The organism is Corynebacterium sp. HMSC073D01 (assembly GCF_001815555.1).
In the GTDB taxonomy this organism is placed as follows: domain Bacteria; phylum Actinomycetota; class Actinomycetes; order Mycobacteriales; family Mycobacteriaceae; genus Corynebacterium; species Corynebacterium glucuronolyticum.
Genome location: NZ_KV821031.1, coordinates 102,824 through 218,166, shown reverse-complemented (window position 1 = coordinate 218,166; position 115,343 = coordinate 102,824). Strand labels below are relative to the sequence as shown.

The following is a 115,343-nucleotide window of genomic DNA, read 5'->3' as shown; positions in this document are numbered from 1 at the left end:
CGTACAAGTCCTACTACCTGATCCACACAGGAATTCTGCTCTCTCTTATCGCTTGGGCAATCCTCTTCTTCCTGATACTCCCCCTGCAGACGAAGTGCATTCACCAGCTCGGTCTTGCAGAGGCCGGTTCGGATCCCATTGACCTTTCGGGCTTCCACCTTACGAAGGCTGCGAAGAAGCTTCCGATGTATGGCGGAATCTTCTCCGCTCTCTGGCTCATTACCGCGATCCTGATGTTCTTCTAAAACACACGAATCCATCATGCGGCACGCGCGATGCGTGCCGCTTATTTTTTGCCAGCGTTGAGCCCAGCTACCACTCACCCCAACCATGTCATCGCTGGACTGTGCTCCACCACGCGCACTCTACAGCCACGTGCATGACAGGCCAACCACACAACGGCGAAGTCACAACGGCCACAGCCACGTGAGCAGTGGACCTGCGACTTGCTAGAGACTTGCTAGCTAGTTATGAGCTGTTATGAGCCTGCTCTTACCCGAAGCTACGCATGAACGTTCGTGGGCATTCCTCGTTAATCAGCCACATAGGAGCATGAAGCCTCACGTTTGTTCGGTAGTCTGAATGTGCAGAACGTGAACACAGATGGATGACCTTTCACATTAAACTCGTAACGCGAAGGTAGACATCTACAGGTTCCCGATACGTCCCACTGTGGAGGTAGCTCCTATGGTTACGTGTCGGTCGATAACATAAGCAATCAACGCTCCCACAGCAAGACGCGTACTGTTCGCTTTAGAAACACGCGAACCCACGCATAGGAAAGGATTACGGTGGCTTTTCGTCTCGTCGCCTTGGACATGGATGGCACTCTGCTAACGCCAGAAGGTGATATCCCCGCTGAGTTTCCCGAGCTCGCCCACGAGCTCATTGGCAAAGGAGTAAAAATTGTCCCGGCTTCAGGCCGACAACTCGCAACCCTCCGAGGCCAATTCGAGGGGATTACCGATTCGTTCATTGCCGAAAACGGTGCCGTGGTCGCAGTCGGCGGGCGGATAATCGCCACCCATACAATTCCCGTTGAGTACACACAACGTTTGCTTGCTGCCGTGGAAGACATGGACGATCCAAACTTCGGACTCGTCTTATGCCACCCCTCCACCGCCTATGTCACCCGTAGCGACGAGGAGTTCCTCGCCGAATGCTCCAAGTATTACCGTTCCCTCGAGCTCGCTCCGGAGCTGTCTCGCTACGCTACCGACGATGTCATCAAAATCGCCGTCTACGACTTTGACTCTGCCGAGGACAACACCACCCCACTGATGTCCGAAATTCTTCCAGAGCTGACAGTCGTCACTTCCGGTCAGCATTGGACCGATATCATGACGCCCGGAGTTCACAAAGGAATCGCTATTGCTGACCTATGTGACGCATTGGCTTTGAAGAAAGATCAGGTCATCGCCTTTGGTGACTACCTCAACGATTACGAACTCCTGGCTGCTGCGGGAACATCATATGGCATGGAAAATGGGCACCCGGAGGTCAAGGAGATAGCGACGCACATCGCTCCTTCGAACGCCGACAACGGAGTGATCACTGTTCTACGAAAACTCATGAAGGACGGCGAACTGTGAAGCTTCTCGCCTGCGATATGGACGGCACCCTCCTGACGCCATCGGGGAAATTACCAGATGGGTTCTGGGATCTCATGGACGACATTGCAGAAGAAAACAGGAGCCGCCGTTCAGAAGATGCAATCATTTTCCTCCCCGCCTCCGGCCGTTCCCTGCCTACGTTGAGAGGTTTGTTCACCCCTCCAGGGCAGTCCCCTGCTCTCGACTATTTCCTTGCAGGAAACGGCTGTGTCCTCTCGTCCCATGGAGTTGTGGAAACCGTAGCGAGGATTGAACCTGAAGTCGCCACCAGAGTGCTTGAAGCAGCGGCCTCATACCCTCAGAAACTCTGGGTGATCATGCACTTTCCTGAACGCACCGTAGCCCCCCGCGATCCTGAATTCCTCGAATTTCTCACCCACTACACCACACACCTAGCGGTTGTAGATTCTCTCGCTGATGTCGACCTGAATAACGTTGTGAACATGTCCATTTACCAGCCAGAGGACCCCTCCCATGGTCCGTGGGACTACATCCGCAATGAGTTTCCTGAACTCGAGGTGCTTGAATCCTCCGGAGACTGGTGCGACATCATGCCACCAAACGTAGACAAAGGTACTGGTCTCGAGTTCATCAAAGCGAAGCTGGGTGTGACAACGCAGGAAACCTTCTGTTTCGTGGATTATTTTAACGATGTCGGACTCATAGCTCCCTCCGGAAGATCCTTTGCGATGTCCAATGCGCATCCAGACGTCAAAGCCGCGTGCACCGACATCATTGGTTCCAATGCGGAAGGCGCAGTCATAACCACTATTCGTGACGGAATAAAACAAGGGTGGCTGTGACTCGTCAGGCTTGAGTAACCTTTACACCTTCTCCACATCCCCTCCAATTTTCGCCTGAGCTCGTTTTTCATCTGCATTACCAAGCACCCTCAGTACAGAGTGCCCACTATGCTGAGCAGCACCACATTTCCAGGCGTACAGATTGGAAGAAATTGGTCAAGAAAAGTCTTTGGCGCAATCGATGAATAACCACCGATTACACCCACAACTGAGGTACATCCACCACTGAGGAAAATTCCCTCGAGCGCACGGGACTGGAAGCGCCGGTGGCATCCAACAGCAAAAAGGATCGACTAGTTCAGAACGATGATTCCAGCGGAGGTGGCGGTCTTTATCTTACTTCTGTCCGTGACCGGCGCGGTGCTTGATCACCCGCGCTGATTCTTCCAATTTAGTTTGTACCTCGGCGTATTTCTGGGCGGCTGTGCTAGAACGAGGAGGAGCTTGGATAAAGCGTTCGGAGTCATAACCCATCTGCAGTTCCTTGGCCCGAAGAACCTCAGCATCCAATTTGATGCCGATAAGCAGGAGGATATTCATAATCCAGCAGGCGAAGATCACAGCAATAATCGTTCCGATTGCACCGTAGGCACTTGATCCTGCAAAAAATTGCAAATAGAGGCCAAGCAGCCACCAGGTGATGCCGATCGTTACGACTGAAACAGCGGAGCCGACAGTTAGCCAGCGGAAATGCTGAGGTCGTACATTCGGCGCAAAGTAGTAAAGGACTGCGACGAGGGTAAGAGCGATAAGAGCAATCACTGGAATGCGAATCCACACCCAGATAGGAAGAAAAATTCCGGTGAGAAAATCAAGTTCTTCAACGAGCCCCAGGGGATCTGCAATGGGTTCAAAAACAGCCAGAACCACTGATTGCCGCAAAAGAAGTGCACCAACTATGATGACGGCACCGATGACCATAAGAAATGTGATGCCCCACATCGTCAGCCATGTAGGAATGACGGTCCGTCCCTCTACCCTGCCGTAGATGAAGTTTGCACTGCGCGCAAATGCTCGCACCCAGGCAGACGATGAGAACAGCGCGATAAGAACAGCCAACACCAGGGCCCACGTGCCTTCGGCAGCTGAACCCACAATGACATCCACTACAGCTCTTACATGGTCTGCGATCTCCGACGGCACATACTTTGCGATGGCCTCCTGTGTCAGATTGGTTACCTGACGCTCATTACGAGCAAATATGAGTGTGGCAATGGAATACGCGGCGAGCACAGTCGGAGCGGCAGTGAGAAACATGAAGAAAGCAAGCACAGCCGCGCGGTCCATGATCGCATCGAGGATAAAGTCGCTCCACGTCCTCCTCAACACGAGCTTCCAGCTGTCCTTTGTCAATGTGTTACCGCGCGTTAGAGGGTTACGCCCGGGATCCTGCGGCTCAATCGACTCGACCCTATTGCCGCCCATTGGGACGACAAACTCTAACCGTTGTGTAGTGCCTCTATCAGGCTTGCCGTCCTCACTCGTCATACCTCGTAACACTAGTGGACAGTGCTCGGCCCTGGGAAATGTTTTGCCCAAATCCGCCATTTTAGAAAGCTGGATGGCTACGCATTCCTCATTTACAAGCACTCGGCCAGATGTTAACTGGTCTTAGTACATGGTTCTACTTCGACAACCTTGATGCCCGTGCGCTTTGCGCGCATTTTTGATTGCGTGCAGTTATAAGCGCCAAAAAGACCACAGAGAGACGGCATATCCACCGGCACCTCTGTGGCCCTGAGTTTTTTACTTAGTAGCGATCCCGACCGCGACCGCCTCCACGGCGATCGTTGCGATCACGCCAATTTCCACGACCGTTGCGCCGATCGCTACGCCCGTAGCCACCGCGATCGTTGCGATCTCCGCGGTCACGGCCACCTCGGTCACGGCCACCGCGACCGTAGCCACCGCGATTGCCTCGGCCACCACTGCGGTTACCACGAGAGATGTAGCCATCTGGATCCCGACGGATCTCGATGTTGCGACCACCGATTTCTGTGTCAGCCAAGCGATCCAGGACATCGTCGCCAAGCCCCTTGGGAAGCTCTACCAACGAGAAGCTCTGCTGGATATCGATGCGACCAAAGTCACGGTTGGAGAGGCCACCCTCATTGGCGATAGCACCAACAATTGCACCCGGGCGTACGTGATCGCGACGACCCACCTGAAGACGGTAGATTTCAAAATCACTGTCCGGACGTGCAGGTCCGTTGTCACGCTGCCGACGTCCACCGTCGCGGTCTCTATCGCGCCGTTCCCGTCGCTTGTCCTTCGGAGGCTCCTTCATGAGGAATTCCTCGTTGGACTGAGCCTGCGCCGCCAACGCTGCAGCAATGTCCTCGAGTGGCACATCGTGCGCATCCGAGTACTGCTTCACGAGGCTACGGAACAGACCAAGCTGGGAATCTTCCAGCGCCTCCGTGATGGAGTCTGCGAACTTCTCCTTGCGGGACTCATTTACCTCGTCCACTGTAGGAAGTTGCATTTCCTCAAGGGTCGCGTTGGTCACGCGCTCAATCGAGCGGAGCATACGGCGTTCACGTGGCGTGACGAACAGAATCGCCTCGCCGGTCCGGCCAGCGCGGCCGGTGCGCCCAATGCGGTGAATGTAGCTCTCCGTGTCATGCGGAATGTCGTAGTTAAGAACGTGGGAGATGCGATCCACATCCAGACCACGCGCCGCGACATCGGTTGCAACAAGGATGTCCAGGCGACCGTCGCGCAGCTGGTCTACCGTGCGCTCACGCTGCTGTTGCGCGATATCTCCGTTGATTGCCTGTGCGGAAAAACCACGTGCACGAAGCTTCTCGGCGAGCTCCTCCGTCTCGTACTTCGTACGGACGAAGATGATCATCGCCTCAAATTCAGTGACCTCGAGAATGCGGGTCAGTGCATCCAGCTTATTGCGATGAGCGACATTCAAATACCGCTGTGAGATGTTCGTGTTGGTTCGTGTCTCTGCCTTGACCGTGACCTCGTACGAATCATCCAGGTACTGCTGGGAGAGTCGACGAATCGCATTCGGCATGGTCGCCGAAAACAGCGCCACCTGCTTCTTGTCTGGGGTGTCCTCCAGGATGCGCTCAACATCCTCTTGGAAGCCCATGTTGAGCATCTCGTCCGCTTCGTCGAGGACGAGATAGTCCAGGTGCGAAATGTCGAGGGACCCCTTCTTCAGGTGGTCGATGACACGGCCCGGGGTACCCACGATGATGTGCGCACCACGGCGCAGGCCTGACAGCTGGATGCCATAGGCTTGCCCGCCGTAAATCGGCAGGACGTTGATTCCGCCTACGTGGTCAGCGAATTCCTGGAATGCATCCGCCACCTGGAGAGCAAGCTCACGGGTCGGTGCCAACACGAGCGCCTGAGGTGATCGGTTGGATTTGTCGATACGGGCAATGATCGGCAACGCGAAGGCCGCCGTTTTGCCCGTACCGGTTTGTGCTAGGCCCACAACATCGCGCCCGTCCAGGAGAGCGGGAATCGTCCGCGCCTGGATAGGTGACGGTGTTTCGAAGCCAACCTTCTTCACGGCTTCGAGGATGTCTGAAGGCAGACCCAGCTTGTCAAAGGATAGGTCAGTGGAGTCGGTGCCCTCAGAATTTTCCGCAGCCCTGGCATCTTCATCATCTGCAGACTGTGTGGAGGAGGCATCATCGGTGGTTTCCGATTCAGTAGATGCCTGGCCCTCTGCGTCCCGCGTATCCTCATTCCCTTCGACGTTCTCAGAAACGATAACGTCCTCCGCAGACACGTCTGCGGTAGGAACATCGTTCTCGGAGTAGTCGGTGGAAGAAATGGTAGCGGTGTCGTCTGCGACGCCATGCGAAGTTTCCTGAGTGTCCGACGAAATTACGTTATCCGGCTCGTTTACGCCGCCGGAGGCGTTTTCGGGATTACTCATTGCCCGTTCACTGTAGTCGTTTGCAGGAAAAATTGAAAGTACAGAGGCGCTTTTGTCATTTTTCCACGAGCCAGCCAACGCTGTGATCCCAACCACCCTGGTGCCGCGCCTTTCATATTTTAGGTGCCGACCAGTTAAGATAATCTCCACGTTTGTCACTTCACAAAAACTTAACTTGGTTGTGGTCGCGTTTCTCCCGGCATCGACCAAGACCAAGCTGAACATGCAACGGCACTTGTAAGTTTTTGGAGATGTAGGAACCAAACGCATGACAGCCAGTTTTTGGATACAACTACGAGCAAGAAGGTGCTTATATGAACCGTAAGGACTCGTCCTCAGTCAGCACATCACGCAGGTATGCGCCTGCCACTTCCATCACGCGTGGATTGAATGCTCGTCATATCCATTTCATCGCGTTGGGCTCCGCCATCGGTACAGGCCTGTTTTACGGATCTGCGGGTGCCATTCAGGCAGCGGGACCATCAGTGCTCCTCGTCTATCTCCTCGGCGGAATCGTTGTTTATTTCATGCTCCGCGCGCTCGGCGAGATGGCCGTAGCTCTTCCCGTATCTGGCTCTTTTGCTGAGTACGCGAGGAAGTATCTCGGTGGCTGGGCGGGCTACATCACTGGGTGGATGTACGCCTTCGAAATGATCATTGTGTGCCTAGCGGACCTCACAGCAATCGGCACGTACATGAAATTCTGGTTTCCCCAATCCGACGCATGGATCTGGGTAGCCGTCACCCTCCTCATCGTTGGTGCTGCCAACTTGGCGAGTTCCCGATGGTTCGGTGAGCTGGAGTTTGGCTTCACGATCATAAAGGTTACGGCCGTAGTGGCCATGATCATCGGTGGCGCACTCATTCTGATTTTCGGCCTCGGCAACGGAGCCCACAATGTTGGCATCGACAACCTCTGGAACGATGGAGGGTTTTTCCCCAACGGTGCCAGTGGAATGATCAGCGCATTCATTCTCGTTCTGTTTGCGTTCGGTGGAACGGAAATCATCGGTGTCACTGCTGGCGACGCTGAGCACCCGGAGAAGCACATTCCTCAGGCAGTTAACACTGTTCCTGTCCGCATTCTGCTTTTCTACGTTCTGACTATTTTCGTAATCGTCACGATCAATCCGTGGCGAACCATCACCGGCGAGGAAAGCCCCTTCGTGCAGATCTTCTCCTCACTGGGGGTCAACTGGGCAGCTGCACTACTCAACGTAGTCGTCATCACTGCAGCTCTGTCCGCGATCAATTCCGATTTGTTCGGCGCAGGAAGGATCATGACAGGCATGGCCAAGCAGGGTCTAGCACCTCGCTTTATGGCAAAGGAAAGCCGAGGCGTTCCGGTAGCCACCGTCGGTACGCTCATTGCTGTCCTTATCGTTGGCGTTGCGTTGAACTACTTCGTTCCCGAGTCGCTCTTCTCCAAGATCGCAGCACTGGCAACGTTCGCCACAATTTTCGTATGGCTCATGATTCTTCTCGCACACGTTGCTTCCCGCCGACAGATGTCCCCCACAGAGGTAGAACAGCTAGCATTCCGCGTACCTTTCTGGCCATACGGGCAGTACTTCTCCATTGCATTTATCGTGTTCACCTTCGGCATTATGGCGTGGGAACCCGAATTCTGGAGCGCCCTCGCCGCCGGTGCAGCGTTCATTGTCATCATGACCATCGTCTACTACGCCACTCGCCACAACCACGACGCAGAAGGAACGGAGGATTTCGCCTTCCCAACTGCGTAGGGATACGAATTTCGAGGCGTGAATAGATAAACGATAGACAATCCCCGCCACAGAACCTCTCAGGCTTGAGAGATAGAAGGCGGGGATTTCTCTATCTCTCATGCCCGGATAGTCTTCCGAATGAGCCCTCTTGATGGTTTTTCCTCATAGTGGTGTGCACTCAACCGATGAGGCCGAAAACTTGTGTCGGGGAAGCAGGGTAAGGCGATCCCGCATGAGACATCCCATCACAAATGTCCGCCATGATGGTCCGCCACAATTACCCGCCGTAACATTCGGTCTCCCCAATCAATTTCCCCTCCGCCCCCCTCGTCGTTTGTCCACCTAAAACTAGCAGGCGCCGCTGGCGAGAGCGCCGGAGACGCAGTGGTGGAAAAACATAAGCGGCTCGGCAAAACCTAACAGGCTACAGTTGGGTGGAGGAAATGCCCCCTCGTCGAGTTTGATGTGGGAGTGCACAAAACGGGTTTAGAAAGGCTAAGGACCGATGAAGCACACATCTCCTCTCGCTGTCGTCGGCGGGGCGATCCTCCGCGAAAACAATGGTGACATCGAAGTCCTTGCCGCTAAGCGAGGGCCAGGGCGCGCAATGAGCGGCTACTGGGAATTCCCCGGAGGCAAGGTTGAAGAAGGCGAGACAGAAGAGGAAGCACTCTCCCGTGAGCTGCTGGAGGAACTCGACATCACCGTAGCGGTGAAAAGTCACATTGATACATCGCTCTACTCCTATGATTTTGGGGAGATAGCGCTGTCTGTTTACGTGTGCACGATCACCTGTGGCGAGCCGACTGCATCTGAACACCAGTCATTGGATTGGATCCCCGTTCCCGATCTCGTAAACCTCACGTGGGCGCCGGCAGACATACCGGCGATGAAAAAACTCACCGATACTCTCGGTAGTTAAATCTCGACACCGGCCGGGCACTGGAGCAGGCTTACCTACGGCTGATCCGCTTGGATGCAAGTGTCTCTTCGCCCCACATCCACGCCACTGTTGCCAGAACTCCCACGATCGCGCAGGATGCGAACGCCGCCTTATAGCCACTGATGTCCACCAATGTTCCGGCGAGAACTGGCCCAATGATGGAGCCCAAATCTTGAGACATCTGGAAATTAGCTAACACTTTTCCGCCTGAGCGCTTGTTCCCTACCACGTCGGCCAGCACTGCTTGCTGCGATGGATTGAGCATTCCTGCGCCTCCACCGGCGAGAAGCGAGAAAAGAAGGACCTCCCACGATGCTATCGACCAGCCCAAGAGACCAGTAAAAATCAGGTTAACGAGGAGTCCGGCGATAATAAGTGGCTTGCGCCCTATCCGATCCGCACCGCGTCCGGCGAACTGTTGTGCGGTGGCATTCCCAAGCGCGAAGGTGGCAAGAGCGATTCCGGAGACAGCGGCCCCGCGCTCAAATAAGCTCGCAGCAAACAGTGGAAGGATTGCAACCCTGCATCCAATGTTGATCCATCCATTAGCAAATCCCGATGCCAATGATGCCCGATAAGCTGAACTTTTAACCGCCTCTTTGAACTTCATGGGCGGATAGTCGTTGGCGTGTTCTACTGCAGAGATCTTATTCGGATCCAAGAACTTCCACACAACTCCCGCTGCGACGAGAACTCCTACCCCATAGATGAAAAATGGAGCACGCATCCCGATCGCAGAAGCCGCTGCTCCAATGACCGGGCCAAGCACGTTTCCGAGCAAGAAGGCAGTGGCATATAGCGAGCTCGCGCGGCCACGCTTGGATGGCGGTGCCAACCGGACGATGAGCCCCATTGCGGAGACAGTAAACATTGTGGAACCGAATCCACCCAATGCACGGCATAACAGCATGTGCCAGTAATCCTGGGCGAATGCGATGGCACCTGTTGTAACTCCAACGATGATAAGTCCGGTGAGATATACCTTTCGAGAACCAAAGCGATCGATGATCCCTCCGGTTGCCGGAGCGAAGATTAAGCGGGACAGTGCGAAAACACTGATGATGGCGCTGGCAGCAGCCATAGAAACGTCGAAGGAGCGAGCGAACTCGGGGATGATCGGCGCAATGAGTCCGAACCCCAGGGCGATGATGAAAGCTGCGACGACGAGAATCCAGATCTCTTTGGGAATGTCCCCTGAACTCTTCTTCACCCTCGTATCGCTCATGTCTCTCACAATCATTAAGGATAACCAGTTAAGCGGTAAAGCCCAATCCTCATAGCTAAGACCTCAGTATGCAGTGGTGCGACCCTTTGCAGGCGCATGGTCGCATGTTCGCATGCTCATCGCGACTAAGCATTCTCATCATTGCCCCCGTGCTGTCACCCCGTGACAGCGAACCCTTTTTTCGCATTTCCTTTCCCTCAAAAGTCACGCGCGTACCGCAAAGCTCCTGTATATAATTGCAACGCAGCTCCATTTTAGTACATTTGTTCGCATTTTCGACTTCGTCTACACGTTCGTGTGGCTCCTCTCTCCTACTGTGAGAGCCATGTTTAGAAACACTCACGCCGAATCATTGCACTCTGCAACACCGCACGCTATCACCATCCCTAACAAACGCCCCCTCACCTCACTATTCAGCCGCATTCGTGACTGGGGACTTCCATCCGCCGAAGAGCGCCCGGATTCTCACCGAATTGGATACCCCCACCCGCTGAAGAGTTCCCCTCCTCCTCAACCACGAGGAGATTCTGGTAATGACGACGCGCCATCACCCCCTCTACAGGCACGTCGGTCCACGAGCACCCCACAAGACCTCGTGAACGATCTCTACAGTGCGGGCACTGGCAAAGATCTCCATGACGCACTCGATGAAGTGCGCGGCACGATTCATCATCCCCGTTCACTCGCCAGAGCAATAGCGACATGGCGTCCACCGCGCATCCGCCTGCCACTCACCGCTGATTCTCCGGAATTTATTGTGTCCGTTTCGCGCCACCGTGCGGGTGCACGCGTACGCGAATTCGTGCAAGCCTTCGGCGAAGATCGTGAACCTGCCTACCTCATCACCGTGCGCTTCTCTGATCCGACGGGGCGACCAGTACACACGCACCAAGCTGACGCGTGGGTGCGACGTTTCACTCCCGGCGCGCCTGAGCACTGCATCCACGAGCTTCGGGGCGAAGCTACTCCCACGTACTGCTGGCTTGTCGACGGAGCTTTTGCACCCCTTGCTTCACCATCTTCTCTTTTCAAAGAAGAAGGATTCGCTGCTTAGCTCCGTCGAACGGATGGTGCCGGCAACCACTAACCGGAGGCCATGAGATGCCCCGATCAGTTGAACTGATGATGCACAGTCTGACCAGCGAGGTAGGGCTAAAACTCGTCGGAATTAGCGGAGTAATCGCCGTCCTCGTTGCCATCGCCACCGAAGTCGATGTCTTGATAGTCATCAAAGTCGTCGTCATCGAAGGTGAGCAACTGCGATTCCCAATCCTCTGCCTGATCGGCGGCTAGGGACAGTGCCTCGAAAAGCCGATCGAAGTCGGTAAATTTGCCTAGCTCGAGGACCTCAGCGTCTTCGTCGATGTCCTCATCGCTTCCAATCGGCGAGGCCACGAAAAATACCTCAGCGACGGGAATCACATCGTCCTCCGCCTCCACCTCCACGCGGATGACGGAATCTTGGCCGACGGGAGTTGTCACCACGTGCGGGTCGCGATAGCTCTGCTCGAAGTCTAGATCGGCAATTCGTTCGTCGGTTCCTCCAATGAGATCGCGGAGGATGGTAATGATCTGGTCCGTTGCCATGTGACGGCCTACGGCCTTCACCGCATCTTCCACGGAGAACACAACACTCACGAGGACAGCGTCAAAAGAACTATCGCCATCGTCTACGTCTGCATCCGCAATGTAGACGTTGGCCGCAGGTAGCAGCGGATCGATCTCCACAAACTGGATTTCTAGTTCGGAAGTAATAGGTACAAAAAGGGTATCGCCGTCACCGCGGGATTCGATGCCCTCAGCATCAAGTGCTGCAGCTAGATCCTCAAAGAAAGCCATGCCAATTCCTTTCCCAGCCGGGCATATGCCGACATCGGAGTGGTGTGTTGTGGTTTTTGACCCGGAACATTTCCCGTGTCCTCATCGATGGTAGACGAAATGGGACGAACGCATGCGTTTTACTAAACCAGCAGTTGTCATTCCAAAATTCTCTACGCACCAACGGACCTTTTGGCCCAACCAGGAATACTGTATCGGGGCCCTGCACGCATGTCTGCTGGACGGAATACCACACGCTCAGCCCTCCTTTTCCGCGTTTTCACACACTTTCCCCGCTCTCGCGTGTGCCCAGACGGGGGCACATACTCACGGTTGTTACGTGCTCACGGAGGTCACGTGCGTATCTGCTATCGCGCCATGGTTCCAGGTTGCCTTCTTGTACAATCCCCGGACGACCAGCGGAGCGAAGGTGCCGTCTAGGGAGGCGCAGAGCAAGTGACAGGTGTCGAGCTGCGATGGCATCTAGGCGAAAATGCCCCTAAAAGTCCTAAAAGTACTGTGCACGCGCCTGGGCTTCTCGCCGGCGGGTTTTTGCATCCCGGCGCGGGCAGTCCGAGCACAGATCTGCGTCCGGTGACCGGAAGATCTTGCAGCAGGAGCAACGATGATAAAGAAGGAAAACATCATCGTCATCTGAACGTACGTCTTCTTCCGTCCATTCTCCTTCGCGGAGTACCTGGACCGTAAGATCAGGCAAACGGCGACCAGAAGCGTCGACAAGCGCACTGTGGAAGGCACGAGCAAGCGCGTAGCCTTCCCCGGAAGCAAAGTCACGCATGCCGTACCGGATTAAACCATCGACGGGAGAATCAACTGCTAGTGCCCACAACGGCGCCGGCCTAACCTCAGAGACATCTGTGAGAACATCGATGACCGCCGCCACCGTCGACGCGTACGTGCGGGCAGATTCCTCCACGGTAGCGACAGTGTCTTGCGGTTCTATCGTGTACCACAGTGGATCCATCCACGTGATTAAGCAGGATTCGAGGCTCAGGTCAGAGCACACCTCATCTTCGACCATGGCGGCACACGACGGCAGGGAAAGTGCATTGACAAATCGGTAGAACCACACCTGGGTGGCATCGCGAGTGCCGTTCATATGCAAGCTGTCCCCGGTCGCTTTCACCGCAGATGAAAGACGGTCTGGTTGGCAGAAAGCAGAAGGGGAAAGCACATCCCCGCCACGTGGCGCTGTGATGTAACTAGCCAACTCAGGGTGTGCTCCCGCGATGGCCGATAGAAACGACATCGGCTCCAGGCTCCTTTCTTCTTAAACGCTCCGTGCTACTAGCTGTGTCCATCACTGGAGGCTGAGGGGAGGATGGAGTATCTCAGATTTCTACCGCACTACTCGTAGTTGCGCTCACGACTCATGCCCTTTCCACGCGCCTCCGCCTGCTATGTGACGTTGTTACTTCTAGACTATCCGGAAGAGCCTTGTGGCGGGGACGGATCCCAAACCGAATAGTTTTTCTTGCTCACTGATATTTTTGCTGCGTTTTTGCTGCGGTGCATGGCACCCCGAGTGGGTGATTCTCTACAGTGGAAGTCACTATGAGTACACTTCAACGCCCGGTCGCAATCGTCGACAACGAAACCACCTTGTGCATTTCCTTGGCTGCCCGCCCCTCCAACCACGGCGTGCGGTTCCACAATTATCTGTACGCCAAATACGGACTGAACTTCCTGTACAAGGCAGTGGCACCACGCACTATTGAAGAGGCTGTGGCAGGCATCCGCGGTCTGGATATTCGCGGTGCAGGGGTGTCAATGCCCTACAAGCAGTCAGTCATCCCTCTCCTCGACGCTGTCGATGCATCGGCTTCCAGGATCGAAGCTGTGAACACGATCGTCAATGACAATGGCTACCTCACCGGGTTCAACACGGATTACATCGCTGTTTCCACGCTAGTTGTGGAACGAGGTATTGAGCCGACAGATGCCGTCGCTGTGCGGGGAAGTGGCGGCATGGCGAACGCGGTCGTCGCAGCCCTGACAGACACCGGCTTCTCCGGTACCATCGTCGCACGTAATCACGAGACTGGTCCGCGCTTGGCCACACGCTACGGGTGGAAATATTCGCCCACCGTGCCTGAAGGTGCTCGAATGCTGGTCAACGTCACACCCCTGGGGATGAAGGGGGAGAATGCGAACGACATGTCTTTCACCACAGAGGAGATTTCGGCTGCTGACATCATCTTTGATTGCGTTGCGTATCCGGTAGAAACGCCGCTTGTCTCCTACGCTACGCAGGCAGGAAAGACCGTTCTTAATGGCGGAGAAATCATCGCGTTGCAGGCCGCCGAGCAGTTTGAAAAATACACCGGAATACGGCCCTCGGCAGCAGATGTCGAGGAGGCAGAAAGCTACACCCGTAACTCAACTGTGGGCTAATCCAGCACACCGCGTCCATCGTATTCGACCTCCCTCTGGAACAGTGTGACACGAGGTATCCCTGCGGGGAAAGCCGGTCCACCGGAATTGATCTCCCGGTTGTAGGAGTGGAGTATGAGGCGCCGGGTTGTGATCACGACGCTACATTATCTATGCGCCAGGCAGCCCCGGAGACATGAGTGGAGAATAATTTCACGTGGTGCGGTGTTGTACGTGTGGAGGTTCACTCGGAGTTGGCACACTAGCTGTAGAAATGACCGCACCGGATTGTTTCCTCGACGCGGAAACAGAAAGCCGTGCAGAACACGATGGCGACGTGCGACACATTGGATGAGCACAGCCGTGGAGGGAAGCTATACGATTGGTCGGAACTGATAGCGTGCCGACCGGGTTCGAACCATGCAACTAACAAGAACGACATAATCCTGCGATAACCTAATAAACTAGCAATAGCTGATAGCGACAGTAAGGACACAAAATGGGCACAATGGATGCAGTAAGCAACTTCTTTTCCAAAGACGACAAGGTCACGGCGAAAGATGGGTCCCGGACAGCCGAGGATCTTACGCATGCTCCCACAGACGCCGCCGTCCTCGAAGAACGCGCCGGCGCTATCGGTCGCATTGTGATTACTGCACTGGATAAGGCAGTGAAAATCCAGGGTGGTGCCATTACGCAGTATGTGTCATGGCTGAAGAAGAAAAATCCTGATGCCACCCCAGAAGAGCTGCAAGATCTGCTCGACAAACACTTTAAGAGGGTCGCTACTGCCACCGGCGCAGGTTCTGGAGCTGCCGCCAGTATTCCTGGAATCGGTATGGTCTACGGAGCTGTCGCTGTCGGCGCAGATTCGCTCGCCTTCCTCGATGCCGCCGCCGTGTACACCATGGCCAGCGCACTGATTCGCGGGGCAGACATCAGCGATCCGGAGCAGCGTCGCAGCCTCATCCTCATGGTTTTGGCAGGATCCTCAGGCACTGCCATCGTGGACACGCTTCTCGGTGACCTATCCCAGGAAAATGGCGCATCGACGGCGGCTCTCCTCACCCGGTTCTCAGCCCCCAAGCTGAGCGAAGTGAACGAAAAGCTCATGAAATCAGCACTGAAGTCTATGAATAAGCGCTTCCGCCGGGCGTGGCTGGGTAAGCTCATGCCCCTGGGGATTGGCGCGGTTCTCGGCTCCGTTGCCAACCGGAAGCTCGCCGACAACGTTGTGGACAGCGCCCATGCCTCCCTCGGAGCGCTGCCCCGCGATTTCGCAGATATAGACCCCGTCATCGACGGCGAAGTTCTTTCAGAAACCGTTGTCGAAAACTCCAGTGAGTAATTTTTGCCGCTTGCGGTGCCGTGGAACCCGGCGCTCGTACAGTCCGTGCACTGAACACAAGGGCACCGTACTGCGGTAGACCCACGTGCTGCTCATCTCCCGTTGTATCGGTGTCTCCTTCAGCCGGTGTTCCATCGCTCTTTCACGGTTCATGTGGCACACGAGGATGTCCGTTAGGGATACTACTGATCGCGCAGGCGATACTTGCCGTGAGTGCCTCCCTACGCTCACCTTTGCCGTCGTTCTACCTCCATTTATTTCCACTGTTATTCCCCCCGCCCCATCACCAGTCTCCTGTGCTTTCCTGCTCCAACCGTTTGTTTCTGTATCCCCGATTCAGTCGAGGGCGGACCGCACACGGCACGCAGAAACGCCAGTTCTTCCCCTGGTCGAATCCAGGTAAACAGCGCAATGCTGCTGAGCTCGCGTAGCGTTAGATGCTAAGGCCCCATCAAGAAAGGTGTTCATACCTTGGCAGATGAAACCCAACAGCAATCTGGCAGAATTTCACAGCTCTTCGCCACCATGTGGCAGCGCCCGGTGGTGGCGTTTCTCGCTTTCGCTTCTGCCGTAGTCACAGTGGCGATTGAAACCATTATCCCCTTGTTCACCCGCGATGCCGTCGATGTGGCTACAGGGCAAAAGACATCCGCGTTAGCGACGGATCTTTTGCCCTCACTCCGACCAATTACGGCAATCATCGTGCTGCTTTTGGCATGCGCGGCGGTCCGTTTCTTCTTTCAGGGAGGACGGCGGCTGGCTGCCGGCTTCCTGGCACACGACACCCAGCATCGGATGCGTGTGGCTGTTCTAGATACTCTGCAACAACTGGACGGGCGGAAGCAGGATTCGATCCGAACTGGCCAGGTCGTTTCTCGAACGATCTCGGATCTGACGATGGTGCAGGCTCTCCTGGCGATGTTCCCGATGGCCTTCGGCAACGTAGCCAAGCTCATTTTCACCTTAATCGTGATGATGTTCATTTCCCCGCTGCTTACCGTTGTCGCGCTGGTGAGCGTGCCCATCCTTGTCTGGATCACGGCACACTCGCGTTCGGCGGTTTTCGCCGCAACGTGGTCAGCACAGCAGAAGGCGGCAGATCTCGCGGAACATGTCGAGGAAACGGTGACAGGTGTTCGCGTTGTCAAGGCATTTGCCGGCGAGGAACGGGAAACCGATGAGCTTGAGCGGCGTGGCAAAGAGCTGTACGCCCACCGGATGCGCAACGCTTTTGTCAGCGCTCGCTACATGCCGGCACTTGAGCAGGTGCCCCAGATTGCGCTCATTTTCAACGTCGTGCTGGGTGGTTTCATGGCGATGACCGGATCGATCACCATCGGCACCTTCGTGGCATTTACCACTTACTTGTCCGCGTTAACCATGCTCACACGCAGCTTGGCCAACATGGTCCTACGCCTGTCCATGGGGCTCGCCTCCATCGATCGTATCTACGAGGTCATCGATCTCGCGCCAGAAATGTCAGAGCCCGAAGAGCCCGCTGAGATACCACAGGGTCCATTGGGAATCCGCGCAACTGACGTGGAGTTTTCTAACCCCGATAACGATGTGCTGAACGGCTTCAGCCTTGATGTCCGACCCGGGGAAACTGTTGCCCTCGTTGGTCCCCCTGGAGCGGGAAAGACCATGTTTGTTCAGCTGGCATCCAAGTTTTACGAGCCAATAAATGGTTCGCTTTCACTGACAGTTGCCGGCTCTGATCATGTGTCTGCTGGACGCACAGACGCTCTGACGACACTTCCGTACGACTCGATCCATTCGCGTGATCTGCGCGAAAAACTGACTACCGTCTTCGATGATCCATTCCTCTACTCCGCCACGATCCGACAAAACATCGCGATGGGCGGGGATTACTCCGATGAGGAAATCGAGGCTGCCGCGCGCGCAGCGCAGGCGCACGATTTCATTATGAAGTTAGGTGATGGGTACGACGAAGTCGTCGGCGAGCGGGGTCTGACACTATCGGGTGGCCAGCGCCAGCGTATAGCACTGGCTCGCGCGCTCCTCTCGCATCCGTCGATTCTGCTTCTCGACGACGCAACCTCCGCCATCGATGCCAGCACCGAGGAAGACATTTACTCGTCGCTGGAAAAGATGGGAGATGTCACGATTATTGCTGTCGCGCACCGTACCTCGACTATTCAGCTGGCTGATCGAGTTGCGCTTGTAGAAGGCGGGCGGGTGACTGCGATCGGTACGCCGGAGGAAATGGCACGTCACCCGCGCTATGCAGAGCTCATGGACCAGGGATTTGCCGAAATCGAAGCGCCAGCAGATAATCCACTGTGCGTGGACTGCGATGACTCCGATATGCCAACGATGGAGGACCTGTGGCCAGAGTCCAGCCCGGCCAGCGAAGCGGCAGATGGTGGCTTTTCCTCGCGTACCGCCGGCGCGTTATCAGGCATGAACGCGATGCGTCGCGGTGGTGGCATGCGGATGGGTGCCGGCGGTGGTATGGCCGCGTTGGCACCACCGTCGAAGAAGCTGCTGGATGATGTCGCGGCTCTGCCCCCGGCGAAGGAGGATCCCAAGGTGGATTCGGCTGCGGCACGACGAGAGCAGGACGGATTCCGTCTCGTGCCACTGTTCGCATCGGCGCGGTGGCTGATCATCGCCGTCATTGCTCTCCTCCTCGTGTCGGTTGCAGCCGATCTCGTGTTCCCTCACCTTGTCCGTGTTGCGATCGACGATGGCATCGTCGGCAACAACGCCACCAGACTGTACGCCGTCGCCGGTGCAGGCCTCGTCATCATCGCTATTGCTTGGGTCGCGGGTTACCTGCGCCAGATTCTCACGGCGCGTACCGGTGAACGACTGCTGTACACGCTCCGTCTCCGCAGCTATGCACATCTGCAGCGGCTATCTATGGACTTCTTCGAGCGCACGTTGTCGGGCAAGATCATGACACGTATGACCACCGATATCGACGCGCTGAGTTCCTTCCTGCAGACGGGTCTCGCACAAGGTATCGTCGCCATCGCGACCTTGTTCGGCATCATCGGCATGCTCGTTGCCACAGATCCATCTCTATCCCTCGTCATGGTGGTAGTGATCCCGATCATCGTCATCGCCACGCTGGTCTTCAGAGCCGTTTCCTCTCGTCTGTACGGCGTGGCTCGCAGTCAGATATCAGAGGTAAACGCGGAATTTCAGGAATCCATCAATGGCCTGCGCACGGCACAGGTGCACCGAATGGAGGACTACACTCTGAATTCCTTCACTGCGGCCTCCCGCCAGTACCGGCAAACGCGGATCAAAGCACAATTCGCCGTTGCAACGTATTTCCCCGGTATTGGCTTCATCTACGAGGCGACACAAGCAGCAGTGCTCTTCTTCGGTGCCCAGGCGCTCCTGTCCGGTCGGCTCACCGCCGGCGTGCTTGTCGCTTTCCTCATGTACATGGGGCTACTCTTCGGCCCGATTCAGGAATTGTCCATGCTTTTCGACGGCTATCAGCAAGCCAAGGTGAGCTTCGGGCGCATCCATGAGCTTCTGACGACAAAACCAACGGTTCGCGATACAGGCACCCTCTCGGTGGAGGAAGTCTCCCAAGCCTCCCACGGGACAATCGAGCTCCACGATGTGGACTTTGGCTATTCCGAAACGTCTCACCTCGTTGCAGAGGATCTGTCAGTCCGGATTGCCCCGGGCACAACAGTTGCTGTTGTCGGATCAACCGGCGCCGGCAAATCCACGTTGGTTAAACTCCTCGTACGTTTCTACGACCCAGTAGCTGGGACGGTCACCGCCGGCGGAACAGATATCCAGGATTTCCCACTTCGGGTGTGGCGCAAGCACATCGGTTTCGTTCCTCAGGAGGCGCACCTGTTTTCCGGAACAATCGCTGAAAATATCGCTTACGGTAAACCCGACGCAACGCGCGAAGAGATCACAGACACGGCGCGCCGTGTTGGCGCACTAACGGCTATCGCTGCGATCCCAGGTGGCTTCACTCACCACATTGGCGAGCGTGGCCTCGGCCTAAGTTCTGGTCAGCGTCAGCTCATCGCTCTCGCACGAGCGGAAATGTTGCGTCCCCAAATCATGCTTCTCGACGAGGCGACTGCGACGCTGGATCCCGCAACCGAGGCCGCGTTCCTTGAGGCCTCGGATCGTGTTACTCGTGGGCGCACATCAATCGTTGTCGCCCACCGCTTGGCCACTGCAGAGCACGCCGACCGCATCCTTGTGGTCGATAACGGTGTGATCGTCGAGGACGGGACCCATGAAGAGCTCCTACGACACGGTGGCGAGTACGCACGGATGTGGAAGGCGCAAACCCACATCACTGTGTAGCGCTGGCCCTCTGCACCACGACCCGCTGCCATGCTCGGTGGAGGAAACCAGTGCCCCACCATCTGCCGGCCCCGGACAAGGAACGACGCGGCCCGGCCACGAATGGACAGGTCTATCGCGGACCGTGTCCATCGCGTGCCGTGTCCTCTCCTTTGCGCCTGCAACGACCGAAGAGTGCTAACCCCCCGCCATCGGCCTTCTAGCAAAATGTGACCTCCGCTACGGCCGGGGTTGAAAGGAGCGATTTGTCTCCTGCGTGTCTGTAATTTGAGAAAATCGGACTGACATTTATCTCCTGAAGATAGCCCTCATACGCTTTCACGCCAATTACGACAGCACAAAAAACCACATCAATACAGCGGAAATAATAGGCACTGGGGGTACAGGAGGGGTAAAACCCTTACCACACCACCAGATTGACCGCGGTCGAAGTCTCGTGTTTTCTCTCCAGGTTAACCCCCGTTCGCGGGCGGGTGGGAGTTTAAAAAAGGGGCCAAAACTGCCACAATGAAAGGTACACGGATGCGCGTACTCCATTTGTGGTCTTGGCTGCTACAGATCCGCCACAGATATCGTTCCGGCGCCATTACACTGGACGGGAAGTACACCATCAAAATTTATCCGCTAGACAAATGAGGCGAGGTTCCTACTGCCGTGACAACCCAAGACTTCGGTGCTAATCAATGGCTAGTCGATGACATGTACCAGCAATACAAGAAGGACCCCACGTCCGTCGATGACGAGTGGAAGGCCTATTTCGAAAAGGGCGGCAATCCCTCCGCTGGTCTCACCGACTCCCCCTCCACCCCCTCGACGACCCGCAAGGCTGACACGCCTGCTGCTGCGAAGGCTTCGTCTGAACAGCAGGCCTCCTCGCCTGAAAACGCCAAGGACGGGCTCGGCATGGAGGAACAGGAAGAACACGTTCAGGTTGCGGAGCACGCATTCGACTCTGCCCCTGAGATTAAGCGTCTCAGCGATGCAGAAGAGGCGCTGTGGAAGAAGAAGCTCGAGCATTCCCCGCTAAGCAAGATCGGCGAGAAGCCCGAGCCTGGCGAACAGGTGATGAAGGGTATCGCCAAGGCAACAGCCAAGAACATGGACATCTCCCTGGAAGTTCCTACCGCGACCTCGGTTAAGGACATGCCAGCGAAGCTCATGTTTGAGAATCGCTCCATCATCAACAACCACCTCAAGCGCACGCGCGGCGGGAAGATCTCGTTCACCCACATCATTGGCTGGGCCATTGTCAAGGCTGTACAGATCCATCCGGCGATGAATGTTAGCTACGAGGAAAAGGACGGCAAACGCTACTTTGTCACTCCTGAGCACATCAACCTCGGTTTGGCTGTAGACACCACGCAAAAGAATGGCGATCGAGCTCTTGTTGTCGCTGCTATCAAGGAGTGCGAGTCTCTCAGCTTCCACGAGTTCGTCGACAAGTACGAAGACATCGTTGCTCGCTCGCGTACAGGTGAACTCGGGCTTGACGATTTCCAGGGAGTGACGATTTCGCTGACCAACCCCGGCGGAATCGGTACCCGGCACTCTGTTCCTCGCCTGACCAAGGGTCAGGGAGCCATTATTGGTGTGGGGTCGATGGATTACCCCGCAGAGTTCCAGGGCGCATCCGCTGACAGGCTCGCTGAGCTCGGTGTGGGCAAGCTCGTTACTATCACCTCCACCTACGATCACCGCGTGATCCAGGGGGCAGAGTCCGGCGAGTTCCTCACCGACCTGTCGAAGCTGCTCGTTGACGACGCATTCTGGGACGAGATCTTCCGCGAGATGCAGATCCCTCACTCCCCGATGCGCTGGGCCCAGGATGTTCCAAACATCGGCATCGACAAGAACACTCGCGTCGCCCATCTCATTGAGGCCTACCGCACCCGCGGTCACCTCATTGCAGACACGAACCCGCTGCACTACATCCAGCCCGGTGTCTCCGCTCCAGACCACCGCGACCTCGATATCGAAACCCACGGTCTTACGCTCTGGGACTTGGATCGTACCTTCAACGTCGGTGGCTTTGCTGGCAAGGAGCGGATGACGCTGCGTGAGGTACTGGACAAGCTGTACGCTGCTTACACCCTCAAGGTCGGTTCCGAGTACATGCATATTCTCGACCACGACGAACGCGCGTGGCTGCAAGACCGCATCGAGGCCGGCCTCAAGCGTCCGTCCCACGCCGAGCAGAAGTACGTCCTGCAGAAGCTCAACGCTGCAGAAGCCTTCGAGAACTTCCTGCAGACGAAGTACATCGGTCAAAAGCGCTTCTCCTTGGAGGGTGCCGAGGCGCTCATCCCGCTTATGGATGCCGTTATCGATACTGCGGCTGGCCAGGGCTTGGACGAGGCTGTCATCGCCATGCCACACCGTGGTCGCCTCAACGTCCTAGCGAATATCGTCGGGAAGCCTCTGCGCACAATCTTCAGTGAGTTCGAAGGAAACATGGATCCGGCAGCTCCGGGTGGCTCGGGGGACGTAAAGTACCACCTCGGCGCCGAGGGCGAGCACATCCAGATGTTTGGCGATGGCGAGATTAAGGTCACGCTGGCAGCCAACCCGTCTCACCTCGAGGCTGTTGACCCTGTCCACGAAGGCATCGTCCGCGCTAAACAGGACATACTGAACAAGGGTGAAGGCGAGGGTGGATTCTCAGTCATCCCGATCCAACTCCACGGCGATGCTGCTTTCGCTGGCCTCGGAGTTGTTCAGGAGACGCTCAACCTCGCCCAGCTGCGTGGCTACACGGTTGGCGGTACCGTCCACATCGTGGTGAACAACCAGATTGGCTTCACCACCACGCCGGATTCAGGTCGTTCCAGCCACTATGCCACTGATCAGGGCAAGGCCTACGACTGCCCCGTCTTCCACCTCAACGGCGACGATCCCGAGGCCGTCGTGTGGGTCGGCCAGCTGGCTACGGAATACCGTCGTCGCTTTGGCAAGGATGTCTTCATTGACATGATCTGCTACCGCCGTCGTGGCCACAACGAGGCAGATGATCCGTCCATGACACAGCCTCGCCTGTATGAACTCATCGATAACCACGAGTCCGTTCGTACGACCTACACCCGCGACCTTATCGGCCGTGGTGAGCTCACCGACGACGAAGTGGAAAAGGTCGAGCAGGACTTCCACGACCAGATGGAGACGGTGTTCGACGAAGTCAAGGCCGAAGGCAAGGAGAAGGCGAAGGCCCAGGAGGGCATCACCGATTCTCAGAAGCTGGCTCATGGTCTGGACACGTCTATTACCAAGGAAGAACTCCTCGCCATCGGCCATGCTTACTCCAACGTCCCAGATGGGTTCGAAATTCACCAGCGAGTGAAGAACGTCGCTAAGAAGCGCACCGAATCTGTGGAAAAGGGTGGCATCGACTGGGCTTGGGGCGAACTCATTGCCTTCGGTTCTCTCGCAGGGGAAGGCAAGCTCGTTCGCATTGCTGGCGAGGACACTCGCCGCGGTACGTTCACCCAACGCCACGCTGTTCTGTTTGACCCTAACTCCGGCGAAGAGTGGAACCCGATCGATACGTACGCCCGTAGTCGCGAAAAGGGTGGCAAGTTCCTCGTTTACAACTCTTCCCTGAGTGAGTACGCGGGTATGGGCTTCGAGTACGGCTACTCGGTGGGCAACCCCGATGCTGTTGTCGCCTGGGAAGGCCAGTTCGGCGACTTCGCCAACGGTGCCCAGACCATCATCGATGAGTATGTATCCTCCGGCGAGGCTAAGTGGGGCCAGTTGTCCAAGGTTATCCTCCTCCTGCCGCACGGTTACGAGGGTCAGGGTCCGGATCACTCCTCCGCCCGCATCGAACGTTACCTGCAGTTGTGCGCCGAGGGTTCGATGACGCTCGCCCAGCCTTCCGAGCCAGCAAACTACTTCCACCTGTTGCGTCGCCACGCACTCGGTGAGATGAAGCGTCCACTCGTCGTATTCACACCGAAGTCGATGCTGCGTAACAAGATGGCGGTGTCCAAGCCGGAAGACTTCACTGACGTGAAGAAGTTCCGCTCTGTGATCAACGATCCCCGCTTCGTCGATGTTGATGGCAACGTCACCGGCGAGGTAGACAAGATCAAGAAGGTTATTCTCTGCTCCGGTAAGGTCTACTGGGATCTGGAAAAGGAACGCCAGAAGAAGAAGATCGAAGACATCGCGATCATCCGTATCGAGATGCTGCACCCGCTCCCCTTCAACCGCATTCGCGAAGCTCTCGAGGTGTTCCCCAACTACGAGGAATTGCGCTACGTACAGGACGAGCCGGCCAACCAGGGTGCTTGGCCATTCATGCAGCTGTATCTCCCCGAGCTCATCGAGGATCTTCCGCGCATGCGTCGTATTTCCCGGCGCGCCCAGTCCTCCACTGCTACCGGTGTGGCGAAGGTGCATCAGTTCGAGCAGAAGGCACTCATCGACGAGGCTCTCAGCTAGCGCGCAGGACATTCGGTTTAGCGCGCACCACTAAACCTGGTCGCCTGCCGTAACAACAAAAGCTCCCTCATCCGAAGTGATGAGGGAGCTTTTAGTTCTATAGTGGAAGTATGTACGAAGAATCGCTTCCCTACGAAGAAGGCCATCTAGACGTCGGTGACGGCCAGCACATCTATTACGCCCTATCGGGCAATCCGGATGGAAAGCCGGCCGTGTTTGTCCACGGTGGCCCCGGCGGCGGCGCGCCGCTTGCAGACACGTGCTTCTTTGACCCAAAGAAGTACAAAATCATCCGTTTCGATCAACGTGGGTGCGGAAATTCCACGCCGAAGATTAGCGCCCGTGATGTCGATCTCGAAGCCAATCTCAAAGTCAATACCACCCAACATCTCATTGCTGATATTGAAAAGCTGCGCGAGTATCTCGGCATTGATCGATGGCTCGTCTTCGGCGGCTCTTGGGGTTCCACACTGTCCCTCGCCTACGCAGAAGCGCACCCGGAACCCGTGACCGAACTTGTTCTACGCGGTATCTTCCTTCTCCGCCGCACGGAACTGGATTTCTACTACAACGGCGGTGCCGCCCACCTCTTCCCCGATAAATGGGAGAGCTATCTCGAACCTATCCCCGAAGATAAAAAGCCACCGCAAGACGATATCCACGGGCGCACGCACCTTGACGGGGTGGATCTCATCGCTGAATACCACCAGCTGCTCATGTCCGACGATTATGAGACGGCACTGCGAGCCGGTGTCGCCTGGTCCACATGGGAAGGCGCGACAAGCCATCTCCTTGTACCAGAGGAACCAGACTACGCGGAACCTGAGTTTGCTCTCACGTTCGCGCGGATCGAAAACCATTACTTCTACAACGGCGCGTTTATGGAAGACGGTGAGCTGCTGAAGAAGGAAAACATCGACAAGATACGCCACATCCCTGCCACTATTGTCCAGGGACGATATGACGTAGTTTGCCCGGCTATTTCTGCATGGCAACTTCATCAGGCATGGCCTGAAGCCGACTTCCACCTCTCCCCTGCAGCCGGGCATGCATCCCGTGAGGAGCAAAATCTCGCTGCCTTGGTGGCCGCCACTGATGCGTATGCAGAACGGTAAAGCCGTCTAGGCTTACAAACTATGAACGCCACCTTCCTTGTTGTCGGCCTGGGCAATCCCGGCGCAACGTACGAATTAACCCGCCACAACATCGGCTTCCTCGCTGCCGACGAGGTAGCCGACGCGCTTGCTCCTGTATACGTGGGTGGCAGTAACTGGAAGGTGGTGTCTAAAATGCGGGCTGTCCTCGCTGAGGAATCTCGCGGAGGAGCCAAAGTACTCGTAGCAAAGCCCCAGACGATGATGAACCTGTCAGGCGAAGCCGTTGGCCTTATTAGCCGGTTCTATTCAATTCCACCGTCGCGTGTCATCGTCATCCACGATGAGCTTGAACGCGATTTCGGTTCGGTGGAAACAAAGATCGGTGGTGGCTTTGGTGGTCACAACGGGCTGAAATCCATCGCCCAGCATCTCAAGACCCCGGATTTTGCGCGGGTTCGTGTAGGAATCGGACGACCACCCGGCCGTATGCGCCCCGCCGATTACGTGCTGCAGAAATTCTCCGCAAAAGAACAAATAGAGCTGCCATTCATTTGCGCTGATGTGGAAGACGCTGTCTCTCGTTGGCTTACAGCAGCGTCGTAAACGGTATCCCGCGACATGAACCGCTCTCGTCTGTATCTACTGCTCTACGGGCTCGACGTGCTCTACGCGCACGATATGCTCGTAGAACTCATGCATCGAAATAGGTAACGGTAGTCCGCTTAGGAGCGAGACGCTTCTCGTGCTCTGCGGATGACAACGTACAGGCGCGGTTCCACGCACAGTGCGTGAATTGTTAAAGTGACAGCTCCGCTACATGTCGTGTGCGCGAAGGTAATCTTGCACCACAACCGATAGGTTCAGGTCTCCATGGGCCTTTTCGGTCAGTTTTTCCACGTCCTGGGTGTCGATCGTTCCCGAGACCCGATTGAGAAGCAGACGCTCATTGCGGTCGAACACCGACGATCGGAAAACGGGAACAATATTCTGTGGAAGAGGCGGGTCGTTGACGTCTTCGCAACCTGTGGCGCTAGACGGATTCCCGGCGGTCGCGTGTTCCGGTAGGTTCGCGACCATGGTTTCGTAAACCTTGTCACGCCACGTGCCGCTATTTTTATCTACTTTCCCAGCTTCCTTATCTGCAAGGTATTCCTGAGAAAGACGTTCCGCTTCCTTTGGGTTCAAAGAAGTGAGTAATTCACCCGTACACCCGAAGATCAGGTCTGCCCGATGCTCGGACAGAAGACGCACTCGGTCGGAATTATTGTTCATCCTCTCCACTTGGTACAGCGCGGGAATCTTCGCATTGTTCATCGCGCCCTCGTACAGACCACCAAGCATGATCTGCTGGGGGCGGGTTTGATCGACAATCACGGTCACCGGATCCTCGGCTGTCGGATCGCGATGCGAATGTGGTTCCTGCGCACACGAAGCAGTAAGAGCCGCCACTGTCAATGCGGTGGCGACAGGTGCAATTCGCCGCTTCCAGAAAGTCTGAGACACGGATTGAACTCCTTTCATTCCACCTGCATGCGCTCGTCACGTCACGTGTTTTCCATCCTACAGCGCAGAAAGACATACACTTAAGTTTCGCTGGAAGAATAGAGCGGGTACCTTAAAATCCGGACGAAGTAACCTAGGACTAGAAGGGGAGGCCTCATGACCGAACCAGGAAGCAAGATCCATGTCCCCGTGGAGCGAGCCATCGAACGGTGTACGGTGTACAAAAATGGGCATCCTGTTCGTGGCCGGTTTAACCACAAAGATGCCTTGGAAGAAGTTCGTTCATCCGGGGAGGGCTACGTATGGGTATCCCTTAATGCCCCGGATCAACAGCAGATGGTGTCGTTGTCTGAGACGTTCGGTGTACACGAACTCATCGTCGAGGATGCTGTTTTCGCTCGTCAACGCCCGAAAGTTGAGCGCTACGAGGATCAGCTGTTCATGGTCATCCGTAGCATCGAATACCAAGACATCGACGAGGTAGTCGATACCCGAGAAGTCATTTCCACCGGCGAGATTCAAATGATCATCGGAGCCGATTTCATCATCACCATCCGTCACGCAGCGGCCAACGTGGTTAAAGACCTCCGCCGGCGAGTGGAGGAAGATCCTGAGCTGAATGCATTGGGGCCGGCATACATATCCTGGCTTGTCTCCGATATCCTCGTCGATTCGTACCTCTCCATCTCGCATGAGCTATCGACCGAGGTTGACGAACTTGAAGAGACGGTGTTTACCCCCAACAACGATTTTGACATCGAGGATATTTACACTCTCAAACGAGAGATTCTTGAGATGCGTCATGCCATCGACCCCCTGGCTCCTGCGTTGAAGTCCCTTATCTATCGGCAGAAAGACCTTCTCCCAGAGGAGCTGCGTTCCTATTACCGTGATGTGATGGACCACGAACTGGTTGCGATGGATCTCACCTCGTCGTACGACGAGCGCCTCAGTTCTCTCATTAACGCCGCCGTGGCGAAGGTCCAGATCCAGCAAAACTCCGATATGCGTAAGATTTCGGCTGTGTTTGGCCTCTTGGCTATCCCCACCGCAATCGCCGGCATCTATGGAATGAACTTCGATGTCATGCCCGAGCTGCACTTCACGTACGGATATCCTGCAGTTCTCATCGTCATGCTCTTGACGATCATCATCGTCTACATTTATCTGCGAAAGAATAAGTGGTTGTAGAAGAGCAGCTGGCTGGCGGAAACTAAGCCCCGAAAAGCATAAGTCCGAAAATCAATCTGCCGCTGCACACGAATCACGAAAGCCGTGTCCCTACCTGTGGAAAAGGACACGGCTTTCGCTGTGCGCATCCGCGCACGGATGTCAGCGTTACTGGGGTCAGTCGGAAGCTACCGATCCGTCGCCGGTTTCGTTACCAGGTGCACCATTCTTCAGCGCATCCGTAGCCGTCGCGTGCTCCTTGGCCACAGGATCCAGGACTGTTCCTTCGATGTCGTCTCGAGAAGCATCAGAATCCGTGCTCTGTTGGTGCGCAGTTTCATTGTCGTGCGCTACCTGAGGTTGATTCTCTTCTGGCAGCTTCCCTGCTGTTGTCCGTGGACGGACCTTTCCGTACGCCGAAGCGATGAGGTCGCGAGCCTGGGGAGCATCCTTTTCACTGCACAGCACATCGTAACGGGTAGCGACGATGGATGTCGTCGATGTGAAGTCACGCTTGCCATTCGACGCTCCATAGGCAATGGCAGCAAAGACTGCACCGAAGATCGCACCGATCACGAGACCTGATACCAGTGGTGCCAGGAACGTCGCCGAGAACATTCCCATCAGGAGACCGAAAAACAAACCCATCCATGCGCCAGAAGCCGCACCGGTGCCGAGCACCTTGCCCCACGTGAGCTTTCCATGAACATTTTCCACCTGCATCAGGTCGACACCGACGATGGTGAGTGCTTGTACTGGGAAATCCTTGTCCGACAGCATGTCTACCGCTGCTTGGGCTTCAGCATAGGTCTTGAAACTGCCAACTGGCCACCCCGTCGGTGGCATTGGGGCGATGGTTCGTTGAGATCCGGGCATCAGAAAATTCCTTTCAGCTTTACGTAGAAATAGCTTTACTTAGCGAAACACATGTATCGAACTTTTTGTTCCGCTCAATCTGGACACCGAGCGAACTCCGTGCGTTATCGCTCGATGTATTAAACACGGAATTTTCCACTGGTCCCCTCCTCCACGAGTCACCGCAGTGCGACTCCGCGTGCTTGCCGTCGGAATGGGAGGAGCATGATTTTCTCACTCCCCATGCGTGTACTTGAGGCATACCGTGGGCACACGCTGCTTCCCACCGACCACTGACAGCCGGTGCTAGCAGGTGCCAAACGTACCAGCTGGATCCAACTGCGGCGCCGGCCGTCATACCGGCTCCCGGCCAGCTCCCGGACAGCTACCTTGTCCGCTTTCGTTGTCATGAGCAAAGATACGTGCGATGGCTGCACAGATCTCGCTTGTCCTTTAAAAACACCTCCATCACGCACCGATACAACGGCTCGGTATGGTCAGTTACGGTCTGCGTTTTAGTTTTACTTTTCGTTTCTTTCCCGGTAGCCGTAGACTGATCACCATGACTTCTTCTACCCGGGTTTATGCTGGCAGGCTGTCTGGCATGGTCGTTCGAGATCCCGACGCGGATAGCGTCGGTCGCGTCCGCGACGTTGTCCTTATGATTCGCCCCGACGGCCAAGATTCCCGGGCTCTTGGGTTGGTCGTGGAAATGGTTAACAAACGGCGAATCTTCGTGCCGATGCTTCGGATCGGAGAGATCACTCCCCAGGACATTATCCTGGTCACCGGATCCGTTTCCATCCGTGCTTACAAGTCCCGGGCCGGAGAGATCACTGTGTGGGACGATCTCATCGGTTCAAAGGTGTCAGTCGATGATCCGGACTACCCCCACCTCTACGGAAAACCCGTGGAAATTGCAGATGTAGAACTCGAACGCACCCGCACAAGGGACTGGATTGTGTCCTCTGTCGCCGTGTTTTCTAAACGCCCGAAATTCGGCCGCCGCCCCACGCTGACGACTGTCCCTTGGATGTACGTTCACGGTGTCTCTGCCAGCGGTGTCGGCCCCCGAGATGAAACGGCGGAGCACATCGCCGAACTCGATGACCTGCGCCCTGCAGATGCCGCCCAGGTATTCAGCGATCTACCTGCTGAGGAACAGCGGGATGTCGCAGATGCACTCAACGATGAACGACTCGCGGACATCCTTCAGGAGCTGTCCGAGGACCATCAGGCGGAGCTCATCGAGGCGCTGGATCTGGAACGCGCAGCCGATGTGTTGGAAGAAATGGATCCAGACGATGCTGCTGATCTCCTCGCCGAGCTGGATGACAACACCGCTGATGTCCTCCTCGAGCTCATGGATCCGTCGGAGTCCGCTCCGGTTCGCCGACTCATGACGTTCTCCCCCGACACGGTGGGTGCTCTCATGACCCCGGAGCCACTTATTGTCACCCCGCAAACGAGTGTGGCGGAAGCACTGGCAATGGCACGTAACCCCGACCTCGCAACGAGTCTGTCCTCTTTGTTGTTCGTCGTCCGCCCTCCTACAGCTACCCCGACAGGCACGTACCTCGGCTGCGTACACCTCCAAAAGCTGCTACGCGAGGCACCAGGGGCCCTCGTCGCCGGAATTCTTGACCCCGACCTGCCACCGCTGTACGCGAACGATTCTCAGGAAACCGCGGCACGCTACTTTGCTCTTTATAACCTCGTGTGTGGTCCCGTGCTCGATGAGGCGGGGCACCTCCTCGGTGCTGTCGCCGTGGACGACCTCCTCGATCATATGCTCCCCGAGGATTGGCGCGAGGGAGGTATCCGCCCTGAGGCCGCGCAGACGACAAAGCCGCAAGTGGGCAAGCTGATTACTGAACGCGCACGCGAAATTCTAAACTCGAAGTCTGCACAACATCCACAGAAGGGAGGCTCGGATCGTGGCTGATCTCAACAGCGATGACCTGTCCCGCGGTGACCTAGATACCCCGGTTGCCGGTCGGCGCAAGAGGTGGTTCCGCATGGATGCCGATGCCGTCGGCGCCGTCGCGGAAAAAGTTGCACGGTTCTTTGGAACAGGCGAGTACCTTGTGTGGCAAACGATCATCGTCGTCACATGGATCCTGCTGAATATCACCGGCCTTGCATTCGCCTGGGATCCTTACCCATTTATCCTCCTCAATCTCGCTTTTTCTACGCAGGCCGCATACTCCGCGCCGCTCATTTTGCTGGCCCAGAACCGCCAGGAAGTCCGGGATCGCCACAGCTTGCAAGAGGATCGGCGACGTGCACAACAAACGAAGGCAGACACGGAATACCTGGCCCGCGAACTGGCGAGCCTTCGTTTGGCCGTGGGCGAAACAGTAACGCGCGATTATCTGCGCGACCAATTAGAGGACTTGCAAGCCGTGCTTGAGCGCTTGGAAGCAAAAATTGATGACGAATCGGCTGCACGCCGTTCGGAGCTTTCTTCCCTCCTCACCGATCCTACTCAGGGTGATCTTGCTCTACCCCGGCGAAAGGATGACTCCCCGACACAGGACAATTCCACCCCCAATTCCCCTACGCGGTAGACCGCGTTGCACCGTGGCACGCCGTTTGTGGATACGTCACAACCATTACGTACAATAGGCCTGACACAACAGAGACGTAGAGCGCCCCACGTGGTGAGGAATCGCCGTGTGATCCAATTGTGCAAGGGCAAAGCGTACTTTCCGCACCGGGCGCCACTATTTAGGAAGTGAAATTACTAAGGCATTTTATGGCTGCTATCACTGAAAATGACGTGCTTCAGGCACTATCTCACGTTGTCGATCCTGAGCTCGATCGCTCCCTCACTGAGCTCGACATGGTCAAGTCTGTTCGTATCGACGGTGCCGACGTCCATGCAACTATCCTCCTCACTATCGCTGGGTGCCCCCTGAAAGGGACGCTTGTCTCCGATTCCGTCGAGGCTATCGAGAAGATCCCTGGCGTAGAAAACGCCTATGTGGATACTGAACCGATGACAGATGACCAGCGACGAGAACTGCGCATCAAACTGCGGGGACACGAGCCGGTCATCCCGTTTTCTCAACCGGATTCCACCGCTCGGGTGTTGGCTGTCGCCTCTGGAAAAGGCGGCGTAGGTAAGTCGAGCGTTACCGTCAACGTGGCGACGGCGCTAGCTAAGCGTGGCTTGAATGTCGGCGTTCTCGATGCTGATATCTACGGTCACTCAATTCCCCAGATGATGGGAGACACCAACGGTCCACACCAGGTCGACGACATGATCATGCCACCGATTTGTCACGGTGTGAAGATCATCTCTATCGGTCACTTTGTCAAGGGCAACTCCCCCGTCATTTGGCGTGGCCCCATGCTTCACCGAGCTATCCAACAGTTCCTAACTGATGTTTTCTGGGGCGACCTCGATGTGCTCCTCCTAGATCTCCCTCCCGGAACGGGTGATGTTGCGATCTCAGTAGCACAGCTCATCCCCGGCGCGGAGCTCCTGATTGTCACCACACCGCAGGCTGCGGCGGCGGAGGTCGCTGAGCGAGCCGGATCAATCAGCCAACAGACGAAACAGAAGATCGCGGGTGTCATTGAAAACATGTCTGCGATGATCATGCCGGACGGAACAACAATGGAGATCTTTGGTTCAGGTGGTGGGCAGACAGTGGCCGACCGGCTGACACAGATCACCGGTGCACGTATCCCGCTGCTCGGTTCCATTCCGCTGGATCCTACCCTGCGCACGGGAGGCGATGTCGGCGTGCCGGTGGCCATTTCTCAGCCTGATTCCCCCGCTGGTAAGGCTCTCAATTCGATTGCCGATAAGCTTGTCAAGCGCAAGGACTCGCTCCTGGGCAAGACCCTCGGACTCGGTATCGCTCACAAGTAGATACGCTTGTCCTGTGTCCATTGCTGGACGGATCGACACAGTGAAAACGGGAGACCCCGGTTCGTTATCCGGTGGTCTCCCGTATTTTTATCCTGATTACCTGGCCTCACCTGGTACCCATGGATGTCACGAGCGCTTCTAGGCGCACGCGCGCTCGGGGAGTCGGTATCTAGAGAACGTCACTGTAGTCGACGGTTCCCGTACCAGCTGGCCCCTCTCGACCTATCCGGGTGCTCCCGGTCTGATCATTGTCACTCGGTTTTTTGCTTGTCGACGCTGTCGGCGACTCCGCGGAGGATGCTTCACCTTGTGTTCCTGGGGTGGATGGGGAAGCAGCATCGGGAATACGTGTTGGTGCGGACGCACGATTAACCGATGCCGGGTCAGTGTCGTTCCAAAACTTTTTCGGATCTAACGCATCGAGGTACGTGTCATCGCCATCAAAAAGAGTCTTCGTCAGTGCAGCTTTGGGCCCCATTGCCCTCAGTTTTGCAAGCTCGCCGAGAGGTTTACGGAATTCGTCAAACTCCGGGCCCAGGTCGTCGCTCAGGCTCATCTTCGTGCGGTTGATAGCGTTACGTGCCGCCAGGATAGCTGCCTTGATATCCTCCACAGCTTTCGGAATCTTTTCCGGGCCGATGAGAAACACCGCGACGATGAAGATAATAAGAATCTCCACCCATCCAACATCGTTAAACACGAATTACACTCTACTTGTTTTCCCCGTACTTCGGAACTTAGTCGGTGCGATCTTTATATGTCCTACGCGCCGCCCAGTAAATGGAGGTAAGGCGACCAAAAAGCGTGTCCGACCGGAGGATATCGCCAGCTGCGGGCCCCTCCTCGCACGTATCAGGATTCATACTAGCTAGCTTGGCAACAAGCGACGAAGGAACATGAATGTCGTTTCTCGTCTCCTGCTTCAAAGTTAGCGATGCTTCCCTCTGCTCACGCACCTCCTTGCGGCATATGGAGCAGTGCAGGAGGTGCGCTCGTGCGCGCTTCTGTGCCTTGAGAGTGAGCTCACCATCTACGTACCCTGCAACAGCCTCTGCTGAGAGGTGCTCAACGGAAGAGAAGGTTTCGTCTCTATCAGCGACTTCTTCCCGCAACATCGTGGAGATCGCTTCTTGGAGCTTTTTGGGCGATACTGACCGGGGAAGACGGTTAACGCGACGGGCGCGCAACGTTTCAAACGTTGGAGTCGACTCCTCGCTCTTGTCTCGACTCGTGCGCTCACGAATGTCATTCCGAATCAGAGAATCGACTCTCTCTAAGAATTTTCTCGTCCTCGTGAGGGAGGATTCTCTAGGAGCAGACTGACGGGATGAACCCTCCGCATGTTGGGCAGAGGTCACCTGAGAATCCGGAACTCCGCCTGCGTGGTCGTTCTCGGGGGCTGAACGATGCTGCACCGTGGGAGCCTCCTCTCCTTCATCTCACCGAACCTGAAACCAGATGCGACATTGGCACACACGTGGCTGGCGCGCAGCTGCTCTGTCACTTCCACAGGTATGACCTTAGCCTTCTGACCCCACTCTATACCCAAATGAGCGGGAACGGCGTGAGCGCGTTGCTAGTGCTGGGGAACGAGAGCTTTCGCTGCATCCGATTCCTCGGCAGCAGCGAGAATGTACTCCCTCAACTGTTTTCTTCCACGGTGGATCCGAGATCGCACGGTTCCCATCTTTACGCCCAAAGTTTCAGCGATCTCCTCGTAGCTCAGTCCCTCCATGTCACAGAGCACGACGGCGACACGATAATCAGGGCTCAGGTTAAAGAGAGCTCGTTCCAATGTCGGATCCAGGTTCGAGTTAATGTATGCCTCATCTGGTGTCGGGTCTGATCCCGGGTACCGGTCGTAAGCCGTTTCATTCAGCGCTTCCATCCGAATAGCCGAACGGTGACGAACCATATCAAGGAAGAGGTTAGTGGTAATTCGGTGCAGCCATCCCTTGAATGCACCAGGCTTGTAGCTTTTCAGCGACCGGAACACTCTCATGAATGTCTCCTGCGTCAAATCTTCAGCATCCTGTTTGTTGCCAGAGAGGCGATACGCAAGCCGGTAAACTCCGTCTGCATGTTCGGCGACGAGATCCGCCCAGGACGGCATCTCGCCGGTACCCGCGTCAAATGCGCTTGTACCGGTGAGCTCGTCAGCCACTGGGCCTTCCTCCGTGCGGGGGGGCTGGTCGGTGGGCTTCCCATTGCTTTTATCCTTCCGGCGGGAACCGAAACCAATCGCTCCGGAGAGGGAAAAAGAGGAAGTCGCGTTTTTCATAGCTTTAATCCAAACATACGGTGATGAAAATGAGCCTAACATGATATTGATTTCCGCTGTGAGTTTCAACGAAATTATTCTTGTGTCTACCCCCACGTTCATCCCCCTTCGGTGTTGAATCGGACACGATGCGTGTGGCCTGCCCCAAAGCCCAGCAAAGCCACTAGACTGATGTCCGTGACTGAGGAACTAGTACGCTACATCGAACAGACGACGGTCGACGACGACTTCCATATCCGAGCACGAAACGACGCCCGGGAGTTCGGACTGTCCGCCCCAGATATATCCTCCGGCCAGCTTCTCTCGCTCCTCGCGGCGCTCGTAGCAACGGACTCCAACCGCAGCGGTGTCGCGGCTACTCCTGCTGCGGGAATCGTCGGACTTTACTTATTTGACGGTCTCGGACCCGATGGGCACCTCACTTTTATCGACCCCGAGCATGAGCATCAGAACCAGGCAAAGGATGTGTTCCGTGCCGCCGGCCACAGTCACTATCGTTTCCTCCCCTCCCGTCCACTAGAGGTCATGGGACGTCTGGCGCCGGACTCTTACCGCATCGTCGTTGGCGATGTGCCCGCTCTTGACCTCCCAACATTCATTGATGAAGCCTGGCCGCTTCTGCAGTCTGGCGGCGTGCTCGTTCTCCTCGATGCGCTATTCGACGGACTCCTCGGCGACGAGACACGTACAGATCGGGAATTTGTCAGCGCCCGGGAGGCTGATGAGAAGCTTCGCAGCTTCGAGGACGCTCTCATTACCCGCCTCCCGCTCGGGGCCGGTGCGATAATCGCGTTCAAGAAATAGACTCCCCGATTCCTTGGGGATCGCTTCTGGCATCTCACATGACGAAAGGACGTCGGAAAGCCCCCAACAAAGGGGACGTGCGGGAGCTAAAGGCAACCGAAGAGCTGCTCTAAAGAAAGGAAAAAATCCCCGGAAAAACCGGGGATTTTTCGTGCGCATGAATGAGGGTCTAGACCACGTGGTTCTTCCCCACCACGACAACGCCGTTGGCGGAGACGTTAAACCGCTCCGCGTCCCGGTCGTTGTCAACACCGATAAACTCGCCGTCAGAGACCACGACGTTCTTATCCAGGATGGCATGTCGCACAACAGCGCCACGACCGATGCGGACGCCAGGCATCAGGACTGCACCTTCAACGGTTGCACCTTCTTCGACGATGACGTTGGTGGACACCACCGAGTTACGAACCGTTGCACCAGAAATGATGGACCCGTTGGCAACCATCGAAGACTGAGCAATACCTCCCTGGACGAACTTCGCCGGTGGCAAGTTGCCGTCATCCGTCGAATGGATCGGCCACTTCTGGTTGTACAAGTTGAACACCGGATTGACGCTGATGAGATCCATATGCGCGTCGTAGAACGCATCGATCGTACCGACATCGCGCCAGTAACCCTTGTCCCTTTCCGTCGAGCCAGGAACCTCGTTTTCAGAGAAATCGTAGACGTGGGCTTCACCCTGTTCGACGAAGTGCGGAATGATGTTTCCACCCATATCGTGGGAGGAATTTTCGTCTTCCGCGTCAGCCTGCAGAGCCTCAATGAGCTTGTCGGTGGTGAACACGTAGTTGCCCATCGACGCGAAGGTCACGTTCGGATCGTCCGGGGTGCTCGGAGGATCCGCCGGCTTCTCCAGGAACTCCGTGATGGTTCCGTCATCGTTGGACTGGATACAGCCGAACGCTGTCGCCTCCTGCCGCGGAACGCGGATACCAGCAACCGTTGCCGCTTTGCCCGATTTGATGTGCTCCTCCACCATCTGAGCTGGATCCATGCGGTAAACGTGATCTGCACCGAAGACGATGACGTACTCAGGGTTCTCATCGTAGATCAGGTTAAGAGACTGAAGGATCGCGTCGGCTGAACCGTTGAACCAGCGCTGCCCCAGGCGTTGCTGTGCGGGTACTGGGGCAATGTAATTTCCGGTCAGTCCGGAAACCTGCCAGGCCTGAGAGATATGGCGGTCAAGGGAGTGAGACTTGTACTGCGTAAGCACGCAGATTTTGAGGTAACCGGCGTTAACCAGGTTGCTCAACACGAAGTCGATGAGTCGGTAGCTACCGCCGAAAGGAACGGCGGGCTTTGCGCGGTCAGCTGTAAGGGGAAAGAGCCGCTTCCCCTCGCCGCCTGCCAGGACAATGGAAAGAACGGACGGTTGGTTTCTCATACCTCCAATTTATAGCGGAACGCGACTTTTGTCTCGGAAAGTGATCTCCACCACCGATGCTTCTCAAAAAAGAGGCATGTACCAGCGATTCTCCTGGAGGAACAGGTCTTACACCCGCCCCAAGGAACCACCCCCTAATGGTGGTATCTTCAAAAATAATTATCGATCCAAAACTATGTGCAGGCTCCTCCCACCGACAATTCATCCATCTGCACGGTTACCCATGCTCCCACTCATCTGCAGAGTTGGCGCTAACGCACCCTGTCCGTGCGCGCGCTCCTCGTTGCAATCCCCGCGGTCGCTCCCCCACACACATACGTGCAACCGCACGCACGTACAACCGCACGTACACGTCGGTAGGTACATGTCTGCGCATCTGTGGGTACGCGTCGGTGGGTACATGTCTGCGCGTCTGCGGGTATACGGCGATGGGTACGTGTCCGTGCACATCAGGAGCAAGAAGACCTGCAAAATAAATATATTCCAGCTAGATTAGTTGGTATGCGAGTAGGAATGATGACAAGAGAGTACCCGCCAGAAGTCTACGGAGGCGCCGGCGTACATGTGACGGAGCTAACCCGTTTCATGCGCGAAATCGACGGCGTCGATGTCGACGTGCACTGCATGGGTGCTCCCCGCGACGAAGCAAATGTCTACGCCCACGGCGTGGACCCGGAGCTGGAGAATGCCAACTCCGCCATTAAGACCCTGTCCACCGGCCTGCGGATGGCTAACGCAGCTGACAATCTTGACGTTGTGCATTCGCACACGTGGTACGCCGGTCTCGGCGGACACCTCACGGGAAAGCTCTACGGAATCCCCCACGTAGCCACTGCCCACTCCCTCGAACCACACCGCCCGTGGAAGCGTGAACAGCTCGGCGGCGGCTACGACGTCTCCTCTTGGAGCGAGAAGAATGCGATGGAAAACGCAGACGCTGTCATCGCTGTGTCCGCGAAGATGAAGGATTCCATCCTTGATGCATACCCCAACATCGATCCGGACAAGGTTCGCATCGTTCTCAACGGTATCGATACCGAGTTGTGGCAGCCACGCCCCACTTTCGATGAAGCGGAGAACTCCATCCTCAAGGAACTCGGAGTCGACCCCACCCGTCCGATCGCTGCATTCGTCGGCCGCATCACGCGCCAGAAGGGTGTCGGCCACCTTGTCAAGGCAGCCAGCCACTTCGACGACGGCGTTCAGCTCGTTCTCTGCGCGGGCGCACCGGATACCCCCGAAATTGCAGCCGAAACGGAACGCTTGGTCAAGGATCTGCAAGAACAGCGCGACGGCATCTTCTGGGTGCAGGAATTCCTCCCGAAGCCGAAGATCCAAGAAATTTTGACGGCAGCCGATACGTTCGTCTGCCCGTCTATCTACGAGCCGCTCGGAATCGTCAACCTCGAGGCCATGGCCTGTGGAGCAGCGGTGGTGGCTTCTGACGTGGGAGGCATCCCCGAGGTTGTTGTCGACGGCACGACCGGTTCCCTCGTCCACTACGACGAGAATGACACGGAAGCTTTCGAACGCGACATCGCAGCAGCCGTGAACAAGATGGTCTCAGACCGTGAGGCCGCTAAGGCATTCGGAGAGCGCGGACGCACCCGCGCCGTCGAGGACTTCTCCTGGGCTACTATCGCTCAGCAGACGATCGACGTGTACAAGTCTCTCATGTAGGCAATTTTTCCAACGGCCAAGAGCCAAAGGGCGTGACGCTTTTCCGTCACGCCCTTTTTGTATTTCACACGGCTCCCTCACTCTGCTCCTCCCCGACCCGGCGCATTCATATTCCCGTCTTTTCCAGTTTCTCTAGACTTTCAGTCTCTTCGAGTTGTATTAGCCGCGGGGTGGAAGATCCCGACTAGATGATTTGCCGGCGCATGACACACGCTATGAGCCAACGAATTCTCATGGTGGAGGTTCGCGTTGTACTGCGTTGGGTGGCTCCCCCTATGCGCGCACCCCTTGTCGGTGTCCGTTTTGGGTACACGCACTCGCGGAAGCGCATGTCCACTGACGCGTGAGACCACAAGTCACGTGCAAAAGCTGCTTTTGTCTCTAGACAGAACGAATCTTTTGGTTTTGAAAACGGTTAGGAAGCGCGGCCTACCACTCTATGGCCAGGCGAAACAGCACGTGGTTGCAGTTTCCGGGTACTCTCGGAGGTAATCCTGAGCCGGATGCCTGCAGCTCGCTGCAGGGGACACGGCTTTGTGCACGAACAGTGCAGCCTATTCCGCAGGGTGAAGAAAAACTTTTGTCCACACAGATAGGAAAGTAAAGATGGTCACTCACCGCCCAGAACTGCACATCACCGCCCCCGCAGGCGTGTTAGAGGCACCGGCGGGGTCGCTACTCAAGGACGGCACGTGGCACATCATGTACCAGTACGAACCCCAGGCTGACGGACACGGCCACTGGGGGCACGTCACCTCCCCTCACTTCTCGCCCTTTCATTGGTCAGAGCAGCAAGATATCCTTGCCCCGACGGAAAACGAAACGGACTTGTGGGCCGGTTCCGTTATTAGTGATGCCGGCCAGGTAAAGCTCTTTTTCACTTCCGTCTTCGGCACGAAGACGGAAGTTCACCGCGCGGACATTGTGGATGGGACAGCACAACGCAAGGGCTGCGTTGTCGGAGACGGTGAAGGGGGGTCGAATTTCCGCTCTCCATGTGTCATTGCGCGGGGAGCCGGATGGCTCATGCTCGCGGTTAGTGGACCGGAGGATGATCCACGACCTGTGATCCTCGAGTCGCTCGACACTGCTAATTGGAGTCTCATTGGTGATCTGGAGTTCTCCGGTAAATCGGGTCTCGAGGGAATCCCGCAGCTTGTAAGCCCCCGTATCATTGTGCTCGCTGACGAGTTCACAGGCGATTACCACGACGTGCTTCTTGTCACCGTCCAATTCGGTGAAATCGACATCTGTGGTTACCTTGTCGGTCACTTGCATGGAGCAACTTTTGAGGTCGAAACACCGTTCACCCGTATCGACTACGGTCATGACTTCTCCCGCCCACGTACAACCAACTTTGATGTTACTGACACGACGTCTCTTGAGGGAGCAATCATTTTCGGTCTTATGGACGGTGGCGGCGCTCTCCATGATTTGGCTACCGATCCCTCGTTTAGCTCCGAAAATTGGGTGAATTGTCTGTCCGCGCCGCGACTGGTCACGCTCCAAGACGGTCATCTGTTTCAGACACCGTACCCAGGTCTTACATCGGAAATTGAAAAGACGGAGCGCGCTTCTCTGTGGAGTGGTTTGTTCAGTGTGGGAGAGGGGGAAATTTCCGTCGCACTCGTCGATCACGACGACAACATTTACGCGACCATCTCTCATACAAAGGATGCCGTATTCCTCGATCGCTCCGAGAGCAGCTTCTTCCCAGAAGATGAGATGGCAGAGGCTCCCGTTACATGCAGCGACACCCAATCTATGTCGATTCTTGTCGACGGTTCCACGGTCGAGGTTTTTGCCGATGGTGGTGCCGCTACGCTCTCCTCACGTGTGTATTTCGACCATGACTTCTATCGTTTCGCAGTCCGCACAACTGGTGGTGCCGTCCTGGAACAGGTAGTCGCAGACTAGTCCGACGACGCCGGGTGTGCCTCTCACGGCACGCCTGGGAACAGGGAAAACCGGACTTACGTCAAAAACTATCCACCGCACCCTCTTTGCAGGAAAGACAAAGGATGCCGTACGTTCGCGCTTGTGCGACGTACGGCATTCTATTAATTGTCCATGTACATCAGCTATGTGTGGTTTCCCTGTCTCCGAAGCCCCCTATTGGTGGTTCGTCTAACACTTTGGACAATCTGGGCGCTTTTACTTCTTCTTCAATCGAGTGATCGTGGAGCGGGCGGTGACAGTCATGGTGTCTGGTAGGCGACTGGCTCTGCGAGCGAGTTCATCCTGATCGATCACCTGCGCAGACGGGCTCATCGCGATCTGAGCGAGGATCGAATCGTGATCCAGCGTCATCGGGAACTCCACAAGTTGGGGAGCATCGATGGCCTCGAAGAACTCTGCCACTTGATCGATAATCTCCTCGACCTTGTGCGGGCGAACATCCGGAATTTCCAACGGTGCACGCAGCTCGCCAAGATGCCCTTCATGGGAAGTAAGAACCACGAGCTCTCCTCCGTCCTTAAGGACACGGGCGAATTCAGCAGGATTACGTGGCGCAAAAATGGCAGAGATAACATCAACGGATTCGTTGAGGAGTGGCAGGGTGCGCAGCGCATCGGCAACTACGGCGCCTACACGCGGATGACATTGAGCGAGCTTTTCCGCCGCAGGCAGGGATACATCGATGGCAACACCGACGGATTGGTCAACGCTATCCAGGGTGTGGGAAAGGTAATACCCGGTGCCGGCACCCACCTCACAGAGGGCGACTTCTTGGGTAACCGGAATATCAGCATCATTCACGGCCTCGCCTACCGAGCGTGTGACGGCCTCCACGAACGGCGCAAAGTGGCCGTTGGCCAGGAAGATATCTCGCGCTTCCACCATCTTTTCGTCATCTCCAGCGGGGAGTTCCCCGTCTGAGAGGATGACGTACCCCTCTTCACTAATCGGGTATTTCCGCCCATGTTCGGAAATGAGGGCGGTCCAATCCTCGTTGCCCCGCAGAGTTACCCCATGAAAGCTCTCGCTGGGATCCTGCAGTAAATGGATGACATCACTCAGCATGTGTGTGCGCGCTCGTTTCTACTTCGACAGCAGTGCGTTTTTCTTTACAAAAATGGTAGTACAGACCTGGTCACGTAATCTACCTATTGTTCTACATTTGTAGATTTTCTAGTTAAAACAAAAATCCCCGGACAGTAGTCACACTCGTCCGGGGGAAGGAATCGTCGCGGTTTAGCCGCGAAGCGAAATCCGTATGGCCGCAGCGCGTTACGCCTCAGCCACATCGGTCAACAGGCTGCCTAGTTCGCCTGCCTCTTCCTTATTCAGCTCAATGACGAGCCGACCGCCTCCGTCGGTGGGGATGCGCATCACGATCTTGCGCCCCTCTTCCACCGCTTCCATAGGACCATTACCAGTCCGAGGTTTCATCGCTGCCATGGTGTAGAAAACTCCTTCTCCAAAGTTCGTGACTACAGCTCAGTCACGCTATACTTTGCAATTCTACCCAAATTTTAGACGTTCAGGGCAGGTTCCATGTCCACGATTCCACGTTTTCGCAGCTAGATGCGCCCCTGCACTGCAGGGTCTGGCTCGCTTCCTGTGGGGATTCCGGTCACCCGAGATGTCGAATTGTCCTGTTCCCCACTTTTGTAGATAGCCATCAGTGCCGCATCGACTTGGTCCTGCCGATACCCACGTGGCGCGAGTTCAAACCGAATATCCTGCAACCGCCCCTCGGCGATAGCTTTCTCATTATTCGCGATGACATCACGGTGCTCAACGGGCGGCAGTGGCTCTCCCGTGCCGAAAACGCGGTAAAAGATATATCCGAATGCTGCGATGACAAGGGCAAGAATGAGGACTACCACTGCCCACATAATTAGAGAGCCGTTCATGCTTTCTTCGCGTTCTTCCTCTTCTTATGCTGTTTCACAATGTGTTGGACGGCATCGTCAACGGAATCGGTCGTGATAAACAGGTCGAGATCGTCCTTGTTTATCATTCCTTCTGCGACGAGCTTGTTCTTCATCCAGTCTACGAGACCAGCCCAGTACTCTGTCCCCAGCATCACAATCGGGTAGTTGGTCATCTTGCCGGTTTGCACCATGCACAGGACTTCACACAGCTCATCCATCGTGCCAAAACCACCAGGCAAGCAGACGAAGGCCTCAGAGTACTTGAGGAACATGGTCTTACGCACAAAGAAGTAGCGGAAGTTCAGCCCGAGGTCTACCCAGTCGTTGAGATGCTGCTCGTGAGGGAGCTCAATGCCGAGTCCGATAGATAGTCCATCAGCCTCGCACGCACCGCGGTTGGGGGCCTCCATGAGGCCAGGACCACCGCCGGTGATGACGGCGTATCCGGCCTCAGCTAGCTTGCGCCCTAGTTCCACGCCAAGCTCGTAATAGGGGTGCCCCTCCTCCACTCGGGCAGACCCGAATACCGTGACCGCCTCTGGGATTTCAGCAAGTGCCCCGAAACCGTCGACAAATTCACTCTGAATTCTCAGTACACGCCACGGGTCTTCGTGCAACCAGTCGGTGGAGTGTTGAGTATCGAGGAGTCGTTGATCCGTGGTTGAACTCTGCGTCCCGCCATGGCGCATAAGAACCGGACCACGAAGGAACCGGGCCTGCTTATCTGAGGACGGGGTACGAGTTGGAGCCATGAAATATCACTTTCTTTCTAATATGGAACGTTCATAGTAACGCGAACCTGGCTTGCCTGCAGGGTTTGTACAAACGGGCTAGCCTTCCGAAAGCTGCAATTCTTGTGAGACGCAAGCGAAAGGGCAGTGAAAGGTCAGCGAAAGGTCACGGTGCCAGCACGGGGCGAGACTGTCAGAACGACACACGATGCGTTACGCGCAAACGCCGATGTGCGGCGCCAGCATGCGTCGACCGTGCAGCCCGCCGGTGGCGAGCCGAGCGATTTTACTGTGCGCTGTCTTGCGATGTGAGAAAAGCCGTGATGAGCTCGGAGACCTCCGTAATCTGACTAACAGGGCACTGCTCTTCCGGCTTGTGGCACAACGATGGATCTCCTGGCCCGCAGTTAACCGAGGGGATTCCCAGGGTGGCAAGTCGCGCGACATCCGTCCAGCCGTATTTGGCGCGGACCTTTCCCGCAAGCCGGACAAAATCTGCAGCTACCGGATGGCAAAGTCCGGGGGCGGCAGCAGGAGACACGTCATCATATTCAATGTCCACGAGGTCATCGGCACGATCGGGGTCGCCACCGCCAATGACGGTACACATGTGCGCCTTCGCTTCCTCGACGGTTCGATCCGGGGCATACCGGAAGTTAACGAACATGACGGCCTCGTCGGGAATGGTGTTTTTCGCAACACCAGCTTCCGCGACAGTGGCGTTAAATCCCTCCCGGTAGGTGCACCCATCGATGTCCACCTCGCGCGGTTCATCCGCCGCGATACGAGTAAGGATCGGCCCCAACTTGTGCAACGCATTCTCCCCCAGCCACGCCCGCGCCGAGTGAGCGCGCGTACCCCGGGCAGTGAGCTTCATCCTGATGGTCCCCTGACAGCCGGCCTCCACGTATCCACCGGTAGGTTCCCCGAGAATGGCAAAGTCAGCGTCCATCCAGCCCGGGTAAGCATCGATAAACTTCTGCAGCCCCGAGTACTGGGCGGCAATTTCCTCGCACTCGTAGAAGATAGCGGTAATGTCCGCGGTGAGCTCATCGGAATCTGCAAGGAGAGCAAGTGCGTGGAGGAAAACGGCATCGCCTGATTTCATGTCCACGCTTCCCAGCCCGTGGATGACTCCGTCTTCCACGGTGGCGGGGATATTCCCGGCGGCGGGAACAGTATCCAGGTGGCCGGCGAGGATGACTCTGCGCCCAAGGCCACGCTTTGTCCGCGCACCGACGGTGTTGGCTATCCGCACCGTCTCTAAGCCCAGACCACGCAGCGCCTCCTCCACAGCATCGGCGATGGCCTTTTCTGATCGCGATTCGCTGGGAATGTCGACGAGCTGTTGGGTAAGCAACACGGGGTCGGTGAGATCGAGGGCGGTATTCATGCCGTAATGCTACCGCAGCCTCAGATGTGGACCGATTGCAAGCGCCTCAAGCCTCGTCAGATAAGCTAGAACCCATGACAATTCAAGGGGCACGAGCCGTAGGGATCGCTAACATCGCAGCAGATGGGACAGTCCTCGACACGTGGTACCCGCAGCCACAACTGGCGCAGCCCAAGCGCTCCGAAACGCGGCGCCTCGGGGCAAGCGATCTTTCCCCGCGGCTGCTCAATCTTGTCTATATCGACCAGGATCGGATGGTCGAACAGGTCGCCGTCGAAACGTGTATCGCAGATCTGAGCAAGCCGGTCGTTGATGCCCACGATGCGTACCTTCGTTTGCATCTTCTTTCGCACCGCCTCGTCGTTCCCGGATCCATCAGCATGGAGGGGCTTATCGATGCCCTCGCGCTTGCTGTGTGGACAAATAAAGGTCCGTGCCTGCCCGATAACTTCGAATTCGTGCGTACGACGCTCCGCGCCCGTGGTCTCATCCACGTTTACGGCGTAGAGAAGATCCCGCGCATGCTGGATTACGTTGTTCCTTCGGGCGTGCAGATCGCCGAGGCCGAGCGTGTCCGCCTTGGCGCCTACCTCACGGAAGGAACGCTCGTTTTGCGCGAGGGATTCGTTTCCTTCAACGCCGGCACATACGGGCCGGATCGCATCGAGGGGCGCCTCACCTCAGGGGTGACGATTGGCGAGGGCAGCATCATGGCGCTTGGCTCATCCGCGCTCTCACCGGCAGTGAACGGCGTACGCCCCCTCATGTATGTCGGTCGCAACTGTCGCGTCGGAGAAAACACCACAATCATTGGTGTCTCCATCGGCGATAACTGCACGATCGCGCCGGGCTTAACGATTACCCCGGAGACGCTGGTGCAATTCGGTGATTCTTCGTCTCCGCGTCCCCTGGGCCCGGTTCTCGAACCTAACTGGTCGATTTCTCACCCTATGGGAGCTAACGTCCTCGCCGCTACACACGTCTAGAGTTCATCGTCACGCGTGCCACACCCCAATTGCCAGCGCAATTGCGGTGACAATACCCTTACCACAAATGGACTACTTTCGAACGTTAGTTTCCCCCTCCCCGCTACCCCCGTCTGTAGTGTGAGATGATTCAAACGCTTAGAATCCCACCATGGCTTGGACTAATAAAAGACAACGAACCGCCACGGATGGCAGTTCTGCCGGCAGTGCCGGCAGTGCCGGCGCACCACATACCTCTGATTCCTCACGGCTAGGATCGGGGCTCCAGGTGCGACACCTGACCATGATGGGCCTCGGCTCGGCGATCGGCGCGGGCCTCTTCCTGGGCACCGGTGTCGGTATCCAAGTCGCTGGCCCTTCCGTCCTCCTTGCCTATATCGTCGCCGGCCTCCTCGTCATCGGGGCCATGCAGATGCTCGGCGAGATGGGCGCAGCCCGACCTGCGTCCGGTTCCTTCTCCGTCTACGCCGAAATGGCATTCGGTCGCTGGGCAGGTTTTTACCTCGGCTGGCTGTACTGGTTCATGCTCATCATGGTCCTCGGCGCTGAGATGACCGGCGCATCTGCCATTATGGCCTCCTGGTTCGGTGTCGATCCGTGGATTCCAGCACTGGTCTGTGTCGTCTTCTTCGCAGTGGTGAACCTCATGCAGGTGAAGGGCTTCGGCGAGTTCGAGTTCTGGTTCGCCTTCATCAAGGTCGCTGTTATCGGCATCTTCCTCTTCATCGGCGTGCTGCTTATTTTTGGTCTTCTTCCGGGGACGGAGTACATCGGCGCGCAGCACATCCGGGAGTCCGGCTTCCTCCCCAACGGCCTGCCAGGCCTAGCCGCGGGGCTACTTGCCGTCGCCTTCGCTTTCGGCGGCATCGAGATCGTGACGATCGCAGCCGCAGAGTCCGCTGACCCCGTGCGGTCCATCTCCCTGGCCGTGCGCTCCACCATCTGGCGCATCTCCGTGTTCTACCTCGGCAGCGTCTTGGTCATCTGCTTCCTGCTCCCCTTCGGCGACATCGCCGGAGCGGACACGGCAGCTGAAAGCCCATTTACGCGCATCCTTGCGATGGCTAACATCCCGGGTGTTGTGGGCATTATGGAGGTTGTCATCGTCCTCGCGCTGCTCAGCGCCTTCAACGCGCAGATTTACGCCTCCTCTCGCCTGGCCTACTCGCTGGCCACCCGCGACGATGCTCCCGCTATCCTGGGGGTCACCAACCGCCACGACGTGCCTATGAACTCGGTAATCCTGTCCATGATCTTCGCCTTTGTCTCCGTTGGCCTGCAGTTCTGGAATCCGCCGGGACTGCTGGAGTTTCTCCTCAATGCTGTCGGCGGCATTCTCATCGTCGTCTGGGGCACGATCGCACTTTCCTGGATCAAGCTTCACCCGCAGTTCAAGGCCTCGGGCGAACTGACGGAGGTGCACATGCCAGGCCACCCTTACACGGGCTGGGCGACATTCGGCATCCTCGTCGTCATCGTCATTCTCATGCTGTTTGATGCCGGTGCCCGCCAGCAGCTGTTCGCACTGTGCGTCATGTCCGCCCTTATCCTGTTCATCGCTTTCATCACCGGCCGTTGGTCACGAGATTCCGAGCCGCGCTACCGTAAGCGTCGCCGACAGGCGTAGCGCCAGGGTGTTACCCTTACATTTCTGTGTACATGTTCTAGACCAAAAAGGAGATAGTCCACCGTGACCATGAGTTCCGCCCACGCGTGGGGCATTGCCACCGTATCCACCGCTGAGAAGTCCAAGGGCACTGTCCTCGACGTGTGGTACCCGGACCCGATCGAGGGCGGTGACCGAGCAACCGTCGAAAAGCTCACGTCGACTGATGAGGATCGCCAGGTTGAGCGCGTCGTCTACGAGTGCACCATCGACGACCTTTCCCAGCCCCCGGCCGATACATACGATGCTTTCCTCCGCCTGCACCTTCTCTCCGCCCGCGGGGTCAAGCCGAACGAGATCAACCTCGACGGCATTTTCGGCGTGCTGAACAACGTGGTGTGGACCAACTTCGGCCCCTGCCTGCCGGAAGGCTTTGAGCTCACCCGCGCCAAGCTGCAGGCACGCGGCGAGGGTCAGGTCATCATCTTCCTCATCGATAAGTTCCCCCGCATGGTGGACTACGTCGTCCCCTCCGGCGTGCGCATCGGTAACGCGGACCGCATCCGCCTCGGCGCGCACCTCGCCGAGGGAACCACCGTCATGCATGAGGGGTTTGTCAATTACAACGCCGGCACCCTCGGGGCCTCCATGGTCGAGGGTCGTGTCTCTCAGGGGGTCATCGTCGGCGACCAAACCGACATCGGTGGCGGTGCCTCCACCATGGGCACGCTATCCGGCGGTGGCAAGGAGCGCGTCAGCTTAGGCAAGCGCTGCCTCCTCGGCGCCAACTCCGGTCTCGGTATTGCGCTTGGCGACGACTGTGTGGTCGAGGCTGGCCTGTACGTCACCGCTGGTTCGAAGGTGCTTGTCGACGGCGAGCCGGTCAAGGCCGCAGCCCTTTCCGGCAAGTCCAACATGCTGTTCCGCCGCAACTCGCTGAACGGTGCCATCGAGGTCGTTCCGTGGAAGACGTCCGCCGTTTCGCTTAACGATTCACTCCACAAGAACTAAAGAAAGTTACATTCATGTCCACCCCTGCTCACGACACTGAAGCAGCTCCACAGCTCGGTAGCGGCCTGAAGGTCCGCCACCTCACGATGATGGGCCTCGGCTCCACCATTGGCGCTGGCCTCTTCCTCGGTACCGGCGTTGCGATTCAGGCCGCCGGCCCCTCGGCACTCGTTGCCTACATCCTCGCCGGCATCATGGCTATCCTCATCATGCAGATGCTCGGCGAAATGGGAACGGTCATTCCCGCTTCCGGTTCCTTCTCCGAATACGCGGAGCACGCCATTGGCCGCTGGGCCGGGTTCACGCAGGGGTGGATCTACTGGCTGGCGACGGTCGCTGTGCTCGGCGCGGAGATTACCGGCGCATCCGCCTTCGTCGCCTCGTGGTTCGATGTCTCTCCGTGGGTCCCGGCGCTCATCTTCGTTCTCTTCTTCGGCGTGGTGAACCTCCTGCGCGTGCGCGCCTTTGGCGAGTTCGAGTTCTGGTTTGCTTTTGTGAAGGTCGCCGTCCTCGTCGCGTTCCTCATCATCGGCGTGCTCCTCATCTTCGGGCTTCTGCCCGGTCACACGTTCATTGGTTTGCACAACGTGCAGGAATCAGGGTTTACGCCGAACGGCGTGGCCGGCATTGCCAGCGCCCTGTTGGCCGTCGCTTTCGCCTTTGGTGGCATCGAAGTTGTCGCTATTGCATCCGCAGAGTCTGATGACCCGAAGAAGTCGCTTGTGAACGCCGTGCGTTCCACGATTACTCGCGTGTTTGTGTTCTACCTCGGTTCCGTGGCCATCATCACGCTGCTGCTCCCTTACTCGGAGATCGGTGCCGCTGACTCTGCTGCCGACAGCCCCTTCACCAAGGTACTGGCTCTGGCGGGAATCCCCGGTGTGGTGACGTTCATGGAGGTCGTTATCACTCTTGCACTGCTCAGTGCCTTCAACGCGCAAATCTACGCGTCTAGCCGCATGATGTTTTCTCTGGCACAGCGCCACGACGCACCGTCGATCTTCACCAAGGTCAACCACCGTGGTGTACCGACGGCTGCGATTACCCTTTCCATCATCTTGTCGCTCATCATGGTGGTACTGAACTACATCGATGCTGCAGCCGTGCTCACCTTCATGCTGAATGCCGCCGGGGCCTCGTTGCTCATTGTGTGGGGGTTTATCACGGTTTCGGAGCTGCGCCTCCGCCCGCGCCTCGAGGAAAAATACGACCTGCCCATCCGGATGTGGGCGTACCCGTACCTTAACTGGGCGGCACTGGTGGCCTTTGTGTTGCTTGCCATCCTCATGCTCAGCGATCCGTCTGCACGTGTGCAGCTGATTTCCGCCGCCGTCATGTTTGCCATTCTCTTCGTAGCAGGCCTCGTCAATTCGAAGGCGCGTGGCCTCAGCCCCTGGGAGAAGGCACCACTGCCCGAGCACATATAACCGCGTTCGCGGCTTACCACCAGAGAAGAAAAACTACCCGCATTGGTGAGGCGTACTCCGCCCCAACAATGCGGGTTTTCACCTCTTAACACTTCGTTTGCGGGCTTCGTTTGCGAAGTACGCTTGCGCCCCAGCCAGCTGGCGACTCTCCTGAAGCGCTCTTGTGATGGTGCGAGCCGCCACGCTCGCAGACGGTGTTCCGTGACAGCCCCAGATTGGACTGCTGCCTAGCTAAAAATCCGCCGTGAAACGACCGGTTGGCAGCCGCTGCCACGACGTTTCTGCAGGAGGCCAACGTGTGTGTCACCATGCGCAGCACCTCCTCACGCGGTTAGCGCGTAGCTGGTGCAGAAGCCGCTGTTTTTTAACACCTAATAGTTTTGTCCTTCACATTCTATTGTCGTGGAGGGGGGAGCCGCTTATCCTCGGGATGTACATTGCCTATTCCCGCGCGGATGCGCTCCCGCCACACCATGGGCAGCCCCATACTCTGCAGCAGCGCATCCGTTTCGGACCCTGATCGAATTTCAGACGCTTACATCCGGATTCACCGCGCAGGTGCGATCTGCTGAGCACACCAAGGAGGAAAACATAGTGAACACGTCCAGCATCTCCCCCAACGCCATTGCCGTTGCGCTGTGCGGTCTAGCCATCTCAGGGTATGTTGTGTAGCACATGAATCCGTCTGGGGATTCGTGATCCTGCTTGCGCTGACCCCAGTAGGTGCCTTCCTCGTCAACCGGGCAAAGACCAACGGCACGAGCGAAACGTAGTTTCTATAGCAAAGGGCGACTGTGGTACCGCCTCCTGGAGGCGGTACCACAGTCGCCCTTTGTTTTTTGTGTCGCACAGGAACCCTTCGCTCCCTCATCGCTGGCGTGAGGGGGACACGGGAAGGGAGGAGCGTCGACAAGCAAAAAGAGGAATCGAGTACTACTGGGGAGCTTCCGTGTGCACGACCTTGATCGACTTGTTCCGGAAGGTCCACAACTTGTTGATGATGAAGTTGATCGGCATCGCGGCGAGAACGGAAATGGCGTTAGCCCAGTACACGCGGGTACGGAAGCCGGTCGTATCGTCGAAGATGTGGGTGGGTAGGGCGATCGGCGAAGTCGGATTCATCAGTAGCGTCGCCACAACCTGGCTTACCACCAACGCGCCGATGCCGGTAAGGAGGAACTTCCAGTACCCGCGGAACCACCCCACGGTCTTGTCTTTGAACGTCCAGAACCGATTGAGTTGGTAATTCCACGTGTTAGCAACGAGGAACGCAATCGTAATCATGACGTGGTACCAGCGGATATTAAATGGCGTGCCAAACAGATTGGCCACCACCTGATCCTGATCCAGCGAACCAAACCGGTGCAGCACCCACACAACGAAGAAATTGACGAGGGTACCCGAGCCACCAACAATGCCGAATTTCAGGAACTCACGAATGTTGGTAGTTACACGTTTACTAGGCATGCGGCATCTCCTCCGGTTATGCCTGCAGCCGCTTCGCAGCGGCGATCGCGTCCTCGTCGGTGATAGTCATCGCAATGCGGACGTGCTCAGCGCCAGCGGGACCGTAGAAATCACCAGGCGTGACAAGGAGCCCGCGCTCAGCGAACCACCGTGCCGTGTCCCAGCAGTTTTCACTGCGGGTGACCCACAGGTACAGGCCGGCATCAGAGTGATCGATGGTCAGCCCCGCAGACGTTAAAGCCTCAGACAGTACTTTCCGACGGGCGAAGTAGCGGGCTTTTTGGAAAGACTCCTGCTCATCGTCGTTAAGGGCGGCAATCGTCGCATACTGCACCGGGTACGGCATCATGAAGCCGCCGTGCTTGCGGATGAGAGTGAGCTCGTCGATCAGATCCTTGTCCCCCACGACGAAACCGGAACGGTACCCCGCAAGGTTCGATGTCTTGGACAGCGAGTGAACGGCGATGAGGCCGGTATGGTCGCCATCGCACACCGCCGGATCGAGGATCGACACGGGCTTCTTATCCGTCCACCCCATCCCCAGGTAACACTCGTCGCTGACGAGGATCGCGCCACGCTCCCGCGCATCAGCCACGTACTCACGCAGCTGCTCCACGGTCAGAACCTCGCCGGACGGGTTGTTCGGGGAATTAATGAAGGTGAGATCCGCGCCCTCCTTCACAATCTTCGCATCGGCGAAAATCGCCCCGATTTCGTAGGTGGGGTAGGCAAGCTCCGGGTAGGCGACGCTCTCCACGCGCAGCTGTGCGGGCAGGTTCGCGATGAGCTCCTTCGTGCCGATGACCGGCAGTACCCCCGTGATCCCCTGCATGTTGTAGCGGCGCTCGAGGGAGGAGACAATGGCCTCGCGAAGCTCGGGGACCCCGATGGTGGGCGGGTAGCCCGACAGCGCGGCCGCTTCCGACAACGCCACCTGGATGGATGGGAAGACGGGGTCGACCGGTGCCCCGACGGTCAGTTTGACCATGCCGTCGGGGTGGTTCTTCGCGGTTTCTTCCAGCGGGGCGAGTTGATCCCACGGGAATACAGGGAGCTTAATGGGGTGTCGCACGTTCAATCACCGTCTCTTTTCGCAATATACAAACGGGCTGCGGTTTACCGCAGCCCGCACGGAGGTTCCAGCGTTTTTCCTACGCTAGGTTCCTATTCGCCATCCTTCTTGGGGAGCTTTGCCACCAGTGGCGGATCGAAGTCCTGCGCGCCGAGTTTTGCTGCGCCACCCGGGGATCCGAGATCCTCGAAGAACGCGGCGTTGGCCTCGTTGTAGTCGATCCACTCGTCCGGAACATCATCCTCGTAGAAGATGGCCTCTACCGGACACACCGGCTCGCATGCGCCACAGTCAACGCACTCGTCCGGATGGATGTACAGGCTTCGTGCACCCTCATAGATGCAGTCCACGGGACATTCTTCAACACATGCCTTGTCCTTAACATCAACGCATGGTTCAGCGATTGTGTATGTCATTTACCTCTCCACATCTGGGTTATCTTCCGCCATTGTAATAAGGGGCCATAGTCCACCACAAACCCCCGCGCCGATAAGCGCGATTGTGCGTGGGCCAACAGGCAACAAAATGTCCGGGCGCTGGGGTGCCAGCCACACGAGGATGCCGACAACGGCGAGCCACACAACGAGGGGAACCCCAGCGACAAGGCGGGAGGAGGTCCACAACCGCGAGGTTCTGCTCAGCACCATGGTGAACAGGAAGGCCACCACCACGGTGTACGGCACTTTCGCCCCGAGGTAAACCACCTCGAGGAGTGCGGAAATCGCCGCGAACAGCGAAAGCCACACATACGCTGTACCGATTCCCTTCCGGTTTCGCATCCTTTCTAAACTGCCTGGTAGTCGGCGGGTGCGACCTGGTAGTGCTCACGCCGACGAAGCGGCTGGCTCATGAGGTTGGACAGGCAGAAAACGTAGCCGTCGGCCTGGGCGAAGGCCTGATGGGGGTTGACGTCACTGACCGAGCCATCGGCGATCCACAGCTGCGTCGCGTGTGCCTTCATCGCCTCTGCCTTCGCGTTGTAGGCTCGTTCGTCCAGCTCAATGACCTTGTCGGAGTGCTCGACGGTGACGATCTCCTCGGGGGTGGGGATCCGCCACGGGGACCGCACGATTCCGGCGAGCCCGGCCCGGACGTCGTCGGCAAGCTCAACAGCCCACCACACGGGAACATCCCCGGCAACGGCATGCGTGAGTTTGTGGGCGGCGATATGGTCGCGGTGGCCGTACGTTCCGAACGGATCGTACGTCACCAGGAGGTCAGGATCTAGCTTGTCGACGAGCTCCCGCAGCTTTTCTGTCGCCTCACCCAGCGAGTTGATGAGGGCATTCGGGCGTGCATCGCCCTCCATCCCCGAGTCACGGAAACGTCCGGCACCGCCGAGAAAATGCCCCGTGCACCCGAGGATAGAAAGCGACCGCTGCAACTCATGGATCCTAAAACCCCCGAGCTGATCGGTGTGATCTACGGTCAGGAGCTGGTACGGTTCGCCGATGACCTCGCCTTCCTCACCGAGCGTGCAGGTGATCACGTGCACATCCGCGCCGGCATGGGCAGCCTCGTACAACAGACCACCGGTAAACAACGCCTCGTCGTCCGGGTGGGCGTGAACCGCAACGACCGTTTTTCCCGACCACTTTTCCATTACAGCTTCCTCCATTCTGGTGCCGTCGGAATCGACCCGGCGGCGAACAATACCGGCCACTGGTCAAGGCTAGCAGCGGGCGTGGTGATCTGTGGCGTGAGGATATCGACGCGTGTATCTGCAACAATCGGCACGCTCACCACCTGATTTCGCTCAATCTGGTCCACTTTCTCTTCTACCGAGGCGCGCTCCCCCGTCATGAACTGACGGAAGGCGAAATCCACACGCTCATCGCAAAAACCAGACAAATTGGATGGACTGTCGCACTGGTAGCGGGAGATCTGCGCAATCGAGTCGCCGGTGCGCTCCCAGGCGACGAAGATATCCGCCTGCGTGGTCTGCGGATCCCCCTGGACGAGCTTGGCCACGAACCCCTTGTTATTTAACGTATCTACAACGGCCTGGGCGAGAGTCGCCGCCTGACTGTCGCGGGAATCGGCGGCAACGTCGATCCGCGTGGACACGAAGTCAGTGCCCACGGAATCCGGTTTCTCCTCGACGTGTGGATTGCGCTTCATGGGGTCGAACACATGCAGGTGCGACGACCTGCCAAGAGCAATCTTGGCAAGCAGATGCGGATCCATCGCGTTGGCAACCACCGTCCGCTGCTCCGGAGTGGTGATGGCAGGCGAATCCATGTTGAATACGAGACTGAGCCTGGCTTCCCGGTCGCGCACACGCACCTGCGTCTCGTTCATCAGTGTCGCCACATCCACCGTGGTCTCCTCGGGGGCCACATCGGAGTAGCTGACGGCACCGCTGCGCATGAGTTGGTACGTGCGGTCGCGGACTTCTTGGAAGGCGAGGATGTCTACCTCTGCCGGGTGCGCGCCCCAATACCGATCGTTGCGGTTGAGAGTTACCACTCCCCTCCCGCGGTCAACCGTCTTCAACATGTACTTTCCCGCCGATGCCGGGATCGAGCTGATGAGCACTTGGTTGAAGGGGACGGTGTCATTAACAAACAGGTGGCTGGGGAGCATGTTGTCAAACAGCTGTTTCCACTGCACATACGGGTGTGAGAAGTCAACCTCGACGGTCTTTCCCCCATCAAGCACACGGATCCCCGAGATCGCCTGGTAACCGGCCGCACCAATGACACCGGGCGTGGACACCATGTTTTCCCATAGGTAGCGGAAATCGGCACCCGTGATGGGGGTGCCGTCGCTCCACTGCGCGGCGGGTGCGATGACGTAGCGGATCGTCTGTTTGACCTCTCCTACCGGCTCCACGGGCTCCGCGCTGACGAGCAGATCCGCATTCATCTCGCCGTCGATGAAAGCGGACGGCAAGACAAGGGCGGCCAGCGACTGCGTGAAGGCGGACTCGTCTGCGCGCAGGTGCGGGTTGAACCCCGCTTTAATGGCATCGATACCAACGGTGATCTGCGTGCGCCCCGGGGTCTGTTCGACGGGGACGACGGGGTTTGCCGGTGCCTCCCCACCCCGCACGTCCACTTCGGGTTCTGCCACCGGTGGTGGGCCGGGATTTGCCTGGCACGATGTCAGTATCAGTCCGGCGCTGAGCCCCAGAGCAATAAGAAAAGCGCGCATAAGAATGTATCTTACAGCGCGCTTATCTGCCTGATTGGCTACTTTGCTTTCTTCGCCCGGTTACGAGCCTTGCCACGCTCGGCAGCATCCAACACTGTCTTGCGCAGGCGGATGACATCGGGAGCCACCTCGACGCACTCGTCGTGGGCGCAGAACTCCATCGCCTCATCAAGCGACAGCTTCCGAGCCTTGTTCAGCGTCACCGTCGCGTCAGCCGTGGCGGAACGCATGTTGGTCAGCTTCTTTTCCTTGGTGATGTTGACGTCGATGTCCTCATCACGGTTGGTCATGCCGACAACCTGTCCCTCATAGGACTGAGCACCGGGCTCGACAAAGAACGTACCGCGATCAGAAAGCTGCATGAGGGCATAGGCAGTCACCTGGCCGGAGCGGTCGCTGACGATGGAACCCGTTGTGCGGTCCTTAATCTGGCCAGCCCACGGCTTGTAGCCGCAGGAGTAGTGGTTGGCGATGCCGTTACCCTTCGTCTCCGTGAGGAAGGTCGTGCGGAAGCCGATGAGGCCACGGGCGGGCACCTCGTACTCCATCCGGATCCAGTCCGCGCCCGTCGTGTCCATGCTGAGCAGGACACCCTTGCGGGCGGCCATGAGCTGGGTGACGTTGCCCTGGAACTCGGACGGGATATCGATCACCATGTGCTCGAACGGCTCGTAGGTCTTGCCGTCGATCTCGCGGGTGACCACCTGGGGCTTTCCGACGGTCAACTCGAAGCCTTCACGACGCATCGTCTCAACGAGAACGGACAGCGCCATCTCGCCACGACCCTGGACCTCCCAGGTATCTGGGCGCTCGGTAGGAAGGACACGCAGGGAAACGTTGCCCACGAGCTCCTGCTCGAGGCGTGCCTTCACCATGCGGGCGGTGAGCTTGTCGCCACCGTTGCGCCCGGCCAACGGAGAGGTGTTCACACCGATCGTCATCGAGATAGCCGGCTCATCCACGGTAATCCGCGGCAGCGCCTTCGGGTTGTCCGGATCGGCGAGGGTATCGCCTATCATGATCTCGTCGATGCCGGAGATCGCCGCGATATCGCCTGCGATAACCTCCTCTGCGGGAACACGCTCCATACCGACGGTGCGCAGCAGCTCGGAGATCTTGCAGTTCTTAATGTGCTCGTTGCCCTCGGAATCGTAGTGAATCCAGGCAACCTGCTGCCCCTTCTTTAGGGATCCTGCGTGAACGCGTACAAGGCCGATACGGCCGAGGAAGGAGGAGGAGTCCAGGTTGGTCACGTGAGCCTGCAGCGGGCCATCGTGATCGGCGGAGGGCTCGGGCAGGACGTCGTAGAGAACGTCGAAAAGCGGCTGCAGATCCTTGTTGGCGGGGGCGTTGCCGTTGCCGGGGTTCTCCGTGGAAGCCGTGCCAGCGCGACCGGAGGCGTAGAGCACCGGAATGTCCAGGAGTTGTTCGGCAGCCTCGGCGGCCTCGGGATCCTCGATGGTGGCAGCGAGCTCGAGCAGAAGGTCCTGCGTCTCAGTGACAACCTCCTCGATACGGGAGTCGGGGCGGTCGGTCTTGTTCACGACGATGATGACGGGAAGCTTGGCAGCCAGCGCCTTACCAAGAACGAAGCGGGTCTGTGGCAGGGGACCCTCGGAGGCATCGACAAGCAGGATGACACCGTCCACCATAGACAGAGCGCGCTCAACCTCGCCACCGAAGTCGGCGTGGCCGGGCGTGTCGATGACGTTAATAATAAGGTCTTTGCCGTCCTTGCCCGCACCCTTGCGGCGAATGGAGGTGTTCTTGGCCAGAATGGTAATGCCCTTCTCACGCTCCAGATCGCCGGAATCCATGACGCGGTCTACGACTTCCTCGTGATCGCCAAACGCGCCGGACTGGCGCAGCATGGCATCGACGAGGGTGGTCTTGCCATGGTCGACGTGCGCGACGATGGCAACGTTACGAAACTCGGTGTCGAGATCGGAATCATGAATGGCTTGAGTCACAAGATTTTCCCTTCGGTAATTGGTCAACCGTAGACACAATACTCCCCGGTAACAGTCTTCGCACGTTAGGTGAGAAATTACACATTTCTCTTTTCAAACGTAACGGATAAACCTCACGACACGACATGAAGAGTGAAAGCGGTGGCACGTGCGTTAGACGTAAGAGTCAAATGCAACTAGAGTTTCTAGTGTCAACCAGAGTGAAAGGTGTTAAATGAGTTACGGGAGTCTCGCGCGACGGATGGCAGCGGCCATCACCGCCATTGGTTTAAGCATCACTGGGGCGACCGCGGCTACCGCTCAGTCGTCCTCTTCTTCCACCGATAACCTCGGGCGCCCGAACCAAGACATCCTCAACGCCGCGACGAACTGGGCAGAAACCCTTCCTGCTCCACTCAAAGACCAGGTACTTGCCGCCGTAGGCTTCTTCGGAGATAACGGAGAGGGCAAGGTCCCCCAAAACGGACCAGTCATCTCCCAATTTCTTTGGCCCACCGTCTCCCGCGGATGCATCGTCGGCGGCGGCAACTCGGTCGGCTCTGCAGTCGCAGTGCCCGGCCCAGCAGATCTCCCACTCCCCGGTGTCGAGCCGGGACACACCGCATTCGTTTTCACCGCCCTTGGAACTGAGGGTGCGCGCGACACGGACATGACGGTGCAGTGGATCAACCTCGCAACGCTGCACACCGAAACGACCCGTCTCGAGGCCTCCCCTGACCTCAACCCCGACGGGCCAGCAACGGTAACGGGCACGGCTGCAACGGGTGGTGGTCCCGTCCTTGCCCTTATCCACGGCCACGTTAATGGCTGCTATTTCCCACCGACTGTCGCTTCGTTTTCCGTAGCGTAAAAAGAGGTACCTCGCATGACTGATTTACACCCAGTAAAAAATGAAACCTTTGACACCGCAGCAGGTATCAACCTCGACCCGAAGGGCATCACCCGCCAGGTAGACACCTACCGCGAGGAAGGCCCCGGCCTCTACATGGCCCGCGGCGCAGACCACAAGAACTTCGGTTACCTGGAAAGCTGGCTCCTCCCCGAGCTGAATCTCCGCTTCAACATCTTCCACTACCGCCCCAGCGCCGGAATCCCCGACGGCATCTACATCGACGTTGCGGATATCACCAACGAGGACGGCGTGTGGCACACCCGCGATCTGTACGTCGACCTGTTCCTGCACGACGGCAAGCCCGTCGAGGTACTCGACATCGACGAGCTTGCAGCTGCTACCTCCGCGCACTACATCACGGCAGAGGAGGCGGAACTCGCCATCGAAACGACGCTGCGCGCGGTAGAGGGCATCACCCGCCACGGGGACGACCCGATGGCGTGGCTATCCTCCCTCGGTGTCGACATCCAGTGGGCTGACAAGGAATCCATCGAGCTCACGCCGGCACCTTAGCAGCATTTACACGAGTCCACGCGCGCACGATCATTTATCGTGGGCGCTACTTTTTTCTCAGCCGTTGATAGACTTCATAGAAAACACACCTGGAATAAATTTTCCATCCCCGACATGAAAGTGGTGACCCCATGGCTGGTGGCCTAGCTGCCCTCCTCGACGACGTAGCGCTCATTGCCCGAGCCGCAGCATCCAGTATCGACGACGTGGCAGCGGCAGCCGGCCACACATCTGTCAAGGCAGCCGGCGTTGTTGTTGACGACGCAGCCGTGACACCACAATACGTGCAGGGTGTCACCCCGGCGCGAGAGTTGCCCATCATTTGGCGCATTGCCAAGGGATCCCTCTTCAACAAGCTGGTTCTTATTTTGCCCTTCGCTCTGCTGCTGAGCTGGCTCGCACCGGCGGCACTCACCCCCATCCTCATGTTGGGTGGCTGCTTCCTCACCTATGAGGGCATGCACAAGGTCATCGCCAAGATCACCGGCACTGACGAGCAGACCGACACCGTGCAGGTGCAGGGACCCGGCGCGGAGGACGCGCTGGTGAAATCCGCCGTCACCACCGACCTCATTCTGTCGGCGGAGATCATGGTGATCTCCCTCGGCGAGGTCACCGACCAGCCGTTCTTCATGCGCTTGACTGTCCTCGTCCTCGTGGCGATCGGCATTACTGCCCTGGTGTACGGCGCGGTCGCGCTGCTGGTGAAGATGGACGACCTCGGCATGTCCATGGCGAAGTCCTCATCGGAATCCACGCAATCTTTGGGGCGTGGGCTCGTCTCCGCGATGCCCAAGGTGCTGAACGTGATTGCCGTTGTGGGTACGGCCGCCATGCTGTGGGTCGGTGGCCACCTCATCGTCAATGGTGCCGACACCCTGGGGTGGCACGCACCTGCCGAGTACATCCACCACCTGGCCGCAGGGGTCGGCGGTGGCTTCATTGGTTGGCTCGTCGATACGGCCTGCTCCATGGTCGTCGGCGCGATCGTCGGCACCATCGTGGTGATTTTCATCAGCATCTTCCACGCCCTCACAGGAAAAACCGATGAGGAAGAGCACGAGGGCGTGAAGTACTACCTCAACGAGGAGGAGCAGCGCATGGTGGAGGCCTACCGGTCCAACCAGGACAACAACCCGTACACGTACACCATCGCGGCTCCGCACATCGATAACTCCCCCGAAGGCAACGAAGAGGTGCAAGAAAAGCCCACCGACGGGGCGTCGACAAGCAAAAACTAGAGGAAGAGAAGCAGGCTGAGCGCCATGACAGCCATGCCCACGATGACCCCGTAGACGGCGACGTGATGTTTCCCCGTTGCGATGGCCGTGGGAAGAAGCTCGTCAAGAGAAATAAACACCATGATGCCGGCGATAGCAGCAAAACACAGGCCAAGCGTCGCCGGAGTGATAAACGGGTACAGCACAAGGAAGCCGATGAGCGCGCCCGCCGGCTCACTCAAACCGGAGATAAGAGCCCACGTAAACGCTTTGCGGCGAGACCCCGTGGCCTGCCGAATCGGCGCAGCCACAGCAATCCCCTCAGGAATATTGTGAATGCCGATGGCGACAGCAACGGGGATCGCGATCGTGGCGCCTTCCAGCCCCGACAAAAATGTAGCGAACCCCTCCGGGAAGTTGTGGATTCCGATGGCCAGCGCCGTCATAACCCCCATGCGCAGCAACCGTTTGCTGCTCGGCGTGCCGATCATTTCAGGCTCGTGCGGATTGACCTCTTCCGGCACCAGCCGGTCAATTCCCGCGATGATCAACACACCGAGGAAGAACGCCCCCACAGCCGCCCACACCCCGGCTTTTCCCCACGCCTCCTCCAGCTGGCTTATCCCCTCGGGCAGGATCTCCATGAAAGAGACATACAGCATCACACCTGCGGAGAGCCCGAGTGCGCCGGCGAGGAACCGGTCCCCCGGATTGCCCTTGAGCACAGTGATCAGCCCGCCGATGCCTGTTGCGGCACCGGCGAACAGGGTGAGGGCGAAGGCCCCCAGGAAGGTCATCGCGCCGATGGCATACCTTTCGTCGTCTCGTACAGGCGGCGCGCGCCGGGGTGTGACAAGCTACACGGGATCACACGGTGACCCCGCTGCTCAGCGGCGCTCCTACACGTTGAAGTTGAATTCGACCGAATGTCGTTGCAAAGTTACTTTACCGTTAGAGTGCGACAATCAGAAAACAGTAATTACGTCTGCGCAAAGAGAGCATATTAGGCGCACGGAAACACTTATATGTTCTGCGGAAGCCATATGGGGCGTACTCGCAAATACCGCTACTCGCGGAAAAATACCGGGTGAACTCTAGCCCCCTTTACAACTCTGAGCCTAGGAGGGATCCGGCCCCTCTGTCCGGCTCCATAACTCCTATTGTTTCCACATCGCCCCCGTAGAATCCGCATACCCCATATGCATTTCCTAAGAGCCGATGTATGTCTCTCCCTTTTTGACGTGAAGCAATACTGTCCGGCGCAGAAGCACCCATCCAGTCGCAGCAAGTGAGAAACGCCTGAATGCAAGTGCTCCCCGAAATGCAGCCCACGACTGGCACTCTTTGAAAGAGTAGCCTGGTGTGGTCGTGCTTATTACGCTCTGATGTTGGTCTGTCGACCACGCGGGTTCATATCCACGCCCAGAGTGACCCCAAAAAGATGCTGACTATCTTGCACGGCCCTGTCATCCGACCTGCGTACAACGAGACGGGCGTGTCGTTGAGCTCTGTGAGTCGGCGTGGGCCCTTTGGCACCACCTTGGGGGTAAGCGTGCTGGCCTAATCCAGCGTCGAGAAGCACCTACAGCAGATCCTTGAGCAGTGCGTTAGCCTCGCCACAACCTATGATGACACAACTCGAAACACTACCCCAGTTATTGATATGTCACTACAAGGAGTGTTCTCCCATGAAAGCGTTCGGATTCTTCAGCTTCGGGCATTATGCCTTCGGTGGCCAGCGCGGGCCATCTGCAGAAAAGAACGTCACGGACGGGCTGAACCTAATGTCGTCGACCCTGGTCGCCGAGACCACCGCCGAACCCCTGGGCGAAAATGCAGGCGGATCAGATCAGCCGGTACCGCGCCACATGGAAGGGGCGGGCCGCGCTTGGACGCCACGCGATCAGCGTCCCGCCCCATCTTCCCCATCGTCAACGGCCCGGACCTGCAGATGTTCGGCTTGCAGGACTCCGGCTCCGACCAGGTAGGTGCGCTGCCTGATGTAGACTCCACCACCTTTGTCTGCACCTCCGCCGCCGAGACGGACAGGCTCATTGAACAGCTCAAAGCCGACGATACCGTTATGCCCGTCGCCCCCTGCTCATCACCATCCCCACCGGGGTGGGCGTGCACGTCAACGTGAAGATTTTGGACAACTTCGCCAACCATGCCTCCCCCGCGTTGGGTTGGCACCCGGACAGCGAAGGCCCAGCCGCAGGCAATCTCATCGACTAATTCCTGCCAGCCGCAGCATCTTCATGCTTTTGTCAGTTCACTCGATGATGTATAGTTCAGCACATGCTGACTATTGCTTCGCGCCTCGACGTCATGAACCGGTTCGGCCGGGCCCTGGCGGATCCGACGCGCTCCAGAATCCTGATGACCCTACTAGACGGCCCGAGCTACCCGTCCGTACTTTCGCGCGACCTGGACCTGACCCGCTCGAACGTCTCGAACCACCTGACCTGCTTGCGTGACTGCGGCATCGTCGTCGCCGAGCCGGAGGGCCGCAAGACACGCTACGAAATCGCCGATCCGCACCTCGCGACAGCGCTCAACGCGCTAGTGAACGCGACGTTGGCTGTCGACGAAAACGCCCCGTGCATCGACCCTGAGTGCTCGGTGCCCGGCTGCGGCGGAAAAGGAGTGGACGCATGACTTCAGCATGTGGATGCGACCACGAACCAGCCACGGAAATCGAAGATCTCGATCGGCCATGGTGGAAGGACCCCGAGTTGCTACTGCCGATCTTCTCCGGCGTAGCCCTCTGCATAGGTCTGGCGCTGGGCTGGTCTGGGCTAGAGACACCCGCGACAGTACTGTTCTGGGTCGGCCTGCTGCTAGGGGCGTATACGTTCGCGCCCGGCGCTATCCGGAACCTTGCCACAAAGCGTAAGCTCGGCATTGGCTTGCTGATGACAATCAGCGCGGTCGGCGCGGTAATCCTCGGTTACGTCGGAGAGGCCGCGGCGCTAGCGTTCCTGTACTCGATCGCCGAGGCACTGGAAGACAAGGCGATGGATCGGGCCCAGGGTGGACTGCGGGCACTGTTGAAATTGGTACCACAGACCGCGACGGTGCAGCGCGACGGTACGGCGGTCGAAGTCGCAGCGAAGGACCTCGTGGTTGGCGAGCTGATGCTCGTTCGCCCCGGGGAGCGGATCGCCACGGACGGCATCATTCGTTCCGGACGCTCCAGCCTTGACACCTCAGCGATCACCGGAGAATCCATTCCGGAGGAGGTTGCACCCGGCGACGAGGTGCCTGCGGGAGCGATCAACTCCGCCGGTGTGCTGGAGGTCGAGACGACCGCAGCTGGAACGGACAACTCGCTGACCACACTCGTGGACCTGGTCGAGCAGGCGCAGGCGGAAAAGGGCGACCGCGCACGGATCGCCGACAGGATTGCCCAACCCCTAGTGCCCGGGGTGATGATCCTGGCGGTGCTAGTCGGCGTGATCGGCTCACTGCTCGGCGACCCCGAGACGTGGGTCACCCGCGCGCTGGTGGTCCTGGTCGCAGCGTCGCCGTGCGCGCTGGCAATCTCCGTTCCGCTGACGGTCGTAGCCGCGATCGGCGCGGCCAGCCAGTTTGGAGTGGTCATCAAGTCCGGCGCGGCGTTCGAGCGGCTCGGCGGCATCCGTCACCTGGCGGTAGACAAGACCGGAACCCTCACCCGCAACCAGCCCGAGGTTACCGGTGTGGTCCCGGCGGTGGGATTCGATCGGGCGCAGGTGCTTGCCTTCGCGGCGGCAGTTGAGCAGCAATCGACGCACCCCCTCGCCGCGGCGATCGCGGCAGCGGGGCCCGAAGCGCCCGCCGCTCTGGACATCAGAGAGGAAGCCGGGCATGGCATCGGCGGCACCGTCGAAGGTCGACGGGTGCTGGTGGGCAGCCCCCGGTGGATCAACGCCGGGCCACTGAATGCAGACGTTGAGCGCATGGAGTCCGAGGGCCAAACCTGCGTACTGGTCACCGTCGATGACGCCCTCGCCGGGGCGATCGGGGTCCGCGACGAGCTGCGGCCCGAGGTGCCCGAAGCTGTGCAGACCCTGCACGCTAACGACGTGAAGGTGAGCATGCTCACCGGCGACAACACTCGCACCGCCCGGGCGCTGGCTGAAATCGCCGGGATCGACGACGTGCGCGCCGAGCTACGCCCAGAGGACAAGGCAAGCATCGTCGCCGAACTCTCCTCCAAGACGCCGACAGCCATGATCGGCGACGGCATCAACGACGCTCCGGCACTGGCGGGCGCAACGGTGGGTATAGCGATGGGAGCGACCGGCTCTGATGCCGCGATCGAGTCCGCTGACGTCGCCTTCACCGGCCACGACCTCCGGCTGATCCCGCAGGCACTGCAACACGCCCGCCGAGGCAGCAGGATCATCAACCAGAACATCGTGCTGTCTCTGGCTATCATCATCGTGTTGATGCCGCTGGCGATCAGCGGCGTGCTGGGTTTGGCCGCCGTCGTGTTGGTTCACGAGGTCGCCGAAGTCATCGTGATCTTGAACGGCCTGCGGGCTGCGCAAGCGAAGCGCTGAGCCACACTTTCGTCCATCGTGCCAGCTCTCCGACGCGGATCTTGGAAGGATCGATCTGCTCAGGGACCAAGCGTCATCTCAAAACTTTTGATGTCGAGCTTCGTCGACACGGCCCGCGACAGCTTGGGCAGTGTGTTTGGCAAAGGGCCCCACGCCCATCAGCGTTGCCGAGCCGTCGCCGGTCCAGTTGCCATAACCGACTAGATGCAGATTCTTCACCGCAGTTTCACGGCCGCGCATGCGGTGGCGGAATGGACCGAGGGATGGACGGAAACCAGTGCACCAGATCAGATGGTCGTGGTCGAGCTCGCTCAAGCTATCGAAGATGGGGGTAGCGGTGAGCTGACCGGAGTTGCGGAGCTCACGTAGATGAGGCAGTGCGACAATGTCCCCGAGGTTCGGGCCGGCATCGCCACCGAGAATTCGGCGGCGGCTGCGGAGAAACAGATCGCGACCATCGACATCATCAGGCATCCAGCGTGGCCGCTCAAGTGTGAACCATGTGACCTCCGACGTCCCGATGAGGTCCGCGACGATCTGGGCACCCGAGTTCGCCCTACCGACCACAGCGACCTTCGCACTGCGGAATGGTTCGGGGCCGGGGTAGGTCGACGAATGCCACTGGCGTCCGCGAAAAGTGCCGGGATAGTAGGGCACGAAGGGCGCGGACCACGTGCCTGTGGCAGCGACAACGTGTTCCGCCGTGAATTGACCGGCGGTCGTACTGAGGTAGAACATCCCTTCCTCATGGGACACGCTGTGGACATGCACTGGGCGCCCGACCGGAAGGTCGTAGCTTTCCAGATAGTCGATGACATGGCTTGCCGGCGGGTATCCCGGGTAGTGCGGCATGGGCCAGCCGGGCAGATTGGAGAATTCCGCAGCGGAGAAAAGCGTCAATGACGTCCACGTATGCAACCACGCTCCGCCGGGTTCCTCTTGGTTGTCTAGGATCAAGAAGTCCACAATGAAGCGCCGCAAGTAATATGCCGTAGCTAGGCCGGACTGGCCACCCCCTACAACGATGCCAGTGTGATACTCAGTCAATGGAGATCACCTTCTCAGACATCATTCCTCCTATCGCCCGGAAGCGACGCCACACGCAGACAGGACAACACCAGCAACCCCACGACCCTGCTAGACAGACGCTTCATATCCGCAAGTCTAACCAGCGCAGTCAGAAAACTGCGGAACCCACCACTCCGGCCTTTAGCCTGGCGAAGTGCGGAAAAGCACGATATCGAACTGGAATTCTCTCTTAATGCAGCCACCTCGGGATATGTATATAAAGCGCCACTCGATGATGGTGCGGAAGCAGTACCTTGACCTACTGGATTGAAAATGCAGATCTAGGCGAGCCTGGGCCGGTAGCGAAGTCGCTTTCCGGGTTGATTGCTGCCCATCATGACCAAAGTTTCTTTGTATGGAGAATGCACGTAATGAACTGGCTTTCCTGGCAGACGGTAAAGGATTGCTCATCCTTAGCGAGGAAGACCGCTTCCCCTCCACCGCCGCGTCCGAGTTCGAGCCTATGTCCCCGCAAGTCCTTTTCCGCGCCAGCAATGTGCTGAGCTCGATATCCGACCGCCAGTTTAAATCTGGCAAGTACTACAAGGCGACTGACGAAACCGCGATGATGCTCCAGCACCGCACCTCAAAGGGACCGGTTTCCGGAGTCCTGCGTCGGGGTGATCTTGGGCTCGCTGACAATCCAGGTCAGTTCTTTAAACACGCATCTTTTCAAGAGGTGAAGTTTTCGCCAGCCATGACTTCGAATGCTGCCGGCATTGCCGCACAGGCGGCAATTGAGGCAGCGATCGCGGAGATCAAGGAGTATTTGGAGATTATCGATGAGAAGCTCGATGTTCTCCTTCGCCAGCGCAGAATTGATGCGCTGGCCCAGCTTGGCGGTATCCAGTACACGATTGAAGAAGCTGACGAACTCTACCGACGCAGTAACAGCGTTTCGGCAACCACTTGGTCGAAGGTCGACCACCTAGGGTCAGCGCTGAATGGCATCGAGTCTTACGTCATCGAACAACTCGATGACGCAGTTGATCAACTTCGGAAGCATCAGAACAATTCCAAGAAAATTGAGGCCCTTCTTGAAGGCCTGAAGGATGATCTGCGGCTTTGGTTAGGTGTCGCTGCTCGGAGCATCTACCTACATGATCGGATATATGTCATAGAGATCGCTCACGTGAACGAGTTTGAGCCAGCCCAGCTGGATTCTCATCGGGAAGGAATCGTCGAAGCGCGCAAGGATCGATTGGAATCGACCACCCGCCGTTTGCTCGCGATGGATTCAGCCATCCGCGATGCAGCCAAACTGAGCAATCAGGTCTGGGTGACCAAACCGATTCGCGCACGCCACATCACTGCACACGCGAACGATATTCACGACATCATCAGCGCGTTCGCGCAGCATGTTCGGATGAGAGTGGAGGATGCGGAACGTCTCCAGGTCCAGGGCTGGCGTCAATCTGTGATGTCGCTAGCGGGAGACACGGTCAATGCTGCGAAAAGCGCCCGTCAGTCTGTGGTGGATCAGGCTCAGAAGGCCACTGAGAAAATTCGCGATATGAGCGAAGACCGGCTGCTTGCGAAGGCCGCTGAAATCGAAGCCAGACGGGAGAAGGAGGAGCAAAAAGCGCTCGAATCAACCGGTGACGAGGATAATACTGAGGCTGAATCCCTTCCGTCGCGACGCGGTCTCCGCTTCCGCCGAGACGAGAAACGGTTGTAGGGCACCTAGGCTGGGTAGCATGAACGACCTGACCATCGCGCCCGGCCCGGGGATCCCCGACGGTGCGGTCATCGCCGCCGCCGATCTCGCGGAGCGTTTCGCGAAATCGTCGGCTCCGGGTGTCCAGGGCACCAACACGACGGACAGCAAAGTCCAGCTTTCCATCGATGTCGCCGAATGCGCATCGCTTACCGACACCCAACGTCACCGTATCTCGCGCAACCTCGAGCACCGCCTAGACGGTTCCGTCTTTGGATAGGTCGGGCGCACGTGCATCTGTGTTTCGCTCCTGGTCCTCTCGCTTGCACCTGTGACACAGCCTCGTGCCTCCGAGTCGTAGCGTTCGGGGGAGCACAATAGCCCCAGTCCTCATCACGTCCCGGGATCAAAGAGTTCAGCGCAGAGGTTAAGCGCTACACGTTGAACTTGAACTCCACGATGTCGCCATCGCGCATAATGTAGTCCTTGCCCTCCTGGCGCACCTTGCCGTGGGCGCGGGCCTCAGCCATGGAGCCAGCCTCGATGAGCTCGTCGTAGGACACGATCTCGGCCTTGATGAAGCCACGCTCAAAATCGGAGTGGATGACACCGGCGGCCTGCGGGGCTGTCGAACCCTGCTTAATCGTCCACGCACGTGATTCCTTCTCCCCGGCGGTGAGGAATGTCTGCAGTCCAAGGGTGGCGAAACCGGCCTTGGCCAGGGTGCTCAGCCCCGGCTCGTTCTGGCCGACGGAGGCCAGCAACTCAGCGGCCTCGTCGGGCTCGAGCTCGAGAAGCTCGGTCTCGGTCTTGGCATCGAGGAACACGGCATCGGCGGGAGCGACGAGCTCGCGCAGCTCTTTTTTCTTCGCCTCATCGGTGAGCACGGCCTCGTCAGAGTTGAACACGTAGAGGAAGGGCTTCGCCGTCATGAGGTGTAGATCGTAGAGAAGTGACAGATCGATCTCGTCCTGTGCACTGAAGAGGGTGCGATCATCCTCGAGGATAGCCTGCGCCTTCTTCGTCTCCTCGGCCTGCTCCTTGATTTCCTTGCTCTTGCGGCCTTCTTTTTCCAGGCGTGGCAGGGCCTTTTCGATGGTCTGCAGGTCCGCCAGTATGAGCTCCGTGGCGATCGTCGCGATATCCGTTGCAGGATCGACGCGACCGTCGACGTGGATCACGTTCTCATCGGAGAAGGCACGCACCACCTGGCAGATTGCGTCGGCTTCGCGGATGTTGGAGAGGAAGGCGTTGCCCATCCCCTCCCCCTCGGACGCGCCCTTAACGATGCCGGCGATGTCGACGAAGGACACGGTGGCGGGGAGGATCCGCTCAGAGTGGAACATCTCGGTGAGGACCTTGAGTCGCTCGTCCGGGAGTTCGACCATGCCTTCGTTCGGGTTGATCGTGGCGAACGGGTAGTTCGCGGCGAGGACATCGTTTCGCGTCAGTGCGTTAAAAAGGGTTGATTTGCCCACGTTGGGCAATCCGACAATTCCAAGTGTAAGGCTCACAGCTCATTATCCTAGCAATGTCCCTTTTGCGGAATGTGTGGGCCATTGGGCAATCGTGCCGCAGGGTTGTGTCGCACAGTCTCGAGTGCTCTGACACAGCGGTTTACTTGCCGGGCCCAGTCATCCCGTCTTCGTAGACGAAGGTCGATGTCTCACCGTTATCTCGGATGAAGGTGACCTCCAGTTCCCCTTGCTTGCCAAACCGGACAAGGTGGCGCGCCACGACTCCCTCGATCCTGCCAATGCCGGGAGCTGGGCCAGTGAGCGTGAGTGTGAGCTTATCTTCTCGCGCGTCCATGTCGCACCGGACCACGTCCTCTTGATTCTCTGGCTCCGCAAGGGCGAAGATGACATACCCCATCTTGTTTTCTTCGTCCCATTTAGCCTCGATCTTGTGGCTGAAGTGGCTGGCAAGTTGCTTCCCGTACCGTTCCGCACGAGCGGACGCAACGTGGGCAATAGATACCATTGTTTCAGCATACCCTTTAGCTTAGCCAAGACTAACCAAAGTTTTCTATAGCTGGGGAAACACCGGAGTGTCATCGTGGCCATCTTTTAGGGCACAATAAGGGTGTGACAAAAACTCCTTCATCCGAGCCTGTCGACGACGCGACCGAGGCTAATTCTCCGGTCGGAGAAGCCGTCGCCGTCGGTTCACCGCAGTCAGCAGAGACGCAGGAGGCCATCGCAACCTTCAAGGAACTGCAGGAACGGGACAACATCGATCGCTCCACGATCCTCGCCGCAGGTGTCATTACGTTCTCCCACTGGTGCCTCCGACTGCTCGTCATCGGCGTCACCGTGTACGCAGGATGGCGCATCCTCGGCGCCCTTTGGCAAGGAGTTCTCCCGGTCGCTCTCGCGCTGCTTATCTCCTCTGTTTTGTGGCCACCGGCAGCCTGGCTCAAGCGTCATCGACTTCCAGCGTGGCTCGCCGCGCTCGTCACAATGATCACCGTACTCGGCGCGTTCTCGGCGATTATCGCACTCATCGCGCCCGGTGTCGCACGGCAATCTCAAACTTTGTACTTTCAATCAGTCGACGCGATCCAGCGCCTCCAGCTATGGGCCCAGGAACCCCCGCTGTCGCTCAAGGGAGAGGATTTCAACCGCATCTTCGGCGAGGCGGTGGCATGGATCCAACAGCAGGCTGGGAACATCGCCGGCGGGGTTTTCGCCGGCCTTGGGGCAGCCTCGTCGCTACTCGTCCTGGCCACCATCACACTCATCATTACCTTTTTCGTCCTCAAGGACGGGGAGCGCTTCATGCCATGGGCCCGCGCCTTCACCGGCCGCCAGGTCGGCTGGCACCTGACCGAACTCCTCACCCGCTGCTGGAACACCCTCAGCAACTACATCCGCGTCCAGGCCCTCGTCGCACTCATCGACGCCGTTCTCATTGGGCTCGGACTCGTTGTCATGAAGATCCCCATGGCCCTGGCACTGGCCACGCTCACCTTCGTTGCCGGGTTTGTGCCCATCGTGGGCGCATTTGTTGCGGGCACAGTGGCTGTCGCCATCGCCCTCGTAACGATGGGGCTTACCAAAGCGCTCATGGTGCTCATCCTCATCCTCATCGTGCAACAGCTCGAAGGCAACGTCCTATCTCCGATGCTGCAGTCCAAGGCAATGAATTTGCATCCGGCCGTCGTTATTCTGGTCGTCACCGTCGGCGGCGGGTTGTTCGGCATCGCCGGAGCACTGCTCGCGGTACCGATCACAGCGACCGTCGCTGTGCTCCTGCGTTACCTTTCTGACATTGTGGCACTGCGCTCCGGCGAAAAGACTGCCTCCGAAATCGAGTTCGCCACCGTAGCCGGATCCATCACAGGGTTACGGGGAGAAGAAGCGGCACGGGAAGCCCGGGAAGCGCAGCGCAAAAAAGCCGAAAGTAGAGGACTGAGCGACACCGATTCACTCCTTTCTCGAGCGCAGGAAGCCACCGCATCTCTCGCACACTTGTTCCATAAAACCGACGATTAAGACTCCTCAATCGACTACGGTTGGACGATATGAGTGCAACCGGCTTCATTTTCCTGCTGATCGGAATAGTCATCGGCATCCTCGTAGGGTTCTTCCTCCGCGACCGCCAAGCTTCATCGTCCCCCGTCGCACAGCTCCCTACTGCCAATCAGCTTGCCGATGCGATGGATGGAATCTCCTCCCGGCTGCACGCACTCGATGTCTCGCGCGCAGAAACATCTGCACGCCTAAATCAGGAAATGCAGCACCTTACACAGACAAGCCTGGCTCTTGCCGGAAAAACAGATAAGCTCCTCACCACGCTCGGAGGCCCGGGTCTTCGTGGTCAGTGGGGAGAAATGCAGCTCCAACGCGTGGTTGAGTTGTCCGGAATGATCAAGCACTGCGACTTCGACACCCAGGTTTCCACCACCTCCCATTCATCCCGCGTTCGCCCTGACCTTGTTGTTCACCTGGCAGGAGGACGGGATATCGTCGTCGATTCAAAGGTGCCCCTATCCGCCTACACTGATGCGCTGGAGGTCAACGACTCAGAGGAACAGGCAGGCTATCTCCGCCGCCACGCATATCTCATGCGTCAGCACGTCACGCAACTCTCCGCCAAGGATTACGCGCGCGGGTTTGCACATACACCCGAATTCGTTGTCATGTTTATCCCCGCAGATTCGTTCCTCGATGCAGCACTGAAATGCGATTCAGAACTCCTTGAGTTCGCCTTTAGCCGGAACATAATCATCGCGACACCGTCAACTCTCATGGCGCTCTTGCGCACCGTTGCGCTGGGTTGGCAATCCGCCGACGTAGAGGCCAAAGCCGGTGAAATCCACGCATTGGGCACACAGCTCTACCGCCGTCTCGCTACGCTCAACGAGCACTACGCAAAGCTAGGGAGCCTGCTAGACAAGACCGTCGAACAGTACAATGTAATGATCGGCTCCATGGAATCACGTGTTGCCGTCACCGCTCGGCGTCTGGCAGAACTCGAGCTCGATGGCGGAACGCAGGGCGAGCTCCCAGTGATCGAGCATCTGGAACGCCATCCACGGCACGCGTCTGGCCACAGCGCAGAGAACACGTGGGACATATAGCAGATCTGATTAATGCAATCTCAGTTCCCGTTCTGCACTTTGGCTAGGTAACATTAGGTTTCGTGTCCGATCAACCGCTGCAGAACAATCGACGTCCCGCCTCTAATCCTGGCGAGCGACGCCACCAGCCGAGCGCCTCGCACCGCGTAGACGCCTCTTCGGTATCCGCAGGGCAAGCAGACGACAATGAACCTCGTGGCCGGCAGAAATACTCGTTCACCCCCACGGCGTCGGCCCGCGTGTCCAATAAATGGGACTATCCGACGACAACAACGAAACGCTCTCCGCTGCCTCAGCCCGGGTCGGGCACCCCAGACCATGATCGCTCCACGCAAAATCGCAGGCGCCGACACACACACACGACGCCGTCTACCGACGCTGCTACGACCGCCACGAAGGTCAGTCGGTCGGCGCGCCCGCGCCCACCTCGGCGAGCAGAGGTGGGTGGCCATGAGAGCATTCATGGGATCCCACTATGGGCTGTTCCGCTCCTGCTCATCGCTGCTCTTCTTACCGGTGCAGTCATCTCCATGGCAGGAGGAACCCTGGGATGGATCTACCTCTTTTCCTTTGGCCTTATCAGCCTGTGCATAGCTCTGTTTGTAGAGCCACGAGGCATCTTTTTGGCTGTGGCACAGATCCCCCTCGTTTTTTCTATCGTCACGCCCTTCGCTGGCTGGCTCGTTGCGCAGACACACAGCGACAATAATTTTTCAGCCACCGTGCTCATCGGGGCGGCCTATCCGCTGTTCCAACAATTCCCCTTCCTCCTCATCATCACTGCGGGAGCTGCAGCCATTGGCTATCTGCGACTGGCGCAACTCCGTCGCGCCGAACGTGGCGAAGTCCGGCAACGCGAAGAAACCTCCCGGCGGCAGCGTTCCTCAGATGAAAAAAATCGTCAGGTAGCACAGCGAGCACGCCGGATTTCCACATCCACGTCAGCACCAAGAAGCAAAGGACGCGCCCGGACAACGGGACACAGCGGCTCGACCGTAACGGTCCAGGATCTCTTGCGGCGCCAAGCCAAGGGGGGTTCGACGCACCACTCCTCGGCCAACCGCTCCGTCGACGACGACCTGTACCAGTAGGCGTCGACAAGTAAAAAATTCCTAGCGCTTAGCCCGGTTCGCAGGGCGAATCTCACGGGGAAGCCCGAAAACGAGCTTCTCTGTGGCGGTCTGAACCGTTTCCACCTCCGAAAAGCCGTGCTCGTCGAGCGTCGCCAACACGTCTTTCACCAGAATTTCCGGAACAGATGCGCCGGAGGTCACCCCGACTGTGTTCACACCTTCGAGCCAGGAATCCTCAATTTGGCTCGCGTAATCGATGAGGTAGCCAGCCTTCGCACCGGACTCCACTCCCACTTCCCGCAAACGCTTCGAGTTGGACGAGTTCTGCGAACCGACAACGATGAGCAAATCACACTTCGGCGCAATCGCCTTCACCGCACTCTGACGATTCTGCGTGGCGTAACAGATATCGTCGCTCGGCGGATTCTCCAGCTGCGGGTAACGCGCATGGAGCTTATTCACGATTTCCATCGTCTCGTCCACACTCAGTGTCGTTTGGGACAGCCAGATGAGTTTTTCCTCCGGGCCGAACTCCGGCAGCTCATCTACACCGGCAGGACCATCGACGAGGTGCGTTGTGTGGGGAGCCTCACCCATCGTGCCCTCCACCTCTTCGTGGCCCTTATGCCCGATGAACAAGATGGTGTAACCATCCCGGTCGAAGCGCTTCACCTCGTTGTGGACCTTGGTCACCAGCGGGCACGTTGCATCCAGCGTGTTCAGGTTCAACGATTTCGCCTCGCCACGAACAGCCGGGCTCACACCGTGGGCCGAAAACACCACGTGGGCGTCTTCTGGCACATCGGTTGTTTCATCAACGAAGATTGCACCGCGCTCAGCGAGCGTATCCACCACGTAGCGGTTGTGCACAATCTCCTTGCGCACATAGACGGGGGCACCGTATTTCTCCAACGCTCGTTCCACCGTTTCCACCGCACGGTCTACACCCGCGCAGTACCCACGCGGAGCTGCGAGAAGAACTTTCTTACCTGACTGGGCCTCGTTATCTACTGGCATGAATCCAAGGCTACCGTCTTTCGTCTTCGCCGTCACACGCGGGGCGCGGTAGGCTTCAAAGGACGAGCAATTGCAATGGAAAGGACGTAGGAGCCCCGATGGCGAAGCAGACGACAAGCCCTGACCACCCGTTTTCCGTATCCACCATCAACACTTTGGTGGGGAATTGGGTTGGGCGTCTCGGCGATGCATGGGTCGAAGGTGAGCTCATTCAAGTCAATATCAAACCCACGTGGTCCTTTTCTTACCTCAGCCTTAAAGATCTCAACGATGATATCTCCATGCAGCTGACTTGCCCCACGAACATCGCCACCGCCGCGAACATCACCAGCGGTGACCGCGTCATCGTCCACGGTAAGCCCCGCGTTTACCAGCGCAACGGCCAGTACTCGCTCATGGTATCGGAGATCCGGCATGTTGGTATCGGTGAAGAGCTAGCCCGCATCGAACAACTTCGTCGCGATCTCGCTGCAGAAGGACTTTTCCGACCGGAGCTGAAGAAGCCTCTCCCTGTCCTGCCCCGGTGCGTCGGTCTTATTACGGGTCAGGGCTCGGCTGCGGAGAGAGATGTACTCAAGGTGACCCACGATCGCTGGCCCGCTGTCCAGTTCAAAATAATCAACACCGCAGTCCAAGGACAACGCGCGGAACCAGAGATCATCGCGGCTCTGGCTCAGCTGGACACCGACCCCGATGTCGATGTCATCATCATCGCCCGCGGCGGCGGTTCCGTAGAAGATCTTTTCCCCTTCTCTCGCGAAGGTCTCGTCCGCGCGGTCGCCGCTGCGCAGACACCCGTGATCTCTGCCATCGGCCACGAACCGGATCAGCCAATTTTGGATAACGTCGCGGACTTCGCGGCGAAAACTCCAACGGATGCGGGCAAGAACGTCGTTCCAGATGCCATGCAGGAGGCACTCATGATCCAAGAAATGCGGAGCCGCGCGGCGAACGCTCTTCGGTCTTGGGTCGTGCGCGAGGAAGAAGGACTGGCGAACATTCGCTCCCGCCCCGTTCTTAAAAATCCCTATACCATCGTCGAGGAGCAGGAAGCCATCATCTCCGACTGCACGCAGCGAGCGCGTCGTTGCGTGGCGGCGGTTTTCGCCCAGGAGGACCGCGACATAGTCAGCCTGCGCGCACGCGTGACTGCGCTTGGACCTGCAGCCACGCTGCAGCGAGGATATTCTGTGGTGCAGGTCGTCCCCCGGGATGGATCCGACACTCACGTAGTCACGACGATCGCCGAGACCCCACCCGGGAGCCAGCTGCGGATCCGAGTCACCGACGGATCCATCACTGCCGCAACGATGAGCACTACCCCCGCGGACTAAAAGCAAGACATTTTTACAACTACGAAAGGACCTTTCATCATGGCAGGAGAGACCATCGGCGCGGGAAACCGGCCGGAGTTTGAACCCGTTGAAAACCTCAGCTACGAGGAGGCCCGCAGCGAACTCGTCAACGTCGTCCGTGTACTCGAACTGGGACAAATGGGTCTAGATGAATCGCTCGCCTACTGGGAGCGAGGAGAGGCATTAGCAAAGCGGTGCGAGGAACATCTCAACGGAGCGCGAAACAAAATTGAGGCGGTATTAGGAACATCAGAGGACGATTCCTCTCTCCAGGCCTAAGAGAAACTTTTACTTGCGTGCCTCAATCGCGGCTGCCAGAAGTTCCTCCAACTCAGGTTCGTCAGCAGAGCCAGTGACTACCAGGCGATTTTCGCCGGTGTCTGCGATATACACATCACGCTCACCGTCAGCCGCATAGTGATGAGCCACCACGCCACCCACCGTGGGTGAACCGGTCTCTTCGTAGGCTGCCGCGTAGGAAGCGAGAATGTCATCGACCGATGCACTGGTTTGCATCAATTGTGCGTAGCCACCGGCTGGAGTCACCCACCCCACCGTCGGCGCGATGCTTTCACCGAAAGCTGACCGCCTGGCCGAGTTAGTCACCCACCCCTCCGGCATCTCAGGTAGCACCACCGGAAACGGCGAATTAGCCTGTTCCTGCTGGATGAAATTGGTGGCATCTACCTCCTGCACGGGACCGTTTTCAGGCGCGCCAGGGTTAAACGAGCACAGGCCGGTGAAACCCACTGAGATGACCATGATGACCACGATCACCGCCATGGACAGCGCTATATCGGACATTCCTTGAAATACACGAGGTTTCTTTTCAGCCACGGCATCGATTGTGCCAGATTACTTCTTTAGGAGACACATGAGGCTGTGCAGCATCCAAAGACCAGCAACCGTGCGGCCGGACCGAATAAGAAAAACGGACACCCCCGATTTAGTTGCTTCATCTTTCCGCCACGACCGCTTTACCTGGCGTTTCACTCCACACATCCGTTTTCGGCTGTGTGGTCATAACCATATGCCCTTTTAGGGAAGCGACAGTAGTACTCTGGGAAATAAGAAATTATTGACTGCAACTCCATATCCTGGCCTTTTGGCTTAGGCAGGTGCGGAGTGCAGTGTGTTCATACGCCTGTAGGAGGCCCAACCATATGACTGCTAACCACCCCGAAGCACCGGATCGTAACCTTGCTCTCGAACTCGTACGCGTGACGGAGGCGGCTGCACTCGCAAGTGGCCGATGGGTCGGCCGCGGCGAGAAAAACTCCGGCGATGGTGCCGCCGTCGACGCCATGCGCAAGCTCATCAATTCCGTTGAAATGCGAGGTATCGTCGTGATCGGTGAGGGCGAAAAGGACGAGGCCCCGATGCTGTTCAACGGCGAGGAAGTTGGTACTGGCAAAGGCGCTGATGTCGACATCGCCGTAGATCCAATCGACGGCACCACCCTGATGGCCGAGGGGCGTCCGAATGCGATTTCCGTTCTGGCTGCTGCTGAGCGCGGTTCCATGTATGACCCCTCTGCCGTTTTCTACATGAAGAAGATCGCGGTGGGCCCGGCTGCTGCAGGGCTCATCGATATCGAGGCTCCTGTCAAACACAATATTGAAGTGGTTGCCAAGGCCAAGGAAAAGCCGGTTTCCCAGATTGTTGTCTCTGTGCTGGACCGCCCGCGCCACGTTGACCTCATCAAGGAAATTCGCGCTGCGGGTGCCAAGATCCGTCTCATTCATGATGGCGATGTCGCAGGTTCCGTTGCCGCTGCCCAGTCTCAGACGATGAACTCCGTCGATATCTGCATGGGTACTGGCGGAACCCCGGAAGGCATCATCACGGCATGCGCAATGAAGTGTATGGGCGGCGAAATCCAGGGCATCCTGGCACCTCGTGATGAGGCAGAGCGCGAGAAGGCACGCAACGCCGGCCTTGACTTGGACACAGTTCTCACCACCTCGGATTTGGTCAAGTCCGATAACTGCTTCTTCGTCGCAACCGGTGTGACGAACGGCGATATGCTTCGTGGCGTGACGTACAGCCCTGACGGGGCCATCACTCGTTCCGTGGTCATGCGCTCGAAGTCCGGTACGGTGCGCTACATTGACTCCATCCACCAGCTCAAGAAGCTGCAGGAATACTCCGTAGTCGATTACGGCCCGAAGGATAAGTAGTCCTCCTTTTCCGCCTCCGGTTTCCCCTTCGCACGTGGCGCTTTGGCCTGACGAAAGGGACCGGGGGCGTTTTCTATGCGTTCCTTGGCTCACTCCAGACGTTGAGGTATGACAAATACCAAATCTTTCACGTTTTTACTCCAATCATCACACCACTGCTCGAGCGAACCGGCTAAGGTAGAAGGTGTTTACATACTCCGAGACAAGGAAGTGAAATGTCAGACCAGGAATACAGGATCGAACATGACACCATGGGCGAAGTGAAGGTGCCCGTCAACGCGCTCTGGCGCGCTCAGACGCAACGTGCAGTGGAGAACTTCCCCATTTCCGGCCGTGGGCTGGAGTCCCCCCAAATTTCTGCTCTTGGCCAGCTCAAGGCTGCGTGCGCCAAGGTGAATAAGGCCTTGGGGCTTCTCGATGCAGAGAAGGCCGATGCAATCATCGCTGCAGCGAAGGAAATCGCTAACAACGAGCATGACGATCAGTTCCCCATCGACGTGTTCCAAACTGGCTCTGGCACGTCATCCAACATGAACACCAACGAGGTTATCGCCTCCATCTGCCACAACAACGGCGTAGAGGTACACCCGAATGACCATGTCAATATGGGACAGTCCTCCAACGACACGTTCCCCACCGCAACGCACATTGCTGCCACGGTGGAGACGGTTAACGACCTCATCCCCGGTCTCCAGGTTCTCCACGATGCGCTGGCGGAGAAGGCTGAGGAGTGGGAAGAAGTGGTAAAGTCTGGCCGCACTCACCTCATGGATGCCACGCCGATCACCCTCGGTCAGGAATTCTCCGGCTACGCTCGTCAGATTGAGGCCGGTATCGAACGTGTTCAAAACGTTCTCCCCCGCCTCGGCGAACTTCCGATCGGTGGTACTGCCGTAGGAACCGGCCTCAACACCCCCGCCGAATTCGGCGAAAAGGTGACGGCCGAGCTCGTCAACCTCACCGGTGTCGATGCGCTTCGTCCCTGCAAGAACCACTTCGAGGCGCAGGCTGCCCGTGATGGCCTCGTTGAATTTTCGGGCGCCATGCGCAGCGTTGCCGTTAGCCTGAACAAGATCGCTAACGATATTCGTCTTATGGGCTCCGGTCCGCTCACCGGTCTCGCTGAGCTCCGTCTCCCCGAGCTGCAGCCGGGTTCCTCCATCATGCCGGGCAAGGTTAATCCGGTTCTGTGTGAGACCGCCACGCAGGTGGCGGCGCAGGTCATCGGTAACGACGCTGCTGTTGCTTTCGGTGGCGCCCAAGGCCAGTTCGAGCTCAACGTCTTCATCCCGATGATGGCTCGTAACGTTCTGGAGTCTGCTCACCTGCTGGCAAACACCGCCCGCGTATTCGCAGAACGCCTGGTCAAGGGAACTGAGCCGAACACCGACAAGCTGCGTCACTCCGCAGAGTCCTCCCCGTCCATTGTGACTCCGCTGAACTCTGCTATCGGCTACGAGAACGCAGCAAAGGTAGCAAAGACGGCTCTCAAGGAAGGCAAGACCATCCGCCAGACCGTTATTGACCTGGGCTTCGTTGACGGCGAACAGCTCACCGAAGAAGAGCTGGACAAGCGTCTCGATGTCCTGAGCATGTGCAACACGGAACGCGACGCATAGTTCCTCGCGCAAAAATAAAACCCCGTGATTTCAGCTTCCGTTGAACTCACGGGGTTTTTAGCGCCCCCATGCGCATCAGTCACGTCGGTTGGCATCCTTATCAAACCCCAAACCGATGAACAGCTCGTTATGTGCCTCCACGAGGTAACTGTCAAGCAACGTCACGGCTTCCTTGAGGTCCCTGCGCTCTACTACTGTGAGAATCTGGCCATTCACTTTGGAGAAACGACTGTGCAGTCCAGGCGTATCGGAGTATTCCAGAAAGGCGATACGAGACCGTGCATTGATTGCCTGCATTGCTTCGCTCAGCGTAGGGGAGCCGGCGGCATCAACGATTGTTTGGTGGAATCTGCCGTTGGCCGAACCGACAACCATCCAATTAGCTTCCCGGATAGCTTTCTGCTGATCTGCGTACACGGACCGAAGTTTTTGCAGCGAATCTTCGTTTCTGATGAGTGCTGGCAGGGCTCCGATTTCGACGGTGCGACGGAAAGAATAGATATCACGCAGGAGAGATGCGGTTGTCTTGAGAACAAAGACACCCCGGTTCGGGAGATGTTCGACAAGGCCCGCGTGAGCCAGCAAGCGGAAAGCTTCCCGGAGTGTGTTGCGAGAAATGCCGAGTTCCTCTGCGAGTGCGACCTCTGCGAGGCGCGCGCCTGGTTCGAAATGGCCATTGAAAATCTTGAGAGTCAGCGAGTCTGCAGCAATCTCCGCTGTCATGCGGACCGCCGACCCATCGGGGGCAACACGACACCGCTCGGGATCCGGCGACGATGTGGCAAACTCGGGCCGGTGAAGAAGGTACTCATCCCCACTTTCAGGGGTGAATTCGGGGGTATGTGTGAGGTCGCGCATAATAACTTTTTCTCCTTCAAGTTCAAGCAGCTTATGCGCCCTAAAATCTCGTTTACGCCGATTAACGCATCAGAAAAAGCTTGTCTGAACTTTATGCCTTATTTATACTTCGATTATAAAGCTTCGTTCAACAACAATGCTACATACCCCCGGAAGTGCCCCACCCGCCCCTCCACCAATTGATACCAAGACGCTGCTTAAAGCGCCATCGGCACATCGAATCGGTTATGATCCCAAGCTTCCGGCTCTAACAATAACAACACATTGTTATTCAAAGGTAAGTATATTTTTCACCGCTTCGGTGTTCCGTACCCACCAGCGAAAGGAGGCGGATGTGACATCACCTACACCCCGCGACACGAACGAAAACCACATATTTTCTTCAACCCCAGCTACTACCACTCCACACCAAAAGGATGAATCGGACAAGAAGGCTTCATCAGCCATCCTTGGCGCAATCTTCCTCATGGCCACATCGGCTATCGGGCCGGGATTCCTCACCCAAACTGCGGTGTTCACGGCAAAACTCGGAGCGGCCATGGCGTTTGCCATCTTCGTTTCCATTCTCATTGACGTGTGCATCCAGCTGAACGTGTGGCGCATTATCGCCGTCTCCGGCAAGCGAGCCCAAACACTCGGCAACACCGTCCTCCCAGGCCTTGGATGGCTTCTCACCATCCTCATTGCGATGGGTGGCATTGTCTTCAACATTGGCAATATTGCCGGCGCAGGTTTGGGAACTGATGCCATGATGGGGCTCGATGTGAAAATCGGCGGGGTCATAACAGCCGTCATTGGCTGTGTTCTGTTCATGTCAAAGAGAGCCGGAATGGCTTTGGATCGCGTGCTCGTCATCCTTGGCTCCCTCATGATCCTCCTCACCACCTACGTGGCGATCGTGTCTGGTCCCCCGGTTGGTCAGGCTTTGAAAAACGTTGTTTTACCGGAGACGATTGACGTCGTGGCGATCACGACTCTTGTCGGTGGCACTGTTGGCGGGTATATCACCTACGCAGGTGCCCACCGCATGCTTGACGCGGGAAAGACGGGGCCTGAGGCAGTAAGCAGCGTCACCAAGTCCTCCGTCACCGGGATTTTGGTGACAGGCGTCATGCGAATCTTGCTCTTCCTCGCGGTTTTCGGAGTCGTCGCTGGCGGTGTCGTCCTCAGCACCGATGGGAACCCTGCTGCGGAGGCCTTCCAGGCGGCAGCAGGAGATATTGGGCTTCGATTCTTCGGCGTTGTTCTGTGGGCTGCAGCCCTATCTTCGATCGTCGGGTGCTCCTACACGTCTGCGACCTTCATCGTTTCTTCTGGTGAGGAGCACAGAAAGAAGCAGAACATCATCACGATCATCTTCATTGTCGTTTCGTGCCTTCTCTTCATCGTTCTCGGTACTGCTCCCGCCAAGCTGCTCGTTTTTGCTGGTGCTTTTAACGGTCTCGTCCTCCCTATCGGTTTCACGCTCATGCTCTACATCGCGGTGTTCCGACAGAAGGATCTGCTCAAGGGCTACACGTACCCCAAGTGGCTGGTTTTCATTGGCCTGTTCGCGCTTGTGGCCGCGTGGTACTTGGCGTTCCGCAGCTTCTCGGGAATTTGGAGCATCCTTTAGTCGCCGCTTCAGCGATAGCTAAAATTTACAATTAATACCACCTATATTTGACGCGACGTGTACCATTCGCGGCACAAGGTTCGACGTACGGAAAGGAACGTTCGGTGACCTCGATCGATCTCAACTGTGATTTGGGAGAAAGCTTTGGCAATTTCCACATCGGCAATGACGAGGAGGTGCTGGGGCTTGTCACTAGCGCTAATATCGCCACGGGGTTCCACGCTGGTGACCCGCTAGTGATGCTCACCACTGTCCGACGGGCGAAGGAAAACTCGGTGCGCATCGGTGCCCATGTCGGCTACCGAGATCTGCCGGGCTTTGGACGTCGCTTCATCGATTACGACCTCGACCAACTGACAGCAGAAGTGCTCTACCAGATCGGTGCTCTCCAGGCAGCCTGCCGTGCAACCGGAACTGAGGTGGAGTATGTGAAACCACACGGAGCGTTGTACAACCGCATCGCGAGGGATGCCAAGCAGGCCCAAGCCGTTATCGCCGGCATGAAACTCGCAGACCCCCAGCTGGCACTCATGGGGCTCGCAGGATCCCCTGTCTTGGGATGGGCGGAGGAGGCAGGCCTTCCTACTATCTCCGAAACATTCGCCGATCGCGCGTACGAGAAGGACGGCTCCCTTGTTCCTCGCTCTCAACCCGGCGCGATTCACGATTCCGACGAGAAGGCTACAGAGCAGGCTCTCAATTTTGCGTTAGACAAGCCCATCACGGCCGTTGATGGCTCGGATGTCCAGGTGGTGGCGGATTCTATTTGTGTCCACGGCGATAACCCCCACGCACTACATCTCGTCCGCGCTATTCGCGATACGCTATCGCACAACGGAATTGCGGTGAGTTCGTAACAATGAAAGCACGTCCATGCGGCGATGCCGCTGTATTGATCGATATCGATGACGCTGAATCCATCGAAGCCGGCTTAACTGTTCAGGACGGTGTCCTTTCCATCCACCAGCGTCTAAAGGACGCTCAGCAACGGGGTTTAGAGGGCATTGTCGATATGGTCCCGGCAGCTCGCACACTCCTCGTCATGCTGGATCCGAAGATTCAGCCACCCCGCGACTTTGTCGCCAAGATGGAATCGCTACACCTGGAAACTCCAGCGGTTGGCAACCTCTCTTCAGGGGAGGATATCGTCACGGTACCTACCGTGTACGACGGCCCAGACCTGGGCACTGTCGCCGAGCTATGGGGTGTCAGTGCTGATGACGTGGTCTCTATGCATTCGGGGATGACGTGGAAGGCCGCGTTTGGTGGCTTTGCTCCCGGATTTACGTATCTCCTTCCCACCGGCGATTTCCCGACGGTTCCGCGTTTGGATTCTCCGCGCCCCCGTATTCCGCAGGGCTCCGTGGGCATGGCTGGCGCATTTTCCGGTGTGTACCCGCAGCAGAGCCCGGGCGGTTGGCAGCTTTTGGGGCACACCGACCTCGCCATGTGGGATACGTCCCGCACTCCCCCGGCGCTTATCCAGCCAGGCCAGCTCGTCCGTTTTGAGGTGAAGAATGACTAACCATGAAAAGATTCCCGCGCTGACTATCCTCAATCCCGGCATCATGGCTCTCATCGAGGATCGTGGCCGGTTCGGTTACGCGGGCATGGGTGTGACCCCGTCTGGTTGCTTCGACCGAATGAGCTATGCCCGCGCCAATCACGTTTTGGGCAATAGCCAGGACGCTCCGATGGTGGAGATTTTGCATGGGGGCTTCGAGGCGGAGTTCTCGTGCACGACTTCGTTTACGATTCTCGGTACTCGAGCCCCCGTGGAGGTGACGTACCCAGGGAAACGGCCACGGATGGAGTACACGCAAGCTGTCATCGATGTTGTACCCGGCACGACCATCAAGTTGCTCGGCGCGGAAGCAGGTATGCGAGCCTACTTCGCGATTCGTGGTGGCTTCGACGTGGAGACGGAACTCGGGAGTGCCTCCCGCGACACAATGAGTAACCTCGGCCCTGCGCCACTACAGGCAGGAGATGTCCTTTACGCCGGTTCTTTCGTGGAAGAAGATCCATGGGTCCCCCGCGTACGGAGTATTCCGCCGGTTTGGCCGCAGCGTTCCCAGGAATTGCTCACGGTCATTTTGGGGCCCCGCTCGCAGTGGTTCACAACGAATGCCATCTTTGATTTCCTCTGGCAGGAGTACATCGTCAGTGGTAATTCCGACCGCATCGGCGTCCGCTTGGAGGGACCGAAGCCACTCAAGCGGGCAGTAACTGAGGAGCTGGCCAGCGAGGGGACAGTCCGTGGCGCAATTCAGATTCCAGCGAACGGACAACCGGTTATTTTCGGTCCCGACCATCCCGTCACCGGTGGCTATCCAGTCATCGCGGTGTTGTCTGCGCGGTCTGCCGACCGCGTTGCCCAGCTGAGACCGGGGGATTCCGTCAGGTTCGCTGTTAGATAGTATTGGCTTGTCGACGCCCATTTTTGGGCGTCGATTTGCTCATTCTTGGAGCGTGCTCAGTTGCGAATTTTTCCGGAGGGCGTAGTATCACTTCGTCACGCGTTACCTATTATTTGGTAGCACTTAAGTTTTCTACACGCGGCAAGTGAGGATACGTGGTAAACGAACAACAAGAAACAGAAAGTGTAGCGAACCATTCCGATAACCGGCGGGTGTGGTTCGCCTTCATCGCCCTGATGCTCACCATGTTGATGAGCTCCTTGGGATCGATGATCTTCTCCACCGCCCTGCCCACCATTGTGGGCGACTTGGGCGGCGTCGAGCTCATGAGCTGGGTCATTACCTCCTTCATGCTGGCACAGACAATTGCCATGCCGATCTTTGGCAAGCTGTCCGATCAGATGTCTAGGAAGTACCTGCTCATCGGCGTAATCGCCGTGTTCATTGTCGGATCGATTGTCGGCGGTTTCGCCCAGTCGATGACAATGCTCATCATCGCCCGGCTCATTCAGGGTGCTGCCGGTGGCGGTCTCATGATCCTGTCGCAGGCCATCACAGCCGAGGTTGTCTCCGCACGTGATCGTGGTAAGTACATGGGCATCATGGGTGCCGTGTTCGGTGTGAGCTCCGTGCTTGGCCCCGTGCTCGGTGGCTGGTTCACCGACGGTCCGGGCTGGCGTTGGGGCCTGTGGCTCAATGTCCCGCTGGGCCTCATTGCCATTGCAGGCATCGTTTACTTCCTGCATAACAGCGGCTCCCACAGCCGCGTCAACGTAGACGTCTGGGGCATCCTCACTATGGCTGTGGCCACCTCGACCCTCATCCTGATGTCCACGTGGGGGGGTAACACCTACGAATGGTCCGACCCGATCATCATCGGTCTCGGCATCAGCGCGGTAGTTTTCTACGTTCTGTTCTTCTTTGTCGAGCGAAAGGTAAGCGCCCCCCTCGTACCGCCGTCGGTATTCGAGGTCCGCAACTTTAATCTCACCACCCTGGCGGGTATCGCCACAGGCGTGTTTATGTTCGGCACCCTCGCCTACCTACCTACGTACATGCAGATGGTGCACATGATGACCCCGACTAAGGCGGGCCTCATGATGACCCCGATGATGGTTGGCTTGCTCATGACGTCGACACTGGTGGGCAACTTGGTTACTCGCTACGGTCGCTACAAGTGGTTCCCTGTTGTCAGCATGGTCGGAACGTTCTTCGCCATGGTTGTCCTCAGCTTCATGGAACCAGACACGCCACTATGGGTTGTCGGCATCATGCTTCTGGCACTCGGCGCAGTGCTCGGTATCGGTGTGCAGATCCTCGTGCTCATTGTGCAGAATTCCTTCTCCCTGAACTTGGTGGGAACAGCTACCGCCGCGAACAACTTCTTCCGGCAGATCGGTGGCACGCTTGGTTCCGCACTCGTCGGTGGTCTCTTCACGGGTTCGCTGAAAGATCACCTGGAGGGGAAGCTGCCACAGGCCATCGCACAGCTTCCGCCTGAGGCCCAGCAGCAGATGGCGCAGGCCGGAGGCGGATTCACGGATAAGCTCACTCCGAGTATGCTGGCACAGCTGCCCGAGGTCATTCAGACCACTATTCAGCAGAGCTACTCCGACGCGCTGACTCCTATCTTCCTCGTCCTGTCGCCCCTCGCACTTGTCGCCGCTCTGATTCTTGCTTTTGTTAAGGAAGAACCACTGAAGACAGAAATTGCTTAGACCCAAAAAGGACCTGTACACGGCCTTTTTCAGATCTAACTAATGGCGTTCTAGAAGATCTGTAACAAGCTCTGCAATGGGCGATCGTTCTGAACGGGTCAGCGTGATGTGTGCGAAGAGGTCATGCCCCTTCAGCTTCTCGATCACTGCCTGGACGCCATCGTGGCGACCCACGCGGAGGTTGTCACGCTGGGCTACATCGTGGGTGAGAACGACCCGGGAGTTTTTGCCCAACCTGGAGAGAACGGTGAGCAGGACGTTGCGCTCCAACGACTGCGCCTCGTCCACGATGACGAAGCTGTCATGTAGGCTTCTGCCACGAATATGCGTGAGGGGCAGCACCTCTAGCAGGCCTCGGGACTCGACTTCCTCCAACACGTTGTCGGACACCAGCCCCTCCAAGGTGTCATAGACGGCCTGCGCCCACGGGTTCATTTTCTCGTCCTCCGAACCGGGGAGATAGCCCAGATTTTGTCCGCCGACGGAGTAGAGCGGCCTAAAGACGACAATCCGCTTATGTTGCCGTCGCTCGAGAACACTTTCCAACCCGGCACACAGCGCCAGCGCTGATTTGCCCGTGCCTGCGCGACCTCCGATAGAGACGATGCCCACCGACTCGTCGGAAAGCAAATCGAGCGCAATCCTCTGCTCAGCAGAACGTCCAGAAATACCGAACGCCTGTTGGTCGCCCCGGACAAGCCGCACCAGACCGTGGGGTGTCACGCGCCCCAGAGCCGAGGTACTGCCCGATGTCAGCGAGATACCACAGTGGACGGGAAGATCCGCGACGTACTCCTCTGACACTGTGTCGATCGCGTCGACCTCCACCACGCCGTCGCGATAAATGGTGTCAATCGTGGCGCGGTCGACTTCTGCGTGTGCCATTCCCGTATACCCCGATGAGACGACATCCTGGGCGTGATATTCGTCGGCTTCGAGTCCCACTGCGCCTGCTTTCACGCGCAGCGGAATATCCTTCGTTACCAACGTCACCCGGTGGCCTTCTTTCTGCAGATTCAGGGCACAGGCGAGAATCCGGTGATCGTTTTGGAAATCCTTGGCGAAAGCAGAGGGAAGAATAGAGGGGTCCTGGTGATTCAACTCCACGCGGACGGTGCCACCCTCCTTGCTCACCGGTATCGGCTGGTCAAGCCGACCGTAGGTGTGACGAAGATCCTCGAGGAAGCGCAGTGCCTCGCGCGCATACCAGCCAAGCTCCGGGTGATGGCGTTTCTGCTCCAACTCACCGATCACCACGAGGGGGACAACGACATCATGCTCAGCGAACTTTCGCAACGCCCACGGGTCAGAGAGCAGCACTGATGTATCCAACACATACGAGGTTGTCGGGGTTGGGAGGTGGCCGTCATGTGCAGGGTCCTCGGAGGACTTTCCGGTTTGCCCCGTCGAGGTCGGGCTCGCGGCAGGTGATGTATGCGGGGTGCGGGTTAGTGAAACCATCGCGGACAATCCCTTTCCAACTCGGTGCCTAATCGATGCTCACGCACCGAGTCGTGTGTAGTGCAGGCAATGAACTGCCGAGCGGACGTGTCCTTTCCTTCATACCGAAGGGGTGGGGCGCTCATTGCGCCTATCCGCTCGGTCACCACCCACGCTAACAACCGCAGGTTAAAATTACAGCGCTGTAAGTTGAACATTGCATTAACCCCCAGCTAGGGACGAGCCCCTGTCCCCCACGATTCTCTCCCCCGTGTACCCCCATTTTCTCAACTACCAGTTGAGCAGCCCTCTGAGCTGAATCTCAATTTCAGCGGGTACAAGAAAGCGCTACGTGGCATGCCACGTAGCGCTTTCTACGATCATCAGTATCTCACGCTAACCGCGTAACAGGCGAATCTGCTTCCCGGTCGTTGCGATTGGAGTGATGCTCTTACTTGGTCTCGACGTCAGCAGTGAAGGCACCTGCTGCATCCTTCACCCACGAGATGGAACCGTTCTGGAAGGCCTGCTCCCAGCCGGAGCCGTCAGTGAGAGCAACTTCCTCGTCGGTCGGAGCAGCAACGCTCGAGTCGAAAGCACCAGCGTTCAGCCACTGCTTTGCGATCTCGCCGTGGATGAGAACCGCACCGGTCTCGGGGGTGTAAGCCAGGTAGTGGTTGTAACCCTCGCGCTCGAAGGTTGCCAGCCAGCGATTCTGTCCGTAGTCCTTGACATCATTGACGTGGCCGAGCTTGGACTCAGCGCCACCCAGTGCCTCGTATTTGTCAGCGATAGCCTCGGGGACCTTGACCTCGTTGCCATTAGCATCGGTCAGAGTAGTCGTTGCGACCTCAGCGCCTGCGGCACCGTTTGCACTTTCAGCGGTGGCGGTCTCCGTGACCGTACCCGTAGTGACGTTGGTCTCGGTCACCTTAGCACCCTCTTCGCGAGCCTCCTGTGCTTCAGATGCCTTCGCATCGGCGGACTCAACAGCCTCACTGGAAGCGGGGTTCTCGTGGGCCGGGGAGCATGCAGCCAGACCGAGGCCGAGCATAGCGGTAGCGGTGAGAGCGGTGAGCTTCTTAACAGTCGTCGTCTTCAAAACGATTCCTCATTTCTAACAGTTAATAAATTGCTTATTACCTCAACCATTATGGGGAGTTTTACTGAAATTTTCAATTAATTGCCCAAACGTTAACTGGGAGGAACCGTGTTTACCTGCGGAAATCTCGAAAAGCGAACACTAAATACATGTCAATTTCTCTTCCTACCACGATTGCCGCGGTCGTTTTTCCGTCGTCTTACCTGCGCGGAACCTCGTGAATGATGGAAGGAGGAGCCACTGTGAGACCCGCGCGCTTTCGATGTCTGCGGCTTCGTCTTCTTACCCGCAGCCTTTCCTGTACCTCTATTCTGCCCCGCCTTTGCGCTGCCCCTCGACGATGTCCGGGTGCGACCTTTCATTGTCCCAACAAGGTCCTGGATCGCATCGCAGTCATCGTCGATAAGCCAGACAAGGGCGATATCCGTCGTCCGCTCGCTAGCAAAAGAGAAGTGTTTAATCTGCTTCTTGGACAGCACCTTAAGGAGAGGCCGGGGCGCGAGGACAATTCCAACGCCCGCGGCAGACACCGCCAGACCATCCCGAACCGCCTGCACGTCAACGGCCCGATCCTCGCCGATTGCCCAGTTGACAATCTCCCCTTCGATTTCCGAAGGATAAACCTTGTCTGGGGAAATTTCCGCAAGCTCCGTCTCCTTCCCCACCGCGATCCCTGGCTCTTCTGTGTACAGGACGACCCTGTGCATCTCCTCGCTAAGCCGGGGATCAGGAAGGCGCGTCAACGCAACCGGGACGGGCAGCTCTTCACCGTGCGCACGACGAGTGACCCGCTTGCCGAAACATGCGAAGGGGTCGTCCACCCTCGACGTAATGAGTTCCGGGTGCGTTGTGTTCTCGTGGTAACGGTCAAACCACTTTCCTGGTTCCGCCCCAGTACAGAAGAAAACTTCCACGCTCATGGAGCAAATGATACCGTTAACCTCGTGAGTGAAAGCGATAGCAGCGTGCGCCGTGAACCGTCCGCGCAAGCGATGAAACCCCAAACCGCAGCCAACAAGCTCGGCCTTTACCTGCCGGCAACGCCCGAGGAGTTCCAGGCTTCGGCGCTGACACACGATGAGTTTGTGGCGCTACAGACCAATCCGCCCGAGTGGCTACAAACCCTCCGCCGTGAGGGACCGCACCCGCGAAAGGTGGTGGCACAGAAACTCGGTATTTCGAATACCGCTCTGAAGAACAGCGAGATCTCCGCGCCATTGACTACTGCACAGATCAAGGAGCTCCTCGCTGACCAGCCCGAGTGGCTTGCCAAGGCACGCAAGGATATGGCACAAAAGCGTGCAGAGCATTCCCCGAAGAATGAGGAGGAAAAGTGACGTTCGACCCGACAGCCAGGGACCCCGAAGAACGGGGTAACCACGTTCATTCCTCGCCTTTTAACCCGCACCGGGACGAGGCACAGGATACTGACCGCTCCTCTGATGACCAGTTCGACGAACACGGTGGGGTGTCTAAGTTGACCATCGCTATGTGGGTCATGATCTCCCTCATCGTAGTTATATCCGCGACCTGGATGTTCGTCAGCTACCTTCGTGGTGACCTCATCATCGGCTAGATCAGCCATCCGTATACAAACACCTCACATTCACCAGCACATTGTCACGGTCACGCATGACTCGACGCGACGCGGTTACTGCCAGTGGACGGGGCATCATCCGTCGTCAGCACCCAGTATGCCCGCTCAGGCCAATGCGTGAGAAACAACCACATGTGCAGGAAAATCCCCCAGCTCCGCCATCACATGGCGAAACCGGGGGATTTTCGGACTTTAGCTAAGCATACAAAGCCAACCCAGCGAACCTAGCAAATGGTCCAGTTCTCGTAGCCTTCGTACAGCGGGTAGGAATCAGCGAGCTTCTTCGTACGCGCACGCAGTCCCTCGATATCGGCGGACTCGCCCGCTGCAAGAGCCGTGGCGATGATATCGGCGACCTCGCGGAAGCCCGCCTCGTCAAAGCCACGGGTTGCTAGAGCCGGGGTACCAATACGGAGACCAGAAGAAACCGCCGGCGGACGCGGATCGAAGGGCACGGTATTGCGGTTAATCGTGATGCCTACCTCGTGGAGAAGGTCCTCGCCCTGCTGGCCGTCCATCTTCGAGTTGCGGAGGTCAACCATGACGAGGTGAACATCTGTTCCTCCCGTCAGCAGCTCAATTCCAGCCTTCTTGCAGTCCTCACCACTGAGGCGCTCGGCGAGGATCTGTGCACCGTCAAGAGTGCGCTGCTGGCGATCCTTGAACTCATCAGTTCCAGCGATTCCCAGAGCGACGGCCTTTGCCGCAATGACATGCATGAGCGGTCCGCCCTGCTGCCCCGGGAAGACGGAGGAGTTGATCTTCTTTGCCCAATCCTGCTTGGCAAGGATCATGCCGGATCGTGGTCCGGCCAAAGTCTTATGAACGGTTGTGGATACGACATCCGCGTACGGCACGGGGCTCGGATGCAAGCCGGCAGCAACCAAACCGGCGAAGTGAGCCATATCCACCCACAGCTTTGCGCCCACTTCGTCAGCGATGTCGCGGAAAGCCTTAAAATCGAGGTGACGCGGGTAGGCCGACCAACCAGCGATGATCACAGCCGGGCGCTCCTTCAGAGCCATCTCCCGCACCTGATCCATATCAAGGCGATGTGTCTTCTCATCCACCCCGTAGGCTACAACCTCGTAGTTCTTGCCAGAGAAGTTGAGCTTCATTCCGTGGGTGAGGTGACCGCCGTGATCAAGCTTCAGACCCATGATCTTGTCACCGAGGTTCGCCAGCGACATCAGCACGGCTGCGTTGGCCTGCGCACCCGAGTGGGGCTGGACGTTAGCGAACTCAGCGCCGAAGAGCTCGCGCGCGCGGCTGCGAGCAAGATCCTCAATCACATCGACATTCTCACAGCCACCGTAGTAGCGACGGCCGGGATAGCCCTCCGCGTACTTGTTGGTGAGAATGGAGCCTTGAGCCTGGAGGACGGCACGCGGGACGAAGTTCTCCGAAGCGATCATTTCGAGCATGTCGCGCTGGCGACCAAGCTCATCCATAATTGCCTCATGAACCTTCGGGTCGAGCTCCTTGAGCTCCCGATAGCGTACGTCGTGGGAATTCGGGGCTGTCATAACCGTATCCGAAACCTTTCTTGAGCGTAATGGTGTCTTTCCAAGTCTGAGATGCAAGTCACGTGCATCGGCCTTGGGCCTTTCTGTCACTTATTTTAGAGTCTCACGAGACCAAACGTCGCGAAAAATACTACGTTTTACCTCACACTGGTTAAGACCAGTGAATTATTCACTTATACCAGATTTCCGCCAGGTAATATGCATAGTTCTATGCATTAGCGAAATCCTTTTCCTTTAACAGGTTCGAGGTCCACCCCCAAATGGAGGTGCTATACAGTCATAGTGCATTATTTTTCTTTCTCCTTTTCCTTCCACCTACCCCACAGGTTTCCGGGTTGGCTCACCACGGGCAAAATAGAGCTATGGCGAAACGATCCCCGGACCCCAGCCCCTATATAGACTTTGGGCGCGATGAATGGCGCGAACTGCGGCGAAACACCCCCCAGGTGCTCACAGCTGAGGAAGTTGAGAAGCTCCGTGGCATTGGAGACATGATCGACCTGGAAGAGGTGGCAGATGTCTACCTACCTCTTTCTCGCCTGATTTACATGCAGGCGAAGGCGCGGCAAAAGTTGACAGACGCTACCGCCGACTTCCTGGGTACCCCTACGTTCCGTGTACCGTTCATCATCGGCATCGGTGGATCCGTGGCTGTAGGAAAGTCCACCACCGCGCGCGTCCTCCATGTCCTCCTCCAACGATGGACGTCCACCCCGCGGGTTGACCTCGTCACTACCGACGGTTTCCTTTATCCGAGTGCCGAGCTGGAGCGTCGGGGAATGATGAACCGCAAAGGCTTTCCGGATTCCTACGACCAGAGAGCTCTCCTCCGCTTCGTCACCGACGTAAAATCAGGCAAAGAAGATGTCATGGCACCGGTGTACTCCCACCTCAAATACGACAGGCTTCCGGATGTCTATACCCATGTGAAGAAGCCGGATATTCTCATCCTCGAGGGGCTAAATGTGCTCCAAACTGGCCCTACGCTCATGGTTAGTGACCTGTTCGACTTCTCCGTTTTCGTCGACGCCGCAGCGGAGGATATCGAGCGGTGGTACATTAATCGCTTTCTCGCTCTCCGCTCAACGGTGTTCTCCGAGCCTGATGCCCACTTTGCACATTATTCCCGGCTTTCCGAAGAGCGGGCGCGCGCAGAGGCGCGGGAGATTTGGCAATCAATCAACCTCCCGAACCTTGTTGAAAATATTCTCCCCACTCGTGTCCGCGCCTCTCTTGTGCTTCGCAAAGGACCAGATCACCGCGTTCAACGCGTTCGCATGCGCAAGCACTAAAAGCGACTTACCGCCATTTTTCCAGTTCTTCGCCCGACTTACGTGTACGAGGTGTTCGTGAAGGTAGCCGAGGAGTGGACACAATCGGAACAGCGGAAGCAGATACGGGATCGTTTCCTGGGACGATGGCAACGGTAGGAGTGTGAGGCCCAGGCAGGCGCTTCGTCTGTCTAACGCGCCTGTGCCCACCACACAACCGGCCGGATTTTCTCCGTGTCCACCTTGTCGAACCCCACCCCGCCTGAAGCGACTAGCTCTTTTTCAAAAGCGGAGGTGCCCGGCTTGGTGGAGTAGTACAGCAGCATTCCCTTGATGGCTGTGCGGTGAACAAGGCGAAGATCTGGGTAGTGAAGCCGTCCAGGCACGTAGAACCGGCGGATGCGATCCTTCTCCTCCCCGAAAAACTTTGCTGAGCTATCTTTCGCCGCCGCCTTCTCCGGATCCGTCAACCCAACGGTGACAAAAGCGACGTCTTGACCGGCGGAGGTGGTATCCACTTTCCGCGCCGCCTGCGCAGCATACTCGGAACCGAGGAGCTTCACTCCGTACACAGGTCCCACAAAAATAAGCGGGACTGCTTCTTCATTCCACACCTCGCCTGCAGGAACACCATCTGTGATATCGACGATTCGCCGCCCCAAAGCTGTCGCGAGCGCCTCAGCATACACTCGGGTGGAGCCGTAGACGGAAGAAAAGTACACAGCCGGTTTTTCCTGCACGATGGTCCTTTGCATGATGGTTAAAACATTGACAAGTCTGGGGGCTGCCCATGGCAGAGCCTCCCCAGAGAGTAATGAAAAAGCGCTACTTTCCAAATCGGCGACTACGCGAAGAGAAGTCACGCAACGCGCGAAGAAAATCAATGCGACGGAAGGCAGGCCAGTACGTGTCCGTAAACCAAATTTCAGAATAGGCAGCCTGCCATAAAAGAAATCCAGACAGACGCTGCTCACCAGAGGTCCGAATCACGAGGTCGGGGTCCGGTTGATCCCGGGTGTACAGGTGTCGGGATAGCGATTCAATCGTCACCGCATCGGCTATTTTGTCAGCGGGAGTACCTTTTTCTGCTTCCTCGTTGACGAGCGCCTGAACCGCGTCAACGATTTCTTGTCGGCCACCGTATCCCACAGCGATGTTTACGACCACTCCCGTGTGATCTGCCGTTTTAGCTGCTCCACGTGCCATTCTCGTCGAGATCTTCTCGGGCAAAAGATCCATATGTCCCACAAGCCGAATGCGGCAATTCAGGTCGGTTGCGGAAAGCTCGTCCACGACATCTGCGATGATATCGAAGAGCAGCCCTACTTCTTCGGAACTGCGCTTGAGGTTCTCTGTGCTGAGAAGGTAGACGGTGACGATTTCCACTTTGGTGTCTTCGCACCAGCGGATGAGCTCCCCGATCTTCTTCGCCCCCACACGGTGGCCATGCGAGACATCGGCAAATCCAGCCTCTCGCGCCCACCGCCGGTTGCCGTCGCACATGACTGCGACGTGCCGGGGTTGAGGCCTGTCTTTGATGACACGCCTCAAATGGTTCTCATACAGCGGGTACAGCAATGTCGGGAGCAAGTTCACACTAGCGATTTTAACTGTGCGACTTCACCGCGCGCTAGATGTCCCCCGTGTTCGCTCAGATAAGTGGCCGACGAGCAGGAATGTCCATGCCAGCCTCCCGCATCGCTTTGTTCAACGTTTCCTCGTCGAATACGTCGATTCCATGCTCCTCGGCGAATGCGCGCCGACGGTTTAGCCGAGCGATGCGACGGGCAAGGCGCCATCCAAGAAACAAGATGGCGACCATCATGGCTGCCACAACTAGGAGACCAATAGGCGATGCCTGGCTGGAATCAGCGTTCTCCGGTGACGGACCACCTGACTGGGCGATGACAGTCTGCGTCGCCTCCATCAGGTTTTCCCGAACCAATGGGAGAAATCCAGTGATGACCATCTCTATTTTTCCTTCCACGACCATGTATGCGCACGGCGCGCCACAAGCTTTACGTATATCGTAGTAGCTCCTGGGGCGCGGGGGTGCTGTGGGTTAGGACAACCCTGCCAGAAGATCGTCCTCCGGCAGGTCGGTCTTCACTCGCGTCTGCGCAAGTTCAAATTCCTCCGTCGGCCACAAGCGCTTTTGCATCTCCAAGGGCACCGCAAAAAAGGTGCCCTCCGGGTCGATCTGCGTGGCGTGGGAGAGCAGAGCTTGATCCCGGTTCTCGAAGTAATCCGCACAAGGAACCTGCGTAGTGACGCGTCGCATCAGATCGAAGTTCCTGCTACGCATCCTCTCCACGTAGTCGGCTAACGGGCTCGGTTTTCCCTGAGCGAGGAACTCCTCGTGGAATTTCTCGACGCGTTGCCGGATGAAACCGTGCGTGTAGTACAGCTTCTTGGGCTCGTGGGCCTCCCCGAGTTCCGGCTTGTATCCCGGGTCACCCATCCTTTCCCAAGCGATCATCGTAATGGTGTGCACCATAATGTGATCCGGATGTGGGTACCCACCATTCTCGTCATAGGTGACGATGACGTCTGCCTTCTTTTCGCGCAATACTGCGATGAGCTTATCCGCAGCGTCCTCTGGATCTTGCAGGGCAAAGCAGCCCTCGGGAAGCGGTGGGAGTGGATCACCCTCAGGCAATCCGGAATCGACGTAGCCGAGCCACACGTGATCGGCACCGAGTGCCTTGATAGAGCCGACCATTTCTTGCTTTCTCACTGCGAGCATTCCGTCGGAAACAGCAGCTGCGTCGAAATGGGGGTTGAGAATATCCCCGCGTTCGCCACCCGTGCAGGTAACGATGCACGTGTGATGGCCTTCGGTGGCGTATTTCGCCATTGTGGCAGCACCCTTACTCGCCTCGTCATCCGGGTGAGCATGAACGGCGACTATTGAATAGCGCTTCATCTGTCTATCCACTCTTCTTTCCATATCTCCATCAACGTTGGTGCATATCCTACATTCCCCCTTTCCGCAGTTAAACACGAAAGGCAGAACGCAGTCATCGCACCACCGCAGGCTCAAAAGCCGCTGGTGGACTTTCCCGGCATGCCCTGCCCATAGCAACGCCGTAGCAGTATCCCCGCATGACAGCATCCCAGCAATCCCGTGGCAGCATCGCAACCACACTGCAGCAACAACACGCTGGAAAGGCACAATGCAGTAGTCAACCACCATTGTTTATAGCCCCTCCCGATTTCCCCCGTATTCTACAGCCAGCTAAACTCTGATGATATGACTACGCAAAGCCGGCTGGATTCTCGCTACAACCGTCAGCGCGCTGACAACAACCTGGCGGGAAAAATCATCGTTATAGGCGCGATTTTGTTTCTTATCGCCGGCGCATACGTAGTGTGGCAGTACAGCCAATACCAAGAACGCGACAAGGTCAACGCGGAAAAGGTCGAGTACACGAGGCTGCAGGACAACACATTGCGGCTCACGTTCGATACGATCCGCGACAATCCAGATTTGGATTCCTACTGCATCGTGTTGTCCTGGGACTACAACCACGCAGAGTTAGGGCGCCGAGAAGTGCTCATTCCCGCGGGCGGGGACAAGAAGACGCGACACACCGTGGATATCCCGAGCCGGGGTGTGCCCGTTATGGGCGAGATTTACGGCTGTTCAACGACGCTTCCGTCTTACCTCACAGAGGAACCAGAAGAGCTCTCCACTGTGCCGGTGGACGAATCGGCACACGAGCAGTAAACCGGTTATTGAGTGGCAGTGGTAGAATTCACTCGAATTGTGGCATGAACTGCCCTCGCACGGACGCGAAACTGTAAACCTTAATTTTTACGTATGCGATCACTGAGGTATCGACCCAGCCCGTGGCTGTTACCTCGGGAGTGATCACGGAAGGATATCAATGGCTGAGGTACAAAAGACCTACATCACCCCGGAATCTAAGGCTGCTCTGGAGCGTGAGCTCAAGGCCCTCATCGATAACCGTCCGGCCATCGCCGCGGAGATCAACGAGCGCCGCGAGGAAGGCGACCTCAAGGAGAACGCCGGTTACGATGCTGCTCGTGATCAGCAGGCGCAGGAGGAATCCCGCATCCGCGAGATCGAGGAGATGCTGAAGAACTCCACCACCGAGCGCACCGCTCTCAAGGAGGGTGAAGCCCAGGTCGGCTCCGTCGTCCACGTCTACTACAACGATGACGAAAACGACAAGGAGACCTTCCTCATCGGTACCCGCGCTACCGCGTCGGATAACCCAGATCTGGAGACCTACTCTGAGCTGTCTCCGCTGGGTGCCGCTGTTCTCGGCGCTACGGAGGGAGAAACCCGCCAGTACACCGCGCCCAACGGTGTGACTGTCTCTGTCACCCTCGTTTCCGCTGAGCCTTACGATTCTGCAAAAGCTGCTGCTCTCCGCGCACAGCGCAAGCAAGACGACGAAAAGTAAGCTTCCTTTCCTCGCCCGCCGGCACCATCCGGCGGGCTTTTTCATGCTTGTCGACGTCTCCCCCTGCGGTTAGTATTCAACGCGCGCTGAGCTTGGGGCATAAGGAAACCGCCGAGCAGAGGCGGAAGGTTCTGCTCGGCGGCCACGTCTATTCGTTATGCGCTAGCTCCTGTTGAAGTAGCTGAGGAAGCGCAGGATCTCGGTGTACAGCCACACGATGGATACGGCCAAACCGAGGGCGATTCCCCAGGCGTACTCTGCCGGGGCACCCGCACGAACCATCTGGTCAGCGGAATCAAAGTCCATGAGCAGAGTGAACGCACCAAGTGCAATGACGGCCAGGGAGAAGATAATGGCGATCATGCCACCGTCGCGCAGTGGGTTGAAACCGAAGAAAATGGATCCAATCAGGTTACCCAGAACAAGTGCGAGGACACCGAAGAGCATCGCGGTGACAATGCGCCGCATCTTGGGGGTCACCTTCACAGCACCGGACTTGTACACGTACAGCATGCCCGCGAAGACACCGAAGGTACCAAGGATTGCCTGCCCGATGAGAACGCCTGCATCTGTCCCATTCCCGACGAGATCAAAGCCCGCGACCATGCCGGAGAAGCCACCAAGGAACAGCCCTTCAAAAACTGCGTATGCGAGGGTCACTGCCGCAGAGCCGTACTTTTTTCCGAACGTAGAGATGAGCACAGTGACAAGGCCACCGATGGCACCCACGAATGTGAGGAGCATCGTCGGTCCTGCCGTGCCGAGGATCGGCACGAGCGCGAAGTTGATAGCGGCGCACAGGACGATAACGCCAAGGGTGATACCAGTCTTCGAGACGATATCGTCAACCGTGATTGGGCGACTTCCCTGGTATCCCATGGGTGAGGTCTGCATCGGGGAGGTTGGCTCGCCGTAGCCGACTCGGTAGCCTCCCCTAGACTCGCTGCGTTCAAGGGAAGTAAGAACTGGGTTGTTACTTTGCACTGTGTTAAATCTTCCTTTTGGACGTGTCACGTTTACTACTTATCGTAGCGCCACTTTGTGTGGCTCTCATTTTGTCCAACGCAACACCTCGCCAAATAGTTCCATCTGCGACAGTTTGTTGCCGAAACTTTATAAACCATTCCCTACTCCTGTCGAAGATATGGGCTAACGAGCCTTCTGCGTCACGGCAGTGCGCTGCGGCGGAGTGTCGCGGTGCCATGCGGCGCCTTGCGAAGCGGTGCCATACGATGCGATTCGTAGCGGTGCCATGCGATGCAAAGCAGTGCGAGAAGATGTGAGTCTGTGAGTCTATGAATTCTCGTGCGTCCTTCCGCGCAGAAAAGAACAGGAAACTATTCCCAGGCAATCTTTTCTGCACGGAAAGCGCACCAGCGGTTGCTTCCCAGCAATCAAGTCCTGGCACAGGGCCCCGACAGCGCTTTCCTCTGCCCCTAACTTTTACAGTGCGGTTCTTCTATAAAGATGAAGAAAGCAAACGCTATCCCTCCAGCCAGCTAGCGCACGCAGAAGCGGACACAACAGACCCCTTTTAGGGGAGTATGACCTCACCTCACCCCACGTCTGATCCATCACGCGGGTCGAGATGTCTCTGAGGTAAGAAATTCTTACCGTGTTAAGTAGCACCCTGCGTTGCACTACAACCTTTTTAACCTGCAGTAAAAGCAGTTCGCATGACAAGCGTGCACAACGTAGCGTGCATTACCCCTATTTGCGGGATTAAGCAAACATTAAGTAATGTTCGAAAGTTTGAAACTTGTAATTTTGTACATCTTTTCGGCCGCGCCCAACTTCTCGAGGTAATACCCTTAGCCTTCCGCTTCCCCAACAGCTGGATCGTTCGATGGCGAGCACGAGCAAGGGGAAGCGTCGAGGAGCATCTATCGGCGCGGACAATTGATTTCCCTCAGATTAGTACTCTTTTTGCGACCGGCCCCCAGCGACATGAAAACGCAAAAAGTCCCCCTGGTGAGACTCGAACTCACACTGAATCGATTTTAAGTCGACTGCCTCTGCCGATTGGGCTACAGGGGGACACCACTCACGCGGCTACCGTTTAAGAATAATCGACACTATATCCGGAGAGGAAATTAGGGTCTGCGCCATGCACGCAAACCCGATCTCCAGTCCGTCTACCGCTAGCTACCGCACCTCTTGCGCCAAACCAGCGATGATCCCGTCGAGAATGTCATGCTCAGAGATCGTGATCGTGTCCAAACCCGCACGGCTACGCATGAAGTCTACGATCTCCTCCACCACAATGGAACCACCGCCAATGACATCGGCACGTCCCGGGTGCATGACCGGAAGCATCGCACGCTGCGCACCCGTCTGACCGAGCAAATCGTGGGTCACCATTTTCAGCCCCTGCGTGCGCATCGTGGACATGTGTATCGCCTGCTCGTCATATTCCTCAAGTCCCTGAGCGATGGCAGAAAGCGTGGTAAACGTGCCCGCACACCCCACGTAGGACGTGGCCTTGTTGACCGGGACGGTAGCTTCTACCTCGGCGAGCTGTTCACGTACGTAGGCACGAGCGGCTGCAATCTCGTCGGGTGTCGGCGGCTGCGTGTGAAGGAAACGCTCCGTCAAACGGACGCACCCCATCCGCGTGGAGTAAGCGCCAAGGATCTCACCGTTTTGCTTGCCGACAATAAACTCCGTCGAACCACCACCAAGGTCAATGACGAGGATCGGCTCGTTGGTAGGAGGCAGGTCCTTCACGGCACCGATGAAGCTCAACTTTGCTTCCTCGGTGCCATCGATGACCTCGGCGCGCGCGCCGGGCTGGACTTTGGAGAGAACCCGCTCTGTCATGTCGAAGAACTCATCGCGGTTTTCTGCGTCACGAGACGCGGACGTGGCAACCATCCGCACGGCGCGAACATTCTCGCGAACCATGTGGTCCACGTATTTTTCCAGGACGACGCGGGCACGCTCAATGGCGGCCGGGCTGATGTGCCCTGTCTCATCGACCCCTTCCCCCAAACGAATGATCTCCATCGTGCGGGTAACCTGCCGAATGTCCTCGCTTCCCACATCAGAAACGAGGAGGCGCAAAGAGTTGGTCCCGCAGTCAATCGCTGCAATACGCTGCATGATTGTTTTATGCCTCCGCGTGGATGAAGTCGAACGGGGTCGGGTCGATGCCGAGTTGTTCTACCGTCGGCCAATCTTCGGGGATCGCCGTACCACGTAGCGACTCATCGTGCCACGCAGCCAGCGCGACGGCTTCTGTCCCCAGCCGCACTCGTTTCGGCCCCTCAGCGAGCGCGTAGGCGATGAGAACGTGCAGACATTTGACGCGGTCCGGCATTCCTCCGCCGGAGAAGGTCGTCCCCAGATCCTCCATCGCGTTGCGAGTGTCCAAGTAGTGCTTGTGGGCCGCCCGGTAATCGGCGGCAAGTTCCTCGTCCTCGCCTAGCCGAGCAGTCATCCAACGCATGACGTGAGCCACTTCCAGCTTGCTAGCCTCCGCAGTCAGGCGCGGATCCGTGAGGTAATACAGAGTGGGAAACGGGGTGCCGTCGGGAAGCCTCGGGGACGTAGTGATCACGGCGGGCTCGCCATCCGGAGTGCGGTAGGCGATGGCCACCACACCACGAGGCTCGCGACCCAGCTGCTCAGTTACACGTGCTAGGTCGGCTGCAAGGGGGGTAGATGTCATGGCACTTATTGTGCCACATCCTCCTGCTCCTCCAACTGGTCTGGGTCAGGTGGAACCGTCACTGAGCGCCACAGATCCTCGTACCAGGGGTACTCAACAATGAGGTCCTCTGCGACACTGGTGAGCGAGTTGTCGTCCGTCATACGCGGGTCATTGATGCGGTACGCAAGTTCCCCCGGCTTCGTCGTGCCAAAGCGGTTACGGGCGAGCTCATCCTTGTACGCGTCATTGGAGAATTTATCGATTTCGGCGGCGATGTCCTTCTGGCGTTGTTCCTTCGCCGCGATGGATGTTTCAAGTCGAGCAATTTCCCCCCGTTGCTGGAAGTAGTTCTTCAACGGGATAGCTATAGCCACGAGAACGATAATCACTGTGAGGATGACAACCACCCAGTGACCGGGCGTAAGCTCCACTCCCGCGCCACGGCGTCGGACACCTCCAAAGGCACTCCCCCCGCCTCTCGTGCCCGCTGTTCTCGCACGTCCCGCCGTTTGGCGCGTTTCATCGACCATTCGGCGAGTGACGGGAACAGAGCGTGAAGGTTTCATCGACAAATCTATCCTCAGGGTGGGAACAACAACTACAACTCCACCATAATAGCCCGCAGCGTCGTTTCGGGGATGCCCCGTGGATGAGAAAAACCGCGCCCCAGGAAAGGGGCGCGGTCGTTCTAAAAAGCCTTAGGCGGGCGTATGAATCCCTGCCTTACTTGTTGTGGCGCGGGAATGCCTCTGCACCGGCGTAGTGCGCTGCAGAGCCCAGCTCCTCCTCAATGCGGAGAAGGCGGTTGTACTTGGCGACGCGCTCGGAACGAGCCGGAGCACCGGTCTTGATCTGGCCACAGCCGAGGGCCACAGCGAGATCGGCAATGGTGGTGTCCTCGGTCTCACCGGAACGGTGGCTCATCATGGTGTGGTAGCCAGCGCGGTGAGCCATCTCAACGGCATCGAAAGTCTCGGTGAGGGAACCGATCTGGTTCACCTTCACGAGCAGAGCGTTCGCTGCTTTCTTCTCGATACCCTCCTTGAGGCGAGCCGGGTTGGTGACGAAGAAGTCGTCGCCGACGATCTGAACCTTGTCGCCGATGGTGGCGGTCAGGGTGGTGTACCCCTCCCAGTCATCCTCCTGCAGCGGATCCTCGATGGACACGATCGGGTAGTTAGCGATGAGGTCCTCGTAGACCTTGGCCATCTCCTCGGCAGTGTGCTCGCCACCCTCGAAGTGGTACTTGCCGTCCTTGTAGAACTCGGAAGATGCAACGTCGAGAGCCAGGGCGATATCCTTGCCAGGCTCGAAGCCGGCCTTCTTGATGGCCTCAACGATGAGGTCAAGTGCAGCCTTGGTGGAGTCAACGGAGGGAGCGAAGCCACCCTCGTCGCCGAGGCCGGTGGACAGGCCCTTCTCCTTAATGACGGACTTGAGGGTGTGGTACACCTCGGCGCCGGCGCGCAGTGCCTCACGGAAGGAGTCGAAGCCGATCGGGGCGATCATGAACTCCTGGACGTCCACGCCAGAATCGGCGTGTGCGCCACCGTTAAGGATGTTCATCATCGGAACAGGCAGGATGTTTGCGGTCGGGCCACCGATGTAGCGGTACAGGGGCAGGTCTGCGGACTGGGCAGCAGCGCGAGCAACGGCCATGGACACACCGAGGATGGCGTTGGCACCGAGGTTGGACTTGTTCTCGGAACCGTCGAGCTCGATCATGGCATTGTCGACGAGGCGCTGATCGGTGGCATCGATGCCGACGATGGCATCGGCGATCTTGTCGTCAACGTTAGCGACAGCCTTCTCTACGCCCTTGCCCTGGTAGCGGTCGCCACCGTCGCGAAGCTCGTGAGCCTCGTGAACACCGGTGGATGCGCCGGACGGAACGGCAGCGCGACCAAAGGCGCCATCGGCGAGGACAACATCTACCTCGACGGTCGGGTTACCACGGGAATCCAGAATTTCACGAGCGGTGAGATCCTCAATGTAAGTCATCTGACAGGCCTCCTAGCCTTGAATTCGTTTCGTCGACACTTCCTGCCTTTTAACACTGTGGCGGAAAGTGCGGGTCTTGCTTTGTACCGTATCCCAAAATGCACTTCCACGCTGGTAGCGCGGAGACATTTCGATCTGGATGCGCAATCCGTCCCCTATCCTACCTGACATTTTCAGCCAGAACGGACATAAACAAACATTTTTTCGTGGGATTGCTCACATTCGGGCGGTAAACTCGATGTTTACCGAGGTCACAAAAGCCTGACGGCAGACCCAATCGGACGTGGCGACGGGGAAAATTCCTCCCACACACCTAAAAAATGTGAGAAATCGATCCTGTCTTGTACGCCGGTTGCCCCAAAGCGTAGGACGCAGCCGCGTCGCGGACACTCATCACATATTCAGTGGACTGGTTGTAGGATCGGACGGCCTTCGTCCACCCTTCCGGCGTGGAGAGATCGCCGCCATTTGCGCAAAGCATGACGGCGGTTGTCAGCGCCGCATCGTCTATCTGCTGTGGATTGGGGACACCATCACCATCGGCATCGCGGGAAAAGCGCCGCCACGTTTCAGGGATAAACTGTAAGGGTCCCACAGCGCGATCGAGCTCGGCATCGCCATCCATTTCTCCATTGTCCGTGTCTTTTACCAAGGCAAAGCCAGAATTACCGTCCAACTGAGGACCAAAAATGGCCGGTTGGACGAATCCGTTCTCGTCGATTGCTGCGCCGTCGAAGATACGGCCGGTGTAGGTTCCGTGACGGGTTTCCACAAAACCGATTCCGGCGAGAGTGTTCCAAGAAAGATGGCAGTCTGGATACGATTCGTTGGCGATAATCTCGGCATTCCCGTATGCGCGGAGCGCGGCCGAGGAGAAGCCAAGGTCCTTGGCCAGCGGATCTGCCCAGAAACCCAACTTATCTGAGGTCCGACCCGGCGCGTTTGTGTCGATCTTCGGCGCCGGTTCTGCAGCGGCAGGTGGCACATCATCGGGAATAGGGAGGCGAGGTTGCAACGGCACGGGCACCCCCATGAGCTGCACCAAAAGCCCCACCCCGATGATCACAGCGATGAGCGCCACCGCGAGTCCACACCCGCATCCTGTCACTGTCCTCACGCTTTTCGCCATAGCCCGAAATTTTACATGTGCCCGCTCCAGGTGCTGTTCCTCCCCACTCAACATAGACAACACTGTCAGGTAATTCCCATCTTAGAAATCCCATGCGTCACTTCAGTACCAGTAGTAACATGAAAGCTGTCCTATATACCCTCGTTTTACGAAAGGGCTCACCATGAAAAAGACAATTGCTACGCTGCTCACTGCGGCGGCTGCATGTACTGCGGGAATCGTCTCCGCACCTGCCGCAAGTGCCGAGGTCACGCCACAGGAGTGCGACGCTCTGCGCGCCGGCCTTCCACTCATCGTCTCCATCAACCCCCAGACCACGCGCGCCGATTTGCAAGGTCAGCTCGATGCGAAATCAAATCTCCTTACCCAGGGGATTCTCAAAAATGTCGATGGCCTGAAGCTTCTCCAAGCAAAGACCACCACTGATATCAGTGGTAAGGCTCAGGAGTGTGGCATTGTGAAGCCGGATCCGGTGGAGAGCTTTCTCCAGTCCATCGGCTCGAGCCAGCTCGCGCAGTACCTTCCGATGGTGACCTCTCTCAGCTCCTAGTAGAGAAACCCGCCCAACCGGGCTACCCCGAGTCGGCAGGTTAAACCCTGTGTCTCATTCACACGCATGTGATGCTTTCACATGCGTGTGATGCTTTCGTTCGCATGTCATGCTTTCGCTTGCATGCCATGCTTTCGCTTACATGAGGGTGATGCAGTCTTCGTGGGTAACCTGGTTTCTGCCTCCGTGATCCCGATGTCCCAATGGGGAAAGAATGATTCCGCTCGCAGCGGATGTCTTCCTTACTCGGCGGGGTGGGCTCGGTCCTGCTAACCGGGGTAGCGGGCTGGCGCACGGCAAAACGTCATCACGCTCGCCTGCGATTCTCTTATCATTTCCCTTCACCCGCTCTTCGGGTGTCCCACCGGATTTCCCCGTGGCGTGTTTTGCGGTGTCCTACTGGTGGAAAAGTGACGTGCGTGACTTACTTACTCGGCTTCTTACTCACTCTTACTTACTCGGCTGCTTAACAGGCCGACTTCTTATTTATTCGGCATCCTTCTCCGAAGCCCGCGCAGTGGCATCTGCGCTTTTCTTTTCTGCGGTGTCCGAAGCTGTACGGTTCCCGCTAACAAACTTCGACGATGTCGATGTGGACGTAGATGTCGCCGTTGTTTTTCCGACGGTTTCCGCAGATGGAACCTCGGGATCCTGGTCTGGTTCCTGCTCTTGTCTTTGTTCCTGCTTTTTGCCGTCCTGCCACAGCTTGTCCTGGAACTCAGTGGTTACGCGACCGGTTGAACCGTCGAAAAGATAGGGTGCACGGGAGTGCATCTTTTCGGTGAACGCGTGGGCCACGTCCCCGAGGTCGAAAGCGCCACGCTCACTGGCGATCTGAGCATGGAAAAGAACCTGCAGGAAGATATCCGACAGCTCCTTTTTGATCTCCTCGTCGCTCGCCCCGGACTCGACCGCCTCAATGAACTCCTCCGTCTCCTCTTTCAGGTAGGGCAAGAGAGACGTGTGCGTCTGTCCAGCCTCCCACTCCCCTCTTTTGCGGGCCTGGGCCATGACCTCAGCAGCATCAGTCACCTCGGGGTACTTGAACTTCGCGGTGGGAACTTGGAACAGCTCATGCCCTGCAGCAAGCCACTTTCGCACCTGCTCAACGGAAAGATCAGTGGTGATGAGAAGCTCCGCTTCCTCATCACGTGCTGTGGGGAACGTATCGCACAGCGCCCAGCGCACACTGATGGGGACCTCCGCAGTGTATGCCACTTTTGTCCCCTCCATCTTGGCCACGGAGAACGGCATAACATCGGGGAACCGGGGATCAAGCAGAAGCACAGCCATGGGACTAGTTTAAACCACCCGCTACTTTTTGCTACTACGTCCACCGCCGACGGAAATAACCTTTTTCTTTTTGTTATCTTTTCCGCTATGGGCGCCTGTCACATCGATCTCTTCTTCATCGCATAGCGCGGCAATGACATCAGCCACCCACTGGACCAGTTCCGTGTCGCGCAGCTCCTTGTCATTCACCCGTCCTGCACCAGACTTTGGCACTTTCACCTGCACTGCCTTAGCTGCTGGCCGGTAGGAGGATCCTGGGTACAGGCGCTTGAGGCGCACCTGCTTGGAATCCGGAAGCTCCAGCGGATGCAGCTTCACGCGGGTGCCCTGCAGGGCGATATCCACAATCCCCGCGCGGCGCGCCAGGTGGCGCAGGCGAGTGACGCTGAGCAGCCTGAGAACAGGTTCGGGAAGCGGACCGTAGCGGTCGGACATTTCCTCCATCACGCCACGGAGGTCCTCCTCCGTGCGGCTCGCCGCAAGCTTGCGGTAGATTTCCAGACGCAGACGTTCCGAGGCGATGTAGTCGTCGGGGATATGGGAATCCACCGGGAGGTCCACGCGGATCTCAGCAGACTGCTGGTCGGTCGCGTCGAGAGGCTTGCCATCGGCGAGCGCACGGAACGCCTCCACGGCTTCCTCCACGAGGCGAACGTAGAGGTCGAAACCTACTCCGGCGATATGGCCGGATTGCTCCGCACCGAGGACATTGCCGGCGCCTCGCATCTCAAGATCTTTCATGGCCACGGCCATGCCGGCACCCATATCGTTGTTCTGGGCGATGGTAGTCAACCGCTCGTACGAGGTCTCCGTCAAGACCTGCCCCTTGGGGTAGAGGAAATATGCGTAGGCACGCTCACGGGAGCGACCGACACGACCGCGCAGCTGGTGCAGCTGCGACAGTCCCATGTGGTGCGCATTTTCAACGATGAGCGTGTTGGCGTTGGCGATGTCCAATCCGGTCTCCACGATCGTCGTGCACACGAGCACGTCGAATTCGCGGTCCCAGAAGCCCTGTACCGTTTTTTCCAGCTGCTCCTCGCTCATTTGCCCATGGGCAACGACGATGCGCGCCTCAGGAACGAGCTCGCGCAGCTGGCGGGCACGCTCCTCAATGGACTTGACGCGGTTATGCACATAAAAGACCTGGCCGTCGCGCAGCAGCTCACGCCGAATCGCCGCCGCCACCTGCTTGTCTTCCTGCGCTCCGACGTAGGTAAGCACCGGGCGGCGATCTTGCGGCGGGGTGAGGATCGTCGTCATCTCACGGATCCCGGACATGCTCATTTCCAGCGTGCGGGGAATCGGCGTGGCGGACATGGTGAGCACGTCGACGTGTGCGCGCAGGGCTTTGATGTGCTCCTTGTGCTCGACGCCAAAGCGCTGCTCCTCGTCGACGATGACGAGACCGAGATCTTTCCACTGCACACCAGTCTGCAGCAAACGGTGGGTACCGATGACGATGTCCACCGAGCCGTCGACAAGCCCCTTGATAATCTCGCGGGCCTGCTTGTCGGGGGTGAAGCGCGACAACTGGCGGATGGTGATGCCAAAGCCATCCATCCGCTCCCTGAACGTCGCCTCGTGCTGCTGCGCGAGAAGCGTCGTGGGCACAAGAACCGCGACCTGCTTGCCGTCCTGAACCGCCTTGAACGCCGCACGGACAGCAACTTCCGTTTTGCCGTATCCCACATCACCGATGATCACGCGGTCCATGGGCACCGGCTGCTCCATGTCGTGCTTCACTGCGTCGATGGCGAGCATCTGGTCCTCGGTTTCGACGTAGGGGAAGTTATCCTCCATCTCCGCCTGCCACGGGGAATCAGGCGCGAACGCATGCCCCGGCGCGGCGCGACGTTTGGCGTACAGATCGACGAGCTCCGCTGCGATCTCCTTGACCGCACTGCGGGCTTTCTTCTTCGTCTTCTTCCAATCGGCGCCCCCCATCTTGGACACCGTCGGCTTCTCCCCGCCCACGTACTTGCTGAGCAGGTCGAGGGAGTCCATGGGGACGTACAGCTGATCGGGAGGGCCACCGCGCCTGCTGGGTGCGTACTCGAGCACGATGTACTCGCGGCGGGAGGTGTCGTCGCCGGTGCGCACCTCACGTTCGGTCATCTTCACAAACCGGCCAATGCCGTGCGTTTCATGCACGACATAGTCGCCAGCGGTCAGCGCCAGTGGGTCCACACGGTTGCGCTTTTTGGCTTTGCGACGCTTCGCCCCGGCGATGTCGCCGACACGGTTACCGGTCACGTCCGTCTCCGTCACCACAACCAGCGGTGTCTCGCTATCCTGTGGGACGAACACTACACCGTTGTGGGAAAAAGCCTGGTAAATGGTGACCGCTCCGGCCTTCGGCTTCATGCCCTCTGTGCCCTGGACATGCGCGATGCCTCGCTCGTGGAGCTTGTCTCCAAACCGGGCACAGTTGGCTTTCTGTGGGGAGATGTAAACCGCAGCGCCTCCGGCTAAGGTGTGTGCGAGAAGCTGCTCCATGAGCTGGGAGATCTTCTTTTCATCTCCGCGTGGCCGTACGAGGTCTCCGAAGCTGAGGGGAAGAGTCTCCGCATCGTCGCTGGCCATCATCCCCGGTGGGGTCAACGTCCACAGCGGGATTTCGTGCTCACGCGCGGTTACCTCAAGGGATTCGAGGGAGCGGTAACTCGAGGGCTCGAGGTCAAGATCCTTGTGGTCGACGGGGCCGTCGCCTCCCATCGCCGCCAATTCCCACCCCGCTTCGAGGAATTCGGTGTCTGTTGCTTTCAGGTCGCCCACGCGGGTCCGGATCCGCTCTGGATCTACAAGCAGGACGTGCGCGCCTTCCGGCAGTTTGTCGACGATTGTTACGAGCGGTGAATCCGTCAGCACCGGGATGAGGGTCTCCATCCCGTCCGCCGATATGCCCTCGGCAACCTTGCCGACGATCTGTGCAAGCGCCTGGTTGCCGCCGTAGGTTCGCGCGAGCGCTTCCGCTCTCTTTTTGATTTCATCCGTGATCGGCAACGCGCGCGCCGGGTAGAGCTCGACTTTTTTCAGTTGGCCATCCGAATAGGTGCGCTGATCAGCCACCGCAAAGGTGGTGATCTCGGTTACCTCATCGCCCCAAAATTCCACGCGCACTGGGTTATTGGCGGTTGTAGGGAAAATGTCGATGATGCCGCCACGCACGGCGAACTCACCGCGAGCAGCAACAAGGTCGACGCGGGAGTAGGAGCGAAAGACAAGGGAATCGATTAGCTCCTCAAAGGGGTAGTCCTCCCCCACTGTAACTGTCACCGGATCCCGACCCGTCACCTCGTTTACCAGGGGTTGGGCGAGTCCTCGTGCGGCGGTAACTACCACGTCTAGGGAATCCAGGTGGTGAAGCACTTTCGCCTGCTGGCCGATGATATCCACACCGGGGCTCAAGCGCTCGTGTGGCAGCGTCTCCCATGACGGGTAGTACATGACCTTGTCTCCCATCATGGCTGTAAGCTCCGCAGTGAGGTCTTCTGCCTCCCGGCCACTGGCCGTCACAACAAGCAACGGCACATGCGCCGACAGCGCACCAACAAGCCACGGGCGCACCTCATCAGGCGCGGTGATGTGGAGAGTTTCCTCCCCGAGGTTTTTCACCGCCCCCGCGATCGCCCGATCTTTGCGTGCAACGGACAACACACCGCTCAGCGTCGGCACAGCTACATCTCCCCTTCTCTTATTTGGAAACCACGCCACTATACGCGCGGATGCACCGACTATGCACTATACGGCAGTATCCGGCGCGGAGATGTGGCCTTCCCCGCTCTTGGTGTCCGAGGCCAATAATTTCAGCGACGGAGCAGCCTCCATGTCTTTCAGCCCGTTCCAGCACAGGTTGACGATGTGGGCGGCCACCACTTCCTTCGCTGGCTCCCGCACGTCCAGCCACCACTGGGCCGTCCCCGAAATCATGCCTACCAGTGCCTGCGCGTAAAGGGCGGCAAAAGAGGGATCCAAGTTCGTCCGTTTAAAGGACTCTGCTAGGTAGGCCGACGCACGGTTGGTGACCTCCCCCAACAGGGTGGAAAAACTCTTCTCTTCCTCCAACGGAACGTCGCGTACAAGGATGCGGAACCCATCTGGGTGTTCTTCCACGTAGGTCAGCAGAGTCAGGGTCACCTTTTCGATGCGGTACCGTGAACTGCCCTCGACCATGGCCTCTTCAGTCAGCTCTTTGAGGCGTGTCACTTCGCGCTTGACTACCTCGGCGTAGAGCTTCTCCTTTGACCCGAAGTGTTCGTAGACCACAGGCTTGCTTACACCGGCCCGGGAGGAGATTTCTTCCATCGATGTCCCGTCGAGCCCCCGCTCAGAAAACAACGACAGCCCAATGCGCAGAAGCTGCTCGCGCCGTTGCTCACCTGTCATCCTCTTTCGTGCCATGCAATAAATCATAGCCGTTCCATTCGCCCCCGTTGCCCTCCCAACGGGCGATGTGCATTCCACGGTTGTCATGTTGTAATGTGTAAAGACGCTGTAGTTCCCCGTGGTGTAATGGCAACACTTCGGTTTTTGGTACCGACATTCTAGGTTCGAGTCCTGGCGGGGAAGCAAGTATCCGGCCCCGCTCACACAGAGCGGGGCCGTTTTTCACGATCACTAGAAATCGAGGGGGCTTAGGTAGGAAAAGTCGCCCCGACACCGGGTTACGCGCGCACTGCGCAGGCGCGTGCGCTGGCGCGCGAACCAGCAAAACCGCCTAATAAAAACCGATTAATGCCTACCGACTAATGCCTATGGCGCGCGTAGTCAGACTGACCCGTGCGGGCTGCGTCCTTGGAGTTGCCCTGATCGCCGTTACCCATAACTGAATCCGGGAGTTCGCCCGGCTTAGTCACCAAGAACTGCCCCATCATGCCCATGTCCTCGTGATACAGCATGTGGCAGTGGTACATGTAGGGCCACCGCGTTGAGGTGTATTTATTCGTAAAACGAACGGCGACCTTGGCATACGCATTCGGCGGCAAGAGAATAGTGTCTTTCCACCCACGTGTCATAACAAGCGACTTCGTATTCTTCAACGAGAGAATACGGAACTGCGTATCGTGCACGTGCATGTTGTGAAGCCAGTCCGTGTCATAGTTTGAGAACGTCCACACCTCCCAGTGGTCATGGTCAACGGTGAAATCCACCCGTTGCATATCCATGACCTCATCGTTGATGCGGAACCCCTTCAACCCGAACTCACGAGTCGGCGCACCCGACAAGTCAGGTATCTCCTCTGCGCTGGGATTCATGTCCCGTGGCAGGTCACCGGGGACAGGCGCATCCTCAGCCGGGCCCGTAATTGTCAAGAGAGTGAAAGCATCCTTCAGACCGAAGTCCGGGGTCCCCTCATCATCCGGCACATCCAACTTATCCGGGAACGGGGTCGCCTTCAGCGTCACCTTCTCCCCCGGCTCAAGATCAACAACAACTTCCACGCGCTCGCCGGGGCTCATGGGAATCCGCTCAACCGGCAGGGGGTTATTGAGGTACCCACCCTCTGAAGCAATGACAGTGAACTGCTTCTTCCCGGACAGTTCCAGGTTAAACATGCGCATCGTCGAACCGTCAAGGATGCGGAAGCGAACGCGACGACGAGGCGCGTCAAAGTGCGCGTTGGTAATACCGTTCACCAGGGGCACATCCCCTAGAAGGCCCAAGTCCGGCAAATCGGTCTCGTCGCGGGTGCCATCTTCGTTAAAACGAATATCTGTTAACACCAACGGGATGTCATCCACCCCGTAGTCATGCGGCAACTTTTCCGCTGCGGGGTTGTCATCGTCGATGATGATCATCCCCGCCAACCCCCTATACGCATGCAACCCCGTCACACCGTGCGGGTGCGGGTGGTACCACAAGGTGCTCGCATGGTTTTCAATTTCCCACGAGGGTTCCCACGTTTCCCCCGGCTCGATGGGCAAGTGCGGTCCACCGTCGCACTCGCCGGGCACGATCATGCCGTGCCAGTGGACCGTGGTCATCTCGTCCAAGGAGTTGGTGACCTGCACACCGATCTTGTGTCCGCGGGTGAACCTGAGCGTAGGTCCCAAGAATGTCCCGTTGAAACCCCACGTAGGAGTCTGAACATCCGGGAGAATATTTGTCATTCCGGCTTGCGCCTCGATGGCCGACCATTCCACACCATCACGCATTTCTGTTTGCGCCAATGGGGGGATGGGCAACGGGCGCGGCTCACCACCGTAACCACGCACAGTGGGGGTACACCCCGCCCCCACTAAACCAACCAGAGGGATCGCACTGAGAGTTTTCAGCACCGATCGACGAGAGACCATAGTTTTACCGGCGGCCGAGCTTACACCCGCACCGCCGCGTCGATCACCCGTATACCTGGGGTTTTTAAATCTTCGTGCCATAACTACTACACAGTCTAAACCTTTTCTTTCACATTAGGGGTACCGCCATGGTGGTGAAGGCACCACCATGGCGATGAAGACTGGGTTCCTCCAAATGTAGGACTATTCCGTGCCCTCTGTAGTCAGGTCGTACAATGGGGTGGATTTTGTTACACACGTGAATGAAAGGCGCACCGTGACACAGACCGCCGTAATCATCCTGGCCGCAGGACAGGGCACTCGTATGAAGTCCGCACGTCCCAAAATGCTGCACGAGGTCGGCGGGCGCAGCATGCTGTCGCATGCCCTCCACGCCGCCAACGGACTACACCCCACCCACCTTGTTACTGTCATCGGGCACGGAAGGGATCAGGTTGAGGCGGCCATCGAAGCCATCGGTATTCCCACAACGACGGTCGTGCAGGAGGAACAAAACGGCACGGGCGATGCCGTCCGCATCGGGCTGACCGCGATTCCCGATGACTTCTCCGGCACCGTCATCGTCACCACCTCGGATGTTCCGCTGCTTGACACCGACACGCTTACTGCTCTAGACGAGGTGCACGCCTCCGGCGCAACGGTCGTCACTACGACCGCCCCCGATCCGCACGGATACGGTCGCATCATCCGGCTTGCCGACGGCAGCGTCGACCGCATCGTTGAGGAAAAAGATGCCACTGACAGTGAACGCCAGATCAACGAGGTGAACTCCGGCGTGTACGCGTTCGATGCCGCGTTGCTGAGGGATGCCGTCGAAAAGCTAGACACTAACAACGCGCAAGGAGAGCTGTACCTCACCGATGTTGTTGAGCAGACCGCGGACGCGCACGCCTTCCGTCTCGACGACGAGCTCCTCGTCGCCGGTGTTAACGACCGCGTGCAGCTGGCCGCGATGAACAAGGAATTTAACCGCAGGCGCTGCGAACAGGCCATGTGCGACGGAGCCACCCTCATCGACCCAGACACTACCTTCATTGATGCCGATGTCACCATTGGCAAGGATGTCACCATCTACCCGGGAACCCAGCTGCGCGGCACAACGAGTATCGCAGACAACTGTGAGATCGGCCCTGATACCACCCTCACAAACATGACTATCGACGAGGGCGCCTCCGTTGTACGGACCCACGGGTTCGACTCCCACATCGGCCCCGGTGCCACCGTGGGGCCGTTCACCTACATCCGACCTGGCACTGACCTTGGCAAGGATGCCAAGCTCGGCGGGTTCACTGAGGCGAAGAAGGCCACCATCGGGGAGGGCTCCAAGGTGCCACATCTGACCTACATCGGCGACGCAACCGTCGGCAAGTTCTCCAACATCGGCGCCTCCAGCGTCTTCGTGAACTACGACGGCGTCAACAAGCACCACACCACCGTTGGTGACCACGTCCGCACCGGCTCCGACACCATGTTCGTCGCACCGGTCAACGTCGGTGATGGAGCATATTCCGGTGCGGGTACAGTGATCAAGGAAGACGTGCCAGCAGGGGCCCTCGTGGTCTCCGGTGGCAAACAACGCAATATCGAAGGTTGGGTGCAGGCCAAACGACCCGGCACCCCAGCCGCCGAAGCTGCCGCACGTGCCAACGCACGCAAAGCAGAGAACTAACGAGGAAGGCAACCCCCACAACCATGTCCGGTTCCAGCTGGAGAGAAAACAAAAAGGCCCTCATGCTCTTTTCGGGCCGCGGCAACCCCGCACTCGGCGAGGCAGTAGCCAAGGAGCTCGGGATTGAGCTCACGCCAACGACCGCCCGCGACTTTGCCAACGGCGAAATTTTCATCCGCTTCGAAGAATCCGTCCGCGGCTCTGACGCGTTCGTGATCCAGTCGCACACGCAGCCCATGAACAAGAATGTCATGGAGCAGCTCATCATGATCGATGCCCTCAAGCGAGGTTCTGCGAAGCGCATCACCGCGATCGTTCCGTTCTACCCCTACGCCCGCCAGGACAAGAAGCACCGCGGCCGCGAACCCATTTCTGCCCGCCTCATCGCTGACCTCCTCAAGGTTGCAGGCGCCGATCGCATCGTCGCGGTCGACCTCCACACCGACCAGATTCAGGGCTTCTTCGACGGCCCTGTGGATCACATGCACGCCATGCCGATCCTCACGGATTACATCAAGAAGAACTATGACATGGCCGACACCATCGTCGTGTCCCCTGATGCTGGCCGTGTGAAGACCGCCGAAAAGTGGGCTAACACCCTCGGCGATCTCCCCCTCGCTTTCGTTCACAAGACCCGCTCAGTCGATGTCGCTAACCAGGTCGTTGCTAACCGCGTTGTTGGTGACGTTGCAGGTCACACTTGTGTGCTTCTCGACGACATGATTGACACCGGTGGCACCATCGCCGGCGCTGTTGGTGTGCTCAAGGAAGCCGGTGCCAAGGATGTCATCATTGCGTGCACCCACGGTGTGTTCTCCGGCCCCGCCCGCGAGCGCCTCAACGCGTGTGGCGCCCGCGAGATCATCACAACGGATACCCTGCCGCAAAACACGGAGGGGTGGGACAACCTGACGGTTCTCCCGATCGCCCCGTTGTTGGCACGGACCATCCACGAGATCTTCGAAAATGGCTCCGTCACCACGCTGTTTGAAGGCCAGGCCTAACCTAGGCTTGCCTGTAGGGCTTTGCGGGTTTCCCGCAAGGCCCTTTCTTTTTCCACCGGGCAACCACTAAGGTTTTCTTCTCCCCTGCCACCACCACAATGACGTTTCCGAATCAGGTTTCTGAAACAGGTTTCCGAAACAGGTT

97 protein-coding genes, 2 tRNA genes and 3 pseudogenes (1 of these 102 cut by a window edge) are annotated in these 115,343 nt (G+C 57.7%); 52 read left to right on the top strand and 50 right to left on the bottom strand.

The window, feature by feature from the left end:
• The 3 genes from HMPREF3044_RS05090 to HMPREF3044_RS05080 all read left to right on the top strand — a co-directional run.
• On the top strand, positions 1-245 hold the 3' portion of the coding sequence (locus tag HMPREF3044_RS05090) for a hypothetical protein (protein ID WP_005392019.1). The gene continues 226 nt to the left of window position 1, outside the view; 245 of the gene's 471 nt are visible here — the last part of the coding sequence; its start codon lies off the left edge, out of view; its stop codon occupies positions 243-245.
• 546 nt (positions 246-791) lie between these two features.
• The gene (locus HMPREF3044_RS05085; protein WP_005392018.1) at positions 792-1,592 is read left to right on the top strand and encodes a Cof-type HAD-IIB family hydrolase; all 801 of its coding nucleotides are present in this window, start codon (positions 792-794) and stop codon (positions 1,590-1,592) included.
• Between the two features lie 17 nt (positions 1,593-1,609).
• Complete coding sequence (locus tag HMPREF3044_RS05080) at positions 1,610-2,416, top strand: HAD family hydrolase (RefSeq protein ID WP_236589327.1); 807 nt, start codon at positions 1,610-1,612, stop codon at positions 2,414-2,416.
• A gap of 336 nt (positions 2,417-2,752) precedes the next feature.
• Here the strand turns inward: HMPREF3044_RS05080 and HMPREF3044_RS05075 are convergent, their stop codons facing one another.
• Entirely contained in the window at positions 2,753-4,006 is a 1,254-nt protein-coding gene (locus HMPREF3044_RS05075) for a YihY/virulence factor BrkB family protein (protein WP_231286159.1), read from the bottom strand.
• Positions 4,007-4,166: 160 nt separating this feature from the next.
• Positions 4,167-6,323, bottom strand: a complete 2,157-nt coding sequence (locus HMPREF3044_RS05070; protein ID WP_070739680.1) for a DEAD/DEAH box helicase — start codon at positions 6,321-6,323, stop codon at positions 4,167-4,169.
• A 314-nt stretch (positions 6,324-6,637) separates the two neighbouring features.
• Here HMPREF3044_RS05070 and HMPREF3044_RS05065 point away from each other — a divergent pair, with 314 nt between their 5' ends.
• Positions 6,638-8,068, top strand: coding sequence for an amino acid permease (locus HMPREF3044_RS05065; protein ID WP_005392008.1), 1,431 nt, complete (start codon positions 6,638-6,640; stop codon positions 8,066-8,068).
• A 487-nt stretch (positions 8,069-8,555) separates the two neighbouring features.
• Positions 8,556-8,972 carry a (deoxy)nucleoside triphosphate pyrophosphohydrolase gene (locus HMPREF3044_RS05060; protein ID WP_005391999.1) on the top strand — a complete coding sequence of 139 codons (417 nt, stop codon included), beginning with the start codon at positions 8,556-8,558 and terminating at the stop codon, positions 8,970-8,972.
• A 31-nt stretch (positions 8,973-9,003) separates the two neighbouring features.
• Here HMPREF3044_RS05060 and HMPREF3044_RS05055 read toward each other — a convergent pair whose 3' ends face one another.
• Complete coding sequence (locus HMPREF3044_RS05055) at positions 9,004-10,218, bottom strand: MFS transporter (RefSeq protein ID WP_196793975.1); 1,215 nt, start codon at positions 10,216-10,218, stop codon at positions 9,004-9,006.
• A 595-nt stretch (positions 10,219-10,813) separates the two neighbouring features.
• Between HMPREF3044_RS05055 and HMPREF3044_RS05050 the strand changes: the two genes are divergently transcribed.
• The gene (locus tag HMPREF3044_RS05050; RefSeq protein WP_040429072.1) at positions 10,814-11,272 is read left to right on the top strand and encodes a hypothetical protein; all 459 of its coding nucleotides are present in this window, start codon (positions 10,814-10,816) and stop codon (positions 11,270-11,272) included.
• 98 nt (positions 11,273-11,370) lie between these two features.
• On the opposite strand, the gene HMPREF3044_RS05045 is transcribed toward HMPREF3044_RS05050, so the two are convergent.
• Both HMPREF3044_RS05045 and HMPREF3044_RS05040 read right to left on the bottom strand, forming a co-directional pair.
• Positions 11,371-12,057 carry a hypothetical protein gene (locus HMPREF3044_RS05045; RefSeq protein ID WP_005391994.1) on the bottom strand — a complete coding sequence of 229 codons (687 nt, stop codon included), beginning with the start codon at positions 12,055-12,057 and terminating at the stop codon, positions 11,371-11,373.
• Positions 12,058-12,544: 487 nt separating this feature from the next.
• On the bottom strand, positions 12,545-13,306 hold the full coding sequence (locus HMPREF3044_RS05040) for a (2Fe-2S)-binding protein (RefSeq protein ID WP_246820885.1): 762 nt from the start codon (positions 13,304-13,306) through the stop codon (positions 12,545-12,547).
• A 305-nt stretch (positions 13,307-13,611) separates the two neighbouring features.
• Here HMPREF3044_RS05040 and HMPREF3044_RS05035 point away from each other — a divergent pair, with 305 nt between their 5' ends.
• The 6 genes from HMPREF3044_RS05035 to pth all read left to right on the top strand — a co-directional run bounded on the left by HMPREF3044_RS05035 (position 13,612) and on the right by pth (position 26,235).
• Entirely contained in the window at positions 13,612-14,451 is an 840-nt protein-coding gene (locus tag HMPREF3044_RS05035) for a shikimate 5-dehydrogenase (protein ID WP_070739674.1), read from the top strand.
• Between the two features lie 478 nt (positions 14,452-14,929).
• Positions 14,930-15,778, top strand: a complete 849-nt coding sequence (locus HMPREF3044_RS05030; protein ID WP_070739671.1) for a hypothetical protein — start codon at positions 14,930-14,932, stop codon at positions 15,776-15,778.
• Positions 15,779-16,303: 525 nt separating this feature from the next.
• Positions 16,304-20,095 (top strand): ABC transporter ATP-binding protein, encoded by a 3,792-nt coding sequence (locus HMPREF3044_RS05025; protein ID WP_070739753.1) that lies wholly within the window; start codon positions 16,304-16,306, stop codon positions 20,093-20,095.
• 654 nt (positions 20,096-20,749) lie between these two features.
• Positions 20,750-24,535: a multifunctional oxoglutarate decarboxylase/oxoglutarate dehydrogenase thiamine pyrophosphate-binding subunit/dihydrolipoyllysine-residue succinyltransferase subunit gene (locus HMPREF3044_RS05020; protein ID WP_070739668.1), complete on the top strand. Its 3,786-nt coding sequence runs from the start codon at positions 20,750-20,752 to the stop codon at positions 24,533-24,535.
• A gap of 110 nt (positions 24,536-24,645) precedes the next feature.
• Positions 24,646-25,650, top strand: coding sequence for a prolyl aminopeptidase (pip, locus tag HMPREF3044_RS05015; RefSeq protein WP_005395935.1), 1,005 nt, complete (start codon positions 24,646-24,648; stop codon positions 25,648-25,650).
• 21 nt (positions 25,651-25,671) lie between these two features.
• Entirely contained in the window at positions 25,672-26,235 is a 564-nt protein-coding gene (pth, locus tag HMPREF3044_RS05010) for an aminoacyl-tRNA hydrolase (protein ID WP_070739665.1), read from the top strand.
• 210 nt (positions 26,236-26,445) lie between these two features.
• Here pth and HMPREF3044_RS05005 read toward each other — a convergent pair whose 3' ends face one another.
• Positions 26,446-27,153 (bottom strand): hypothetical protein, encoded by a 708-nt coding sequence (locus HMPREF3044_RS05005; RefSeq protein WP_070739662.1) that lies wholly within the window; start codon positions 27,151-27,153, stop codon positions 26,446-26,448.
• Between the two features lie 138 nt (positions 27,154-27,291).
• Between HMPREF3044_RS05005 and corA the strand changes: the two genes are divergently transcribed.
• Positions 27,292-28,326 carry a magnesium/cobalt transporter CorA gene (corA, locus tag HMPREF3044_RS05000; RefSeq protein ID WP_070739659.1) on the top strand — a complete coding sequence of 345 codons (1,035 nt, stop codon included), beginning with the start codon at positions 27,292-27,294 and terminating at the stop codon, positions 28,324-28,326.
• A gap of 156 nt (positions 28,327-28,482) precedes the next feature.
• On the opposite strand, the gene HMPREF3044_RS04995 is transcribed toward corA, so the two are convergent.
• Entirely contained in the window at positions 28,483-29,181 is a 699-nt protein-coding gene (locus HMPREF3044_RS04995; RefSeq protein WP_231286157.1) for a general stress protein, read from the bottom strand.
• Positions 29,182-29,722: 541 nt separating this feature from the next.
• On the opposite strand from HMPREF3044_RS04995, the pseudogene HMPREF3044_RS04990 reads away from it, so the two are divergent.
• The 3 genes and pseudogenes from HMPREF3044_RS04990 to HMPREF3044_RS04980 form a co-directional block, all read left to right on the top strand.
• Positions 29,723-31,009 (top strand): annotated as a pseudogene (locus tag HMPREF3044_RS04990) (magnesium transporter MgtE N-terminal domain-containing protein); the annotation flags it as partial.
• A gap of 88 nt (positions 31,010-31,097) precedes the next feature.
• Positions 31,098-31,730, top strand: coding sequence for a DUF1003 domain-containing protein (locus tag HMPREF3044_RS04985; RefSeq protein WP_005391965.1), 633 nt, complete (start codon positions 31,098-31,100; stop codon positions 31,728-31,730).
• Positions 31,731-31,918: 188 nt separating this feature from the next.
• On the top strand, positions 31,919-33,043 hold the full coding sequence (locus tag HMPREF3044_RS04980) for an Mrp/NBP35 family ATP-binding protein (protein WP_070739654.1): 1,125 nt from the start codon (positions 31,919-31,921) through the stop codon (positions 33,041-33,043).
• Positions 33,044-33,212: 169 nt separating this feature from the next.
• On the opposite strand, the gene HMPREF3044_RS04975 is transcribed toward HMPREF3044_RS04980, so the two are convergent.
• The 3 genes from HMPREF3044_RS04975 to sigE form a co-directional block, all read right to left on the bottom strand.
• The gene (locus HMPREF3044_RS04975) at positions 33,213-33,743 is read right to left on the bottom strand and encodes a twin-arginine translocase TatA/TatE family subunit (RefSeq protein WP_005391961.1); all 531 of its coding nucleotides are present in this window, start codon (positions 33,741-33,743) and stop codon (positions 33,213-33,215) included.
• A gap of 37 nt (positions 33,744-33,780) precedes the next feature.
• Positions 33,781-34,458 carry an anti-sigma factor family protein gene (locus HMPREF3044_RS13345; RefSeq protein ID WP_231286156.1) on the bottom strand — a complete coding sequence of 226 codons (678 nt, stop codon included), beginning with the start codon at positions 34,456-34,458 and terminating at the stop codon, positions 33,781-33,783.
• 161 nt (positions 34,459-34,619) lie between these two features.
• The gene (sigE, locus tag HMPREF3044_RS04965) at positions 34,620-35,324 is read right to left on the bottom strand and encodes an RNA polymerase sigma factor SigE (RefSeq protein WP_005395923.1); all 705 of its coding nucleotides are present in this window, start codon (positions 35,322-35,324) and stop codon (positions 34,620-34,622) included.
• A 171-nt stretch (positions 35,325-35,495) separates the two neighbouring features.
• On the opposite strand from sigE, the gene HMPREF3044_RS04960 reads away from it, so the two are divergent.
• Positions 35,496-36,128, top strand: coding sequence for an O-methyltransferase (locus HMPREF3044_RS04960; RefSeq protein ID WP_005391953.1), 633 nt, complete (start codon positions 35,496-35,498; stop codon positions 36,126-36,128).
• A gap of 169 nt (positions 36,129-36,297) precedes the next feature.
• Here the strand turns inward: HMPREF3044_RS04960 and glgC are convergent, their stop codons facing one another.
• Positions 36,298-37,515 (bottom strand): glucose-1-phosphate adenylyltransferase, encoded by a 1,218-nt coding sequence (gene glgC, locus HMPREF3044_RS04955; RefSeq protein ID WP_005391951.1) that lies wholly within the window; start codon positions 37,513-37,515, stop codon positions 36,298-36,300.
• A gap of 501 nt (positions 37,516-38,016) precedes the next feature.
• Between glgC and glgA the strand changes: the two genes are divergently transcribed.
• Both glgA and HMPREF3044_RS04945 read left to right on the top strand, forming a co-directional pair.
• Positions 38,017-39,195 (top strand): glycogen synthase, encoded by a 1,179-nt coding sequence (gene glgA / locus HMPREF3044_RS04950; protein ID WP_034989569.1) that lies wholly within the window; start codon positions 38,017-38,019, stop codon positions 39,193-39,195.
• Positions 39,196-39,801: 606 nt separating this feature from the next.
• Complete coding sequence (locus HMPREF3044_RS04945; RefSeq protein WP_070739651.1) at positions 39,802-41,112, top strand: glycoside hydrolase family 32 protein; 1,311 nt, start codon at positions 39,802-39,804, stop codon at positions 41,110-41,112.
• Between the two features lie 237 nt (positions 41,113-41,349).
• On the opposite strand, the gene HMPREF3044_RS04940 is transcribed toward HMPREF3044_RS04945, so the two are convergent.
• From HMPREF3044_RS04940 to dapE, 5 genes are all read right to left on the bottom strand, one after another.
• Complete coding sequence (locus HMPREF3044_RS04940) at positions 41,350-42,219, bottom strand: methyltransferase domain-containing protein (RefSeq protein ID WP_005391944.1); 870 nt, start codon at positions 42,217-42,219, stop codon at positions 41,350-41,352.
• A gap of 207 nt (positions 42,220-42,426) precedes the next feature.
• Positions 42,427-42,597 carry a DUF3117 domain-containing protein gene (locus HMPREF3044_RS04935; protein WP_070739648.1) on the bottom strand — a complete coding sequence of 57 codons (171 nt, stop codon included), beginning with the start codon at positions 42,595-42,597 and terminating at the stop codon, positions 42,427-42,429.
• A gap of 122 nt (positions 42,598-42,719) precedes the next feature.
• The gene (locus HMPREF3044_RS04930; RefSeq protein WP_005391941.1) at positions 42,720-43,055 is read right to left on the bottom strand and encodes a hypothetical protein; all 336 of its coding nucleotides are present in this window, start codon (positions 43,053-43,055) and stop codon (positions 42,720-42,722) included.
• Complete coding sequence (locus HMPREF3044_RS04925; RefSeq protein ID WP_034989567.1) at positions 43,052-43,828, bottom strand: LOG family protein; 777 nt, start codon at positions 43,826-43,828, stop codon at positions 43,052-43,054. The genes HMPREF3044_RS04930 and HMPREF3044_RS04925 overlap by 4 nt, the downstream gene beginning before the upstream one ends.
• Before the next feature lie 265 nt (positions 43,829-44,093).
• Entirely contained in the window at positions 44,094-45,200 is a 1,107-nt protein-coding gene (gene dapE, locus HMPREF3044_RS04920; protein WP_070739645.1) for a succinyl-diaminopimelate desuccinylase, read from the bottom strand.
• Positions 45,201-45,274: 74 nt separating this feature from the next.
• Between dapE and HMPREF3044_RS04915 the strand changes: the two genes are divergently transcribed.
• From HMPREF3044_RS04915 to HMPREF3044_RS04900, 4 genes are all read left to right on the top strand, one after another.
• The gene (locus HMPREF3044_RS04915; RefSeq protein ID WP_005395906.1) at positions 45,275-46,186 is read left to right on the top strand and encodes a DapH/DapD/GlmU-related protein; all 912 of its coding nucleotides are present in this window, start codon (positions 45,275-45,277) and stop codon (positions 46,184-46,186) included.
• A gap of 283 nt (positions 46,187-46,469) precedes the next feature.
• Positions 46,470-47,813 carry an amino acid permease gene (locus tag HMPREF3044_RS04910; protein WP_005391934.1) on the top strand — a complete coding sequence of 448 codons (1,344 nt, stop codon included), beginning with the start codon at positions 46,470-46,472 and terminating at the stop codon, positions 47,811-47,813.
• A gap of 69 nt (positions 47,814-47,882) precedes the next feature.
• Positions 47,883-48,803, top strand: a complete 921-nt coding sequence (gene dapD / locus HMPREF3044_RS04905; protein ID WP_034989606.1) for a 2,3,4,5-tetrahydropyridine-2,6-dicarboxylate N-succinyltransferase — start codon at positions 47,883-47,885, stop codon at positions 48,801-48,803.
• A 14-nt stretch (positions 48,804-48,817) separates the two neighbouring features.
• Entirely contained in the window at positions 48,818-50,230 is a 1,413-nt protein-coding gene (locus tag HMPREF3044_RS04900) for an amino acid permease (RefSeq protein ID WP_070739642.1), read from the top strand.
• A gap of 933 nt (positions 50,231-51,163) precedes the next feature.
• On the opposite strand, the gene HMPREF3044_RS04895 is transcribed toward HMPREF3044_RS04900, so the two are convergent.
• The 7 genes from HMPREF3044_RS04895 to typA all read right to left on the bottom strand — a co-directional run bounded on the left by HMPREF3044_RS04895 (position 51,164) and on the right by typA (position 57,895).
• Positions 51,164-51,697 carry a GtrA family protein gene (locus HMPREF3044_RS04895; protein ID WP_005391926.1) on the bottom strand — a complete coding sequence of 178 codons (534 nt, stop codon included), beginning with the start codon at positions 51,695-51,697 and terminating at the stop codon, positions 51,164-51,166.
• 16 nt (positions 51,698-51,713) lie between these two features.
• Complete coding sequence (dapC, locus tag HMPREF3044_RS04890; protein ID WP_070739639.1) at positions 51,714-52,775, bottom strand: succinyldiaminopimelate transaminase; 1,062 nt, start codon at positions 52,773-52,775, stop codon at positions 51,714-51,716.
• A gap of 86 nt (positions 52,776-52,861) precedes the next feature.
• Complete coding sequence (fdxA, locus tag HMPREF3044_RS04885; protein ID WP_005391923.1) at positions 52,862-53,185, bottom strand: ferredoxin; 324 nt, start codon at positions 53,183-53,185, stop codon at positions 52,862-52,864.
• Positions 53,186-53,548, bottom strand: coding sequence for a hypothetical protein (locus HMPREF3044_RS04880; protein ID WP_005391922.1), 363 nt, complete (start codon positions 53,546-53,548; stop codon positions 53,186-53,188).
• 5 nt (positions 53,549-53,553) lie between these two features.
• Positions 53,554-54,372 (bottom strand): PIG-L family deacetylase, encoded by an 819-nt coding sequence (locus HMPREF3044_RS04875; RefSeq protein WP_231286155.1) that lies wholly within the window; start codon positions 54,370-54,372, stop codon positions 53,554-53,556.
• Positions 54,372-55,925 (bottom strand): ABC transporter family substrate-binding protein, encoded by a 1,554-nt coding sequence (locus HMPREF3044_RS04870; RefSeq protein WP_005391920.1) that lies wholly within the window; start codon positions 55,923-55,925, stop codon positions 54,372-54,374. The genes HMPREF3044_RS04875 and HMPREF3044_RS04870 overlap by 1 nt, the downstream gene beginning before the upstream one ends.
• 38 nt (positions 55,926-55,963) lie before the next feature.
• Positions 55,964-57,895 carry a translational GTPase TypA gene (typA, locus tag HMPREF3044_RS04865; RefSeq protein ID WP_005391919.1) on the bottom strand — a complete coding sequence of 644 codons (1,932 nt, stop codon included), beginning with the start codon at positions 57,893-57,895 and terminating at the stop codon, positions 55,964-55,966.
• Between the two features lie 214 nt (positions 57,896-58,109).
• Here typA and HMPREF3044_RS04860 point away from each other — a divergent pair, with 214 nt between their 5' ends.
• The 3 genes from HMPREF3044_RS04860 to HMPREF3044_RS04850 all read left to right on the top strand — a co-directional run bounded on the left by HMPREF3044_RS04860 (position 58,110) and on the right by HMPREF3044_RS04850 (position 60,541).
• Entirely contained in the window at positions 58,110-58,745 is a 636-nt protein-coding gene (locus tag HMPREF3044_RS04860; protein ID WP_070739636.1) for an Rv1157c family protein, read from the top strand.
• Positions 58,746-58,760: 15 nt separating this feature from the next.
• Positions 58,761-59,300 (top strand): ribonuclease FAU-1 family protein, encoded by a 540-nt coding sequence (locus HMPREF3044_RS04855; RefSeq protein ID WP_005395891.1) that lies wholly within the window; start codon positions 58,761-58,763, stop codon positions 59,298-59,300.
• A 131-nt stretch (positions 59,301-59,431) separates the two neighbouring features.
• The gene (locus HMPREF3044_RS04850; RefSeq protein ID WP_005395888.1) at positions 59,432-60,541 is read left to right on the top strand and encodes a DUF808 domain-containing protein; all 1,110 of its coding nucleotides are present in this window, start codon (positions 59,432-59,434) and stop codon (positions 60,539-60,541) included.
• Here the strand turns inward: HMPREF3044_RS04850 and zupT are convergent.
• Positions 60,538-61,317, bottom strand: a complete 780-nt coding sequence (gene zupT / locus HMPREF3044_RS04845; protein WP_005395878.1) for a zinc transporter ZupT — start codon at positions 61,315-61,317, stop codon at positions 60,538-60,540. The genes HMPREF3044_RS04850 and zupT overlap by 4 nt on opposite strands.
• Positions 61,318-61,925: 608 nt before the next feature.
• A pseudogene (locus HMPREF3044_RS13340) lies at positions 61,926-62,080 on the bottom strand (IS256 family transposase); the annotation flags it as partial.
• A gap of 328 nt (positions 62,081-62,408) precedes the next feature.
• Between HMPREF3044_RS13340 and HMPREF3044_RS04840 the strand changes: the two are divergent.
• The 3 genes from HMPREF3044_RS04840 to HMPREF3044_RS04830 all read left to right on the top strand — a co-directional run bounded on the left by HMPREF3044_RS04840 (position 62,409) and on the right by HMPREF3044_RS04830 (position 65,067).
• Positions 62,409-62,663, top strand: a complete 255-nt coding sequence (locus HMPREF3044_RS04840) for a hypothetical protein (protein ID WP_005391912.1) — start codon at positions 62,409-62,411, stop codon at positions 62,661-62,663.
• A 155-nt stretch (positions 62,664-62,818) separates the two neighbouring features.
• On the top strand, positions 62,819-63,178 hold the full coding sequence (locus HMPREF3044_RS04835) for a Cd(II)/Pb(II)-sensing metalloregulatory transcriptional regulator CmtR (protein ID WP_005391911.1): 360 nt from the start codon (positions 62,819-62,821) through the stop codon (positions 63,176-63,178).
• Complete coding sequence (locus HMPREF3044_RS04830) at positions 63,175-65,067, top strand: heavy metal translocating P-type ATPase (RefSeq protein ID WP_005391910.1); 1,893 nt, start codon at positions 63,175-63,177, stop codon at positions 65,065-65,067. The genes HMPREF3044_RS04835 and HMPREF3044_RS04830 overlap by 4 nt, the downstream gene beginning before the upstream one ends.
• Positions 65,068-65,145: 78 nt before the next feature.
• On the opposite strand, the gene HMPREF3044_RS04825 is transcribed toward HMPREF3044_RS04830, so the two are convergent.
• On the bottom strand, positions 65,146-66,114 hold the full coding sequence (locus HMPREF3044_RS04825; protein ID WP_070739633.1) for an NAD(P)-binding domain-containing protein: 969 nt from the start codon (positions 66,112-66,114) through the stop codon (positions 65,146-65,148).
• A 376-nt stretch (positions 66,115-66,490) separates the two neighbouring features.
• On the opposite strand from HMPREF3044_RS04825, the gene HMPREF3044_RS04820 reads away from it, so the two are divergent.
• Both HMPREF3044_RS04820 and HMPREF3044_RS13615 read left to right on the top strand, forming a co-directional pair.
• Positions 66,491-67,813, top strand: coding sequence for a hypothetical protein (locus tag HMPREF3044_RS04820; RefSeq protein WP_005391908.1), 1,323 nt, complete (start codon positions 66,491-66,493; stop codon positions 67,811-67,813).
• A 19-nt stretch (positions 67,814-67,832) separates the two neighbouring features.
• Positions 67,833-68,223, top strand: a pseudogene (locus HMPREF3044_RS13615) (peptide chain release factor I).
• A 3-nt stretch (positions 68,224-68,226) separates the two neighbouring features.
• On the opposite strand, the gene ychF reads toward HMPREF3044_RS13615, so the two are convergent.
• Positions 68,227-69,306 (bottom strand): redox-regulated ATPase YchF, encoded by a 1,080-nt coding sequence (gene ychF, locus HMPREF3044_RS04810; RefSeq protein WP_070739630.1) that lies wholly within the window; start codon positions 69,304-69,306, stop codon positions 68,227-68,229.
• Positions 69,307-69,409: 103 nt separating this feature from the next.
• A complete protein-coding gene (locus HMPREF3044_RS04805) occupies positions 69,410-69,775 on the bottom strand; it encodes a DUF2218 domain-containing protein (protein WP_005391905.1) in 366 nt (121 codons plus the stop codon).
• A gap of 104 nt (positions 69,776-69,879) precedes the next feature.
• Between HMPREF3044_RS04805 and HMPREF3044_RS04800 the strand changes: the two genes are divergently transcribed.
• The 3 genes from HMPREF3044_RS04800 (at position 69,880) to HMPREF3044_RS13335 (ending at position 73,468) form a co-directional block, all read left to right on the top strand.
• Positions 69,880-71,289, top strand: a complete 1,410-nt coding sequence (locus tag HMPREF3044_RS04800) for an AI-2E family transporter (RefSeq protein WP_005395872.1) — start codon at positions 69,880-69,882, stop codon at positions 71,287-71,289.
• A gap of 29 nt (positions 71,290-71,318) precedes the next feature.
• Entirely contained in the window at positions 71,319-72,377 is a 1,059-nt protein-coding gene (locus HMPREF3044_RS04795; protein ID WP_005395870.1) for a DNA recombination protein RmuC, read from the top strand.
• A 62-nt stretch (positions 72,378-72,439) separates the two neighbouring features.
• Entirely contained in the window at positions 72,440-73,468 is a 1,029-nt protein-coding gene (locus HMPREF3044_RS13335) for a DUF6542 domain-containing protein (RefSeq protein WP_231286154.1), read from the top strand.
• Between the two features lie 21 nt (positions 73,469-73,489).
• Here the strand turns inward: HMPREF3044_RS13335 and HMPREF3044_RS04785 are convergent, their stop codons facing one another.
• Positions 73,490-74,467, bottom strand: coding sequence for a 4-hydroxy-3-methylbut-2-enyl diphosphate reductase (locus HMPREF3044_RS04785; RefSeq protein ID WP_050762634.1), 978 nt, complete (start codon positions 74,465-74,467; stop codon positions 73,490-73,492).
• A 98-nt stretch (positions 74,468-74,565) separates the two neighbouring features.
• On the opposite strand from HMPREF3044_RS04785, the gene xseA reads away from it, so the two are divergent.
• Complete coding sequence (gene xseA, locus HMPREF3044_RS04780) at positions 74,566-75,801, top strand: exodeoxyribonuclease VII large subunit (RefSeq protein WP_005391900.1); 1,236 nt, start codon at positions 74,566-74,568, stop codon at positions 75,799-75,801.
• 39 nt (positions 75,802-75,840) lie between these two features.
• Entirely contained in the window at positions 75,841-76,101 is a 261-nt protein-coding gene (locus HMPREF3044_RS04775) for an exodeoxyribonuclease VII small subunit (RefSeq protein ID WP_005391899.1), read from the top strand.
• A gap of 9 nt (positions 76,102-76,110) precedes the next feature.
• Here the strand turns inward: HMPREF3044_RS04775 and HMPREF3044_RS04770 are convergent, their stop codons facing one another.
• A complete protein-coding gene (locus HMPREF3044_RS04770; RefSeq protein WP_246820883.1) occupies positions 76,111-76,659 on the bottom strand; it encodes a DUF4245 domain-containing protein in 549 nt (182 codons plus the stop codon).
• A gap of 326 nt (positions 76,660-76,985) precedes the next feature.
• Between HMPREF3044_RS04770 and glpX the strand changes: the two genes are divergently transcribed.
• Positions 76,986-78,002 carry a class II fructose-bisphosphatase gene (gene glpX / locus HMPREF3044_RS04765; RefSeq protein WP_005391893.1) on the top strand — a complete coding sequence of 339 codons (1,017 nt, stop codon included), beginning with the start codon at positions 76,986-76,988 and terminating at the stop codon, positions 78,000-78,002.
• Between the two features lie 215 nt (positions 78,003-78,217).
• Positions 78,218-79,621 carry a class II fumarate hydratase gene (locus HMPREF3044_RS04760; RefSeq protein ID WP_005391892.1) on the top strand — a complete coding sequence of 468 codons (1,404 nt, stop codon included), beginning with the start codon at positions 78,218-78,220 and terminating at the stop codon, positions 79,619-79,621.
• 75 nt (positions 79,622-79,696) lie between these two features.
• Here the strand turns inward: HMPREF3044_RS04760 and HMPREF3044_RS04755 are convergent, their stop codons facing one another.
• Positions 79,697-80,479, bottom strand: a complete 783-nt coding sequence (locus HMPREF3044_RS04755; protein ID WP_050765606.1) for a GntR family transcriptional regulator — start codon at positions 80,477-80,479, stop codon at positions 79,697-79,699.
• A 334-nt stretch (positions 80,480-80,813) separates the two neighbouring features.
• On the opposite strand from HMPREF3044_RS04755, the gene HMPREF3044_RS04750 reads away from it, so the two are divergent.
• The 5 genes from HMPREF3044_RS04750 to HMPREF3044_RS04730 all read left to right on the top strand — a co-directional run bounded on the left by HMPREF3044_RS04750 (position 80,814) and on the right by HMPREF3044_RS04730 (position 86,232).
• Positions 80,814-82,094, top strand: coding sequence for an NRAMP family divalent metal transporter (locus HMPREF3044_RS04750; RefSeq protein ID WP_005391890.1), 1,281 nt, complete (start codon positions 80,814-80,816; stop codon positions 82,092-82,094).
• Positions 82,095-82,198: 104 nt separating this feature from the next.
• Positions 82,199-82,951 carry a 5-oxoprolinase subunit PxpA gene (locus tag HMPREF3044_RS04745; protein ID WP_005395864.1) on the top strand — a complete coding sequence of 251 codons (753 nt, stop codon included), beginning with the start codon at positions 82,199-82,201 and terminating at the stop codon, positions 82,949-82,951.
• Positions 82,952-82,953: 2 nt separating this feature from the next.
• A complete protein-coding gene (locus HMPREF3044_RS04740) occupies positions 82,954-83,619 on the top strand; it encodes a 5-oxoprolinase subunit B family protein (RefSeq protein WP_005395863.1) in 666 nt (221 codons plus the stop codon).
• Positions 83,612-84,514 (top strand): 5-oxoprolinase subunit C family protein, encoded by a 903-nt coding sequence (locus HMPREF3044_RS04735; protein WP_005391887.1) that lies wholly within the window; start codon positions 83,612-83,614, stop codon positions 84,512-84,514. The genes HMPREF3044_RS04740 and HMPREF3044_RS04735 overlap by 8 nt, the downstream gene beginning before the upstream one ends.
• 155 nt (positions 84,515-84,669) lie before the next feature.
• Positions 84,670-86,232, top strand: a complete 1,563-nt coding sequence (locus HMPREF3044_RS04730; RefSeq protein WP_005391885.1) for an MDR family MFS transporter — start codon at positions 84,670-84,672, stop codon at positions 86,230-86,232.
• 39 nt (positions 86,233-86,271) lie between these two features.
• Here the strand turns inward: HMPREF3044_RS04730 and HMPREF3044_RS04725 are convergent, their stop codons facing one another.
• The 3 genes from HMPREF3044_RS04725 to HMPREF3044_RS04715 all read right to left on the bottom strand — a co-directional run bounded on the left by HMPREF3044_RS04725 (position 86,272) and on the right by HMPREF3044_RS04715 (position 89,694).
• The gene (locus tag HMPREF3044_RS04725; protein WP_231286152.1) at positions 86,272-87,693 is read right to left on the bottom strand and encodes a PhoH family protein; all 1,422 of its coding nucleotides are present in this window, start codon (positions 87,691-87,693) and stop codon (positions 86,272-86,274) included.
• A 430-nt stretch (positions 87,694-88,123) separates the two neighbouring features.
• Positions 88,124-88,774 (bottom strand): LGFP repeat-containing protein, encoded by a 651-nt coding sequence (locus tag HMPREF3044_RS04720; protein ID WP_005391881.1) that lies wholly within the window; start codon positions 88,772-88,774, stop codon positions 88,124-88,126.
• 152 nt (positions 88,775-88,926) lie between these two features.
• Positions 88,927-89,694, bottom strand: a complete 768-nt coding sequence (locus tag HMPREF3044_RS04715; RefSeq protein WP_239171021.1) for a hypothetical protein — start codon at positions 89,692-89,694, stop codon at positions 88,927-88,929.
• Between the two features lie 24 nt (positions 89,695-89,718).
• On the opposite strand from HMPREF3044_RS04715, the gene HMPREF3044_RS04710 reads away from it, so the two are divergent.
• Positions 89,719-90,111 carry a DUF5997 family protein gene (locus tag HMPREF3044_RS04710; protein WP_196793973.1) on the top strand — a complete coding sequence of 131 codons (393 nt, stop codon included), beginning with the start codon at positions 89,719-89,721 and terminating at the stop codon, positions 90,109-90,111.
• Positions 90,108-90,350, top strand: a complete 243-nt coding sequence (locus tag HMPREF3044_RS04705; RefSeq protein ID WP_005391869.1) for a hypothetical protein — start codon at positions 90,108-90,110, stop codon at positions 90,348-90,350. The genes HMPREF3044_RS04710 and HMPREF3044_RS04705 overlap by 4 nt, the downstream gene beginning before the upstream one ends.
• A 245-nt stretch (positions 90,351-90,595) precedes the next feature.
• Here HMPREF3044_RS04705 and glyA read toward each other — a convergent pair whose 3' ends face one another.
• Positions 90,596-91,897 carry a serine hydroxymethyltransferase gene (gene glyA / locus HMPREF3044_RS04700; protein WP_005391867.1) on the bottom strand — a complete coding sequence of 434 codons (1,302 nt, stop codon included), beginning with the start codon at positions 91,895-91,897 and terminating at the stop codon, positions 90,596-90,598.
• 362 nt (positions 91,898-92,259) lie between these two features.
• Here glyA and coaA point away from each other — a divergent pair, with 362 nt between their 5' ends.
• Complete coding sequence (gene coaA, locus HMPREF3044_RS04695; RefSeq protein WP_005391866.1) at positions 92,260-93,189, top strand: type I pantothenate kinase; 930 nt, start codon at positions 92,260-92,262, stop codon at positions 93,187-93,189.
• 170 nt (positions 93,190-93,359) lie between these two features.
• Here coaA and HMPREF3044_RS04690 read toward each other — a convergent pair whose 3' ends face one another.
• The 4 genes from HMPREF3044_RS04690 to mca form a co-directional block, all read right to left on the bottom strand.
• Positions 93,360-93,923 carry a flavodoxin domain-containing protein gene (locus HMPREF3044_RS04690; protein WP_005395859.1) on the bottom strand — a complete coding sequence of 188 codons (564 nt, stop codon included), beginning with the start codon at positions 93,921-93,923 and terminating at the stop codon, positions 93,360-93,362.
• 70 nt (positions 93,924-93,993) lie between these two features.
• Complete coding sequence (locus HMPREF3044_RS04685; RefSeq protein WP_005391862.1) at positions 93,994-94,764, bottom strand: isoprenyl transferase; 771 nt, start codon at positions 94,762-94,764, stop codon at positions 93,994-93,996.
• Positions 94,765-94,819: 55 nt separating this feature from the next.
• Positions 94,820-95,137 carry a hypothetical protein gene (locus HMPREF3044_RS04680; protein ID WP_005391860.1) on the bottom strand — a complete coding sequence of 106 codons (318 nt, stop codon included), beginning with the start codon at positions 95,135-95,137 and terminating at the stop codon, positions 94,820-94,822.
• Positions 95,138-95,230: 93 nt separating this feature from the next.
• Positions 95,231-96,094 carry a mycothiol conjugate amidase Mca gene (mca, locus tag HMPREF3044_RS04675; protein ID WP_040429071.1) on the bottom strand — a complete coding sequence of 288 codons (864 nt, stop codon included), beginning with the start codon at positions 96,092-96,094 and terminating at the stop codon, positions 95,231-95,233.
• Positions 96,095-96,421: 327 nt separating this feature from the next.
• Here mca and HMPREF3044_RS04670 point away from each other — a divergent pair, with 327 nt between their 5' ends.
• Both HMPREF3044_RS04670 and greA read left to right on the top strand, forming a co-directional pair.
• Positions 96,422-96,898, top strand: coding sequence for a DUF4307 domain-containing protein (locus HMPREF3044_RS04670; RefSeq protein ID WP_005391856.1), 477 nt, complete (start codon positions 96,422-96,424; stop codon positions 96,896-96,898).
• A gap of 160 nt (positions 96,899-97,058) precedes the next feature.
• On the top strand, positions 97,059-97,601 hold the full coding sequence (gene greA, locus HMPREF3044_RS04665) for a transcription elongation factor GreA (RefSeq protein ID WP_005391854.1): 543 nt from the start codon (positions 97,059-97,061) through the stop codon (positions 97,599-97,601).
• A gap of 162 nt (positions 97,602-97,763) precedes the next feature.
• Here the strand turns inward: greA and HMPREF3044_RS04660 are convergent, their stop codons facing one another.
• The 7 genes from HMPREF3044_RS04660 to HMPREF3044_RS04630 form a co-directional block, all read right to left on the bottom strand.
• Positions 97,764-98,585: a Bax inhibitor-1/YccA family protein gene (locus HMPREF3044_RS04660; protein ID WP_210400524.1), complete on the bottom strand. Its 822-nt coding sequence runs from the start codon at positions 98,583-98,585 to the stop codon at positions 97,764-97,766.
• 979 nt (positions 98,586-99,564) lie between these two features.
• Positions 99,565-99,638, bottom strand: a tRNA-Leu gene (locus HMPREF3044_RS04655).
• A 108-nt stretch (positions 99,639-99,746) separates the two neighbouring features.
• Positions 99,747-100,703: a Ppx/GppA phosphatase family protein gene (locus HMPREF3044_RS04650; RefSeq protein WP_005395852.1), complete on the bottom strand. Its 957-nt coding sequence runs from the start codon at positions 100,701-100,703 to the stop codon at positions 99,747-99,749.
• A 7-nt stretch (positions 100,704-100,710) separates the two neighbouring features.
• Complete coding sequence (locus HMPREF3044_RS04645) at positions 100,711-101,271, bottom strand: DUF501 domain-containing protein (protein WP_005395851.1); 561 nt, start codon at positions 101,269-101,271, stop codon at positions 100,711-100,713.
• Between the two features lie 5 nt (positions 101,272-101,276).
• Positions 101,277-101,684, bottom strand: coding sequence for a septum formation initiator family protein (locus HMPREF3044_RS04640; protein WP_034989555.1), 408 nt, complete (start codon positions 101,682-101,684; stop codon positions 101,277-101,279).
• A gap of 292 nt (positions 101,685-101,976) precedes the next feature.
• A complete protein-coding gene (eno, locus tag HMPREF3044_RS04635; RefSeq protein WP_005391845.1) occupies positions 101,977-103,254 on the bottom strand; it encodes a phosphopyruvate hydratase in 1,278 nt (425 codons plus the stop codon).
• 313 nt (positions 103,255-103,567) lie between these two features.
• Positions 103,568-104,383: a lytic transglycosylase domain-containing protein gene (locus HMPREF3044_RS04630; RefSeq protein WP_050762632.1), complete on the bottom strand. Its 816-nt coding sequence runs from the start codon at positions 104,381-104,383 to the stop codon at positions 103,568-103,570.
• Positions 104,384-104,546: 163 nt separating this feature from the next.
• Here HMPREF3044_RS04630 and HMPREF3044_RS04625 point away from each other — a divergent pair, with 163 nt between their 5' ends.
• Complete coding sequence (locus tag HMPREF3044_RS04625) at positions 104,547-104,933, top strand: hypothetical protein (RefSeq protein ID WP_005391843.1); 387 nt, start codon at positions 104,547-104,549, stop codon at positions 104,931-104,933.
• A gap of 486 nt (positions 104,934-105,419) precedes the next feature.
• On the opposite strand, the gene HMPREF3044_RS04620 is transcribed toward HMPREF3044_RS04625, so the two are convergent.
• From HMPREF3044_RS04620 to HMPREF3044_RS04610, 3 genes are all read right to left on the bottom strand, one after another.
• Complete coding sequence (locus HMPREF3044_RS04620) at positions 105,420-106,226, bottom strand: MazG nucleotide pyrophosphohydrolase domain-containing protein (protein WP_005391840.1); 807 nt, start codon at positions 106,224-106,226, stop codon at positions 105,420-105,422.
• Positions 106,227-106,247: 21 nt separating this feature from the next.
• Positions 106,248-109,904, bottom strand: coding sequence for a transcription-repair coupling factor (gene mfd / locus HMPREF3044_RS04615; RefSeq protein WP_070739623.1), 3,657 nt, complete (start codon positions 109,902-109,904; stop codon positions 106,248-106,250).
• A 66-nt stretch (positions 109,905-109,970) separates the two neighbouring features.
• Positions 109,971-110,630, bottom strand: coding sequence for a TetR/AcrR family transcriptional regulator (locus HMPREF3044_RS04610; protein WP_196793972.1), 660 nt, complete (start codon positions 110,628-110,630; stop codon positions 109,971-109,973).
• Between the two features lie 97 nt (positions 110,631-110,727).
• Between HMPREF3044_RS04610 and HMPREF3044_RS04605 the strand changes: the two genes are divergently transcribed.
• Positions 110,728-110,798, top strand: a tRNA-Gln gene (locus HMPREF3044_RS04605).
• 176 nt (positions 110,799-110,974) lie between these two features.
• Here the strand turns inward: HMPREF3044_RS04605 and HMPREF3044_RS04600 are convergent.
• Positions 110,975-112,384, bottom strand: coding sequence for a multicopper oxidase family protein (locus HMPREF3044_RS04600; protein ID WP_005391837.1), 1,410 nt, complete (start codon positions 112,382-112,384; stop codon positions 110,975-110,977).
• 445 nt (positions 112,385-112,829) lie between these two features.
• On the opposite strand from HMPREF3044_RS04600, the gene glmU reads away from it, so the two are divergent.
• Positions 112,830-114,194, top strand: coding sequence for a bifunctional UDP-N-acetylglucosamine diphosphorylase/glucosamine-1-phosphate N-acetyltransferase GlmU (gene glmU / locus HMPREF3044_RS04595; RefSeq protein ID WP_236589329.1), 1,365 nt, complete (start codon positions 112,830-112,832; stop codon positions 114,192-114,194).
• A gap of 23 nt (positions 114,195-114,217) precedes the next feature.
• The gene (locus tag HMPREF3044_RS04590) at positions 114,218-115,198 is read left to right on the top strand and encodes a ribose-phosphate diphosphokinase (protein ID WP_005391835.1); all 981 of its coding nucleotides are present in this window, start codon (positions 114,218-114,220) and stop codon (positions 115,196-115,198) included.
• The last annotated feature ends 145 nt before the right edge of the window (positions 115,199-115,343 follow it).

What these genes read in the sequence shown, in the direction of transcription:
- glgA (WP_034989569.1), top strand. Translation starts at nt 38,017, where the DNA reads ATGCGAGTAGGAATGATGACAAGAGAGTACCCGCCAGAAGTCTACGGA.
- glpX (WP_005391893.1), top strand. Translation starts at nt 76,986, where the DNA reads ATGACTGCTAACCACCCCGAAGCACCGGATCGTAACCTTGCTCTCGAA.
- HMPREF3044_RS04690 (WP_005395859.1), bottom strand. Translation starts at nt 93,923, where the DNA reads ATGCAAAGGACCATCGTGCAGGAAAAACCGGCTGTGTACTTTTCTTCC.
- HMPREF3044_RS04915 (WP_005395906.1), top strand. Translation starts at nt 45,275, where the DNA reads ATGACAATTCAAGGGGCACGAGCCGTAGGGATCGCTAACATCGCAGCA.
- HMPREF3044_RS04935 (WP_070739648.1), bottom strand. Translation starts at nt 42,597, where the DNA reads ATGGCAGCGATGAAACCTCGGACTGGTAATGGTCCTATGGAAGCGGTG.
- HMPREF3044_RS04775 (WP_005391899.1), top strand. Translation starts at nt 75,841, where the DNA reads ATGGCAGGAGAGACCATCGGCGCGGGAAACCGGCCGGAGTTTGAACCC.
- HMPREF3044_RS04870 (WP_005391920.1), bottom strand. Translation starts at nt 55,925, where the DNA reads ATGCGCGCTTTTCTTATTGCTCTGGGGCTCAGCGCCGGACTGATACTG.
- HMPREF3044_RS04820 (WP_005391908.1), top strand. Translation starts at nt 66,491, where the DNA reads ATGGAGAATGCACGTAATGAACTGGCTTTCCTGGCAGACGGTAAAGGA.
- HMPREF3044_RS05035 (WP_070739674.1), top strand. Translation starts at nt 13,612, where the DNA reads ATGAGTACACTTCAACGCCCGGTCGCAATCGTCGACAACGAAACCACC.
- HMPREF3044_RS04795 (WP_005395870.1), top strand. Translation starts at nt 71,319, where the DNA reads ATGAGTGCAACCGGCTTCATTTTCCTGCTGATCGGAATAGTCATCGGC.
- HMPREF3044_RS05065 (WP_005392008.1), top strand. Translation starts at nt 6,638, where the DNA reads ATGAACCGTAAGGACTCGTCCTCAGTCAGCACATCACGCAGGTATGCG.
- coaA (WP_005391866.1), top strand. Translation starts at nt 92,260, where the DNA reads ATGGCGAAACGATCCCCGGACCCCAGCCCCTATATAGACTTTGGGCGC.
- fdxA (WP_005391923.1), bottom strand. Translation starts at nt 53,185, where the DNA reads ATGACATACACAATCGCTGAACCATGCGTTGATGTTAAGGACAAGGCA.
- HMPREF3044_RS04910 (WP_005391934.1), top strand. Translation starts at nt 46,470, where the DNA reads ATGATGGGCCTCGGCTCGGCGATCGGCGCGGGCCTCTTCCTGGGCACC.
- HMPREF3044_RS04610 (WP_196793972.1), bottom strand. Translation starts at nt 110,630, where the DNA reads ATGGCACGAAAGAGGATGACAGGTGAGCAACGGCGCGAGCAGCTTCTG.
- HMPREF3044_RS05025 (WP_070739753.1), top strand. Translation starts at nt 16,304, where the DNA reads ATGTGGCAGCGCCCGGTGGTGGCGTTTCTCGCTTTCGCTTCTGCCGTA.
- zupT (WP_005395878.1), bottom strand. Translation starts at nt 61,317, where the DNA reads ATGACCTTCCTGGGGGCCTTCGCCCTCACCCTGTTCGCCGGTGCCGCA.
- corA (WP_070739659.1), top strand. Translation starts at nt 27,292, where the DNA reads ATGACCGAACCAGGAAGCAAGATCCATGTCCCCGTGGAGCGAGCCATC.
- HMPREF3044_RS04850 (WP_005395888.1), top strand. Translation starts at nt 59,432, where the DNA reads ATGGCTGGTGGCCTAGCTGCCCTCCTCGACGACGTAGCGCTCATTGCC.
- greA (WP_005391854.1), top strand. Translation starts at nt 97,059, where the DNA reads ATGGCTGAGGTACAAAAGACCTACATCACCCCGGAATCTAAGGCTGCT.
- HMPREF3044_RS04670 (WP_005391856.1), top strand. Translation starts at nt 96,422, where the DNA reads ATGACTACGCAAAGCCGGCTGGATTCTCGCTACAACCGTCAGCGCGCT.
- HMPREF3044_RS05005 (WP_070739662.1), bottom strand. Translation starts at nt 27,153, where the DNA reads ATGAAAGGAGTTCAATCCGTGTCTCAGACTTTCTGGAAGCGGCGAATT.
- dapD (WP_034989606.1), top strand. Translation starts at nt 47,883, where the DNA reads ATGAGTTCCGCCCACGCGTGGGGCATTGCCACCGTATCCACCGCTGAG.
- glmU (WP_236589329.1), top strand. Translation starts at nt 112,830, where the DNA reads ATGAAGTCCGCACGTCCCAAAATGCTGCACGAGGTCGGCGGGCGCAGC.
- glyA (WP_005391867.1), bottom strand. Translation starts at nt 91,897, where the DNA reads ATGACAGCCCCGAATTCCCACGACGTACGCTATCGGGAGCTCAAGGAG.
- HMPREF3044_RS05045 (WP_005391994.1), bottom strand. Translation starts at nt 12,057, where the DNA reads ATGGCTTTCTTTGAGGATCTAGCTGCAGCACTTGATGCTGAGGGCATC.
- HMPREF3044_RS04925 (WP_034989567.1), bottom strand. Translation starts at nt 43,828, where the DNA reads ATGGCTCCAACTCGTACCCCGTCCTCAGATAAGCAGGCCCGGTTCCTT.
- HMPREF3044_RS04650 (WP_005395852.1), bottom strand. Translation starts at nt 100,703, where the DNA reads ATGCAGCGTATTGCAGCGATTGACTGCGGGACCAACTCTTTGCGCCTC.
- HMPREF3044_RS04940 (WP_005391944.1), bottom strand. Translation starts at nt 42,219, where the DNA reads ATGCTGAGTGATGTCATCCATTTACTGCAGGATCCCAGCGAGAGCTTT.
- HMPREF3044_RS04805 (WP_005391905.1), bottom strand. Translation starts at nt 69,775, where the DNA reads ATGGTATCTATTGCCCACGTTGCGTCCGCTCGTGCGGAACGGTACGGG.
- HMPREF3044_RS04945 (WP_070739651.1), top strand. Translation starts at nt 39,802, where the DNA reads ATGGTCACTCACCGCCCAGAACTGCACATCACCGCCCCCGCAGGCGTG.
- HMPREF3044_RS04960 (WP_005391953.1), top strand. Translation starts at nt 35,496, where the DNA reads ATGTCCGTGACTGAGGAACTAGTACGCTACATCGAACAGACGACGGTC.
- HMPREF3044_RS04755 (WP_050765606.1), bottom strand. Translation starts at nt 80,479, where the DNA reads ATGCGCGACCTCACACATACCCCCGAATTCACCCCTGAAAGTGGGGAT.
- HMPREF3044_RS04875 (WP_231286155.1), bottom strand. Translation starts at nt 54,372, where the DNA reads ATGGAAAAGTGGTCGGGAAAAACGGTCGTTGCGGTTCACGCCCACCCG.
- HMPREF3044_RS04830 (WP_005391910.1), top strand. Translation starts at nt 63,175, where the DNA reads ATGACTTCAGCATGTGGATGCGACCACGAACCAGCCACGGAAATCGAA.
- HMPREF3044_RS04785 (WP_050762634.1), bottom strand. Translation starts at nt 74,467, where the DNA reads ATGCCAGTAGATAACGAGGCCCAGTCAGGTAAGAAAGTTCTTCTCGCA.
- HMPREF3044_RS04860 (WP_070739636.1), top strand. Translation starts at nt 58,110, where the DNA reads ATGAGTTACGGGAGTCTCGCGCGACGGATGGCAGCGGCCATCACCGCC.
- HMPREF3044_RS04735 (WP_005391887.1), top strand. Translation starts at nt 83,612, where the DNA reads ATGACTAACCATGAAAAGATTCCCGCGCTGACTATCCTCAATCCCGGC.
- pth (WP_070739665.1), top strand. Translation starts at nt 25,672, where the DNA reads ATGAACGCCACCTTCCTTGTTGTCGGCCTGGGCAATCCCGGCGCAACG.
- HMPREF3044_RS05040 (WP_246820885.1), bottom strand. Translation starts at nt 13,306, where the DNA reads ATGTCGTTTCTATCGGCCATCGCGGGAGCACACCCTGAGTTGGCTAGT.
- HMPREF3044_RS04855 (WP_005395891.1), top strand. Translation starts at nt 58,761, where the DNA reads ATGACTGATTTACACCCAGTAAAAAATGAAACCTTTGACACCGCAGCA.
- HMPREF3044_RS05080 (WP_236589327.1), top strand. Translation starts at nt 1,610, where the DNA reads ATGGACGGCACCCTCCTGACGCCATCGGGGAAATTACCAGATGGGTTC.
- HMPREF3044_RS04715 (WP_239171021.1), bottom strand. Translation starts at nt 89,694, where the DNA reads ATGAGCGTGGAAGTTTTCTTCTGTACTGGGGCGGAACCAGGAAAGTGG.
- HMPREF3044_RS05055 (WP_196793975.1), bottom strand. Translation starts at nt 10,218, where the DNA reads ATGAGCGATACGAGGGTGAAGAAGAGTTCAGGGGACATTCCCAAAGAG.
- HMPREF3044_RS04740 (WP_005395863.1), top strand. Translation starts at nt 82,954, where the DNA reads ATGAAAGCACGTCCATGCGGCGATGCCGCTGTATTGATCGATATCGAT.
- HMPREF3044_RS04760 (WP_005391892.1), top strand. Translation starts at nt 78,218, where the DNA reads ATGTCAGACCAGGAATACAGGATCGAACATGACACCATGGGCGAAGTG.
- HMPREF3044_RS04895 (WP_005391926.1), bottom strand. Translation starts at nt 51,697, where the DNA reads ATGCCTAGTAAACGTGTAACTACCAACATTCGTGAGTTCCTGAAATTC.
- HMPREF3044_RS04725 (WP_231286152.1), bottom strand. Translation starts at nt 87,693, where the DNA reads ATGGTTTCACTAACCCGCACCCCGCATACATCACCTGCCGCGAGCCCG.
- HMPREF3044_RS04645 (WP_005395851.1), bottom strand. Translation starts at nt 101,271, where the DNA reads ATGACATCTACCCCCCTTGCAGCCGACCTAGCACGTGTAACTGAGCAG.
- sigE (WP_005395923.1), bottom strand. Translation starts at nt 35,324, where the DNA reads ATGAAAAACGCGACTTCCTCTTTTTCCCTCTCCGGAGCGATTGGTTTC.
- glgC (WP_005391951.1), bottom strand. Translation starts at nt 37,515, where the DNA reads ATGAGAAACCAACCGTCCGTTCTTTCCATTGTCCTGGCAGGCGGCGAG.
- xseA (WP_005391900.1), top strand. Translation starts at nt 74,566, where the DNA reads ATGGCGAAGCAGACGACAAGCCCTGACCACCCGTTTTCCGTATCCACC.
- HMPREF3044_RS05070 (WP_070739680.1), bottom strand. Translation starts at nt 6,323, where the DNA reads ATGAGTAATCCCGAAAACGCCTCCGGCGGCGTAAACGAGCCGGATAAC.
- eno (WP_005391845.1), bottom strand. Translation starts at nt 103,254, where the DNA reads ATGACTTACATTGAGGATCTCACCGCTCGTGAAATTCTGGATTCCCGT.
- HMPREF3044_RS04930 (WP_005391941.1), bottom strand. Translation starts at nt 43,055, where the DNA reads ATGAACGGCTCTCTAATTATGTGGGCAGTGGTAGTCCTCATTCTTGCC.
- HMPREF3044_RS04620 (WP_005391840.1), bottom strand. Translation starts at nt 106,226, where the DNA reads ATGGCTGTGCTTCTGCTTGATCCCCGGTTCCCCGATGTTATGCCGTTC.
- HMPREF3044_RS05030 (WP_070739671.1), top strand. Translation starts at nt 14,930, where the DNA reads ATGGGCACAATGGATGCAGTAAGCAACTTCTTTTCCAAAGACGACAAG.
- HMPREF3044_RS04680 (WP_005391860.1), bottom strand. Translation starts at nt 95,137, where the DNA reads ATGGTCATCACTGGATTTCTCCCATTGGTTCGGGAAAACCTGATGGAG.
- mca (WP_040429071.1), bottom strand. Translation starts at nt 96,094, where the DNA reads ATGAAGCGCTATTCAATAGTCGCCGTTCATGCTCACCCGGATGACGAG.
- HMPREF3044_RS04835 (WP_005391911.1), top strand. Translation starts at nt 62,819, where the DNA reads ATGCTGACTATTGCTTCGCGCCTCGACGTCATGAACCGGTTCGGCCGG.
- HMPREF3044_RS05060 (WP_005391999.1), top strand. Translation starts at nt 8,556, where the DNA reads ATGAAGCACACATCTCCTCTCGCTGTCGTCGGCGGGGCGATCCTCCGC.
- dapE (WP_070739645.1), bottom strand. Translation starts at nt 45,200, where the DNA reads ATGAATACCGCCCTCGATCTCACCGACCCCGTGTTGCTTACCCAACAG.
- HMPREF3044_RS04630 (WP_050762632.1), bottom strand. Translation starts at nt 104,383, where the DNA reads ATGGCGAAAAGCGTGAGGACAGTGACAGGATGCGGGTGTGGACTCGCG.
- HMPREF3044_RS04900 (WP_070739642.1), top strand. Translation starts at nt 48,818, where the DNA reads ATGTCCACCCCTGCTCACGACACTGAAGCAGCTCCACAGCTCGGTAGC.
- HMPREF3044_RS04995 (WP_231286157.1), bottom strand. Translation starts at nt 29,181, where the DNA reads ATGCCCGGATCTCAACGAACCATCGCCCCAATGCCACCGACGGGGTGG.
- pip (WP_005395935.1), top strand. Translation starts at nt 24,646, where the DNA reads ATGTACGAAGAATCGCTTCCCTACGAAGAAGGCCATCTAGACGTCGGT.
- HMPREF3044_RS04600 (WP_005391837.1), bottom strand. Translation starts at nt 112,384, where the DNA reads ATGCGTGATGGTGTGGAATGGTCGGCCATCGAGGCGCAAGCCGGAATG.
- HMPREF3044_RS04590 (WP_005391835.1), top strand. Translation starts at nt 114,218, where the DNA reads ATGTCCGGTTCCAGCTGGAGAGAAAACAAAAAGGCCCTCATGCTCTTT.
- HMPREF3044_RS04625 (WP_005391843.1), top strand. Translation starts at nt 104,547, where the DNA reads ATGAAAAAGACAATTGCTACGCTGCTCACTGCGGCGGCTGCATGTACT.
- HMPREF3044_RS04880 (WP_005391922.1), bottom strand. Translation starts at nt 53,548, where the DNA reads ATGCGAAACCGGAAGGGAATCGGTACAGCGTATGTGTGGCTTTCGCTG.
- HMPREF3044_RS04980 (WP_070739654.1), top strand. Translation starts at nt 31,919, where the DNA reads ATGGCTGCTATCACTGAAAATGACGTGCTTCAGGCACTATCTCACGTT.